This window comes from Kineosporia babensis (genome assembly GCF_021129305.1).
Taxonomy (GTDB): domain Bacteria; phylum Actinomycetota; class Actinomycetes; order Actinomycetales; family Kineosporiaceae; genus Kineosporia; species Kineosporia babensis.
In genome coordinates this window covers 229,651-344,687 of record NZ_JAJOMB010000003.1, presented here as the reverse complement: position 1 = coordinate 344,687, position 115,037 = coordinate 229,651, and the positions used below count along the sequence as shown (strand labels likewise).

At 67.9% G+C, this 115,037-nt stretch carries 104 protein-coding genes, 1 tRNA gene and 2 pseudogenes (2 of these 107 only partly in view); 51 read left to right on the top strand and 56 right to left on the bottom strand.

Annotation, left to right across the window (positions count from 1 at the left end; translation table 11 throughout):
- Together LR394_RS07440 and LR394_RS07435 are read right to left on the bottom strand one after the other, a co-directional pair.
- Positions 1–2,034: the 5' portion of a putative Ig domain-containing protein gene (locus LR394_RS07440; RefSeq protein WP_231439854.1), read on the bottom strand. It extends 1,086 nt beyond the left edge of the window; the window shows 2,034 of its 3,120 coding nt (coding positions 1–2,034); it begins with the start codon at positions 2,032–2,034; its stop codon lies beyond the left edge, outside the window.
- Positions 2,035–2,227: 193 nt separating this feature from the next.
- Complete coding sequence (locus LR394_RS07435; RefSeq protein WP_231439852.1) at positions 2,228–2,890, bottom strand: hypothetical protein; 663 nt, start codon at positions 2,888–2,890, stop codon at positions 2,228–2,230.
- Positions 2,891–3,235: 345 nt separating this feature from the next.
- Between LR394_RS07435 and pelF the strand changes: the two genes are divergently transcribed.
- The 6 genes and pseudogenes from pelF (at position 3,236) to LR394_RS07405 (ending at position 9,767) form a co-directional block, all read left to right on the top strand.
- Positions 3,236–4,768, top strand: a complete 1,533-nt coding sequence (pelF, locus tag LR394_RS07430; RefSeq protein ID WP_231439850.1) for a GT4 family glycosyltransferase PelF — start codon at positions 3,236–3,238, stop codon at positions 4,766–4,768.
- On the top strand, positions 4,765–6,252 hold the full coding sequence (locus LR394_RS07425) for a hypothetical protein (RefSeq protein ID WP_231439848.1): 1,488 nt from the start codon (positions 4,765–4,767) through the stop codon (positions 6,250–6,252). The genes pelF and LR394_RS07425 overlap by 4 nt, the downstream gene beginning before the upstream one ends.
- Before the next feature lie 75 nt (positions 6,253–6,327).
- Positions 6,328–7,335 (top strand): GDP-mannose 4,6-dehydratase, encoded by a 1,008-nt coding sequence (locus tag LR394_RS07420; protein WP_231439847.1) that lies wholly within the window; start codon positions 6,328–6,330, stop codon positions 7,333–7,335.
- 40 nt (positions 7,336–7,375) lie between these two features.
- Positions 7,376–8,077, top strand: a pseudogene (locus tag LR394_RS07415) (nucleotidyltransferase family protein); the annotation flags it as partial.
- Between the two features lie 155 nt (positions 8,078–8,232).
- On the top strand, positions 8,233–9,090 hold the full coding sequence (locus LR394_RS07410) for an NAD-dependent epimerase/dehydratase family protein (RefSeq protein WP_269328782.1): 858 nt from the start codon (positions 8,233–8,235) through the stop codon (positions 9,088–9,090).
- The gene (locus LR394_RS07405) at positions 9,090–9,767 is read left to right on the top strand and encodes a spherulation-specific family 4 protein (protein WP_231439841.1); all 678 of its coding nucleotides are present in this window, start codon (positions 9,090–9,092) and stop codon (positions 9,765–9,767) included. Before LR394_RS07410 ends, LR394_RS07405 begins: the two co-directional genes overlap by 1 nt.
- Here LR394_RS07405 and LR394_RS07400 read toward each other — a convergent pair.
- From LR394_RS07400 to LR394_RS07385, 4 genes are all read right to left on the bottom strand, one after another.
- On the bottom strand, positions 9,748–10,545 hold the full coding sequence (locus LR394_RS07400) for an alpha/beta fold hydrolase (protein ID WP_231439839.1): 798 nt from the start codon (positions 10,543–10,545) through the stop codon (positions 9,748–9,750). The two genes, LR394_RS07405 and LR394_RS07400, sit on opposite strands and share 20 nt — an antisense overlap.
- Positions 10,546–10,629: 84 nt before the next feature.
- On the bottom strand, positions 10,630–11,208 hold the full coding sequence (locus LR394_RS07395; protein WP_231439837.1) for a DUF1906 domain-containing protein: 579 nt from the start codon (positions 11,206–11,208) through the stop codon (positions 10,630–10,632).
- Positions 11,209–11,314: 106 nt separating this feature from the next.
- Positions 11,315–12,130: a hypothetical protein gene (locus LR394_RS07390; protein WP_231439835.1), complete on the bottom strand. Its 816-nt coding sequence runs from the start codon at positions 12,128–12,130 to the stop codon at positions 11,315–11,317.
- Entirely contained in the window at positions 12,127–12,813 is a 687-nt protein-coding gene (locus LR394_RS07385; protein ID WP_231439833.1) for a Crp/Fnr family transcriptional regulator, read from the bottom strand. Before LR394_RS07385 ends, LR394_RS07390 begins: the two co-directional genes overlap by 4 nt.
- A gap of 271 nt (positions 12,814–13,084) precedes the next feature.
- Here LR394_RS07385 and LR394_RS07380 point away from each other — a divergent pair, with 271 nt between their 5' ends.
- From LR394_RS07380 to LR394_RS43575, 5 genes are all read left to right on the top strand, one after another.
- Positions 13,085–15,001 carry a dynamin family protein gene (locus tag LR394_RS07380; RefSeq protein WP_231439831.1) on the top strand — a complete coding sequence of 639 codons (1,917 nt, stop codon included), beginning with the start codon at positions 13,085–13,087 and terminating at the stop codon, positions 14,999–15,001.
- 8 nt (positions 15,002–15,009) lie between these two features.
- Positions 15,010–16,605 (top strand): dynamin family protein, encoded by a 1,596-nt coding sequence (locus LR394_RS07375; RefSeq protein ID WP_231439829.1) that lies wholly within the window; start codon positions 15,010–15,012, stop codon positions 16,603–16,605.
- 2 nt (positions 16,606–16,607) lie between these two features.
- The gene (locus tag LR394_RS07370) at positions 16,608–18,566 is read left to right on the top strand and encodes an Hsp70 family protein (RefSeq protein WP_231439827.1); all 1,959 of its coding nucleotides are present in this window, start codon (positions 16,608–16,610) and stop codon (positions 18,564–18,566) included.
- A gap of 72 nt (positions 18,567–18,638) precedes the next feature.
- Positions 18,639–18,833 carry a hypothetical protein gene (locus LR394_RS07365; protein WP_231439825.1) on the top strand — a complete coding sequence of 65 codons (195 nt, stop codon included), beginning with the start codon at positions 18,639–18,641 and terminating at the stop codon, positions 18,831–18,833.
- A gap of 9 nt (positions 18,834–18,842) precedes the next feature.
- A complete protein-coding gene (locus LR394_RS43575) occupies positions 18,843–19,121 on the top strand; it encodes an FAD-dependent oxidoreductase (RefSeq protein WP_407936996.1) in 279 nt (92 codons plus the stop codon).
- 500 nt (positions 19,122–19,621) lie between these two features.
- On the opposite strand, the gene LR394_RS07360 is transcribed toward LR394_RS43575, so the two are convergent.
- Positions 19,622–20,146 (bottom strand): NUDIX hydrolase, encoded by a 525-nt coding sequence (locus tag LR394_RS07360; protein WP_331283049.1) that lies wholly within the window; start codon positions 20,144–20,146, stop codon positions 19,622–19,624.
- A gap of 59 nt (positions 20,147–20,205) precedes the next feature.
- Here LR394_RS07360 and LR394_RS07355 point away from each other — a divergent pair.
- Positions 20,206–20,291, top strand: a tRNA-Leu gene (locus tag LR394_RS07355).
- Here the strand turns inward: LR394_RS07355 and LR394_RS07350 are convergent.
- The 7 genes from LR394_RS07350 to LR394_RS07320 form a co-directional block, all read right to left on the bottom strand.
- Positions 20,273–21,937, bottom strand: coding sequence for a recombinase family protein (locus tag LR394_RS07350; protein WP_231439820.1), 1,665 nt, complete (start codon positions 21,935–21,937; stop codon positions 20,273–20,275). The two genes, LR394_RS07355 and LR394_RS07350, sit on opposite strands and share 19 nt — an antisense overlap.
- Positions 21,934–22,203 carry a hypothetical protein gene (locus LR394_RS07345; RefSeq protein WP_231439819.1) on the bottom strand — a complete coding sequence of 90 codons (270 nt, stop codon included), beginning with the start codon at positions 22,201–22,203 and terminating at the stop codon, positions 21,934–21,936. The genes LR394_RS07350 and LR394_RS07345 overlap by 4 nt, the downstream gene beginning before the upstream one ends.
- 130 nt (positions 22,204–22,333) lie before the next feature.
- A complete protein-coding gene (locus LR394_RS07340) occupies positions 22,334–22,657 on the bottom strand; it encodes a hypothetical protein (protein ID WP_231439817.1) in 324 nt (107 codons plus the stop codon).
- A 25-nt stretch (positions 22,658–22,682) separates the two neighbouring features.
- Positions 22,683–23,999: a hypothetical protein gene (locus LR394_RS07335; RefSeq protein WP_231439815.1), complete on the bottom strand. Its 1,317-nt coding sequence runs from the start codon at positions 23,997–23,999 to the stop codon at positions 22,683–22,685.
- Between the two features lie 947 nt (positions 24,000–24,946).
- Positions 24,947–26,068, bottom strand: a complete 1,122-nt coding sequence (locus tag LR394_RS07330; RefSeq protein WP_231439813.1) for a response regulator — start codon at positions 26,066–26,068, stop codon at positions 24,947–24,949.
- Between the two features lie 165 nt (positions 26,069–26,233).
- A complete protein-coding gene (locus tag LR394_RS07325; RefSeq protein WP_231439812.1) occupies positions 26,234–26,647 on the bottom strand; it encodes a hypothetical protein in 414 nt (137 codons plus the stop codon).
- Positions 26,648–26,702: 55 nt separating this feature from the next.
- Entirely contained in the window at positions 26,703–27,077 is a 375-nt protein-coding gene (locus LR394_RS07320; protein WP_231439810.1) for a hypothetical protein, read from the bottom strand.
- 190 nt (positions 27,078–27,267) lie between these two features.
- Here LR394_RS07320 and LR394_RS42760 point away from each other — a divergent pair, with 190 nt between their 5' ends.
- A complete protein-coding gene (locus LR394_RS42760) occupies positions 27,268–28,383 on the top strand; it encodes a sensor histidine kinase (RefSeq protein ID WP_231439808.1) in 1,116 nt (371 codons plus the stop codon).
- Positions 28,384–28,492: 109 nt separating this feature from the next.
- A complete protein-coding gene (locus tag LR394_RS07310; protein WP_231439806.1) occupies positions 28,493–29,158 on the top strand; it encodes an alpha/beta hydrolase in 666 nt (221 codons plus the stop codon).
- Here the strand turns inward: LR394_RS07310 and LR394_RS07305 are convergent.
- From LR394_RS07305 to LR394_RS07285, 5 genes are all read right to left on the bottom strand, one after another.
- Complete coding sequence (locus tag LR394_RS07305) at positions 29,145–31,721, bottom strand: alpha-L-rhamnosidase (protein WP_231439804.1); 2,577 nt, start codon at positions 31,719–31,721, stop codon at positions 29,145–29,147. The two genes, LR394_RS07310 and LR394_RS07305, sit on opposite strands and share 14 nt — an antisense overlap.
- Positions 31,718–35,311: a sugar-binding protein gene (locus LR394_RS42755; RefSeq protein ID WP_231439802.1), complete on the bottom strand. Its 3,594-nt coding sequence runs from the start codon at positions 35,309–35,311 to the stop codon at positions 31,718–31,720. The genes LR394_RS07305 and LR394_RS42755 overlap by 4 nt, the downstream gene beginning before the upstream one ends.
- Before the next feature lie 41 nt (positions 35,312–35,352).
- Complete coding sequence (locus LR394_RS07295) at positions 35,353–36,252, bottom strand: carbohydrate ABC transporter permease (RefSeq protein WP_231439800.1); 900 nt, start codon at positions 36,250–36,252, stop codon at positions 35,353–35,355.
- The gene (locus LR394_RS07290; RefSeq protein ID WP_231440210.1) at positions 36,252–37,067 is read right to left on the bottom strand and encodes a carbohydrate ABC transporter permease; all 816 of its coding nucleotides are present in this window, start codon (positions 37,065–37,067) and stop codon (positions 36,252–36,254) included. Before LR394_RS07290 ends, LR394_RS07295 begins: the two co-directional genes overlap by 1 nt.
- 128 nt (positions 37,068–37,195) lie before the next feature.
- The gene (locus tag LR394_RS07285; protein ID WP_231439798.1) at positions 37,196–38,587 is read right to left on the bottom strand and encodes an ABC transporter substrate-binding protein; all 1,392 of its coding nucleotides are present in this window, start codon (positions 38,585–38,587) and stop codon (positions 37,196–37,198) included.
- 280 nt (positions 38,588–38,867) lie between these two features.
- Between LR394_RS07285 and LR394_RS07280 the strand changes: the two genes are divergently transcribed.
- Positions 38,868–39,947 (top strand): LacI family DNA-binding transcriptional regulator, encoded by a 1,080-nt coding sequence (locus tag LR394_RS07280; protein WP_231439796.1) that lies wholly within the window; start codon positions 38,868–38,870, stop codon positions 39,945–39,947.
- 54 nt (positions 39,948–40,001) lie between these two features.
- Here the strand turns inward: LR394_RS07280 and LR394_RS07275 are convergent, their stop codons facing one another.
- Positions 40,002–41,192, bottom strand: coding sequence for an RNA-guided endonuclease InsQ/TnpB family protein (locus tag LR394_RS07275; RefSeq protein WP_407937006.1), 1,191 nt, complete (start codon positions 41,190–41,192; stop codon positions 40,002–40,004).
- 81 nt (positions 41,193–41,273) lie between these two features.
- On the opposite strand from LR394_RS07275, the pseudogene tnpA reads away from it, so the two are divergent.
- A pseudogene (tnpA, locus tag LR394_RS07270) lies at positions 41,274–41,644 on the top strand (IS200/IS605 family transposase).
- A 66-nt stretch (positions 41,645–41,710) separates the two neighbouring features.
- Positions 41,711–43,750: a glycoside hydrolase family 36 protein gene (locus LR394_RS07265; protein WP_231439792.1), complete on the top strand. Its 2,040-nt coding sequence runs from the start codon at positions 41,711–41,713 to the stop codon at positions 43,748–43,750.
- Between the two features lie 86 nt (positions 43,751–43,836).
- On the opposite strand, the gene LR394_RS07260 is transcribed toward LR394_RS07265, so the two are convergent.
- Positions 43,837–44,565: a response regulator gene (locus tag LR394_RS07260; protein ID WP_407937005.1), complete on the bottom strand. Its 729-nt coding sequence runs from the start codon at positions 44,563–44,565 to the stop codon at positions 43,837–43,839.
- Positions 44,516–45,700, bottom strand: a complete 1,185-nt coding sequence (locus tag LR394_RS42750; protein WP_407936995.1) for a sensor histidine kinase — start codon at positions 45,698–45,700, stop codon at positions 44,516–44,518. The genes LR394_RS07260 and LR394_RS42750 overlap by 50 nt, the downstream gene beginning before the upstream one ends.
- Before the next feature lie 241 nt (positions 45,701–45,941).
- On the opposite strand from LR394_RS42750, the gene LR394_RS07250 reads away from it, so the two are divergent.
- Positions 45,942–46,655: a hypothetical protein gene (locus LR394_RS07250; RefSeq protein WP_231439786.1), complete on the top strand. Its 714-nt coding sequence runs from the start codon at positions 45,942–45,944 to the stop codon at positions 46,653–46,655.
- A 4-nt stretch (positions 46,656–46,659) separates the two neighbouring features.
- Here the strand turns inward: LR394_RS07250 and LR394_RS42745 are convergent, their stop codons facing one another.
- From LR394_RS42745 to LR394_RS07225, 5 genes are all read right to left on the bottom strand, one after another.
- Positions 46,660–47,886, bottom strand: a complete 1,227-nt coding sequence (locus LR394_RS42745; protein ID WP_231439784.1) for a cytochrome P450 family protein — start codon at positions 47,884–47,886, stop codon at positions 46,660–46,662.
- A 167-nt stretch (positions 47,887–48,053) separates the two neighbouring features.
- Positions 48,054–48,914, bottom strand: coding sequence for a carbohydrate ABC transporter permease (locus LR394_RS07240; protein ID WP_231439782.1), 861 nt, complete (start codon positions 48,912–48,914; stop codon positions 48,054–48,056).
- Positions 48,911–49,726 (bottom strand): carbohydrate ABC transporter permease, encoded by an 816-nt coding sequence (locus LR394_RS07235; RefSeq protein ID WP_407937004.1) that lies wholly within the window; start codon positions 49,724–49,726, stop codon positions 48,911–48,913. Before LR394_RS07235 ends, LR394_RS07240 begins: the two co-directional genes overlap by 4 nt.
- Before the next feature lie 83 nt (positions 49,727–49,809).
- Positions 49,810–51,174, bottom strand: a complete 1,365-nt coding sequence (locus LR394_RS07230) for an extracellular solute-binding protein (RefSeq protein WP_231439779.1) — start codon at positions 51,172–51,174, stop codon at positions 49,810–49,812.
- A 51-nt stretch (positions 51,175–51,225) separates the two neighbouring features.
- Entirely contained in the window at positions 51,226–54,264 is a 3,039-nt protein-coding gene (locus tag LR394_RS07225; protein WP_231439777.1) for an alpha-mannosidase, read from the bottom strand.
- Between the two features lie 164 nt (positions 54,265–54,428).
- On the opposite strand from LR394_RS07225, the gene LR394_RS07220 reads away from it, so the two are divergent.
- The gene (locus tag LR394_RS07220) at positions 54,429–55,568 is read left to right on the top strand and encodes a LacI family DNA-binding transcriptional regulator (protein WP_231439775.1); all 1,140 of its coding nucleotides are present in this window, start codon (positions 54,429–54,431) and stop codon (positions 55,566–55,568) included.
- 85 nt (positions 55,569–55,653) lie between these two features.
- Here the strand turns inward: LR394_RS07220 and LR394_RS07215 are convergent, their stop codons facing one another.
- On the bottom strand, positions 55,654–56,049 hold the full coding sequence (locus LR394_RS07215) for a DUF4234 domain-containing protein (RefSeq protein WP_231439773.1): 396 nt from the start codon (positions 56,047–56,049) through the stop codon (positions 55,654–55,656).
- Between the two features lie 235 nt (positions 56,050–56,284).
- Between LR394_RS07215 and LR394_RS07210 the strand changes: the two genes are divergently transcribed.
- The 3 genes from LR394_RS07210 to LR394_RS07200 all read left to right on the top strand — a co-directional run bounded on the left by LR394_RS07210 (position 56,285) and on the right by LR394_RS07200 (position 58,734).
- Positions 56,285–56,683, top strand: a complete 399-nt coding sequence (locus LR394_RS07210; RefSeq protein ID WP_231439771.1) for a nuclear transport factor 2 family protein — start codon at positions 56,285–56,287, stop codon at positions 56,681–56,683.
- A gap of 37 nt (positions 56,684–56,720) precedes the next feature.
- Positions 56,721–57,437 (top strand): helix-turn-helix transcriptional regulator, encoded by a 717-nt coding sequence (locus tag LR394_RS07205; RefSeq protein WP_231439769.1) that lies wholly within the window; start codon positions 56,721–56,723, stop codon positions 57,435–57,437.
- 316 nt (positions 57,438–57,753) lie between these two features.
- A complete protein-coding gene (locus LR394_RS07200; protein WP_407936994.1) occupies positions 57,754–58,734 on the top strand; it encodes a LacI family DNA-binding transcriptional regulator in 981 nt (326 codons plus the stop codon).
- 76 nt (positions 58,735–58,810) lie between these two features.
- Here LR394_RS07200 and LR394_RS07195 read toward each other — a convergent pair whose 3' ends face one another.
- The 4 genes from LR394_RS07195 to LR394_RS07180 form a co-directional block, all read right to left on the bottom strand.
- Entirely contained in the window at positions 58,811–60,583 is a 1,773-nt protein-coding gene (locus tag LR394_RS07195) for a glycoside hydrolase family 6 protein (protein WP_231439765.1), read from the bottom strand.
- Positions 60,584–60,963: 380 nt separating this feature from the next.
- On the bottom strand, positions 60,964–61,671 hold the full coding sequence (locus tag LR394_RS07190; RefSeq protein WP_231439763.1) for a DUF4386 domain-containing protein: 708 nt from the start codon (positions 61,669–61,671) through the stop codon (positions 60,964–60,966).
- Positions 61,672–61,697: 26 nt separating this feature from the next.
- A complete protein-coding gene (locus tag LR394_RS07185; RefSeq protein WP_231439762.1) occupies positions 61,698–61,922 on the bottom strand; it encodes a helix-turn-helix transcriptional regulator in 225 nt (74 codons plus the stop codon).
- Between the two features lie 3 nt (positions 61,923–61,925).
- Entirely contained in the window at positions 61,926–62,345 is a 420-nt protein-coding gene (locus tag LR394_RS07180) for a hypothetical protein (RefSeq protein ID WP_231439761.1), read from the bottom strand.
- A gap of 327 nt (positions 62,346–62,672) precedes the next feature.
- Between LR394_RS07180 and LR394_RS07175 the strand changes: the two genes are divergently transcribed.
- Together LR394_RS07175 and fxlM are read left to right on the top strand one after the other, a co-directional pair.
- The gene (locus LR394_RS07175) at positions 62,673–63,461 is read left to right on the top strand and encodes a hypothetical protein (protein ID WP_231439758.1); all 789 of its coding nucleotides are present in this window, start codon (positions 62,673–62,675) and stop codon (positions 63,459–63,461) included.
- A 155-nt stretch (positions 63,462–63,616) separates the two neighbouring features.
- On the top strand, positions 63,617–64,849 hold the full coding sequence (fxlM, locus tag LR394_RS07170; RefSeq protein WP_231439756.1) for a methyltransferase, FxLD system: 1,233 nt from the start codon (positions 63,617–63,619) through the stop codon (positions 64,847–64,849).
- Between the two features lie 92 nt (positions 64,850–64,941).
- On the opposite strand, the gene LR394_RS07165 is transcribed toward fxlM, so the two are convergent.
- Together LR394_RS07165 and LR394_RS07160 are read right to left on the bottom strand one after the other, a co-directional pair.
- On the bottom strand, positions 64,942–65,841 hold the full coding sequence (locus LR394_RS07165; RefSeq protein WP_231439754.1) for an AraC family transcriptional regulator: 900 nt from the start codon (positions 65,839–65,841) through the stop codon (positions 64,942–64,944).
- Between the two features lie 138 nt (positions 65,842–65,979).
- Complete coding sequence (locus LR394_RS07160) at positions 65,980–66,366, bottom strand: VOC family protein (protein WP_231439752.1); 387 nt, start codon at positions 66,364–66,366, stop codon at positions 65,980–65,982.
- A 94-nt stretch (positions 66,367–66,460) separates the two neighbouring features.
- Here LR394_RS07160 and LR394_RS07155 point away from each other — a divergent pair, with 94 nt between their 5' ends.
- Together LR394_RS07155 and LR394_RS07150 are read left to right on the top strand one after the other, a co-directional pair.
- The gene (locus tag LR394_RS07155; RefSeq protein WP_231439750.1) at positions 66,461–66,907 is read left to right on the top strand and encodes a pyridoxamine 5'-phosphate oxidase family protein; all 447 of its coding nucleotides are present in this window, start codon (positions 66,461–66,463) and stop codon (positions 66,905–66,907) included.
- Positions 66,908–67,048: 141 nt separating this feature from the next.
- Positions 67,049–68,008 (top strand): hypothetical protein, encoded by a 960-nt coding sequence (locus tag LR394_RS07150; RefSeq protein ID WP_231439747.1) that lies wholly within the window; start codon positions 67,049–67,051, stop codon positions 68,006–68,008.
- Between the two features lies 1 nt (position 68,009).
- Here the strand turns inward: LR394_RS07150 and LR394_RS07145 are convergent, their stop codons facing one another.
- Positions 68,010–69,545: an FAD-dependent monooxygenase gene (locus tag LR394_RS07145; protein WP_231439745.1), complete on the bottom strand. Its 1,536-nt coding sequence runs from the start codon at positions 69,543–69,545 to the stop codon at positions 68,010–68,012.
- A gap of 264 nt (positions 69,546–69,809) precedes the next feature.
- Between LR394_RS07145 and LR394_RS07140 the strand changes: the two genes are divergently transcribed.
- The 4 genes from LR394_RS07140 (at position 69,810) to LR394_RS07125 (ending at position 72,589) form a co-directional block, all read left to right on the top strand.
- Complete coding sequence (locus LR394_RS07140) at positions 69,810–70,829, top strand: LLM class flavin-dependent oxidoreductase (RefSeq protein ID WP_231439743.1); 1,020 nt, start codon at positions 69,810–69,812, stop codon at positions 70,827–70,829.
- Between the two features lie 142 nt (positions 70,830–70,971).
- The gene (locus tag LR394_RS07135; protein ID WP_231439741.1) at positions 70,972–71,481 is read left to right on the top strand and encodes a hypothetical protein; all 510 of its coding nucleotides are present in this window, start codon (positions 70,972–70,974) and stop codon (positions 71,479–71,481) included.
- Positions 71,482–71,564: 83 nt separating this feature from the next.
- Entirely contained in the window at positions 71,565–72,047 is a 483-nt protein-coding gene (locus tag LR394_RS07130; protein WP_231439739.1) for an RNA polymerase sigma factor, read from the top strand.
- Positions 72,044–72,589, top strand: a complete 546-nt coding sequence (locus tag LR394_RS07125) for a hypothetical protein (protein ID WP_231439737.1) — start codon at positions 72,044–72,046, stop codon at positions 72,587–72,589. The genes LR394_RS07130 and LR394_RS07125 overlap by 4 nt, the downstream gene beginning before the upstream one ends.
- A gap of 4 nt (positions 72,590–72,593) precedes the next feature.
- Here the strand turns inward: LR394_RS07125 and LR394_RS07120 are convergent, their stop codons facing one another.
- Positions 72,594–73,217, bottom strand: coding sequence for a TetR/AcrR family transcriptional regulator (locus LR394_RS07120; protein ID WP_231439735.1), 624 nt, complete (start codon positions 73,215–73,217; stop codon positions 72,594–72,596).
- A gap of 132 nt (positions 73,218–73,349) precedes the next feature.
- Here LR394_RS07120 and LR394_RS07115 point away from each other — a divergent pair, with 132 nt between their 5' ends.
- Positions 73,350–74,123, top strand: coding sequence for an SDR family NAD(P)-dependent oxidoreductase (locus LR394_RS07115; protein WP_231439733.1), 774 nt, complete (start codon positions 73,350–73,352; stop codon positions 74,121–74,123).
- A gap of 5 nt (positions 74,124–74,128) precedes the next feature.
- Here the strand turns inward: LR394_RS07115 and LR394_RS07110 are convergent, their stop codons facing one another.
- From LR394_RS07110 to LR394_RS07095, 4 genes are read right to left on the bottom strand one after another with little or no spacing between them, the layout of a single operon-like run.
- Positions 74,129–74,929 (bottom strand): HpcH/HpaI aldolase/citrate lyase family protein, encoded by an 801-nt coding sequence (locus tag LR394_RS07110; protein ID WP_231439731.1) that lies wholly within the window; start codon positions 74,927–74,929, stop codon positions 74,129–74,131.
- The gene (locus LR394_RS07105; protein WP_231439729.1) at positions 74,926–76,077 is read right to left on the bottom strand and encodes an acyl-CoA dehydrogenase family protein; all 1,152 of its coding nucleotides are present in this window, start codon (positions 76,075–76,077) and stop codon (positions 74,926–74,928) included. Before LR394_RS07105 ends, LR394_RS07110 begins: the two co-directional genes overlap by 4 nt.
- Positions 76,077–78,008, bottom strand: a complete 1,932-nt coding sequence (locus tag LR394_RS07100; RefSeq protein WP_231439727.1) for an acetyl-CoA carboxylase biotin carboxylase subunit — start codon at positions 78,006–78,008, stop codon at positions 76,077–76,079. Before LR394_RS07100 ends, LR394_RS07105 begins: the two co-directional genes overlap by 1 nt.
- Before the next feature lie 7 nt (positions 78,009–78,015).
- Positions 78,016–79,596, bottom strand: a complete 1,581-nt coding sequence (locus LR394_RS07095; RefSeq protein WP_269328776.1) for a carboxyl transferase domain-containing protein — start codon at positions 79,594–79,596, stop codon at positions 78,016–78,018.
- Positions 79,597–79,674: 78 nt separating this feature from the next.
- Here LR394_RS07095 and LR394_RS07090 point away from each other — a divergent pair, with 78 nt between their 5' ends.
- Entirely contained in the window at positions 79,675–80,274 is a 600-nt protein-coding gene (locus tag LR394_RS07090; RefSeq protein WP_231439725.1) for a TetR/AcrR family transcriptional regulator, read from the top strand.
- On the opposite strand, the gene LR394_RS07085 is transcribed toward LR394_RS07090, so the two are convergent.
- Entirely contained in the window at positions 80,252–81,139 is an 888-nt protein-coding gene (locus tag LR394_RS07085; protein WP_231439723.1) for an alpha/beta hydrolase, read from the bottom strand. The genes LR394_RS07090 and LR394_RS07085 overlap by 23 nt on opposite strands.
- Before the next feature lie 47 nt (positions 81,140–81,186).
- Positions 81,187–82,005 carry a hypothetical protein gene (locus tag LR394_RS07080; RefSeq protein ID WP_231439721.1) on the bottom strand — a complete coding sequence of 273 codons (819 nt, stop codon included), beginning with the start codon at positions 82,003–82,005 and terminating at the stop codon, positions 81,187–81,189.
- A 247-nt stretch (positions 82,006–82,252) separates the two neighbouring features.
- Here LR394_RS07080 and LR394_RS07075 point away from each other — a divergent pair, with 247 nt between their 5' ends.
- Positions 82,253–83,101, top strand: coding sequence for a helix-turn-helix transcriptional regulator (locus tag LR394_RS07075; RefSeq protein ID WP_231439719.1), 849 nt, complete (start codon positions 82,253–82,255; stop codon positions 83,099–83,101).
- A gap of 74 nt (positions 83,102–83,175) precedes the next feature.
- Here the strand turns inward: LR394_RS07075 and LR394_RS07070 are convergent, their stop codons facing one another.
- The 6 genes from LR394_RS07070 to LR394_RS07045 all read right to left on the bottom strand — a co-directional run bounded on the left by LR394_RS07070 (position 83,176) and on the right by LR394_RS07045 (position 88,289).
- The gene (locus tag LR394_RS07070) at positions 83,176–84,066 is read right to left on the bottom strand and encodes a hypothetical protein (protein WP_231439717.1); all 891 of its coding nucleotides are present in this window, start codon (positions 84,064–84,066) and stop codon (positions 83,176–83,178) included.
- A 197-nt stretch (positions 84,067–84,263) separates the two neighbouring features.
- Complete coding sequence (locus LR394_RS07065; RefSeq protein WP_231439715.1) at positions 84,264–85,160, bottom strand: calcium-binding protein; 897 nt, start codon at positions 85,158–85,160, stop codon at positions 84,264–84,266.
- A 97-nt stretch (positions 85,161–85,257) separates the two neighbouring features.
- Complete coding sequence (locus LR394_RS07060) at positions 85,258–85,893, bottom strand: RICIN domain-containing protein (RefSeq protein WP_231439713.1); 636 nt, start codon at positions 85,891–85,893, stop codon at positions 85,258–85,260.
- A gap of 66 nt (positions 85,894–85,959) precedes the next feature.
- Positions 85,960–86,757 carry an RICIN domain-containing protein gene (locus LR394_RS07055; protein WP_231439711.1) on the bottom strand — a complete coding sequence of 266 codons (798 nt, stop codon included), beginning with the start codon at positions 86,755–86,757 and terminating at the stop codon, positions 85,960–85,962.
- A gap of 41 nt (positions 86,758–86,798) precedes the next feature.
- Positions 86,799–87,551, bottom strand: a complete 753-nt coding sequence (locus LR394_RS07050; protein ID WP_231439709.1) for an RICIN domain-containing protein — start codon at positions 87,549–87,551, stop codon at positions 86,799–86,801.
- A gap of 213 nt (positions 87,552–87,764) precedes the next feature.
- Positions 87,765–88,289, bottom strand: a complete 525-nt coding sequence (locus LR394_RS07045; protein WP_231439707.1) for a hypothetical protein — start codon at positions 88,287–88,289, stop codon at positions 87,765–87,767.
- A 317-nt stretch (positions 88,290–88,606) separates the two neighbouring features.
- Between LR394_RS07045 and LR394_RS42740 the strand changes: the two genes are divergently transcribed.
- Positions 88,607–89,287: a helix-turn-helix transcriptional regulator gene (locus tag LR394_RS42740; protein WP_231439705.1), complete on the top strand. Its 681-nt coding sequence runs from the start codon at positions 88,607–88,609 to the stop codon at positions 89,285–89,287.
- A 7-nt stretch (positions 89,288–89,294) separates the two neighbouring features.
- On the opposite strand, the gene LR394_RS07035 is transcribed toward LR394_RS42740, so the two are convergent.
- Together LR394_RS07035 and LR394_RS07030 are read right to left on the bottom strand one after the other, a co-directional pair.
- On the bottom strand, positions 89,295–90,305 hold the full coding sequence (locus tag LR394_RS07035) for a hypothetical protein (protein ID WP_231439703.1): 1,011 nt from the start codon (positions 90,303–90,305) through the stop codon (positions 89,295–89,297).
- 136 nt (positions 90,306–90,441) lie between these two features.
- A complete protein-coding gene (locus LR394_RS07030) occupies positions 90,442–91,515 on the bottom strand; it encodes an Hsp70 family protein (RefSeq protein ID WP_231439702.1) in 1,074 nt (357 codons plus the stop codon).
- A gap of 91 nt (positions 91,516–91,606) precedes the next feature.
- Between LR394_RS07030 and LR394_RS07025 the strand changes: the two genes are divergently transcribed.
- Positions 91,607–92,623, top strand: a complete 1,017-nt coding sequence (locus LR394_RS07025) for a sensor histidine kinase (protein ID WP_231439700.1) — start codon at positions 91,607–91,609, stop codon at positions 92,621–92,623.
- 1 nt (position 92,624) lies between these two features.
- Here LR394_RS07025 and LR394_RS07020 read toward each other — a convergent pair whose 3' ends face one another.
- Positions 92,625–93,200 (bottom strand): sigma-70 family RNA polymerase sigma factor, encoded by a 576-nt coding sequence (locus tag LR394_RS07020; RefSeq protein ID WP_231439698.1) that lies wholly within the window; start codon positions 93,198–93,200, stop codon positions 92,625–92,627.
- Between the two features lie 231 nt (positions 93,201–93,431).
- Here LR394_RS07020 and LR394_RS07015 point away from each other — a divergent pair, with 231 nt between their 5' ends.
- Positions 93,432–94,091, top strand: a complete 660-nt coding sequence (locus LR394_RS07015; RefSeq protein WP_407937003.1) for a response regulator transcription factor — start codon at positions 93,432–93,434, stop codon at positions 94,089–94,091.
- Here the strand turns inward: LR394_RS07015 and LR394_RS07010 are convergent.
- Positions 94,060–95,598, bottom strand: coding sequence for a hypothetical protein (locus LR394_RS07010; protein WP_231439694.1), 1,539 nt, complete (start codon positions 95,596–95,598; stop codon positions 94,060–94,062). The genes LR394_RS07015 and LR394_RS07010 overlap by 32 nt on opposite strands.
- A gap of 181 nt (positions 95,599–95,779) precedes the next feature.
- Here LR394_RS07010 and LR394_RS07005 point away from each other — a divergent pair, with 181 nt between their 5' ends.
- The 3 genes from LR394_RS07005 to LR394_RS06995 all read left to right on the top strand — a co-directional run bounded on the left by LR394_RS07005 (position 95,780) and on the right by LR394_RS06995 (position 98,837).
- On the top strand, positions 95,780–97,303 hold the full coding sequence (locus LR394_RS07005) for a catalase (RefSeq protein WP_231439692.1): 1,524 nt from the start codon (positions 95,780–95,782) through the stop codon (positions 97,301–97,303).
- A gap of 209 nt (positions 97,304–97,512) precedes the next feature.
- Complete coding sequence (locus LR394_RS07000; RefSeq protein WP_231439690.1) at positions 97,513–98,013, top strand: SigE family RNA polymerase sigma factor; 501 nt, start codon at positions 97,513–97,515, stop codon at positions 98,011–98,013.
- Complete coding sequence (locus tag LR394_RS06995; protein WP_231439688.1) at positions 98,010–98,837, top strand: hypothetical protein; 828 nt, start codon at positions 98,010–98,012, stop codon at positions 98,835–98,837. The genes LR394_RS07000 and LR394_RS06995 overlap by 4 nt, the downstream gene beginning before the upstream one ends.
- Here LR394_RS06995 and LR394_RS06990 read toward each other — a convergent pair.
- Positions 98,831–101,512 (bottom strand): BTAD domain-containing putative transcriptional regulator, encoded by a 2,682-nt coding sequence (locus tag LR394_RS06990; protein ID WP_231439686.1) that lies wholly within the window; start codon positions 101,510–101,512, stop codon positions 98,831–98,833. The genes LR394_RS06995 and LR394_RS06990 overlap by 7 nt on opposite strands.
- A gap of 55 nt (positions 101,513–101,567) precedes the next feature.
- Between LR394_RS06990 and LR394_RS06985 the strand changes: the two genes are divergently transcribed.
- The 3 genes from LR394_RS06985 to LR394_RS06975 are packed head-to-tail and all read left to right on the top strand — an operon-like array spanning position 101,568 to position 104,959.
- Complete coding sequence (locus LR394_RS06985; protein WP_231439684.1) at positions 101,568–102,236, top strand: hemerythrin domain-containing protein; 669 nt, start codon at positions 101,568–101,570, stop codon at positions 102,234–102,236.
- Positions 102,236–103,450 carry an FAD-dependent monooxygenase gene (locus LR394_RS06980; RefSeq protein WP_231439682.1) on the top strand — a complete coding sequence of 405 codons (1,215 nt, stop codon included), beginning with the start codon at positions 102,236–102,238 and terminating at the stop codon, positions 103,448–103,450. Before LR394_RS06985 ends, LR394_RS06980 begins: the two co-directional genes overlap by 1 nt.
- A gap of 24 nt (positions 103,451–103,474) precedes the next feature.
- Entirely contained in the window at positions 103,475–104,959 is a 1,485-nt protein-coding gene (locus tag LR394_RS06975) for an alpha/beta hydrolase (RefSeq protein WP_231439679.1), read from the top strand.
- A gap of 59 nt (positions 104,960–105,018) precedes the next feature.
- On the opposite strand, the gene LR394_RS06970 is transcribed toward LR394_RS06975, so the two are convergent.
- Complete coding sequence (locus LR394_RS06970) at positions 105,019–105,768, bottom strand: alpha/beta fold hydrolase (protein ID WP_231439677.1); 750 nt, start codon at positions 105,766–105,768, stop codon at positions 105,019–105,021.
- 88 nt (positions 105,769–105,856) lie between these two features.
- Here LR394_RS06970 and LR394_RS06965 point away from each other — a divergent pair, with 88 nt between their 5' ends.
- The 5 genes from LR394_RS06965 (at position 105,857) to LR394_RS06945 (ending at position 109,895) form a co-directional block, all read left to right on the top strand.
- On the top strand, positions 105,857–106,711 hold the full coding sequence (locus LR394_RS06965) for a LysR family transcriptional regulator (RefSeq protein ID WP_231439675.1): 855 nt from the start codon (positions 105,857–105,859) through the stop codon (positions 106,709–106,711).
- A gap of 92 nt (positions 106,712–106,803) precedes the next feature.
- Entirely contained in the window at positions 106,804–107,154 is a 351-nt protein-coding gene (locus LR394_RS06960; RefSeq protein WP_231439674.1) for a hypothetical protein, read from the top strand.
- Between the two features lie 111 nt (positions 107,155–107,265).
- Entirely contained in the window at positions 107,266–108,330 is a 1,065-nt protein-coding gene (locus LR394_RS06955; protein WP_231439673.1) for a DUF2332 domain-containing protein, read from the top strand.
- A gap of 79 nt (positions 108,331–108,409) precedes the next feature.
- Entirely contained in the window at positions 108,410–109,165 is a 756-nt protein-coding gene (locus LR394_RS06950) for an SDR family oxidoreductase (protein WP_231439672.1), read from the top strand.
- A gap of 124 nt (positions 109,166–109,289) precedes the next feature.
- Positions 109,290–109,895 (top strand): hypothetical protein, encoded by a 606-nt coding sequence (locus LR394_RS06945; protein WP_231439671.1) that lies wholly within the window; start codon positions 109,290–109,292, stop codon positions 109,893–109,895.
- Between the two features lie 50 nt (positions 109,896–109,945).
- Here LR394_RS06945 and LR394_RS06940 read toward each other — a convergent pair whose 3' ends face one another.
- Positions 109,946–110,914: an AraC family transcriptional regulator gene (locus tag LR394_RS06940; RefSeq protein WP_231439670.1), complete on the bottom strand. Its 969-nt coding sequence runs from the start codon at positions 110,912–110,914 to the stop codon at positions 109,946–109,948.
- Between the two features lie 40 nt (positions 110,915–110,954).
- On the opposite strand from LR394_RS06940, the gene LR394_RS06935 reads away from it, so the two are divergent.
- A complete protein-coding gene (locus LR394_RS06935) occupies positions 110,955–111,689 on the top strand; it encodes an SDR family oxidoreductase (RefSeq protein WP_231439668.1) in 735 nt (244 codons plus the stop codon).
- Between the two features lie 71 nt (positions 111,690–111,760).
- Here the strand turns inward: LR394_RS06935 and LR394_RS06930 are convergent, their stop codons facing one another.
- Positions 111,761–112,624 carry an alpha/beta hydrolase family protein gene (locus LR394_RS06930; RefSeq protein WP_231439666.1) on the bottom strand — a complete coding sequence of 288 codons (864 nt, stop codon included), beginning with the start codon at positions 112,622–112,624 and terminating at the stop codon, positions 111,761–111,763.
- A gap of 194 nt (positions 112,625–112,818) precedes the next feature.
- Here LR394_RS06930 and rfbB point away from each other — a divergent pair, with 194 nt between their 5' ends.
- From rfbB to rffA, 3 genes are all read left to right on the top strand, one after another.
- Complete coding sequence (rfbB, locus tag LR394_RS06925) at positions 112,819–113,793, top strand: dTDP-glucose 4,6-dehydratase (RefSeq protein ID WP_269328773.1); 975 nt, start codon at positions 112,819–112,821, stop codon at positions 113,791–113,793.
- A gap of 166 nt (positions 113,794–113,959) precedes the next feature.
- Positions 113,960–114,583, top strand: a complete 624-nt coding sequence (locus LR394_RS06920) for a GNAT family N-acetyltransferase (protein ID WP_231439662.1) — start codon at positions 113,960–113,962, stop codon at positions 114,581–114,583.
- Positions 114,580–115,037, top strand: the start of a protein-coding gene (rffA, locus tag LR394_RS06915) for a dTDP-4-amino-4,6-dideoxygalactose transaminase (RefSeq protein ID WP_231439660.1). It continues 661 nt past the right edge of the window; only the first 458 of its 1,119 coding nucleotides appear in the window; the start codon lies at positions 114,580–114,582; the stop codon falls past the right edge of the window. Before LR394_RS06920 ends, rffA begins: the two co-directional genes overlap by 4 nt.

Sequence of the window (115,037 nt, the reverse complement as noted above, 5' to 3'; positions counted from 1 at the left end):
CCAGCCGGACAGCTCACCGCCGTACGCGGAGCCGAAGGCAGTGCCGTTGACCTTGGTGCCGGCCGGGACGGTGACCGGGGCGGCGTTGGAGCCGGAGCTGGTCACGGTGACCACGCCGTCCTGCACGTAGCCGGTGACGGCGGGGTTGGCCCCCATGCCGGCCTTCGCCCAGGCCTGCTGCTGGGCCAGGATGGTGGACGCCTCGGTCAGGGAGAGGTTGACCAGCGGGGTCTGGGCGGTGAAGACGCTGCGGTACTGGCTGATGATGCTGCTCATCAGCTGCATGCCGAGGTAGTCCGGGCCGGTCAGGTTGGTGACGTGGGCGTAGAACGGCCGGGGGTCGTTGGACAGGATGAACCGCAGGTCGTTGGCCGCGTCGGTGGGCACGATGTAGTCGGCGAAACCGGTGTCCGGGTCCAGCGGAGCCGCCAGGCAGGTGGCCGTGGCCGGGTTGTCCTCGCAGTAGCCGCTGCCGCCGTTGGCCCGGGACAGGTAGATCCAGTTGTACTCGTCGACCTGCTCCTGCCGGGTCGAGACGTTGTAGTACACGGCGACCGGGTGACGCGGGACGGTGGTGGCGCTGCCGACCACCCGGGCACCCTCCTCACGGGAGGCGTCCGCACCGATGTACTTGATCGCGTTGTCGCTCAGCGCGGTGCCGAAGTTCGGGTTGTCCACCGGCTGCTGCGGGTCACGGAAGAGACCGGAGTGCTCGCCCGAGAGGTACTCGGCCGGGTCGAAGTTCAGGCCCAGCTCCTTGCCCCGCTTGATGTTCTGGCTGATCTCGCTGCTGACGGCGGTGCGGGACAGCCACTTGATGTTGCTGCCGTTGGCGGCCGGGGCCTTGCCGTCGGTGGTGGTGCAGACCCACGGCACGACGCTGAAGTCCTGCTCGCAGCCCTGGTAGATGTGCTCGTAACCGTGGTTCAGCCAGTGGAACTCGCTCTTGTTCGCGACCAGGGAGTTGGTCAGGGCGTCGCGGCCGTTCCAGGCGTTGCCGTCCTTGTCGTTCACCGAGTAGTAGCCGTTGAACGCCATCGTGATCCGGTAGTCGTTGGCCTTCTGCCAGTCGACGACGTTGGTCACGTCCTGGGCGGTCATCCGGATGTTCGGCGGGACGGTGGTCACCGAGGCGGGGCAGTCCTCGGTCGGGGTGCAATTGTTCTCGGTGTCCCAGCGGGCGACGTAGCTGAAGGTGTCGTCGTAGTGGAACGTGAAGTAGTTGCGGTTGAATCCGAAGTGGGTGCCCTTGGTGACCCAGCTGACGACACCGTGCGCGATCTGGCGGAACTGCGACAGGCTGGTGCTCATCGCGCCGGTGATGATCATCTTCTCCACGCCGCCGTTGGCGTAGACGCCGACCAGCGAGCCGGGCGTGCTGGAGCCGGGGATCGGCACGGTGACGAACGGGGTGAAGGTGCCACCCGCGGGCATCACGTCCGCGCCGGCCGGGGTGGCGATGAACCCGTAGGTCCCGACCCCGATGGTCAGGTCACCGGAGAGGTAGCCGAATCCGCCGGACTTGGCCGCGTCGGTCGCGGTGGCGGTCAGACCGGTCAGGTCACCGGCGAAGCCGTTCGGGCTCGCCGCGTAGTTCAGGCCGACGGTCGGGTTCGCCCACTGGTAGGCGGCCACCGAACGCACCCCGAACTGCGCCTGGAACGCGGTCAGCGCGCTCAGTTCGGCAGCCGGCAGACCCCCGCCCAGGTCGTCGGGCAGGATGACCGCGTTGAACTTGGCCTCGGTGCCGTCGGCCAGGAATCCGGCCGTGATGGTGGGCCGGGAGGAGTCGGAGAGCTCGACCTCGGTGAAGGGGACGCCCTCGAGGGTGAACTGGTCGGCGATGCCCTTGACCCACACGCTGCCGTCGTCAATCACGAGGGCGCGCAGATTGATCCGGGGGCCGGCCGCGGCCGCGGAGGAGCTGACCGCCACGGCGGCCAGCGCTGCGGTCACCAAGATGGCGAGCAGCGCAGCGCCGGGGCGCAGAATTCGGCGGCCCGCCCGGCCGCGAGGGGGTAAGGAGAAGCGCATCGGTCCACCAGACGGAGTCGGTCAGATCGTGATCTCCGTTGGCCACGGACAGTCACGTTGTCGGAGGGAACATTAGGACCCTCGCCGACTCAGCGTGGCAATCGCGCGACGAAATCACCCGGGCGGGTGTGATGTTCCGGGAAAATCGGTCAGGCATGATCGATTTCTCATGACGCTACGTGGAAACGCTGGCTCAGCCGATGAGTTCGGCGGCTACGGCCGTGGCCGCCGAGCGGGCCACCTTGGCGGTCTTGGCGGTCGCGCTGACCTGGACCAGACGCTTGCGCTTGAACACATTGACCTGAGCGGTCGCGATCGGGCCGGTGGTGATGACGGATCCGGCCGAGACCTTGCCCAGGCCGGGCTTGAAGGTCGTGGCGCCGGCGTCCTTCGGGGGCAGGCCCTGCTCGACCAGGTCGCGGTTACCGCTCACCGCCACCTGCCAGATCAGGTAACCGAGCTGAATGCCGCCGGCGCCGGTGTAGGAGCAGCCGTCGAGCTGCCGCTGGCCCTCCGTTCCGGTGCGCTCATCCGGAATGCCTGCTTCTATGCTGGTTTCGAGCAGTTTGCCCACCCGGTCGGCGCTCAGCCCGGCGCAGGTGGCCTCGCCCTTGGTGGATTCGGTCTCACCTGCCGTTCGGGTCTCCTGCGGGGTGACGTCTGTTTCGATGGTGGGCGCGGAAGAAGCGGGCTCACCGGTGGTGCTGGGTTGGGTCGAAGAACTAGGGACGGGTGAACTCGCGTCCGCGGTGGAGGATCCGGAAGAGCATCCGGCCAGAACGGTCAGAGCCGCCAAAACGGTCAGCGGGCGCAAACAATGGGTGCGACGAGGGCCGGACCGCTGCGGCGTGGGCATGGGACGTTCCTCCTGGCGGTTGCCGACGGCATCGAATCCTGCCGCATCCCCGGCCTGGTGAAGGCACGTTCTCTCTTGTGTCGCCCGGACTTTCGGCGGGAGAAAACGGCAGATGAGTTACAGGAAATGTCAAAACCCCATGAAGCCGGACGCTCTCGAGTCGCAATCACGCTGGGTAGCGCAATCCTGCCCATCGTGAAGTTGTGCGTCGACTGTGGTGAAGCGATCGCCCTCGGTATTGCCACCTAGCGCTGCCTTCAATCACTCTGTGTTGGCGCCGCAAAGTTTCCGCTGTGTTGCGCCAAAGATCCACCGCACGAACCGAAACGCGAGAGGAGTCCACGGGTGCGCATCGCACTGATAACGGAGGGTTCCTACCCGTTCTCCCACGGCGGTGTGAGCGTCTGGTGCGACCAGCTGGTGCGCGGCCTGCCCGAGCACGTCTTCGACATCGTGGCCCTGACCGGAACCGGTACCGAAAAGCTGCTGTGGGACATGCCGGAGAACACCGGCAGCGTCCGCTCGCTGCCGATGTGGGGCCCGGCCCGGCCGACCACCGGCCGTCTCGCGCTCGCCGACCGGCTGCGGCCGGGCCGGCGCAACGCCGCGCGCCCGCTGATCCGCAGCGGCCTCGACTCCGTGGCCCGGGTCAGCGCCCTCGAACTGCTGCGCGCCCTGGTCGAACCCGACCTGCGGCAGGCCGGCGTCCGTTTCCGCGCGGCCCTGAAGAACTGGGCGCGGCTGGCCCCCGATCACGATCTTGAGGGCGCACTGCTGTCGCCGGCCTCGATCAGCGTGCTGATGCAGGCCTGGCCGGCCGAAGAGCTGGCGGCGCACTGGGGCGGCAAGCAGCGAGGCCTGCCGACGGTGGCCGACGCGGTGACCGCGACCCGGCTGCTGGCCCACATGCTGCGCCCGCTGGAGCACCAGCCCCCGGTCGCCGACGTCGTGCACCTGGTCTCCAACGGCATCGCCGGGCTGGTCGGCCTGGCCGCCAAATGGCGCCACGGCACCCCTTTCGTGCTGTCCGAGCACGGTGTGTACCTGCGTGAGCGTTATCTGGCTTTCGGCCGGTCCACCTACGCCCGGCCGGTGAAGTGGCTGCTGCTGCGCTTCTACCGCCTGCTCTCCAGCGCGGTGTACGCCGAGGCCGCGCTGGTCGCGCCCGGCAACGTCTACAACCAGCGCTGGGAAGTGTGGGACGGCGTGCCCGACAACGTGATCCGCACCGTCTACAACGGCGTGGACCCGGCCGAGTTCACCCCGGTGGACAGCGAGCCCGAGGTCCCGACCATCGCCTGGCTCGGCCGGGTCGACCCGATCAAGGATCTGGAGACCCTGCTGCGCTCCTTCGCCCTGGTGCACGAGAGCTGCCCGGCGGCGCGGCTGCGGATCTTCGGCGGCACCCCGGCCGGCAACGAGGACTACCGCCGCATGCTGGAAGAGCTGACTGTGGAGCTCGGCCTGAGCGATTCGGTCTGCTTCGAGGGCCGGGTCGACTCGGTGCAGGACGCCTACGCGGCCGGTCACGTGGTGGCCCTCACCAGCATCTCCGAAGGCTTCCCGTACACCGTGATCGAGGCGATGAGCTGCGGGCGCGCCACGGTTTCGACCGATGTCGGCGGCGTGGCCGAGGCCGTCGGCGACGCCGGTCTGGTCGTCCCGCCGCGTGACCCGCGCGCCTTCGCCGACGCCTGCCTGAAGCTCCTGCAGGACGACGAGGAGCGCCGGCGGCTGGCCGGGACGGCTCGCCAGCGGGTGATCGAGCTGTTCACCCTGGAGCAGTCCCTGGCCGCGTTCCGGGCGATCTACACCGATGTCCAGGCCGGGGTGCAGGACGACGCCATGATCCACGCGATCGAGCAGGTGCTGGTATGAGCGCCCCTTCGATCCTGCCGCCGCCGGAGACCGTACCTATCCGGATCCCGTTCACCGGAGCAATCAACGTGCTCCCGGGACGGGTCAACGCTCCGCCCGTGCACCGGCGCTGGAACGGCCACGACCGCCGTTCCCGCAGTCGTCTGCACCGGCTCAGCCGCGACTACGACGTGTTGTGTACCTCCGCGGTGGACTCCGTCGAGATCGCCGCCGGGCTGGAGGCCTCCGGCTTCACCGACGGCTCGGCCCAGGAGTACGGCTTCCCCGGCGTGTTCGGCCTGGGTGAGGCACTCTTCCGCCTCACGCCCCGGCTCGCCGACCGCCATCCCGGCCGCCTGCCCAACCCGTGGGCCGAGCGCCCGGCCCGCCACCTCGTCCGTGGATTGACCTTCGCCCTGCCCGGACTGGTGCTGGTCGCGTGCCTGCCCAGCCTCAACACCACGGCCGACCGGGTCACCCTGGTGCTGGCCATGCTGCTCGGCTGGCCCGCCAGCCAGGCGATGGCCTTCGTCGGGTACGCCCTGGAAGGCCGTCGCCACCCCAAAGCCGCGGCCGCTCTGCTGTTCCTCGGCCTGACCGTCTCGATCCTGACCGCCGCCGGTTTCGCCGCTGTCGCACAAGCCTTCGGGGCGTCAACCCCGATCGCCGCGATCGCCGCTGCCGAAATCGTCTACGTCACCTCCGCAGCGGTCGTCCTGGTCCTGAGCCACGAACTCATCGTCCTCGCCGCCCTGCTACCCGGGGTGACCGCGGCCGGCTGCTCCTGGTGGGCACCCGACCTGCCCCGCGAGGTGCTGGTCATCGGCTCGGTGGCCAGCGTGGCCCTGGTCCTGATCGCGGCCCTGACCATCTGCGCCGGGGCCTGGCTGTCGGACCTGCGGGTCGGCCTGCAGGTCCTGACCAAGCACGACCTGGTCGAGACCGTCTTCCACGTCGGCTACGGCCTGGCCGGCGGCATCCTGGTTACCCTGCCCGCACTGGGCGGTTTCCAGACCGCCGCCGGGGGACTGGCTCTGCTGCCGGTGATCTGGTCGATGGGCGGCGCCGAATGGAACGTGGTGCGACTGCGCCGCCAGTCCTTCGACCTGCTCAACGAGGCCATCTCGGTGGCCGGCTTCGAGCGCTCTGTCCGGCAGCTGGCCCTGACCAGCACCGTGAACTACCTGGCCCAGCTCACCGCCCTGACCGGGGTGCTGCTGACCGGGATGTGGCTGCTCGGGGTCGAAATAATCGATCAGACCTTCGCTCTCGCCCTGTTCGCCAGCTGGCTGCTCGGCTGCGGGTTCTACCTCGCGCTGACCGTCTCCTCGCTGTCCGGAGTCCGCACCGTCGTGCCCTGTCTGCTGCTGGCCGTTGCCGTCGGCCTGACCGCGTACCTCGCGGTGCCCAGTCCGCTCGCCATGCTCGCCGCCCCGGTGACTCTGGTTCTTTCCCTGACCCCCGCCGTACTCCGGACCGTCGCTGATCCGGTACGGCACATGTAAGCCCGCACAGCCCCACCCGAACCGTCCTCCCAAACCCCTGACACCGTCCCAAATTTCTGAAGGAGTACCCCCGACGTGAGCACCCCTGCGAACGAACTGGTCGCCGTCACCGGAGCCGACGGGTTCATCGGTTCCCACCTGGTCGAGACCCTGGTGGAGCGCGGCCACCGCGTGCGGGCGATGGCCCTGTACAACTCCTTCGGCAGCTACGGATGGCTGGACACCCTGCCCCAGGACGTGATGGACAACGTGGAGGTCGTGCTCGGCGACGTCCGTGACCCCGGCTGCGTGGAGCCGTTCCTGGCCGACGTCAGCACCGTCTACCACCTCGCCGCCCTGATCGCGATCCCGTACTCGTACACCGCGCCCCGCTCCTACGTCGAAACCAACGTCCTGGGAACGATGAACGTCCTGGACGCTGCCCGCCGGCAGGGCACCCAGCGGGTGGTGCACACCTCCACCAGCGAGACGTACGGCACTGCCCGCTCCGTCCCGATCAGCGAGGACCACCCCCTGCAGGCCCAGTCGCCCTACGCGGCGAGCAAATTGGCCGCGGACAAGCTGGCCGAGAGCTACTACCTGAGCTTCGAGACGCCCGTGGTCACCCTGCGTCCGTTCAACACGTACGGTCCCCGGCAGTCCAACCGCGCCGTCATCCCCACCGTCGTCGCGCAGCTCGCCGCCGGCCGTAAGACCATCGACCTGGGCGCGATCACCCCCACCCGCGACTTCCAGTTCGTCAAGGACACTGCCGCCGCGTTCGTGACCGTCGGCACCGCCGCCGCGGAAACCGTTCTCGGGCAGGTCTTCAACGCCGGAACCGGCGGCGAGATCTCGGTGGGCGACCTGGTCCGGACCGTCGGGCGGATCATGGACGTCGACGTGGAGGTCCGGCTCGACCCGAACCGCGTGCGCCCCGAGGGTTCCGAGGTGCAGCGCCTGGTCGCCGACCCGTCCCGGCTCACCGCGGCGACCGGCTGGTCGGCCCAGACCGACCTGGAGAAGGGCCTGGCCCAGACCATCGACTGGTTCCGCGACCCGGCCAACCTGGCCCGGTACCGCACCAGCGGCTACGTGATCTGACATCCCCCCCCAACCCCTCGTTCGGAAAAAGGAATTCGCCATGCACGCAGTGATTCTCGCCGGAGGACAGGGTGTCCGGCTGCGTCCCTACACCACCAGCCTGCCCAAGCCGCTGATGCCGATCGGTGACCGGTACTCGATCCTGGAGATCGTGCTGACCCAGCTCAGCGACCAGGGTTTCACCGACGTGACGCTGGCGATCGGGCACCTGGGGCACCTGATCCGCTCGTTCATCGGGGACGGCTCGCGCTGGGGTCTGCAGGTGCGGTACCTGGACGAGGACCGGCCGATGGGCACGATGGGCCCGGTGCTGCGGCTGATCGACGAGCTGCCCTCGGAGGTCCTGGTGATGAACGGCGACATCCTCACCGACATGAACTACGCCCAGCTGCTGACCGACCACCGGGCCGGCGGCCACCCGCTCACCATCGCCACCTACCAGCGCGAGGTGAAGATCGACTTCGGCGTGCTGGAGATCGACTCCGACCAGGTGGTGGCGTTCCGCGAGAAGCCCACCCACCACTACCGGGTCAGCATGGGCGTGTACGGCGTGTCCACCGCGGCGCTGCGGGGTTACGACGCGGGCCGGCACTTCGGCTTCGACGACCTGGTGCTCGACCTGCTCAAGCAGCAGACGCCGCCGGGCAGCTTCCCGTTCGAGGGCTTCTGGCTGGACATCGGCCGGCCGGACGACTACGACCAGGCCAACCACGAATTCGGGACGCTCGCGCCGACTTTGCTGCCGAAGTCCGGACGGCACGTGGCGGGGGAGTGCCCGCCGGTGTCGGTCTCGTACCCGATCACGTCCTGGAACCCGGCGCCGTTGACTGCCCCGATGAACGCTGCGCCGTTGACTGAGGCCTCGCTGTCTGCGGCCGAGCCGGAGCCGACTGCTTTATGACGCGAGTGCTTGTGTTGGGTGCCGGTGGCTTCCTGGGATCCCATGCAGTTCGGGCGTTGGACAGGGCCGTCGTGATCCCGGGTCCCTCGCGCGCCGAGCTTGATCTGGCTACCGCTGATCAGGCGGCTCTGGATGCGCTGGTGCGGGAAGCTGCGCCGGATGTCGTGGTGAACGCCACCGGCCAGATCGGCGGTTCGGCCGAGGAACTCGAGCGCGGCAACGTCGCGGTGACGCGGGGGCTGCTGGCCGCCGCGCCCGTGGGTGTTCGTTTCGTGCAGTTGGGGTCGCTGGCCGAGTACGGTGCTCCGGCGGCCGGTTGCTGGTCGGAAGACGCAGTGGCGCAGCCATTGTCGGATTACGGGCGGGCCAAGCTGCGCGCCAGCAACCTGGTGCTCGATGCGGGCACGGTGGACGGTTGTGTGCTGCGCGTGGCCAATCCGGTCGGTGCCGGTCAGCCGGCTGCAAGCCTGGTCGGATCCGTTCTGAGTCAGCTGCTTTCGGGTAGCGAGGTGCGGCTGGGTTCGCTCGCCGCACGCCGCGACATCGTTTCCGCGCAGGACGTCGGCCGGGCCATCGCTCTGGCAGCCCTGACGGCGGGGCCGTTGCGGCACCGCGTTCTCAATGTCGGGACGGGCCGTTCTTCGGCCCTGCGCGACGTGGTTGATGAGGTGCTGCGTCTGGCCGGTGGTGGCGCTCTGATCGAGGGTGAGCAGGCCGGTTCGGCTCGTTCGGCTGCTGTCGCGGATGCGGTGCCTTCCGTGCAGCGGGCCGCGGACGTACTCGGCTGGGTGGCTCAGGACTCGATGGAGACAGCGGTACGGCAGGCCGTGGACGGGGCCGGTCTGCTCCAGTGATGTCTTTCCGGTTCCGGCGGCCGCGCCTTCTGGGGCAGGCCGTGCCGATGTACGTGCACCCGGTCCTGGGGCCGGATGCCTGGCAGGCTTTGGGGCAGGCCGATCTGGGGCAGGGCTTCGCCGTTGTCAACGCCGCCAACGGGCCTGGTACTGCCGCGGATTCGGTGTACGAGGGTGCGCTTGGTGCTCTTTCCGCACCGGTGGTGGGATATGCGGACTACGCCTACGGTGGGCGCGGTTTGGACCTCCTGCTGGCCGACCTGGAGAACTGGCGTCGGCTGTACGGAATCACCGGCCTTTTCCTGGACCAGGTCACCTCGCATCCGCAGAATCCCGGTGCTGCCGCCGACCTGATTGCCCGTCTTCGTGACGCAGGGGCCACCCGGGTGATCGTCAACCCGGGGGTGGAACCCGCCCCGATGTGGTGCCAGGTCGCCGATGTGGTGGTCTCGTTCGAAGGGTCCTGGGCTGCTCACCAGGGGTATGCCCCGGCCGACTGGCTGCGTGAGATCCCGGCGGAACGGCTGTGCCACCTCGTGCACAGCGTTCCCTCCGGGGTGCCGGGCACCGAGGTGGCCGCGCAGATCATGGACACCGGTGCCGGGATCGCCGGAGTCAGCCACGAGCACCTCCCGAACCCTTGGACCGGCGCCCTCCTCAGCTCAGGAAGAACTTAGTCAGCACCGGGGCCAGGACGGCCGGCTTCACGATGTGCATCTGCCCTGGCAGCGTCTCGTACCGGGCGCTGGGCAGGACCCGCGCCAGTTCGGCCATGGCGTTACGCATCGAGGCCGGGCTCTTGCCGCCGTCGACCACGAGCGTCGGCACTTGCAGGCCGGCCCAGCGCGTCGGGTCCAAAGGACGTCCGTAAGCGGCGGTGCCGAGGTGGGCCAGGTCGTAGGGAACGGTGTGGGCCAGACGCTTGAGCTTGGGCCACGCAGGCATCAGGTGCATGAAGGCGACCATGGCCGCGGGCAGCCCTACGCCCCGTCGCATGAACCAGGACACCACCGCTCCCCGCCGGTCCTCGGCCAGCAGCGCAGCAAGGTGTTCCTGATGATCGGCCGGGACCGGCGGGCGCGAATCGTCCACCACGAACGGCGCCTCGAACACCGCCACCCGCCTCGCCGGCACTCCATGGGCAACCGCGTCCAGAACGAGCGCCGCACCGGACGAAATGCCGTAGACGAACGCCTCCCCACCAGCCTCCTTCATCACCGCGGCAAGATCGTCGTACTCCTGCTCCACGCTGGACGACGGCTGGTCGCCACTGCCTCCCCGCCCCCGCCGGTCATACGTCCAGACCGTGAAGTCACTGGCCAGAAGCTTGGCCAACGCAGGGTTGGGACCGAACGCCCGGTGCCCGAACGCGCCGTCGACCAGGACCAGAGCTGGTCCAGAGCCGATGCTCGAGCACGCAATGGTGGTGCCGTCGGCCGAGGTAACGGTCGTCATGGGGAACTCCTGGCGGTTGTCGTGGGCGGTGCTGTCACCCTGCTCGACGAACAGCCTGCCCGGAATTCGACAGCCGACGCGCCGTCAGTGCCACTGCCCGAAGTCTGCGTTCTGGGCCACGTTGAAGTCGACCGCGGCATTGTCGACCTTTCCCATCTCGACCTGACGCAACTGGGCCCGCGGATCCCACTTTCCCCTGGACCAGGCGTAGGTCTGCCAGCCGTAGCTGATCAGGTGCTGGTCGAACAGGAATTTGAGGGTGTTGATGCCACCGTAGGCACCGGTCCGGTGCACCCCCAGCACCTGAGCCACACCCTGGAAGTACCGGCCGACCGTGGGCAACTGAGCCTTCTGGGCATCGAAGTCGACAGCGAAGTAGATGGGGCTCTCGGCCGGCCCACCACATTCCCGGAGCTGCTGCGCGGCCTGCTGAGCGTGCACGATGCCCTGGTCCCGGCCGCCGCTGAGATCGTGCTCCCAGTCCCCGTAGGCCTGCCAGACACAGAAGATGTCGAGGCCGGCCCGGATCAGCAGGTCGGCCTCGGCCTTACTCAGGGCCTTGGCCCGGTTGGGGGCCAGATAACGCCCGGCGAAGGAGTACCCGGCCTCCTTGATCGCCTCGGGTGACGGCCGGTCGAAGGAGTAGTCGACCCCCTGAGCCATAGATCCTCAGCCTCTCGTCTCGAACCGGTGCTCTCACCGGAAAGCATGGACCGGTTGGGAGGCAGGTGCCGGGTGAGGCATCAAATGACTGCTGATGACCGCCGGATCAGGGCCAGCCCTGGTCGTCGTCGGGCTCATCCCCGTCGTCGTGCTCGGCCAGGGCGTGGGTGTCTTCCGGATGCCAGGCAGAATCTACGTGGCTGTCTTCGTCCGGCCCGAAATAATCGTGCTCATGCACCATCTGATCGGCTATCGGCAGCAGGCCGGGCAGCCCGATCCCGGCCAACGCGAACCCCGCCACTGTGGGGTCGAAGGACGCCCGACCAGCCGGCTTCGCATCGACTGTGTGCAGTGCCTGGATGTGCACGCCGATCCGCTCGTTGTTCTTGGCCGGGATGCTCACGGCCGTGAATGCCCGGTCCGACAGCGGCGTCGGTTTCGGGACCACAACGTCCGTGTAGATGTCGTCGGTGAGAGCGACGGCCAGGTCGCTGTGCCGCGAGGCGGTGAGTAGCCGGCGCAGGGCGTCGGCGTCCACGATGGTGCTGGCCACCACAACGGCTCGGCTGACCACGCCCAGGTAGCCGTCCTGCACCACCCCCTGGGCCAGGGCGAGCCGGACCCGCATGCGGCCGATGCTGCCTTCCCGGTTGGAGTCCGCCAGGGCGTCGCGGAGCGAGAGGATGAAGGTGGGGACGACGGTGAACTCGTCGATGCCGGCGGGCAGGATGACCAGCTGGCCGTCGCCCCGGTCCTGGTAGCGGGCCTGGTACCTGCGGATCCCGCCCTTGCGCAGCCCCCATTCGGTCATGGTGACCAGACGGCGCTGCATCTCGCGCTGAGTGGCCGCGTCGCGGGTGCGGAAGCCTTCGATGTCGGTGATCAGGCAGGTGCTGCGCACGGCCCGGGGTTCCCGGCTCATGAGGCCCGGCTCGCGATCGCCGCCAGTTCGCCCGGCCTTCGGACCAGGGGATGGCGGTAGCCCGAGGTGTCGATCAGGGCCTGGTTGCGCAGCCAGGCCAGGGCTCGCTCGACGCTGCTGTCGGAGGCGCCGATCAGGGCGGCGATGTCGGCCTGGCTGATCGGCAGGTCGATCTCGACCGATCCGTCGGTGCGCCGGCGGCCGTAGACCTGGCCGAGAAAGTCCAGGACGTGGGCCACCCGAACCCGCACCGGCGCACCGGTGATCTCGATCCGGTGCAAGGTGGATTCGCGGAGCTTGCGGATCGCCGAGTTTCGCAGAGCTCGGTCCAGTGCCGGACGCTCGTCGAGCAGGGCCAGGAACTCCTGGGCTCGGTGCATGACCGCGTGAACCACGGTGGCCGCTGAGACGGTGGCCGAGCGGACCCCGCCGTCCAGGACCGCCAGTTCTCCCACCACGTCCCCGGCCGTGCGGTAGGCCAGCCCCACCTCACGCCCGTCCAGCGACCGCCCGGCCACCCGGACCCAGCCCGAGACCAGGACGAGGACGCGGTTGCCGGGCTCACCGGCGCGCATCAGATCCTCGCCGGTCTGGAACAACCGCCCCTGTCCGCCGCCGAGCAATCGATCCCGGTCCTCGAGCGCCACCGTCTGCAGCAGCGACCCCGCAGGCCAAGCTGCCACCGTTTCCACCACGCCGGGCCTCCTGCCGGTCGTTGCTACCGGATACTGCGGTTGCACGTCAGGGGTTTCCCGCTTTTGCGGGAGATATCCCGCTGCCGCAAACCCTATTTTCTGATCAGGACGAACGGGGACGATCCGACACAAGATTTGGTAACGGCGAGCCGGCTGGGGGACCAATGGACAGGCGACGCAGGGGAAAACACCCAAACGAACGGGACGCTTTCGTTCAGGTCCTGCGTGATCCGGACATTTCAGTGAGAGGCCTCTGCTGATGGCGCCGGACACCCTCTCGCCGGCCGCTCGCAACGTCTTGGACGTGATTGCGGCCGCCGGCGGGGTCCACGGGCTGACGCAGGACGATCGCTGGGACGACGTTCAGACGATGGCCGGAAAACTTCGGGACCGGTTCTTCCTGGTGGCCGTCTGCGGAGAATTCAGCAGCGGTAAGTCGACGTTGCTGGGTGCGGTGCTGGGCCGTCCCGAGCTGTTCCCGGCCGATGTCGGGCCGACCACATCCGTCCCCACGGTGGTGCGGTGGGCCGAGCGCGAGCAGATCGCGGTGGTCACACTGGAGCGGCCGGAGGGATTCGCCATCACCGCGCCGGAGCTGACCGGCTACGTCACGGAGGCCGGGAATCCGGGAAATCAGAGACAGGTCACCGAGGTTCGCGTCGGTCTGCCGGATGCATTGCTGGCGGCGGGCATCGGTTTCGTCGACCTGCCCGGGATCGGCTCGACCAACCCCCGGCACGCGGTCATCACCAACGCCTACCTGGAGCACATCGACGCGGCGTTGTTCGTCAGCGGCGGCCCGGTCAGTGAGTCGGAGATGACCTTCCTGCAGCGAGTCGGCGAGCGGATCGGTACCGAGCTGGTTCTGGCTCGTGCCCAGGCCGACAAGCCCGCGATCCAGTTCGGGCAGGCCGGGGTCGACCGAGCGGTGGACAACCTTCGGGAGAAGTCAGCCGATGCTCTGGGCGTCGCCCGGGAAAGCCTGACCGTGCTACCGGTTTCGGCGAAGCTGTTCCAGACTGCCGCCGACGAGGATGACGAAGTGGCATCCGGTATTCCGGTACTGAGGCAGACCTTGCGCACCGGCGTCGCCGTGCGTGCCGAGAACCTCTTGGCCGTAGGTGCTCTCAATGCTCTGGACGCCTCGGTGGCGGCGACCCAAGAACGGTACCGGGTGCGGATGATCGCTCTGGAGCAGGGTCAGACTCCGGAAATTCTGGCGGTACGAGCAGATCTGGCCGAACGGGACGCGCAGCTGCAGCAGGTCACCGCCACCGAGAAGACCTGGCGGTCCCACCTGGACTCGGCGCTGCGGTCGGTGGCCACCGACCAGCTGACCGCCCTGAACAGTGGAATCCACCGGCTGAGCGCACTGGCTCAGGCCGAGATCGACGGCGCCAAGGCGGTCTCGCTCGATGCCAACCGGTTCACCTCGAACCTGATCAACCAGGTGCACGACCTTTACACCCGGGCTGCGGGCGGACTGGAGGAATCGGCGAACGCCATCGTGACGGAGCTGGCCAACGACCTGGGAGTGCCGCTCGAGCGCATCGCAGCCCGGTCGGCCTTCGGGGGCACTCAGGCCGGTGCGTTTCAGGAGCCGGAGAAGCGAAAGTTCGAATCGACGGTCCAGCGCTATGCCGAGGCCGGGACCCAGGCCGCTCGTAAGGCCGGATTTGCCCGAATGATCGGTGCTTTCGGGGGAATGGGACTGGCCGCGATGATCGCGGCGCCGTTCACCGGAGGGGCCTCCCTCCTCGTCTACGCGATCGGCGGAGCCGTGGCTGGAGCAAATGCGGCGACGGCGGTCGGCACCGCCGTCAACATGCAGTCCGAACTCGCTGCGCTCGACCGGATCGACCCGGAGCAGAGGCGCTCGCGCCTGCGTCAGCACGTGCGGCAGGCGCTGGCCCCGAACACCGAAGAGGCCAAGAAGCGTCTTGAGGACGTGGTCCGCCAGCTTCAGGTCCAGGCGTTCGCCACGGTGGACGGTGCCGTGGAGAGCGCGAAACGTGAGGTCCGTTTGCGGATCAAGGAAATCAGCGAAGATCTGCAGCGCACTCAGGACGAGGCGACGGCCGAACTGGCGCGCCTGCGGTCCGAGGAGCGGGAGATCGTTGGTGCGGTTCAGCAGTCGGCCCGGGCCCGGGCCGCACTGCACACCTCGGACGATTGAGGACGTCGGTGTCCGCCACCGCACTCGAGGATTCCGTTTCCGAGGTGCTCACCGACGTCCGCAATGCGGCTCTGAGTCGTTCGGTCACCTCGCCCGTGGGTCATCAGGCCGAGGCCTGGCGGCGCAAGCTCGGTGAACCGATGCGGGTAGCTGTCGCCGGGGAGATCAAACGCGGTAAGTCGACCCTGGTCAACGCCCTGATCGGGGCCGAAGGCGGACTTACGGTGGCCGACGCCGAGGCGGAGGCGGCGATGGCCACCGGCCAACTGGAGACGACCTACGTCCTCACCGAGATCGTCCATGGATCTCGCCCTTCGCTGCGTGTCCTACGTAAAGACGGCACCGCAGAGGACGTCTCGCTGACGCGGCTTCGTGAGTTCACCGCCCGTCGGGCGGATGCGTCCTTGGATGATGTGGAACGGGTGGTGGTCACTCTGCCCGCCCCGCTGCTGAGCCGGTTCCGGCTGATCGATACCCCGGGCTTCAATTCGGTGTACGGCACGGACGCGCAGAACGCCTTGTCGATCCTGACCGGCGACGAGGTCCGGGCGGCCGATGCGGTGGTCTATGCGATCGCCAACGAGGGCCTCAGCCAGGTCAGTGAACAGGTAGCGCGCCAATTCAGCACCGGTGGCGACGATTCGGCACCGCTGACCCCGATGAAGGCGATCGGGGTGGTGCCCCGGGCCAACGAGCACTGGTTCGGCCTGCTGCGGGACCGGCGCCGCGATCCCACCGTCGACACCGATCCCTTCGTCCTGGCCCGCCGCGAGATCGAGACCACCATGCGTGGGCCGGGGCGCGGACTGTTCCACGCGATCGTCCCGGTCAATGCTCTGCTGGGCGAAGCCGCGGCTCTGGCCACGGACGAGGACTTCGCCGCGATCGCCGAACTCACCGGCGTCGAGGATGACTTGCTCTTGGAATCCTTCGCTCAGATGCCGCATCAGTCCAGGGCATTCGCAGCTCGCACGGACTTTCCACTGGAACCGGATCGTCGGCAACGGCTGATCACCACCTTCAGTTCGTGGGGCTTGTGGAGGGCGATTGTGCAGTCCCGGGCCAAGCCTCCGATCGATGAGCTACGAGCCGAACTCGACCGGATTTCCGGGGTGGCCGCCCTGCGCGACCTGGTGCACAACCACTTCGGTGCCCGGGCCGGGGCGATTCGGGTGAGCGGCGCGCTGGCGCAGATCACGGCCGCGAACCGGCGCATCCGGCTGCATCAACCGCCTGGCTCTCAGGAGTTGGCGGTGTGCGAGGACATCGGCCGCCGACTGGAGGACGTGATGCTGGCCCACAGCGTCCTGTTCGCCCAAATCGACGTGCTGGGCAAGGTTTACCAGGGTCTGGTGAGGTTCAGCCCGGCCCAGCGCGAAGATCTGCTGCGACTGACCGGTGAACGGGGGATGGGTCTGCCCGAGCGCCTTGGGCTGGAGCCCGGTGCCTCGCCTGCGGAGCTGAGGCAGGCCGCCGTGACCGCAGCCGCGCGCTGGGCCACGGCCGCCGCAACCCTCACCGGCTCGGCCCGGCTGGCCGCCCGCGACCTGCAACGCAGTCTCGACACTCTGCTGGCCCAGATCGACACCCCAGAAAGGCCTTGAGCATGGCGAAGATCGGTATCGACCTGGGCACCTGGTCGGTGGCCGCGGTGATCGTGGACGCCCAGGGGGAGCGGGTGGTCCCCGACCCGGGCAACGGACAGCAGTGGTTCCGGGCCGCCGTGGCCGCCTCACCGGATGGTGCCTGGCTGATCGGTCAGGCCGCCGAGACGCTGCGGGTGACCCATCCCGACCGCTACCGCGACGACCTGAAGCGCCTGCTCCGAACCCCGGCGCCGGTATATCTCGGTGGTACGGCGCACCCGGTGCACGAACTGCTCGGCGTGCTGGTGCGGCGGGTCCTGGAACGGGCCGCGCTGCTGAGCGCCGAGCCGGTGGAAGCGGTCTACGTGGGGGTACCGGCCGACTTCGAGGCCGGCCGACAGGATCTGGTGCGCCAGGCCCTCACGGCCGGGGGCATCAGAGTCCCGGTCACGCTCACCCCCGAGCCGGTGGCCGCAGCCCGGGCGATGCTCGAGGGCGAGGTCGGCGACGGCACCTGGCTGGTGTTCGACCTGGGCGGCGGCACGCTTGACCTGGCCCTGGTCGCCGGCCGCAGCGGGACACCCCAGGTGCTCGACGTGCTCGGCACCGACGAGGTGGGCGGCTTCGCACTGGATGAGGCTGTTGTCGAGCGCTGGCTGGACCAGCTTGAGCTCGGCGACGCCCCCGAACCGGCCGATGCCGCCGACCTGCTCGCCGCCGCCCGTGAGGCCAAGCACCAGCTCAGCGAGGCCCGCATCGCCTATGCCCGAAACCCGCTGCGCACCGGTCCCCGCCAGCTCACCCTGAGCCGCGACGAACTGGCGGTCCTGGCCCGGCCCACCATCGACCAGGCCATCGAGCACGCCCGGCGCCTGCTCGCCGCGAACTCCGTTCAATGGCGTGACCTGAGCGGCATCCTGGCCAGCGGCGGCGCCACCCGCAGCCCGATCCTCGCTGAAGCCCTTGCCGCGCTTGCTCCGCTCGTCCCGCTGAACGGCCCACCCGAACTTGTCACCGCGCGAGGACTGGTCCCGCCACCACCTCCACCACCACCGGTGGTGACTGCCCCTACGAACGCAACCACCTCGTCCCATAATTGGGATACCGGCCGCACCCGCATCGCGCTGTGGACGGCCGAAGACGTCGAGCTGGACGACGAAATCAGCTTCGAACGATCGGTGTACAGCCTGGCCTTCTCGCCGGACAGCCGGTGGCTGGCGGTCGGCCTGAGCAACGGCGAGATCGTCCTGATCGGCGCGGGCGGCGAGCGGATCACCCTGGACGAGCACCGCGGCGAGGTCTACGACCTGGCCTTCAGCCCGGAAGGCCGCCTTGCCTCGGCCTCCGGCGACGAGACCATCCGGCTCTGGAGCCCGCCCGACACCGAGTCCGACGACCTGCTGATCGGCCACGACGACGAGATCAACCAGGTGGTCTGGTGCGGCCGGGACCGGCTGATGAGCGGGGCCGACGATCGCACCCTGCGGTTGTGGGACGGCGACGACGACACGGTGATCCATGACCAGCGCATCCTCACCGACCTCGCGGTTTCGGGTAATCAGCGCTGGGTATTGAGTGCTTCCGGGGACGGTGCGCTGCTGTGGGACCTGTGGACCATGAGCGTGGTCTGGCGGCGTGGTTATTCGACGACGGCAGTGGCGTTCGACCCGAGTCATCTTTACTTCGCGGTGGGGGAGAGCGACGGCGAGTTGACCGTCTGGACCCTGAACGGGTTCGACGAGGTGGTCAGCATCGACCGGAAGAACCCGGTGACCATGCTGGCGTTCGCCCCGGCCGGGGATGTGCTGGCGGCGGGGTCGGAGGACGGCAAGAACGTCTCGCTCTACGCGGTGCGCACCGGTGAGCGCCTGGCCAAGCTGAGCCATGACGAGGAACTGGAGACACTGGAGTTCAGCCCGGACAGCACCACGCTGGCGGTGGCCACCGACAACAGCGTCTACATCTGGCGGGTGGGGTGATCGACGGGTCCGGTGGCGCCGATGCTGCCCTGCTGGCCTAGGCTGTGCCGAGTTGTCGGGCTAGGAGGCGGTATGAGCGAGCAGTGGCTTGATGAAACCGAAGTGAAGGCGCTGCTGGAGCACGGTGAGCAGATGCAGAATCTGGCTGCACCGTATGTCAGTGTCCCGGTGCAGTTTCCGGCTGAGGTACTGGACGGGCTCAAGGAGCAGGCCAGGCAGGAAGGTCTGCCGTTGAACGACCTCATCCTGCGTCTGATCACCGGCTGATCAACCGTTTTGACGCTTCGTGACGCTCGTGGTGAACGAGAGGTCGCGGTCGTGGGGGCAGGAACCATCGGTACGACCCTGGCGAGTGCCCTTTGGCGCCAGGGCCGGCCGGTCACGCTGATCGAGGCAACGGCGCCCGGCAGCGGGACCGGCCAGGCGTGGGGGTATGCATCCGCGGATGCCGCGAGCGGACCGGCCTCGCTCACAGGACGCGCTGAGATCACCTGGTTCGCCTTACCGAGAACGTCGTGCCGTTGCGTTTGTTCGGCTACGAGGCGTGTTGTTTGAGGACGATGGCCTGGCTGCGGGTTTGCCTACGACGGCATGCTTCTGTGCGGCTGGTTGCTTGTCTGACGGCGGGTTCGGAAAGTGAACGTGGGGCAACGGTTCGCTTGACCAATGGTGAACACGTCGACTCCCGGATTGCTGTCGTGTGTGCCAGCTTCGGTTGTCTGGCGGACGTTTCGACGACTGGTCATGGCCACGGGCGACCTGAATCTCCGCGGGTTCTCGCGGTGCGGCCCTGAACGACGGCGGTGCGTGACACGTGGCGGGTGGTTCGGCGGCTGCCGGGCCTCTTGGCACTGGCGCTCGATCTGGACGTCACGGCTGAGCCCGGCCGTTGTGCGCATGGCGCGGTCGTGGCTGAGTTCGGCCGGCGCGTTCGTGCCTTGCATCGCTGCGGAGGTGAGCCGTGTTCCGGGCTTGCTGGCGCTGTTGCTGGGCAGTTCGTGGCGCCGTGAATTGCGGGTGAGCAGTAGCTTCGGCTGAGTACCCGACAGCGCCGGTTAGCCGAGATGGGGCAAATGCCCGGCTTTAGGCCAGAGACCGACTCTGAACCTCATCGACCGGTCCATCGTGAGCCCTGCGAGCTGGGCCGGGTCGACCCATTGCACCTCGCTCGACTCGCTGGAGGGCGTGGGCTCCCCGTGCACGAACGCGGCCAGGAAGACGACGGAGAACTCCTGTCGAACCTCGCCGTCGCTGGTGCACTCGAGCAGATGCTTCGGGTCGGTGAAGATCCCCAGCAGCCCCGTGACGCTGGTCTCCTCCAGCGTCACCCGCACGCCACAAGCGACGATGCTCTCGCCCAGGTCCATCCCACCGCCGGGCAGGGCCCAGTTGCCGTTGTCGGACCGGCGGATCACCAAAGCCTCGCCCTGATCGTTCGTGACCAGGGCGTTTGCCGATGGAACCAGACTGTTGGGCTTGGGTGCAGCCGGGTTGTCGTAGTGATCGATACGGCCTACATGTCCCCCGATGGGCGCAACATCCCTGCTCCAGGCGGGTGCGCCAGGGCGTGCAACAGCCACCCCTCGTTCATGCTAATGTTTTCCTCGTTCGAAGGGAACAGCAACAACCCAGCGAACAAGTCCGGGTGGCGGAATAGGCAGACGCGCTAGCTTGAGGTGCTAGTGCCCTTTATCGGGCATGGGGGTTCAAGTCCCCCCTCGGACACGTAAAGTAGTACATGCTTCAGGGATGATAGTAGCCCTGATCAGGCGGTTGTCCTGCTCATAGCAGAGATGAAGGCCGAGCTGCAGGTAGAGATCAGCACGATCTCGCGGCTCGGCCTTTTTCAATGCCTGGGACAGGCCGCCCAGCTCTTCCACGACCTGCAGTAGTTCCTTCTTGCTCAGCTCGTTGGCTGGTTCAAGGTCGCGCAGGGCGACGGTCAGGCGGGCCTGTTCGGCCACGACCTCGCTGGTCCATTGCGCGACCATGCTGGGGTCCGCGCCGGCTTCCAGGGCCTCGCGATAGCGCCGGATCTTGCCGTCACAGGCCTGCAGCTTCTTCAGGGACTCCCGGCGGCTCTCGATGCCGCTAACTCTGCTGCCTTCGCGGAGCAGATCGACGGTCTGGTGGCAGCGGGTGGGGGAGAACAGTTGGTCCAGCCAGGCGTCGAGGTGGGGGAGGATCTTGTCCTCGCGGACGTAGACGGTGCTGGGATGTCCGGCTTCGGCCAGAGCGCGGTCGGCCAGTTTCAGCTTGCACCGGTAGTGGGCTCGTCCGTTGTTCCAGGAGCCTTCCATGTGTCGTTGGCAGCGTCCGCAGGTGATGACGCCACGGAACAGGTACGGCCGTGTCGATCGGCGTGGGGCTCTGACCGTGCGCTGTGAGACGTCCTGGTGTCCTCGGTCCTTGAGCGCGGACTGGGCCAGGTCGAAGTCGGCCTCGTCGATGATCGCCTCATGGCGCTTACTCGGCGAGATGATCCACTTCTCGCGTGCGTTCCAGCGCATCCGGGACTGATGTCCGAGCGCGACGTCTTCGACGTCGATGAGCACTTCTTCCTTGCGCTGCTTGTTCCACACCTCGTAGCCGGTGTAGCGCGGGTTGCGCAGGATCGCTTCGATGGCTGAGGCCACCCAGGCGGCACCGCTGCGGTGACGATTGCGAGCGGGGTCGTGAGCTGAGGGGCAGGGCACGCCCTCGCGGGTGAGCCGGTTGGCGATCGATGCCGTACCCCGGCCCTGGAGGTACTCGCGGTAGATGCGCTGCACGACGGGAGCGGCGGTCGGGTCTACCTCCAGCCGATGGGCTCGCTGTCCGGCGGAGGCCTTGCCCGGATTCGGGTGCGGCCCCGCGTCCGCCAGGAGGTACCCGTAGGGCGGGCGCCCTCCGAGGTAACGACCCTGGGTGCTGGCCTGGGCCTTCATGGAGGTCTTGACCCGGATCTTGATGCGGTTGCGCTCGCCCTTGGACATCCCGCCGTACATCGTCATGACCAGCTCGTGCGCGTCGCTGCCGGGATCGATGCGCCCACCGACTTCCGGTACCCACAGCTCGACGCCGTAGTGCTCGAACACGGGGAACGTCAGGCCGAACTGGTTGCCGTAGAAGGCGCGGGCCGGTTCGCCGATGACCACAGCATTAAACCCTCGATCGCGTTCACGGAAGGTCTGCAGGAGTGCAGCCGCTTCCTCGCGGCGCTTCCACGGCAGAGACCGGGACAGGCCGACGTCGAAGAACTCGGTCACGATCTCGCCGCCGTGCGGTTCGATGAGCGCGCGGGATCGGGCCAGCTGCCATTGCTTCGACGATTCAGGATCCTGCTGGTCTTCAGTGGAGACCCTGCCGTAGAACGCGAACCGCTTGCTCACTCCGCTTCCTCCCCGAGATCGGACTGTCTCCAAACTGTCTCACCAGAATCCGGCTCCTCTGAACCGTTTCCGGTGGCCTGTGGATTCTTGGGGCCCTGACCACGCCGAATGCGTATGTGTTCGGCCTCGTCCGTTCCCAGCAGGATGCGCAGCAGCACGCTGGCTGCCGCCGGCGTCAGCGACGGTGGCTCGGCCGGCAGCACGAACTCGATGTCGTCCCAGCTCTTGGCGGATGGGCGAGCCGCTTCTGGTTCCTCTTTAGCCACTTTCGCCTCCCACGTCACGAGGTGGCCGGCAGGCGAGCGGCTACCTGTGCAGAATCGTTCCGGAGTTAGCAAATTCCGAGATTCGACCCTTGGCGCCGTGATGCGGCGGTGGAAAGCAGTGGGCGCCGACCTACTGCTTGGAGGAGTTGAGAAGGTCGCCGAGGTGACGCCGGAGGAGCGCGATGCGTATCTGTTCGCGGGGGCTTTCGGCGTCCTCAGCGGCTGCGGCCAATGCCTCAGCGGCCCGTTCGACCCCGGGCAGGAGCGCGAGCGGAGCCGGCTCGTCGGAGCTGGGTGCCTGCAGCGGGTGTAGTTCCACCAGTTGGGCGAGGGCGTCGCTGATGACGGCGAAGCTGTAGATGTCGAGGTCATCGTTCAGCAGCACGGCTTCGAGCGCTGAGCGGGCCTGGAGCAGATGTTTCGGTGCCGGCTGATCGGGGGTGACGTCGTTCATGGTGGGTTTCCTTTCGTTGCGGTGGTTAGGGTCTGGATCCGCGGTAGACGTAGCGGGCGAGCCCGGGTAGGCCCGGCCGCTGGGGTGGTCCTCTGCGGTTGAGTGCGGCTCGCACGATGTTTCGTGGGGCGGTGATGGGCGCCGAAGGGTTGTGCGGTTGGACGTCGCGGAGCACGGCGGCTAGGTTCTCGGCGCGCTGGGCTACGGCTCGGGCGCGATCAAGGAAGACCGGTGGCGAGCCGTTCATGTCGGCCGGGCCCCAGGCCGCGCCGCTCTTGAGATCTCGTCGGACCTTCCAGTGCCCGGAGCGCATTTGCTGTTCGACGCAGTCACGCATCAGGGCCAAAGCGTTCGGTATCTCCTTGGCCGCGGCCAGAGCATCCAGGAGCGACAGTTGTTCCTTGCGTTTGCTCATGCCGAGGAGCAGTTGCTGGATCTGGCGGGGTTGTTCGAGGCTGGCCGGTGTCGTGGGGCCCTGTGTGACGACGTACTTGCTCAGCTTCTGCAGATATCTCAGGTCCTTGACCAGGTTGCGCAGCCGCAACGTGGTCTGGTCGATCCCGGCGGACTGGAGCGTGACGGCGGCCATCTCGGCGGTCATGGCGGTTGCCATCGCGGCCGCCAGGTAAGCGCGCGGCGAGGTCGGACCGCCCGAGGCCAGACGATACCCCATCCGGGAAAGAGCCTGCGGCAAGTCGGCCGGGCTCGGGTTGGCCAGGACTCGCAGAGACTCTCGACCGTGGTCCGGGATGACCGGTAGCTCTCCGCCAGCGGCCAGGTAGCGCACCTCGCGAGCCGCGATGGCGATCCCGGAGCGGGCTCCCCGCCGTAGCCGATCGGCGTCCTGGTGCTGTTTCTGCACGGAAAGGTGCTCGGCCAGGTCGATATCGAGCAGAGTCACGGCTTCGGTGATCTCGGCAATGTCGGCGAGATGGCTCCAGATCTCATCGCCGACGGGCTTGAGCGAGGCCGGCGTCTCAGACCACGCCACCTGAGCCCTCATCGACGAGATCAACACGGTCTGCCAGGCTCGCCCCTTGACCGTGCTGGGCGCCGTCTCCACGATGGTCGTGACCGTGTCGGTCCGGATCTGGGGATGGTTACGCAGATGCTTTTCCAGCAGGGCCACGGGATGGCGGTCCAGGCTGGGCACACCGTTGTGCCGTGGTTCAGCGTCGACGTTGGTGTACCGGAACGCGGACGTCCGATCGCGCAGCAACTCGATCAGCGCGGCATGGGCGGCCAGGGCCAGACTGGTCTCGGACGGATCCAGCGTGCTCGGGTGATTGAGCAACGTGTCGATAGCGCGGGCCACGACCGTCATCTCACGTACGTACGACATCAGTTCGCCTCCCTAATGAGGAGCCTGCCCGGACGGGCGATCCGGCCAGGTGTGAGAGCGGGTTCTTGTGGATAACTGGGGACGTCCGTGGGGGCCTGTGGATATTGCCGCCGCCTTGGTCAGCGCGTACGTTGCGGCTTCGGCACATGCAGCCTGGTAGAAGGTTTCGGCGTGAGCCGCGGGTAGTCCGGATGCCCGCGGGCAGTACCCCCGACCCTGCGCAGGGCCGAGGCGACCGTGTTGGTGGCCTCTCGCAGCGGCAGTCCGGCATCTACGGCGGCCTGGGCCAACGGCGACAGGTCGTCGATCCCGTGCTCGGCCGCTCGGCAAGCAGCCCAAAACAGACCGGAGTTGCGGTGTCCCTCGGGCAGACGTGCTACCCATCGGCTCAGCGCGTCGATGTTGACCGCATCCCGGCGAGCAACCGCGGGAAGAGAGCACGACCGAACAGGGCATCGACATCCTCACCACACTCCGCGACGCCCTGACCGGAAACCCCTGGATCCCGGCTGTTCGCGCCACCACGTGAATGTTTACCGAAGGATCTCGGGACGAAAGGAATTTCGCCGAACCATTGTTAGGTATGGCTCTTCGTGGAGCATCTGCCGTGCTGCCAGCAAGCGCGAGCGCAGCGGGTCGCGAAGGATTGCCTGCGCTTCTGCTACCGGTGAATGTGGCGCTCCAAATTTCCTTGTCTTGGAGCATGAATGATGCACCGTCGAACTCGTTGGTCGGCCGTGCTTCGAACAGGAAGGCCAGGAGGTCGTCCCAGGGGCCGTGCGGAGCGACTCAATCCACCACGAGCAGGCGTTGGAATCGAGGATCTCTACTCCGCAGCGGAGGTCTTCTGCGCGCAGTGCGGTTCTTCTGCCTCGGAAATCGACAGCGGGTGGTAGACCAGTGCCGGTCCGATCGGCTTCATTGCTGCCCCCTGGCTGTGCCCCGGATCAGGTGTTCTCAGCTTCACGCGAGGGTTTTGGAGGAGCGAGGGCTGAGGTGAAAGTCTGAGGCTCTTCGGAGGTGGTCTCGTACAGCCAGCCTCGCTCGCCGGGGCCGAGTTCCACCGGGTGGAAGTGCTCGGACCGGACTGATCGGTGCCCTGGGGCGAGCACCGTTCGGTGGAAATCGTCGGAGGCCAGGACCGCCAGCAGTTGGCCGGGTGTCCGCCGCAGAGCGTTCTGCAGGGCCACAGCTTCAGCCAGGCGCTGGGACATGCCTAACGCACCCCCGGTCCAGCCCGCCTGATCTGCGATGACGAGCCCATGGTGGAGGGACATGCGGATCCGGAGTCGGGTGGCGGGGGTAAACCTGATCGCGATCTCGGCCAGGGCGTTCTCGAGGTTCCCGAGCAACGGTCCGGCCAGCCGTACCGGTTGAACGTCGGCCGGGATCAAAAGGCAGAGGCCTTCGGGCTCGTCCCGAATGTCAAGCGATGCCCAGATCAGCTGGGTGTCCGCAACTGCCTTGGCCGCCACGGTGAGCAGAGCTCGGCGCAACTCGGCCTGGACCGGGTCACGGTGACCCAGCAGGCCCTCGATCCGAAAGGTGACGATCCACCGATGGTGGGCCTCACCCGCCCGGGGCGAGGGAATGTGCGGAAACGGAAACTCTGAGGCCGGTGTTGCCGCCGGATCCAGCCATGCCCTTCCTCGGGCCACGGCCCGGACTGCGGCCACCAGATGTTCGGGGGAGTCCTTCAGCGCGTAGCCCGTGACTCCCGCCTGAAGCGCCTGTGCCGCACTGCGTTCCGGCGCCAGTCCGGTCAGGGCGAGAATCGCCGGGCATTGGGTGGAACTGGTTCTGAGCTGCCAAGCAACCCGGTGCCCGCTCATCCCAGGTAGACCAAGGTCGAGCACGACGACGTCCGGGTCGAGTTCGGCGCACAGGCGCAGGGCCTGGGGGCCGTCCCCGGCCTCGCCCACGACCACCAGATCGGGAGCGCCGGACAGCAACCAGCGGACTGCGGCGCGGGCGAAGGGCTGGTCGTCGACCAGGAGCACCCTGGTCAACCGCTCGGTGCCAGGGTGCGGCGGCGTCGGTTGCCGGGCCTCGGGATCCTGGGGTCGCATCGGCGGCCTTCCGAAACGGAATATCGTACTGCTCGGATTGGCCCCGACAAACTGGGTGCCTGGCCGGACCTTAGCAAGGCGGGCCATCAGATGAGGGCTTGTGCGGGTGCGGCGGGAGGATCGCGTCAGACTTCCCGCCGCACCCTGGTCCGGTCGAGTGCCTGCCTACGGTGTGGGGACCGGGACACCGATGTCGGGTCCACCGCTCACGGATTCGAACAGGATGTCGGGAAGCGTCGCGAGAGTCGTGGGCCAGACGAAGCCGTAGATCGGCATGTTTCCACCGAGCACATGGCGCCTTACGGACTCGGTGAACAGGCAGACGCCGTAGGAGGGAGCGCCCGCTAGGACCGCTCCGGAGGTGATCGGGACACCGATCGGTAGCGAGGTAATGTCGAAGTTCTGCTGGATGGTCGGGGTGGGGCCGAAGAGGTTGGCCTGGGTGGTGGAATCCGGGACGAGGCGCAGCAGGCCGTCCAGGATAAAGTAGACGTTGGGGTCGTTGGCGGCCTGGACCAGTTGGCCCTCGGTGGACGGCAGGTCCGTCAGGTCGGCATAAGGCTGCGAGGTCGTGGTCATGGTTGGCTCCTTGGCATGTCTGGTCGTGTTGCGAAAAGGTTTTCCTGTGAGGGGTTCACTTCTCGGTGACGCGGAAGTCGTACTGTTGCTTGGAGCTGCTCTGGAACTGGATGGAGCCGTAGGTGCGGCCGTAGACGTTGCCGCCGTAGGTGATGCTGCCGACGACGCCACTGTCGATCAGGTAGGTCGTGCAGGCCGGGGTGTCGCCGAGTGCCGGCGACACGGTGCACCGGTACTTCTTCGTCTTCCCGTTTTTGCGGTAGACAATCTTGGCTCGATTGCTGTTGGCCTTGAACACGATTCGGTCGAAGGTAGCTGAGCCGATCGGATCAAACCAGTAGTGGTCGCCGGTGGCGCGCTCGTCCAGCCACTCGTCCAGCCAGTCGTCGGGTGGGCATTCGGGCAGGGTCTGGTTCGTGGTGTCGGTCATGGATGTCCCTCGTCGTTGCGCTGGGATGCTGAACACTCCTGCCATCGGTGCGGTTTCGGATCTGCTTGACGTGTCCACCGATTCCCGGGACTGGTCTCACCGGTTCGGGCGAAGCGCTGACGTCCTGATCGAAGGAATCAAAATGAGTTATATTCCAGTAGAATTCACGGTACGCCCAAGGATCAGTCGAGTGACGGAATCGTTGACCCTGACTCGTGAGGGGTGCTATGCGGCGGCCTTCGCCGTGGTCATGCAGTCCCTGATCATCCGGTCAGCCGGTTATCAGGGCAGGGCACAGGTGGCCGCGTTGTGCGCGACGGTGGTCGGCGGCGGCTGCATGCTGTTCTTCCGCCGCTACCCCTGGCCGGTCTACCTGATCAATCTTGCGCTCGTCGTGCTTCTGCTCAGGTACCAGGTGCATGTCTCCTACGATCTGTTGTTGGCGGAGTTCTTCGTCTGCCTGGTGGTCACCCTCCGCGGGGCGTTGCTCTGTGCCGCACTCTCCGTGGCTGTCCTGGTTGTTCTGGACTCCCTGGTGAGTAGGTTCATCTCGTTCTCCTCGGTGATGCCGCTGGTCCAGGATCCGCTGATCGCCTTCGCCGCCGGGCGTGGCATCAGGGCCCATGTCTGGGCGAGGGTGCGCAGTGAGTCGAAACATCTGCAGGCCGAACTGGCGGCCCGGGACGATCGGCTGGAGATGGCCCAGGAGATGCACGATGTGCTCAACCACTCGGTAGGCCTGATCGCCTTGCAGGCCGGAGGTGCTCTGCATGTGTTCGACCGTGATGAGCGTGCTGCCCTGTCGGCGCTACAGAACATCTCAACCCTCGCCGGTACGTCGGCCAAGGAGCTCCGTGAGTCGGTTCGCAGACTTCAGGATCCGCAGGGTCGGGAGGGGCAATTCGCACGACAGGGCATCCAGGACATACCCGAACTGGTGAAGCTGGCCCGTGCAGCAGGTCGGGACCTTGCTCTGGACTTGGGGTCGGCCACCTGGCATCCGGATCCCGACCGCCAACAGGTCGTCTACCGATTCGTCCAGGAAGGGGTGACCAATGCCTTCCGGCATGGACGACACGGGTCGGTGATTCGCATCAGCGTCTTCTGGGGGGAGGCGAGTCTGCTGGCGGAGGTGGAGAACGAAGTTGATCCGCGCCGAGAGGGAGGTGAGCCGGAGCGCGCTGGAGGAAGCGGCCTGCCCGGGCTGCAGCGGAGGGTCCTCTCGGTCGGCGGAGTCTTCGAAGTCTTTCCCGGGCATGGGCGGTTCATGATCCGTATGCGGATCGACGATCCTTCTCGTGCCTGACTGGCCGGGTGAAGGTTCCTCGAGAGGATGGGGCAGGTGTCCTCTGCTTGGAAGGCTCGGCTCTGCTCCAGCGCCTGGCGGGATTCGTCAGTTGAGTAGGGTGAACGGTGTGACCAGATCTGCGTTAGATGTCGTGCTCGTGCTGCCCGGCGGCGGATACCGCGTCCATGCACCGCATGAGGCGGAACCGATAGTCGAGTGGCTCGGCACACAGGGCTGGCCCGCGAAAATCGTGAACTACCCGCTGCGCACGGCACACCCCGCTCCGTTGCGCGCCGTCTCGCGCGCGGTCGCAAGAGAACGTGCGGGCGGTGCCCGCCGGGTTGGCGTGATCGGGTTCTCGGCCGGAGGGCACCTTGCCGGACTGTCTGCTCTCGCTCCCGGTCTCGAGCCGGACGAGCGGCCGGACTTCGCGATTCTCGGCTATCCGGTCGTGAGCATGATCGACGGGCCGCACACCAACTCGCGAGCCGTGCTGCTCGGCGACGACGCGGGCTCCTCCGATAACGCTCTGGCACAGTCACTGTCGTTGGAGACGCTGGTGCGTCCGGATTCCCCTCCGATGTTCGTGTGGCACACGGCGGAGGACGGCGTCGTGCCCGTGCGGCACTCGTACCTCCTGGGTCAGGCACTCGCTGCGGCGCGCGTCCCGCACGAGTTGCACGTGTTCCCCGGCGACATACACGGAGTAGCGCTCGCCGCCGACACCGACGCCGCCGGGTGGACTAGCCTCTGTGCTGACTGGCTGGCGCGCCTGCCCGTCACACTTCGGTAGCGAGCGCGCGCAGCACAGTTGTCCCCGCGCGGAGTTCGGCGTCGCGCGGTCCGAGGCGGGCGATCCCCGTCGTCCCCGGCGGAAGCGTGACCGTGAGCACGATTTCGTCGCCCTCGCGCACCCAGCGCGTCGTGATCTCCCCGTGCGGGGCCTGCAGTCGGCCGTTCACCCACTCCAGCCGCGGGTCGATCGACGGCGCAACGAGGACGCGTCGGAAGCCCACCGAGTCGTCGGTCTGCGCGATGCCCGCGACATCCGAGTAGATCCACTGGCCCACCGACCCGAGCGAGTAGTGGTTGAAGGAGTTCATCTCTGGCGTCTGGAAACCGCCGTCCGGGGTCCAGCCGTCCCAGCGCTCCCAGATCGTCGTGGCGCCGTTGTCGATCGAGAACCCCCACGACGGGAACTCCCGCTGGAACAGCAGGTCGTACGCCAGGTCAGGGCGGCCGAATCGCGCGAGCGTCGGGCACAGCAGCGCCACGCCGTGAAAGCCGGTCGTGAGGCGGGCACTGCGCTGCTCGATCTTGTCGACGAGGCGGGCGAAGAGCGCCGGGCGGCGATCTTCCGGGGCGAGGTCCCACGCCAGGGTCATCAGGTATGCGGTCTGTGAATCGCCATGGACGCGGTCGTCCTCGCCGAGGAATGCCTTGACGTACGCGTCCCGGATCAGTGCGGCGCGGGTGTCGAGCTCCTGGGTCGCATCGTGTTCTCCCAGGACCTCGGCGATGCGGGCCGCCGTTGCGGTGGCGTGTGCGTGGTACGCCGTCGCTACGACCTCCTTGGGCGTGTGCTCATCGACGGACAGCCAGTCGCCGTAGTCGTTTCCGCGTCGAGAGAGCCAGAGACCGTTGGGGTTGCGGTCCGCCACGTAGTCGAGCCACCGCCGCATCGGCCCGAACATCGCCCGCAGCACGTCGACGTCCCCGTACGCGCGGTACAGGGTCCAGGGGACGAGCACGATCGCATCGCCCCAGCCGGGTGCGCCGTAGTCAAACAGGGTTGTGCCGGGGGAGCGGGGGATGACGTCGGGCACTGACCCGTTGGGCAGTTGCGCGGATACGAGGTCGTCGAGCCACCTCCGTAGCAGGGCCTGCAGGTCGGCGTTCAGCGTGGCGGTCGGGGCGAACACCTGGACGTCGGCGGTCCACCCGAGCCGTTCGTCGCGCTGTGGGCAGTCCGTCGGCACCGAGACGAAGTTGCCCAGCTGGCCCCAGCGGATGTTGTCGATCAGCCGGTTGAGGAAGGGGGAGGAGGTGGTGACCCCGCCCGTCCACTCGACGTCGCTTGAGAGCACTGCGGCGCGCACCCGCGTCGGGTCGACGTCTGCGCCGCTCAGCTCGGCGTACCGAAAACCGTGGAACGTGAACACCGGCTCCGTCGGGGTGGTGGAGCGCAGGTGGTCCGCGGCCTCGGCGGAGCGCAGGTTGTCGGTGTAGAGCTCTCCGTCCGCGTCGAGCACCTCGCCGTGGCGCACGGTGAGCGCATGATCCGGGCTCGCCGGCAGACGCAGGCGGCCCACGAGGTTCTGCCCGAAGTCGATGATCGTGCGTTTCGGGGTGCGGTTGATGGCGACGGGGGTGAGTTCATCGACCACGCGCACGGGCTCGTCGCGCTGACCGATCAGTGGACCGGGGCCGGGGTCGAGCACGCGCGCCGCGCGCCATCCCGAGTCGTCGAATCCGCGACCGGTCCAGCCTGGTGTGCCGTGCGTGCTGTCGATGTGCTCTCCCATCAGTAGATCGGCCCAGCGGCGTTTGCCCTCGTGCTCGCGCCACGACTCGTCCGTGCCGAGGACGGTGCGTCTGCCGTCGGCATCGTCGATCACAAGGCGCGCGAGCAACTGAGGGGCCGTGCCGTAGTGGTGGGCGTGGTGGCGCTGGTCGAAGCCCAGGTAGCCCGACCACCATCCTTCGCCGACCTCCGCCGCGAGCACGTTCTCCCCGGCGTGCACGAGGTCGGTGACGTCGAAGGTGCGGTACTGGATGCGCGTGCGGTAGTCCGTCCAGCCGGGCAGGAGCTCGTCGTCACCGACCCTGGCCCCGTTGATGTACGGGACCACGAGACCGCGCGCCGTCACGGTGAGCCGGGCGCGCGCCGGCGCGGCCGAGGTCGTGAAAGCGCGGCGCAGTTGCAGCGGTGGACTCAGGTCTTTCGTGCGGAGCGTCGGACGTACGGGGGTGACGCTGTCGCGATCGGTCGCGTCGATCGCGCCGTTCGGCTCGGGGTCGCGCCCGATCCACACGACTCCCGACCAGTCGGAAACGCCGGTCTCGAAGGACGATTCCGCCGAGGAACGTGCACCCTGGCCATCCTCGACCTCGACGGTCCAGACGTACGACGTCTCGGGGGCGAGCGCCGGGCCGTCGTAGCGCAGCCGGGTGGCGTAGCCATCACGAAACCCACTGTCCCACGAGGAGTCGGCGGATCGAACGGTCACCCGGTGCGAGACCGGCATCGCGTCCTGTACGTCACTGCGCAGCGCCCAGGACAGCTCGGGGGCGGGGGCGTCGACCTCTCGTGGTTCGGCGCGGGCATCGACGCGCAGACGGTACGGCTCGATCATTCGCAAGTCACCTTGGCTCCCTCGTGCGCGAACGCCCGCGTGCCCGCGTCGCCGGCCACGACCGTGAGTGATTCCCAGGCCGGAACCGAGGCGCCATCCGGACGGAACGCGTGGTATCCGCCCTTTTTCGCGGCGAGATCGTGGACGATGTGGTCGCCGAGCGGGGTGGAGAAGCGCACGTCGACCGGGGCTGCGGAGTCGTTCCAGGCGTGGGCCGCCAGGGCCGGCCTGTCGCCCCAGCACTGGGCGCGCACGTTCGCGGAGCCTGCGACGGCGTTGTTGGCGTCGGCCGCGAAGATGACCGGCTCGAACAGTTCGGTGTCTTTCGACGTGGTGATCCCGTCGCCCCACCGGACCCACCCGCGAGTGCCGTCGCCGTCACTGTCGTTCACGGCGATCGACAGGGAGGCGGCAGAAGTCGGTGTCAGGCCGATCGGCTCGAGCAGCGACCAGGGGACCGCGGCCTCGTAGACGGTCGTCTTGGTCGTCTCGTCCCGCACGGCCGCGATGTCCGCCGAGGTGAGGAAGCCCTCGACCGAACCCGATTTGTAGCGGTACAGCTGAGGTCCCTGCGGAGTCAGGGCAAAACCGAACTCGGTGTACTCCTGGATCTCGGGGCGCAGGTCGCTCTCACCGGGCCAGTTCGGCGCGACGGCGAACTGCAGTCCGTCGGCCTGCCAGGTCGCGGTGTTCACGTAGGGCTGGACGTGGATGTCGTCGGAGACCTCGGCGGTCAGGTAGAGGTTGTCGTCGTCCCAGGTGAACCAGGTCTCGGCGGCGAGACTCGACTCCTTGACGCCGGGGGCCTTCAGTGTGGTGGACGGCAGACCACTGAGGTCGTCGCGCACGCCGTCGATTTCGATGGTGCGCTTCGGCACTCGGGGAACGTCGAGCCAGGGGAGGGCCGAGAGCGTGCCCGACGCCGACGCTTCTCCGGCGCCGTCGATCGTGAGAGTTGCCGTGTAGGCCACCTCGCCGGCGCCCGCGGGCGCCGGGGTCGACAGGAGCGAGACTGTGGCCCCGGGTGCGACGTCCAGGTCGACGTCGACCGTCTCGGTGTCTTCGCTGAAGGTCCAGGATGCCTCGGAGATGTGCTGGGCGGCATCCGTCGTGTTCGTGTACTCGGCCTTCACCACGTCGTCGGCACCGTCGATCGCGTGCTCGACCGTCAGCGACGATGCCCGTGGGCGCAACTCGGCGACTGCCGGTGACGAGGTCTTCCCGTCGACGGTCGCCTTGAACGTGAGATCGGCGATCGTCTGCTGGAGGTCGGTGCCCGCGGTGATCTCGAAGGTCACGTCGGCCTTTCCGCCAGCCGGGATGGTGACCTGCTGCGCGGCGCCTACGACCTGCCAGCCACCCTCGGCGGTGGCAGCGACCTCGGCGGTCACACCGGCGTCATTGAAGTTGTAGACCTCAGCCGTGACCGTGGTGGTGGCCGTGCTGTCGAGTCCGTATCCGTACAGCTGCGAGTTTTCCGAGGTCGCGGCGTCGAAGACGGGCTGGATCACCACGCGTTCGGCCGTCGTGAAGTCCTCGGCGTCGATCGGGTCGGCAGGGGCTGCGGGCGCCGGGGCGGCCTTGAGGTCGGGGAACTGTGCCGCGGACAGGTAGACAGGATCGGGGCCGACGGTGAATGCCGCGGCTCCGCCGGAGACCGCGAGGTCGCCGTCGCGACCCATCAGGTCGACGAGCGCGGCCTCGCCTTCGACGGGGACCGTCACCTCGGTGTCGGTGGGCGCCCAGAGCACGGCGGCCGGGCCCGAGCCGGTGTCGAACGCGTAGGCCGAGACGCCCTTCGGAAGGCCGGTCAACTGTCCCGCATACCGGCCCTCGCCGAGTTCACGGGTCATCACCGACTGCGCCGCGAGGGCCGCCATCGGCTCGTCCGGGCTGCGGTACATGCTCCAGTACGAGGCCCCCTCACGGTACGGCGCGGCGATGAAGAAGAACTGCTTCGTCGAGCCCTGGGCGAGCGACTCGGCGGCCGAGCTGACGATGTAGCGCGCCTGCAAGGCCTCCTGCGTGGCGGTCGGCAGCTTGGTCTGGTCGGCGTTGTTGAGGGCGATGCCGCTTTCGGTGACCCATCGGCCCTTGCCGTCGTCGCCGTACGGCTGTGCGGCCTCGAGTTGCGAGGAGAAGTCCGGGTGCGCGTTGGTCGACGCCGAGGCGTTGACGGTCGTGTGCGTGTGATAGGCGTGAGCGTCGAGGTAGTCGAGGATGCCGTTGCGGAACTGCCACTGTGCGTAGTGCGGGTCGACGCCGGCCAGACCGCCGTTCACCAGGAGCGCGTCCGTGCCCGAGTCGAGGAAGCCGAGGGCTGCGGCCTTCATCACGGCGGCGAAGCGGTCGGCGCCCTCCGATTCGTGCGCGAACTTGCGGTTCTGCTCATTCCAGAGCTGCCACGCGTCCACCAGTCCGTCGTAGTTCTCTCCGGCTGCGAGCGCGAAGTCGTACATGTCGCGCAGGTCCTGCGGGAGCTCCCGCTTCTCGACCCGCGTCCAGGACGGGCCGTCGTGGAACGAGGAGAGGGTCTTCAGCCCGGCGGCATCCGCTGCCTGCAGCCAGTTCAACGGCTGCTGCTCGCCCGAGAAGTCGAAACTCCCACGGGCGGGGTTGATGACGTCGTTCCAGCGCTGCCGATCGCGGATCCAGTCGACGCCGGTCAGCGACAGGACATGCGCAAAGGCCTCGGCGTCGTCGGTCGCGATCAGCTTCGAGCCGTAAACGTCGACTGCGAAGGGGCTGTCGTCGACTGCGGGCCGGGACGAAGCCTCGGGCAGAACGGCGAACGCACCCTCGATTCCGGTCTCCAGCCCCGTGATCCGCGCAGACACCCGGTACGCACCGGTGTCGAGCGCATCGCCGAGGTCGATGGATGCGGTGGACTCGCCGGTCTCCACCGTGGTCTCGCCCTCGGCCACGACGGCCCCGTCGTAGTCCGCGACGCTCCAGGTGACCGGTACGGGGGCCAGCGCCTTGGAGTTGAGTGCTGCCGTGAGCGTGGCGCTCTCGCCCTGCTCGAAGACGCCGAAACGATCGGGGGCCGTCACCGACTCGAGGGCCATCTCGGCCGGCGTGAGGGTGAACGTGTCGAGGAACAGCGTGTAGTTCGTGTTGGGCGACTTACGGCGCTCGGTGACCTGGAACTCGATCGTGTTGACGCCGGCGTCGAGGGCGAGAGCGCCCAGTTCGTAGCGCCGCAACTCGCTGTTGACGACCGACAGCTGACGGGCGTCACTGCTTTCCTGCCAGGCCCCGTCGTTCGCCCGCACCCGGAAGGGTGACGCCCATTCCACACCGACCGGGATCGTCGTCGCGTCGAGCCGGTACAGGGAGGCGTCGTCGACCTCGACCTCGTAGGTGGCGGTGTATCCACCTTCGGGGGCTTCCGCCGCGGTGTAGAGCCGCAGGGACGAGCCTCCGCTGGCCCCGGTCTGCGCGGCGGCGCCGGGCACCATGGTTGTGGCTGTGGGGTTCTCGCCCTCGATCGTGAGGGCCTCGGCGGCCTGAGCGGGGCTCGAGACGAGCAGACCCGTGGCAAGTATGGCGGCGGCTACGCCGGCGACGCGATGGCGCGAGAAGGACACAGAGATCTCCTTTGATCCGAGGCGGGACGGGCAGGAAACGCTCAGCCCTTCAGAGCGCCGGCGGATCCGGCGCCCGTCAGGAATTGCTTCTGGAAGATCGTGAACACTGCGATCGGGATGAGGACGGCGATGAACATGCCGGCCATGAGCATGGCCAGATCGGCCTGGGGCGCGACCGTCGCGAGTCCCACTGACAGCGGCTGCTTGTCGGGGGAGGGCAGGGCCAGCAGCGGCCACAGGAAGTCCTTCCACGACGCGATGAACGCCAGGAGAGCGACCACGCCGATGATCGGACGCGCCAACGGCAGCACGATCGACCACAGGATGCGCAGCGGACCGGCGCCGTCGACCTTCGCCGCCTCGAACAGCTCGGGCGGGAGAGTCTGGAAGTACTGCTTCATGATGAGGACGTTGAAGGCGCTGACGCCGTTGGTGAGCCACAGCGCCGCGTAGCTGTCGAGGAGCCCGAGGTCGATCACGGTGAGGTACAGCGGGACCAGCGAGATCACCCCGGGGATGAACAGGGTCGCCATGATCGCGGCGTTGAGGACCGGCCCGTACCTCGGCCGGAGGATCGCGAGCACGTAGCCCAGGGTTACGGCCGAGAACACGGCCACGATCACCTCGCCGCTCGTGATCAGGAGCGAGTTGGTGGTGAACCGGCCGATCTGGATCTGGTTCCACGCGTCGCCGAGGTTGTGCCACTGGATGCCCGAGGGCCACAGCCCGAACGGGTCGCGGAGAATGTCCTGCGTGGTCGACACCGCGGACTTCGCGAGCCACAGCAGCGGCCCGGCCGCGACGAGGGCGAGCAGGGCCACGACCACCCAGACCACGACGCGGAAGGTGAAACGGGTACTCGCGCGGGACAGGTCGGAGTCGGAGATGTTCGAGCGCTCCAGCGACCGCCCGGTCGAGCGCCGTCGGGCGGTGAGGGCCATCACTTGCTCCATTTCCGGGAGAGCCACAGGTAGATCGCGGCGAAGACGCTGAGGGCGGCGGCGAGCATCAGGCTCAGGGCCGCGGCCTGGCCGAAGTTGCCGTAGATGAACGCGTAGCGGTAGATGAGCATGAGCAGCGTCAGGGTGCTGTTGTTCGGCCCGCCGCCGGTGAGCAGGAACGGCTCGGTGAACACCTGGAACGTGCCGATCAGCTGCAGGAGCAGGAGCAGGAGAATCGTGCCGCGCATCTGCGGCAGGGTGATGTGCCAGATCCGGCGGAAGATGCCGGCGCCGTCGATCTCGGCCGCCTCGTACAGCTGCGAGTCGATCGACAGGACCGTCGCGAGGTAGATGATCGTGGTCGATCCGGCCGCGCCCCAGGTGGCGACGAGCACGATCGACAGCATTGCGCTCGAGGGGGACTGCAGCCAGGGGAGCGGATCGACGCCCACCGTCGCGAGGATCGAGTTGAAGAGGCCGTCGGGGCCGGGGTCGTAGAACACCTGCCACAGCAGGATCGACACGACCGGCGGGATCACGGTGGGCAGGAACACCAGGAAGCTCGAGATGCCCCGGGCCCGGCGCATCTCGGCGAGCAGGACGGCGAGGAAGATCGGGACGGGGAAACCGATCACGAGAGCGAGACCCGTGTAGAGAGCCGTGTTCTCGAGAGCCTGACCGAGCAGCGGGTCGGCCAGCACGCGCTCGAAGTTCTCGATGCCGACCCAGCTGGTCGTGATGAAGTTCGTCTTCTGGAAGGCGATGACGAGCCCGCGCAGGATCGGCCACCACGAGAAGAGCGAGAACAGCACCACGGCGGGCAACAGGATGAGGATCGTGCTGAGCCCGCCCCGTCGCAGGAGCGGACGCCGCTGGGGCGGCGGCGGGACAGAGTCCCCGCCGGCCGCCACGGGTGGGACGAGTGGTGATGACGTAACGGAGGTCATGACTGCGTCTGCGCACCGGCGACGATGGTCTCGGCCTGGCTCTGGGCCTCGGCGAGAAGCGCGTCGATGTCGGCGTTCTCTTCGGTGAACACGGCCTGGAGCACGGTGTCGAGCAGACCGTAGATCTGCTGCGCCTCCGTGCGCGGCTCCGTCACGACCTTGAAGTCGGGCGACTCGGCGGCCGAGTAGTACGTCTCGAGGTTCTCGAGCGGGACGTTGATGCTCGGCTCGATGGCCTCGAGGTAGGCCGTGTACGTCTCGGGGGCGACCAGCGGGAGCCCGACGCGCGGCACCGTGCCGCCGTCCTTCGCCATCCCGGCGGCCTCTTCGGCTGCGAACTCGAGGTCGGCGAACCGGTCGAGGTAGTAGAAGTTGCTCCAGGCCACGCCGGCCGCGGTCTCGGCCTCGCTGGCGTCGGCCCGGATCACCGACACCGAACCGCCGCCCAGCGATCCGAGGCCGCCGGCCTTCTGCGGGAGCGGGAACAGGCCGTACGCCTCGGGATCCATCCCGAAGTTGCGGACCAGCGGGTTGTACCACTCGGAGGCGCCCACGAGCATGCCGTATTCCCCCGTGGCGAACGCGGGCCCGGCGGAGTCGAAGTCGAGCAGGAAGTTGCTGCCCAGCGCGTTCTTGTTCCAGCGCAGGTCGGACAGGTACTCGAGCGCGGCCTTCGTCGCGTCGTTGTCCAGGTTCGCGCTCGTCTGCTCGCCGTTCGTCTCCTCGATGAGGCCGCCGAACGCGGCGCTGGTCGCGGCCAGCGTCCATCCGCCCTGGTTCGTCGTCGTCAGCTGGCCGAGCCCGGCGGCATCCGTCTTCTCGGTGATCGTGGACGCGGCGGCGGCGATGTCCTCCCAGCTCTCGAGGGTCTGGTCGGGGTCGAGCCCGGCCTGCTCGAACACGTCTCGGTTGACCAGGACCGCCAGCGTGAACGCCGAGACGGGGATGCCGTAGTACGCGCCGTCCGTGCCCTGCACGTTGGCGGTCACCGACTCGTTGAGCTGCTTCAGGACCTCCTCGGAGTCGTAGTACGAGCTGACGTCCTTGAGTTGCTGGCGGTTGATCAGCGACTGGATCTCGGTCACCGGCACACCCATGACGACGGGCAGCGTGCCCCCGGCCAGTTGCGCGGCGAAGGTCTGCGGGTCGTACACGACCTCGCTGGCCTCGATCGTGACGTCGGGGTTCTCCGTCTCGAACTGCTCGACCTTCTCGTCCCAGAGCGCGAGGGCGGCCTCGTCGGTGGCCTGCGGCTTGCCGCCGACGGTGAGCGTGACCTCGCCACCGGCGGCCTCACCGCTCGAGCCGCTGCAGGCGGTGAGCAGGAGGGCGGATGCGGTCACCGCGGCGATCAGCTCGACGGCTACGCGGCGCGGGTGTCGTGACATGTTCTTACTCCTTTGTAGAAGACGTCATTCCGCGTCGTCGGATCGCGGATCTTCCGGGTGCAGGCCTCCGGCGCACTGCGGCGAGATGGGGTGAACGTACTTCAGTTGGATCGGTTCAACAAGGATCAATTGGGACACGGCCGGTATTTGCGTCGAGTTGCTCTTACCTGCATAGTTAGTGTCACCCTGACGAAGAGTGGCGGGGGTTGTCGAAATTGGATCAGTCCAATCCGAGGGCCCGCTGATCCGCTCGCGGGTGAGGACGAAAGAGACTGGAGCGATGAAGCGCGTAGCCATCACCGATGTCGCCGAGGCGGCGGGGGTCTCACGCTCGACCGTGTCGAACTACCTGAACCGGCCGGAGATCCTGTCCCCGGCGACGAGTAAGCGGATCGCCCGCGCGATCGACGAGCTCGGTTTCGTGCCCAGCGACGCGGCGCGCAAGATCAGCTCCGGGGACACGCGCACGATCGGGTACGTGGCGTTCGAGTTCACCAACCCGTTCTCCGGCGTGATCGCCGACGCGATCGAGCGCCGGGCGGCCGAGAACGGGCGCACCGTCATGATCGGCAACTCCGCGGGCTCGACCTCGCGTCAGCTGGAGTACCTCGAGCTGTTCGAGCGCAAGCGGGTCTCGGGCCTGATCATCGCCACGCTCGACGAGATCGAGCCGCGACTGGCCGAGATGCGCCGGCGGGGCACGCCGAGCGTCATCACCGGCCGTAGCGCGACCACGCCGGACCAGGCCTCGGTGTCGGCGGCGGACTCGGCGGGCGGCTACCTCGCCGCTCGGCACCTCCTCGACATCGGCCGTCGCCGGCTCGCGTTCGTCGGCGGTCCGTTCAGCGTCAAGCAGGTCAGCGAGCGCTTCGACGGGGCGAGCCGCGCGGTTCAGGAGGTCTCGGGCGCGAGCCTCACGGTGCTGCGCGCCGACGACCGCAGTATGAACGCGGGCTTCGCGGCCGGCGTCGAAATGGCCTCGCGGCGCGACCAGCTCCCCGACGGGGTCTTCGCGGTCAACGACATGGTCGGCCTGGGCGTCGTACGGGGGCTCACCTCGTTCGGCATCGACGTTCCCCGCGACGTGGCCGTGATCGGCTTCGACGGCGACGAGATCGCCGCTGTCTCCGCAATTCCGCTCTCCACGATCAGTACCCCGGGCGAGGCGATCGGCGAGACCGCGTACGACCTGCTCCTGTCGGAACTCGGTGAACCTGTGCGTACTTTCGACTCGCGCCAGCAGATCGTCGACCCCGAGCTGATTGTCCGCGCCTCGACTGCTGGAGACGCCGCCGACGCCCACACTCTCGAGCGGCCCTCCTCGTCCGGGCCCCTGGACACTGAACGCCCTTACTCCTGAAGGAGATTGCGTCTTGGCATCCTCCCGGCCCTGAAGGGCCGGGATTTCAACTACTTACGCGACCGTGGGGAGGCGTTTTCGTTGAGGTTCGCGTTTCGTCGACCGGGCCGGCTTCGCCCTGTCTCCACGCGCTGTCACCGCATGCCCTGCGGCGATGTTCCTGGCAGCGTTCACATCGGCATGGTCCTGGTGCTTGCAGGCCACGCACCGGAACACCGCTTGGCTCTTGCGGTTCTCGGGTGCGCAGTGCCCGCAGGCGTTGCAGGTCTGCGACGTGTACGCCGGATTGACCTTCTCGACTCGCCTGGGTGCCTTGTGCTCCAGACGGGTCACCATCAGGCCCCAGCCGGCGGCCAGGATGCCTCGGTTCAGGCCCGCTTTCTGACGGACGTTACGTCCCGGCTTGGCGATGGTGCCGCGCGCCGAGCGGGTCATGCCCTTGACCTTCAGGTCCTCCACGCGGATCACGTCGAACCGGCGGGCCAGGTCGGTACTGGTCTTCTCGGCCCAGTCCTTGCGCCGGTCAGCCTCACGCGCCCGCAGACGGGCCACTTGTCCCTTGATACGGGCGCGGCGGGACGATCCCTTCTGTGCCCGGGCCAGGCGCCGCTGAAGGTGCCTGAGGCGTCCGGATTCCTTCTGGCGCAGCCCGGCCGGGGAGGACAGTTCGCCCGTCGACAACGCCACCGCGACCTTCACGCCCCGGTCTACGCCTACTACTTCCCCCGTGCCCGGTGCGGGGATCGGGGCGGGGATCGCAGCGAGCGCGATGTGCCAGCGCCCGGACCGGTCCCGGGTGACGCGGTAGGACTTGGCTTCGGGAAGGTCACGGGAGCGTTTGAACCGGACCCAGCCGACCTTCGGGATGTTCACCGCCGACCAGCGGCCGTTGTCCCGGCGCAGGCGGGCGGCCTCACGGCCGACGATCCGGAAACCCTCATGCTGCCCGCGTTTGCGCCAGGTCGGACGGTCGTGGGTTCCGTTGAAGAAGTTCCGCCACGCCTGGTCGTGATCGCGCAGAGCCTGTTGCTGAACCGTCACCGAACCTTCGGCCAGCCAGGGATTCTCGCGGCGGGCCTCGGTCAGCTGGCGGGCCTGCTCCATGTAGTTTGGCGTGTGTGGGCGGTCGCGCCGCCACATGTTCTTCTGTTCCAGTGCGAGGTTCCACACGTACCGGGCATGCCCACAGGCGGTCAGCAGAAGCGTCTCCTGCTGTTGCGTGGGATACAGCCGATACCTGGACATATGTTCGAATATAGCGCTGGTGCAGGTCCCCGCACCGGGTATCAGACACGGATCTCCGGAGAGCAGAAACGTCATCTGAACATGCACATTCGTTTGGTCTGTCTCACGAAGTACCGGCGGGGTACGTTCAAGGACGACATGCTCACCGCGTGCGAACGCATCATGTGCGACGTGTGCGGAGACTCCGGCTTCGAACCAGGCGAGTTCACCGGCGAGGAAGACGACGTGTACCTACTCGTGCGCCACCCGCCCACCATCGCCCTGTCTCGGCTGGGCAACAGCATTAAAGGTGTCTCGCTCCGGCACCTACGAGCCGACTACGCCGACCGGATCAACCGAGCCCGCTCCATGCAGGCCACCCTTGGTCACCGTTCTACTTCGGCGCATTCTTCGGCAGAGCGCCCCTGTCCATCGTCAAGGAGTACATCAGTGGCCAGAAGCGACCGGACTAGCGCTGTGGTCGGGGAGCGCGCCATCCCTCTCAGCGCTGAAGCACCGAACTGCCTGGGGGCTACCCGATGAGTATCCCCGTCGATGTGGTCCTGAGCTGCGGTGCGCTACGGGCCGTGCTCGGCGCATCGGGTGACACGCCCCTCGAGCTGCGCTCGCTCACGCTCGATGGCGCCGAAGCGGTACGCCCGCATCCGCTCGTCGAGGTGCTCACGGCGTCCGAACGCCATGAGCGCATGACGCTCGGGTACCGGGGTACCACGGTCGGCGCGCGACTGCGCCCGACCGTGGTGGAGAAGAGCGGCGCGGCGGCCGTTGTGACCCAGACCGACCAGGTCACCGGTCTTTCGGTGCGCACGCGCTTGGCCCTCGACGGCGGCGGCCTACGTCTGAGCCACGAACTGCGCAACGACGGGGCCGAGGATGTCGTCGTCTTCGCCGTCCCCACGCTCTCCGTGAGCACAGCCGCTGAGCCCGCGCAGCTGACTCTCGCTTCCGGGCGCAGCGAATGGCTCGGCGAGGGGCGGTGGCGTGAGGACGCGGTCGCGGATCTCCTGCCGGAGCTCGGTTTCGCCGCCGTCGCCCAGCCCGATCGCACGGGGTTCGGGCAGAGCAGCGCGGGCGGCTGGCCGACGGGCAGCGTGCTGCCCGTCGCGGTCCTCTCGACAGCGGACGCCGTCAGCATCGGCTGGCAGATCGAGAGCTCGGCGGGGTGGCAATGGTCGCTATCGCGTGGCGACGGAGGCGTGGTCCTGAGCGCCGGTGGGCCCACGGAGCGCGAGCACCAGGCCGCGGTGCGGCTGCGGCCGGGGGACACTTTCGAGACGGTCGCGGCGGGGCTCGTCGTCTCGGACAGCGGCCGAGACGGCGCGTTCGCGGCGCTCACACGGCACCGGCGCGGCCTGCGCGAGGTGCGCGAAATCGAGCGGTCGCTGCCCATCGTCTACAACGACTACATGAACACGCTCATGGGGCAGCCGAACACGGAGCGGCTGCTCCCGCTGATCGCCGCGGCCGGCGAGGCCGGTGCGGAGTACTTCTGCATCGACGCGGGCTGGTTCACCGAAAGCACCGACTACTGGAGCGAGGTGGGGGAGTGGCGCGAGGCGCCGACCCGCTTCGACGGAGGGCTCGGACGGGTGATCGCGGCGATCCGGGACGCCGGGATGCGGCCGGGCCTGTGGATCGAGCCCGAATCGGTCGGCCTCGACTCGCCAGTCGCTGGTGCCCTGCCCGCCGACGCCTTCTTCCAGAGGTACGGCGCGGCTGTGGTGGAGCAGCGACGGCGGCACCTCGACCTGCGGCATCCCGCCGCGGTGGCCCATCTCGACGCCGCCGTCGACCACCTCGTGGCCGCGTTCGGTATCGAGTACCTGAAGCTCGACTACAACATCGAACCGGGGTCGGGCACCGACGTCGGCGGCCTCGCGCCGGGGCACGGGCTGCTCGCGCACACGAGAGCGTTGCGGGACTGGCTCGTCGCGCTCCAGCGCCGGCATCCGCAACTGCTGATCGAGAACTGCGCCTCGGGCGCGATGCGCAGCGACTACCACCTGCTCGCCGTGACCCACCTGCAGTCCACGAGCGACCAGCAGGATGCTCTGCGGTACGCCGCGATCGCCGCGTCCGCGCCGGCCACGATTCTCCCCGAGCAGGCGGGGAACTGGGCCTACCCCGCCGCGGCCATGAGCCAGGGCGAGCTCGACGTCACCCTCGTCTCGGGGCTGGCCGGCCGGTTCTACCTCTCCGGATTCCTGAACGAGCTGAGTGCCGACGCCTTCGCTCGGGTGCAGGAGGCCGTCGCGACGGCGAAGACCCTGCGCGGAAACCTCGTGACCGCCACCCCGTTCTGGCCGATCGGCATGCCGGGGTGGGACGACGACATCCTGTGCCTGGGCCTGCGGCAGGAGGACGGTTCAGCGGTGTTCTGCGTGTGGTCGAGAGGAACCGAGGGCGTCGATCTCGTGCTGCCGGACGTCGGCGCGATCACGCAGATCTTCCCCTCCGGGGCCGCGTGGCGCACCTCCGCCGCCGACGATCATGCGGTAGTCACGGTGCCGGCGGGACCGGCCGCGGCGGTCTTCCGCAGCGAGGGGGCCGCCTCGTGAGCGCGTTTGACCCTTCTCTGTCGGGGCTGCGCGCCCCGGCTTCGTAACGAGCTCCTCAGGAGCCTCCCGTCGAGGCGAGACCGGCGTCAACCGGTGAGGCCGGCGTCGTGGGCGAGCAGGGCAACCTGGGTGCGGTTGTTGAGCTCGAGTTTGGCCAGGATCCGGGAAATATGGGCTTTCACAGTGGCCACGCTCATGAACAACTCGCCCGCGATCTCGGCGTTGGGCTTGCCCTGCCCGACGGCGACGGCAACCTCGCGTTCGCGTGGGCTGAGCTGGTGTAGCGCAGCGGTGGCGTGCTGGCGACGGCCGGCGGCTCCGGTGTCGCTGAGATGTGCGATGAGCTGTCGGGTGACGGTGGGGGACAGGATGGGTTCGCCGGCCGCGACCCGGGTGATAGCGCGCAGGATCTCGGCGGGTGGCGTGTGTTTGAGCAGGAAGCCGCCGGCCCCGGCGCGCAGGGCACGCAGGACGTACTCATCGGCGTCGAAAGTGGTCAGGACGATGACCTCGGGTGGGTCGGGTCGGGTGCGCAGTTGTTCGGTGGCGGCAAGGCCGTCGAGGGTGGGCATACGGATGTCCATCAGCACCACGTCCGGGGCATAGGTGTCGACGGCGGCAGCTACTTCGTTTCCGTCGGCGGCCTCGCCCACCACGGTGATGTCCCGCGAACTGCCGATGACCATGGTGAGGCCGGCTCGCACGAGCGGTTCGTCGTCGACGATGAGAACCCGCACCAGTGCGCTCACGTCGGCTCCTTCGCGGTCAGTGGGTAGGCCACGGTAGCCAGACCCTGAGCTGGAAGTCTCCGGCAGAGGTGGGGCCGTGTTCGAGCCGTCCGCCGGCGAGAGCGGCGCGTTCGGTAAGCCCGATGAGGCCGACGCCGGAGCCGGGGATGTCGGCGGAGCTGGATTCGGCCGGGTACGGGTTGTGGATCTCGATGGTTACGCCGTCGCCCGGGGCTGCCCGGACGGAGACGGTCACCTCGCGGCCGGGGGCGTGCTTGCGGGCGTTGGTCAGTCCTTCCTGCACGACCCGGTAGGCGCTGCGGCCTGCACCGGCCGATCCGGCGGAAAGCGCGTCGGCCTGCCAGTCGAGCCGTACCTGCATTCCGGCGTGACGTGATTGCTCGACGAGGTCTGGGATGTCGGTCAGGGTGGGCTGCGGCCGTTCCGGCGGCTCGTCGGACCGGTCGACATCGGCGCGGAGGACGCCGATCACCTCGCGAAGGTCTTCCAGCGCTTGGTAGGCGCTGTCGCGGACCACCCCGGCGGCCCGGGCGATCTCCTCGGGTGCAGCGTCGGGGCGTAGCTCCAGGGCCCCGGCGTGCAGGCTCAACAGGGAAAGGCGGTGGGCGAGCACGTCGTGCATCTCCCGGGCGATCCGGTTGCGCTCGCCCTGGCGGGCCTCGGCGACGCGCAGTTCTTGCTCGGCCTCGACCCGCCCGGCCCGTTCCCGTAACGACTGGCGTCGGGCCCGCACGAACATGCCCGAGGCGAGTACCGCGGCCGCGAGGGCGACGCCCAGCAGGGTGTCCGACCAGCTCGCGACCGGGACGTCGGGCCGGACCAGCAGCGTCACGAACGGGGCGAGCGCGTACCCCACCACGATCGGGGCGAGCACTGCGAAGCGCCGGTGCGCTGCGACGGTGAACAGCGCAACGAGTGCTGCGCCGGATGCCGACGTCGCGTAGACGCTGAGGACACCGGCGATCACGGCGAAGCCGACCGGCCAGCGCCGGCGCAGCCACACGCCCAGACTGCACAGGCCGCCGAGGACGAGGTCCGCGGTGAGCGGGACCGGCGCGATGTGCTGCGCGAGGCCGTCGACCAGCGCGAGCACCATGAGGCCGACAGCCAGCAAGAAACACACGACGTCGCCCACCCGGGCACGGTTCGTACGCACTTGATCGGGTTCGGCTAAAAGGCGCCGATCGGCCGGGGCCGTCATGGCCAAAGGGTAAGGCTGGGTCGGGCCCCGCGGTACCCGACCAAAGTCGAACCCGAGGTATGCACCTTCGGCCCAGCGTCATCAACTTCGGCTTGGTAGCGACACATCCGGCCGATCCCGGAACCTGTTCTGCATCGCCAAGTCCGGCCGTTCCCGTACCAACAACGCAACGAAGGAGCGAGAGATGAGACCACCGCACAACCTGGTGAGAGCGACAACGGCAACAACCAGAGAACGAGTCGTGGGCGCGACGGCGATCGCGCTGGCAGCGTCGGTGACGATCCAGAACGCAGTGGTGGTCTGGGCCGGAGCGCCGGACTACGGGGACCCGATCGAGAAAGTGCTCGCCTTCCACGCCGAGCACCGGGCCGAAGTCGCGATCGCGGTCGGCCTGGAGGCGCTGAACCTGCCGCTGCTGCTCGGATTTCTGACCGGTCTCCACGGGCTCGTGAGGCTCCGCGGGTCTGCGGGCCAGGACTTTTCGCGTCTCGCGGTGGCCGCGGGTGCGTCTCTGGCGGCAGTCTTCGCGCTGTACGCCGTCATGTGGAACGGCGTCGTGCTGTCCGCCGGCGAACTCGCCGAGCCGACTCCGGAGTTCGAGCTTGCCTGGCAACTGCATGCAGCAGCGTTCGCATTGGCGCTGCCGGCCCTCGGCACCACGTTCATCGGCGCTGCGCTGGCGGCGCAGGCGAGCGGGCTGACGCCGCCGTGGCAGCGTCTGCTCGCATTGGCCGGTGGAGGCCTGCTGATCGCTGCCGGGGCAGCCAACCTCGCAATTGCAGACGGCTCAGGGCTTCTCTTCGTGGGGCTGCCCGGCTACGCCGCCTGGATCGGATGGCTGCTGGTAACCGGCGTACGGCTCGTGAGAGCTCGAAAACATCCCAATGGCAGACGTCTGTGCGCACCTTGCGCACCGAGTTGCGATCCAGGTTCGGGGACAACAGGACTCAGCTGAAAAACTAACGCAGCACGACGGGCAGCTGCACCGGCCCCCGCATGATCCCCGCCGGAATCCAGTTGACCTCCTCCACCGGGCCGGCCGGCCGGATTTGCGGGAAGCGGCGCAGCAGTTCACCGATCGCGATCGCACCTTCCATCCGGGCCAAGGGTGCGCCCAGGCAGTAGTGGATCCCATGGCCGAAAGCCACGTGCCGGGGACTCGGGCGGGCGACGTCCAGGACCTTCGGATCCCCGGTCTGGGGCGCGGCGCGGCTGGCCTCGCCCAGGAAGACGCTGACCACGTCACCGCGGCGGATCTGGACACCGCCCAGCTCCAGGTCGGCGGCCGCGAACCGGAACGAGCTCTGCTCCACCGAGGAGTCGTACCGCAGGAACTCCTCCACCGCGTTCTCCAGCAGGTCCGGCCGCTGCCGTAACACCGCAGCCTGGTCCGGGTTCCGGAACAACGCGACCATGGCATTGCCCAGGAGATTCACCGTGGTCTCATGACCGGCGATGACGAGAAGCACTCCGGTGCCGATGAGTTCGGCGTCGGACAGGGCGCCGTCCTCGTCGTTCGTCTGGGCGACCAGATCCGAGAGCAGGTCGTCGGCCGGGCGGGCGCGCTTGCCCGCTACCAGAGCGGCCACATAGTTGTTCAGCCAGATCCCGGCCTCGCGTCGGGCGTCCATCTGCGCACTCAGGAATTGACCGGTCATCTCCCGGAAACCGGAACGCTCCTCTTCGGGTACGCCCAGCAGTTCACTGATCACCGTGATCGGCAACGGGGCGGTGAACGCCTCGACCAGATCCACCTCGTCCTGGCCGCTCATCTGGTCCAGCAGTTCGGTGGTGATCGTCTGCACCCGTGCCTGCAGCAGCTTGATACGCCGGGCACTGAACGTCGGCGCCACCAGACGCCGCAGACGCGTGTGGTCGGGCGGATCGGCAGCGAGCATGGAACCGGTGGCTCCCTGACCCTTCTTGTGCAGTACGTAGCCCACCGCCGCGAGCGCTTCCTCGGCCGGGGTGGTGTCCTGCACCAGAGCCGGATGCGTCAGCGCCTCGCGGGCCAGGTCGTACGACAGCACGGCCCAGGCATCCAGGCCGGATCGGAGCCGGACCCGCTGCACCGGGCCCTGCAGTCTCAGCTGCCGCAGTTTCTCGACTGCGTCGGCCTTGAACTCCGGGGTCATCACCGCCACCGGCTGACGGGACTCTTTCTCCTGCGCCGAGAATGTGCTCACCAGAAGCTCCTCCGCATGGGTTCGTTCCGACGCTACGTCACGGGCGTCGCTTCTGGTACTCGTCGTCGGAATTAGCCACCAGATAGGTCCGAGCCGCGCACTTCACGGTCCTGCGCCCAGGAAGGTGCTCTCCGACACCGATGAACGCTCTGGGTATCGTGATGCGTTCAGCCCTTGACCGCACCCCCGAAATTGAAGGCGCCACCCAGTCGCCGGGCCAGGAACAGATAAAGCACCACTGCAGGAAGGGAATACAGCAGTGAGTACGCCGCCAGCTGCCCGTAGACGATCTCACCGTACTGCCCGAAGAACGTGAAAATGCTGACGGAAGCGGGCAGCTGGTCGTTGGAGAGCAGCAGGACGAAGGGAACGAAGAAGTTCCCCCACAGGCCGATGAACGTGTAGATCGCCACGACCGACATGCCCGGCCACATCAGCGGAAGGATGATGTGCCGCAGCGCCTGCATGGGGGATGCCCCGTCGGTCCAGGCTGCCTCCTCGAGTTCGACCGGCACCCCGTCCATGAAGTTCTTGGTCAGCCAGATCGAGATGGGCAGGGCGCTGGTGGCCATGAACAGCACGGTTCCCAGCACCGTGTCGATCAGGTTGATCTGGACGAACAACCCGTAGACGGGGACCATGATCGCGGTGATCGGCAGGCCGGTGGCGAACAGGATCGTCAGCAGGAACGGCCGGCTCCAGCGGGAGCGGTAGCGCGAGAGCGGGTACGCCGCCAGCACGGCCCCGACCATGGTCACCAGCGTTCCGCCGCCGCACAGGAGCAGGCCGTTGAGCATCGGGCGATAGGTGGTCTCGACATTGAGGACGGCGCGGAAGTTGTCGAACGTCCAGGGCTGCGGCCAGGAAACCGACAGCCCCGCGGTCCCGTTGAAGGCAGCCGCGACAACCCAGACCATCGGAATCACGAAGGCGAAGCCCACCACCAGGAGTGCGAGGTTGGCTGCGCCGCGTCCGGCCAGCCCCCGAGCCACCCTGGGGCGCACCGGCCGCGTAGGAGCAACGGTCATCGCACACCGTCCTCGAGGCGCAGGATGCGCAGGTAGATCAGCGAGAACACGCCGCCGAGGGCCAGCAGGACCAGGGCCAGCGCGGTGCCGTACCCAAGTTGCGAGAGCTGGAAGGCCTGTTGGTAGGCGAACAGCGGCAGGGTGGTGCTGGCCCCGCTGGGGCCACCGCGCGTCATCGTCCAGATCAGGCCGAACACCGACAGGGTCTGCAGGGTGATCAGCATCAGGTTGGTCGCGATGGTCCGGCGCACCATCGGGATGGTGACGCTGACCAGGCGGCGGATGGTGCCCGCGCCGTCCATGGTGGCGGCTTCCTCGATCTCCCGCGGCACCTCGGAGAGGGCAGCGGAGTACACCAGCATGGAGAACGCGGTGCCGCGCCAGATGTTGGCCAGTGACACGGCGAGGATGGGCAGGCTGAAAAGCCAGTCCTGGGTGGGTAGATGCAGGAATCCGAGGATCTGGTTCAGCGGCCCGTCCTCACCGAGGAAGGCCAGCCACAGGTAGCCGGCGACGACCTCGGGCAGCACCCAGGCGCCGATGACGACGGCGCTGACCACGGCACGGGCGACCGGCCCGCCGGCGCGCATGGTGAGGGCGAGGAACATCCCCAGGACGTTCTGGCCGATGATGGCCGAGACGATGGTGAAGAACAGCGTGTAACCAAGGGCCCGGCCGAACTCGTCGCTGGTGAAGATCTTCCGGAAGTTCTCGAACCCGACGAAGGAGGTCTCGCTGGAACCGGTCAGCGCCATGTCGGTGAACGCCGAGTACAGGCAGTACAGGATGGGGCCGAGCAGGAACACGAGCATGAGGACGACCGCGGGGGCCAGGGGAAGACCCCTCACGAGGGTACGCCTGCGCTGAGCGTGGGGATGCTCGAGCTGGACGGTCGTCACGACGATGCCTCGATGACGGCGTCACCGGCCGCTTCCTTGACCCGGGAGTCGTACTCGGCGGCGGCTTCCTGCGGGGTGCTCTCGCCGGTGGAGACGGCCTCGGTGGCCCGCTGGATCGCGTCGGAGATGCGCGGGTAGACCGAGTACGCGGGACGGTACTGGGTGTTCTTGACGAGTTCGGCGAAGAACTCGTTGGTCGGGTTGGCGGCGGTGTATTCGGGGTCGGCGGCGACGTCTGTGCGGACCGGGATCTGGACCTGGTTGATCGCGTAGGTCGTCTGGTTCTTCTGGCTCGCCACCGTCTTGATGAATTCCCATGCTCCGTCCGGGTTCTGGGCGTTGTTGGGGATCGCGTAGGTCCAGCCTCCGGACATGCTGACCTTGGGGCCGTCACCGTTCTGGGTGGGCACCCCGACCACCCCCATGACCTCGGACCACTCCGGCCATGGAGTCGGCCCGGTGGGCAGCCAGGAGCCGCAGGCGTACGAGCCGTCGAACGAGATCGCGAGCCGGCCCTCGGGTATCATCTGCTGGTTCACGGTGTTGCCGAAGTCCGGGTTCAGGGCTTGTTTGATGTCCGGCCCGAGGCCTTCCGAGAAGACCGTTGCGTAGAACGTGAGGACGTCCCTCACCCCTTGGCTGCCGATCACCCACTTCTGCGCGTCGGGGTCGAAGAGCGGATTCGGGCCCGTCCCGTACAGCAGCATCTCGTAGCCGGTGATCGTCGTCGCCTCACCGACTCCGGTGCCGGTGTAGATGTTCAGCGGGGTGACGTCCGGAAGAGCCGACTTGATCGTCCGGGCCGCCTCCAGGATCTCTTCCCAGTTCGCGGGCTCCCACTCGGTGGGGAGACCGGCCTGCTCGAACAGTTCCTTGTTGTACCAGAGCGCGCGGGTGTCGGTGCCGTCCGGAACCCCGTAGGTCTTGCCGTCCAGGGCTTTGGCCGCGGCCTTGGCCGCCGGGATGAACTGCGACCAGTCCTCCCAGGAGCTCAGCCGGTCGTCGAGCGCGCTCAGGTAGCCGGCCTCGATGTCGGAGTTGATCAGGAACGTGTCCTCGTAGACGATGTCCGGCGCGGTCCGGGGTGAGCGCATCAGCAGCTGAAGCTTGGTGGAGTAGTCGCTCTCGCCCGCCTTGACCGGCTCGAACTCGACGGTGATGCCGGAGTTCGCGGCCTCGAACTCCTTCTTGACCGCGGCGAGGAAGTCGGTCTGCACCGTGTTGGCGCCGAACTGGCGGAAGACGACCTTGACCGTCTTGCTGGAGTCGCCGGAACCGCCCGCGCCGCAGGCCGCCAGGGCCGCAGCGGTGGACGTTCCGGCGAAGGCTCCGAGCAGGGCACGGCGGGAGAAGGTACTCATCTGGGCCTCCAAGGCCTGACATCATTGTCGAGGGTGGAAGAACGAGGAGCTTCAGGACCGGTGCAGCCGCAGGGTGACGATCTGGAAGGGGCGCAGCGAGACGGTGAAAGCGCCTTCTTCCTCAGTCTTTTGGACCAGGTTCGGCGGGACGTCGAGCGAACGCTCGAGGAGGTCGACAACCGACCAGGAACCGAACTCGGCGTCCACCCGGAGCAGGCTGCGGCACCTGACTCCGAGCGATTCGTAGACGCGCACGATGATGTCACCACTGCCGTCCTCGGCGAGTTTCACTGAACTGAGGACGATTCCGCTCTCGTCGATCTCGACGAGCGGGGTGACGGGGCGGTCACCGGGAACGGAACGGCCCGGCAGGTTGATCCAGTGCCCTTCCCGGGTGGCGTCCAAGAGGGAAGCCCCGGGCACGAGCGCGTATTTGACACGCTGGATGCCCAGATCGGTCTGTGGGTCCGGGAACCGCGGCGCTCGCAGCAGCGAGAGCCTGAGGGTCGTGGTGGTGCCGCCATCGTCACGGACGGTCCGAGAAACGTCGTGCCCGTAGGTAGAGTCGTTGACGACCGCCACGCCGTAGTCGGGTTCGCCCACGTGGAGGTAGCGGTGGGCAGGGATCTCGAACTTCTCCCGTTCCCAGGTGGTGTTCGTGGTCGTGGCCCGCTGCACGTATCCGAACTGCATCTCGGCGGTGGAGACGTCGGCCCGCACGTCGAGGGGGAAGGCTGCCTTGAGGAACTTCTCGCACTCCTGCCAGTCGACCTCGGTGTCGATGTCCAGCCGCTGGGCGCCGGGGGAGAGGGAAAGGGTCTGCGTGACCCGGGACGCACCAAAGGTGCGGACGATCTCGATCCAGGCCACCCCGTCCTCACGTTGGCCGCTGGTGAGCGCTTCGAGTTGAGTGAGGTCGGTGACCGCGTACCGGTAGTGCCGGTCGACCTCCCAGGCGTCCCACTCGTAGGGCAAATCATGGTGCAACTGCAGCAGATTCGCCGCTGATCCTGGAGCGATGGCCTCACGGCCGGTGGCAGCATCGACAGCCGAGGTGATCAGGCCGCGTTCGTCGACGACGACTCGAATGAGCCCGTTGTCCAGCACGATTCCCGCGTCGGCGTCTCGAAGATCGGTGGGCGAGTGCGGTGCGACTGGTGCGACCTCACCCCCTCCGGCCGGAACGCCGTCACGTGCGTGCGGGGCAGCGTTGAAAGTGACCAAGGTGGAGGCGTCCGCGTTCCCGGCCAAAGCCCGCTGGGCGTCGCCGATGATCTGTTCCAGTTCGGCAGCGATCTCTGCGTACTCCGTCCGGGCCTGGCGGTGCACCCAGGCGATGCTGGTGCCCGGCAGGATGTCGTGGAACTGGTGCGTCAGGACCCGTTTCCAGATGAGGTCCAGCTGCGCCGACGGGTAGGTCACACCCGTGCGGACGGTTGCCGTCGCTGCCCAGAGTTCAGCTTCGCGCAGCAGATGCTCGCTGCGGCGATTGCCGACCTTCGTGGCGTGCTGCGTTGTGTAGCAGGCCCGGTGGCCCTCGAGGTACATCTCCCCGGCCCAGACCGACGGGGCCTGGTGGTCCTCGGCGGCTTTACGGAAAAAGGCTGACGGGGATTCGATCTCCACGCGGGATGAGCCCTCGAGGTCTTTGAGCCGGCGGGCGCGTCCGATCATCTCGCGGGTGGGTCCTCCGCCACCGTCTCCGTAGCCGAACGGGACCAGTGAGCGGTTGGCCACGCCCTTCTCGGCGTAGTTGCGCACCGCGTAGGCGAGTTCCTTGCCGGACAGGTCGGAGTTGTACGTGTCCACGGGCGGCAGGTGCGTCAGGATGCGGGTGCCGTCCATCCCTTCCCACCAGAACGTGTGGTGCGGGAACTTGTCGATCTGGTTCCAGGACATCTTCTGGGTCAGGAACCACTGCGAGCCGGACAGTCTGACCAGCTGCGGCAGGGCGGCGGTGTAGCCGAAGGAATCGGGTAGCCAGACCTCCTGGGTGTCGATCCCGAACTCGTCCAGGAAGAACCGCTTGCCGTGGACGAACTGACGGGCCAGCGCCTCGGAACCCGGCAGGTTCGTGTCCGACTCCACCCACATGCCCCCGACCGGCACGAACTGGCCGGTTGCGACCTTCTCCTTCATCCGTTCCCAGACGGCCGGGCGGTGCTGCTTCATCCAGGCCCACTGCTGCGCCGAGGACATCGCGAAGACCAGTTCGGGGTGGGCGTCCATGAGCTGGGTGACGTTGGCGGCGGTCCGGGCGACCTTGCGGACGGTCTCGCGCAACGGCCACAGCCAGGCGGTGTCGATATGGGCGTGCCCCACGGCGCTGACCCGATGCGCACTGGCCACCGCCGGTGCTTCAAGGGCAGGCTGGAGCGCCTCGCGCGCGGCCCCGGCCGTTCCCACGACGTCTCGAGGGTCGATCGCGTCGAGTCCGGCCTCGATCGCCCGGAGAATGTTCCAGCGGCGCGGGTCGCCGGTGCTCAGCTCGCGCATGAGCTGGTCGAGAACTTCCAGGTCCAGGACGAGTTCGTAGACCTCACGCTCGAAAACGGCCAGCTCCACCCGCCGCACCCGGTACCGCGGCTCCTGATCGGCCGTCTCGATGTCGCCCACGGCAGTCCCGACGCCGTGCGGAACGCCGAAGCCCTCGGCGAACATGTCGGGGTTGGACGCTGCTTCCACGTAGAGGTCAACGTTCGCCTCGGTGATCGGTACCCAGGTCGACAGCGGGTGGAGAGCCTTGACCGGGGAACCGTCCGGGCGCATCACCAAGCCCTCGGCGGAGAAGCCCGGTCCGGTGGTGGAGAAACCCAGATCGATGATCGCCTCGACCTCGCGGCCGGACCAGTCGGCCGGGACGGTTCCGGTCAGATGGAACCAGGTCGTGCCCCACACCGGACCCCACACATGCCCCGGTTTGGCCTCCCCGTAGCTGGCCGCCAGGCCTTCCTTGACGGGCACGGGCTCGCCGGGAGCTTCCCAGAATTCCAGGTCCAGGGGCGCGGTGGCGCCGTGGACGGATGGTCGCAGGCGTTCGTCAAGGATGCGACGGATCCGGCGTTCGATGTGGACGCGATCATCGTGCACGGGGCCTCCTCGTTGAGATTTACCCTTTTTGACCGTAAGCATCACCCTTTAATGCGTCAAGCGATGCGTGAGAAGCTTCTGCCGGAGGCGGGCGCGGCATCACGGTGAGAGGCGAAGTCATGACATCCCCAGCACGACCGCCCGGCGTCAGTCTCTTTCACTGGGTGAAAGAGACTCTGCGGCAGTCCATCGCCCGTGGCGAGTACAATCCCGACACCCCCTTCGTCACCCAGCGCGAGATCGTCGAGCAGTTCGGGGTCTCCACCACGACGGCGGTGCGGGCCCTGAGCGAACTGGTCGCCGAAGGGGTCGTGGTTCGCAAGCGAGGCCAGGGCACCTTCGTCGCGCCCCGCCCCCCGGACCTTGCCCGGGCCCGGCCGGGATCCACGACGATCGCCTATGTCAGCCCGGACAGCGATGGGCACAAGCACATTCTGCAGAGAGGCCTCGCCGCAGAGGCTGCGCGCCTGGGCCACCGGCTCCTGGTCGCGAACACCCGCGACCAGAACCACGAGGAGAGAACCCTTCTCGAGGTCGCCGAGTCCGGCGCCGATGCGGTCGTGCTGTATCCGTGGGACGGCTCGCGGGCCGGCCGGGTGGTCACCGAACTACAGTCCCGAGGCGTTGCCGTCGTGCTGGTGGATCGCTATTACCCGGGCGTCGCCACCGATGCGGTGGTCTTCGACGACTTCGCCATCGGCTTCGAGGTCACCGCGGCCGTCATCGGCCGTGGCCATCGCGCCCCGGCCCTGCTGTGGAGCGAGCGGGACACCACGAGCGTTCGGGACCGCCGTACCGGATACTTTCGTGCCCTGCGCGAGGCCGGGCTGCCCGAGCTTCCCGAGCGTTCGGTCCTGGACAGCTACTTCGACATGTCCCAGCCCCGGCGCCGGGAACGTCTGCAGAGGATGTTCGCCGAACCCGAGGGCCTGAGCGCCGTCATCTGCGCCAATGCGGCAACGATGGGCGTGCTCATCGGGGATCTGGTCACCCCCGAACTGGAGCTTCCCGGGCACGTCGAGCTGGCCAGCATGGACGACGGCGGCCCCGAAGGGCTTTCGCCGCTGGCCGCTGTCGCCGCGCAGCTTCCGGCCCGGGAAATGGGGGTGGAAGCAGCGAAACTGGTCCACGAAAGGCTTTCCGGATCATCCGCGCCCAAGCGGCACGTGGTGCTGACGGCCCACCTCAAAGCAGCCGGGAAAGGCCAGCGAATGCTGTCCCTTACGCGCCCGGAGCCGGGTCGCCCGGTTGAAGGGCGCGCAGCCAGACCCGCTCGCCGGGGCGCTTCGGAAGCCGAAGAATGACCAGCCGATCGGCCGTTTCAGCGCACGGCTCGGATGCGGGCGGTCGGGCTCGGAGGACTTGGCCGGGCCCGACCGCCGGACGAGGTCAGCGCGAGGCGATCTTGTTCATCTCGGACTGGTAGTACAGCGGGAAGGTGCCGAACACGAAGATCAGCACCAGTCCCAGCACCGGGTTGCAGGTGGGCGGCAGCCCGGCCGCCTGCTGGGCGCCCGCGATGCGCTGCCCGGTGCGGTAGATGCTGACGAACGGCGGCACCAGGATCCACGCCCCGAAAGTCACTGCGATCAGCGAGACGACCGGGTTGACGTCGGAGGCCGGGTTGATCCGCGTCTCGTTGTTGATCTTGTAGTACCAGACCAGGTTGTAGATGCCCAGGGTGATCAGGGGCAGGCCCAGCCACACGGCGAAGATGTTGCGGCGCTTCGGCAGGGGCCCGTTGTACGAGGCCGGGGCGTACGTCTGGCTCGGGTTGTACGTCATTGAATTCTCACACTCCGCGGATGTCGGTCCGCAGTCGTCATGGTGGGTCTGGGCGCGAGTCAGTATTGGTGACCGGCCCGGGCTCTGCCTGGCAAATGATGGAACGAAGTCGAGTCGTTACCTGAACCGGCCGCCTGAACCGGCCGTCGAGGAGTTGCTCCCGCCGATCGGACCGCCGAGCGAGTTTCCGGAGCACCGACATACTGTTGTCGCGTCGGGGCCGAAGAGTGCAGGCATGACCGAGAACGCGAACCCCACGACCAGCTCGACCGCCCGGCACTCGCTCGACCTCTGGCTGAAGATGTGGAACACCGACGGCGAGATCGCGCGAGAGATCTGCGCGGACGACTTCCGTATTCATTTCGCGATGACCGAGGCCGACGGGTCGACCCCCGCGGACGAGATCCGCACCGCCGAGGACTTTGCGAAGTACCTCGCCTGGTGGCACGGACAGCACCCGGGCGTCGTCTTCACGAACATCGCCGACGCCATCGACGGCGACCATGGCCGGCTGCTGTGGGACATGGAGATGGGCGAGTTGCACGTAGGCGGGGTTGACGTGTTCGACTTCGACGCGGACGGCCGGATCCGGCGGGCCTGGTCGGTCGGCGGACAGCGCAGTATGCGCAGCTGACGCCGGACCTCGGGCAGTTGCCTGCCAGACTTGAGGCATGAAGCGAGCCGAGCGGCAGTATGCCCTTGTCGACCTGCTCCGCGGAGCGCGTCGGCCGTGGTCCGCCGCTCGGCTCGCCGGCGAGTTCGAGGTATCCACGCGAACCATCGAGCGTGACATCAAATCGCTCCAGCTGTCCGGAGTGCCAATCTACGCGGACCACGGAGTGGCCGGTGGCTACTCGATCCTGCGTGAGTACTCCCTGCCTCCGCTGAATCTGTCGGCCGCCGAGTCGTTGGCAGTGCTCGCCGGGCTCGCGCTCCTGGAATCCTCTCCGTACCAAGGAGCCGCCCGGCGGGCCCACGCCAAGATCGCTGCCGTCATGAATGAGGAACACCGAGCACCGGTCCAGAAGATGCTCGGAATGATGCAGGTCATCGACGCCGTCGCGGCGACGGATGACGTTGTGCCGCTGGGGATGCTCTCCGACGTGATCGCCGCCCGGCGCGTGGTGCGGCTGACCTACCTGGGTGAGGATGCGAACGGTGGCCCGGATCCGGCCACCAGCACCGAACGTGATGTCGAGACGATGGGACTTGTGCGCGCGGGGGACACCTGGTTGCTGGCCGGTTGGTGCCGGCTCCGCGATGCGATCCGCGGTTTCCGCATCGAGCGGATCACCCGACTCGAAATCCTCGATGAGGTGCCACCTCTGCGCGACCCGGCGCTCCTGGAGGCAGATCTCGCGCGGTGGCCGACGCGGCGCCTCGGCTGAATTACGTCGGACGTCTCTCCACCCCCCCCCAAAAAAAGCATTCAGGAATCAGACCTCGCACAAAGTCCCACCCGTACTTCTGGCCGAGAAAGAAATCGGCCCACAACGATCCTGCCGTGACGGTCGTCCGGCGCCGGCAAAAGGTTGCCCCGAAATCCCGGAAAATCTTTGAACTGCACAAGCTCCCGGAGCGGGAACGCCCAACGACAGGTCACTCTTGCCGATGCACCGAGTGCATGTGACCATTCAGCTAATTGCTTGCCCACCCTGCACGAGGCAGTGCAGGTCGTCAAAGGAGACGACAACGGCCAAGAAAATGACCATGGTTGAGGTCGCCGCGGAAGCAGGTGTTTCTCCGGCCACGGTCTCTCGTGTGTTGAGTGGTTCGGCGCACGTTAGCGACACCACTCGACGGCAGGTTTATTCGGCGGTCTCGCGTCTGGGATATCTCCGTCGCGGGGAAAGACCCGGCGACAGCCGGCATCCACCGATCATTGCCGCGGTGGTCTGCGAGCCCACCACCCGAATGTTCAACGACCCGTTCTTCCTGCGCTTCATCAGTGGGGCCGAGACCTACCTGGCCGGGCGTGGTGTCCCGTTGCCGCTGCTGTCGGCGGCCAGCCCGGTCTTCGCCTCTACGGAGAAGCACCTGCTCGGCGGAGGATCGGACGGGGTTCTGCTGGTCTCGGTGCACGGCCCGCATCCATTGGCCCTGACTCTGGCCGGCACCCGACTACCGATCCGCGCCGCCGGGCGTCCGGTGGAAGGGGTGCACATGCCCTTCGTCGACGTGGACAACCGCGGCGGAGCACGGGCTGCCGTCGAGCTGCTGCTGAAGACCCGCAAGAAAATTGCCCTGATCGCCGGTCCGTCGGATCTGCCGGCCGCCCGGGATCGGCTCACGGGATATCTCGATGCGCTCGCCGAAGCCGGCCGGCCACCTCTGGTCGCGGCCGGGGACTTCACTCCGCGGGGCGGGAAGAACGCCATGCGACTGCTGCTCGATCAAGCCCCGAACCTGGACGCCGTCTTCGCTGCTTCGGATCCGATGGCGATCGGCGCGATGATGGCTCTGCGTCAGGCCGGTCGGCGGATTCCCGGCGACGTGGCCATCATCGGCTTCGACGACGTGACCGCCGCCGCGTTCACCGATCCGCCGCTGACCACGGTGCGCCAGCCGGTCGAGCGGCTCGGGGCCTTGGCTGCCGAACTGCTTTTCGAGCAGGTCGTCTCCGGCGGCCGGCCGGCCGAGGATCAGATCCTCGACACCGAACTGGTCATCCGCTCGTCCACCTAGGAACCTGGCCTGGAAAACCCCGTCCCGACCGAGAATTCCGGCCGGGACGGGGCGTTCAGGTGCTACCGAGCCCGGATCACAGCGCTGGGTGGGCGTTGGCCAGGAGCTGGCGGAACTGGGCCGAGAACCAGGCCCCGGAGACCGGGGCGTTGGGCAGGGCGCCGCTCAGGCTGTTGCCGTTGCGGTCGTTACCGGTGTAGGTCGGGTCGCACATCCGGTCGAAGCCCTTGCCGCCCGGGTTGTTCGGGCCGGTCGGGATCAGCGAGCTGGAACCGTCCGACTCACCCGGCGGCTTGATCCAGGTGTAGGCGTCGATCCCGCTGGCCGGGGCTGCCTTCGGGCGTTCGCCGATACCGGCACCGCTCTGGTTGCACCAGTTGCCTGCGTGGATCCGCCGGTCGATCCGCGAGGCGTCCACGAAGGTGTTCAGGTCGTTCGAGGTGCTGGCCGCGGTGGGCCGGGCGGAACCGCCCCAGCCGTTGCGGGAGGTGTCGATCAGCATCCCGATGTTGGAGTTGAATCCGGCCGAGACCAGCTGGTTGCGGAACGCCTGGGCGAAGGTCAGCTCGTCGGTGTACTGGTTCCAGTCCAGCCACTTCGACTGCCGCACGGTGGTGCCGTTGACGGTGGTGCCGATCTTGACGAACGGCTCGCTCAGGGCCGAGTAGTTGGCGGTGTTGGTGATGAAGCCGTCCACCGTGTTGACGCCGCCGGTGGCCTTCTTCGCGGTTTCGGCGAACAGGGTCGCCGCCGGGGCGAAGTTGCTGTCCCAGCCGAGCCAGCCGTGGTGTGCGGCGTCGATGTAGTTGTAGGTGTTCGAGCCGGCCGCACGCAGTTTCGAGAGGGCGTAGGCGATACCGGTGGAGTAGTTGCCGTTGGCCAGCATCGTCCGGCAGGCCTCGGTGGAACCGGCGGCGCTGCCCGCGTTGGTCACCAGGTTCGGCAGGGAGTCGATCTCGACGATGTTGACGATCCGGATCGAGGCGTACTTCGGGTCGGCCTGGATCGCCGCGATCGGGTCGATGTAATCGGTCTTGTAGCGGTTGATCTCCGTCGGCCCGAGCTCACCGTTGGAGGCCAGCGCCGCGCAGTCCCGGCCGGGCAGGTTGTAGATGACGAACTGGGCGAGAGTCGCGTTCTGGGCCAGGGCGTTGTCGAGATGGCCTCGCAGGCTGGTGGTGTAGCCGGAACCGGCGGGAGCGTTGATGGCGGCGATGGTGTCCAGCCAGACGGCGGTGGGCTGGTTCGAGATCGCGCTGCCGCCCGGCTCGGCCGCGGCCTTGGCCGACCAGTCCGGGTTGACGTACCACTTCGCCCCTGCGTAAGGGTTGTCGAGGTGGGTACCGGGCTGAGGGGTGGGTTCGACCGTGGGCTCGACGGTCGGCTCGACCGTGGGCGTCGGCGACGGGTTGGTACCGCCGTTGCAGGCGACACCGTTGAGGGTGAAGCTGGTCGGGTTGGCGTTGGTCCCCGAATACGTGCCGTTGAAGCCGACGTTCGTCTTGGCGCCGGTGGCCAGACTGCCGTTGTAGGCGGCGTTGACGATCTTCACGTGCTTGCCGGTCTGGGTCAGCGTGCCACCCCAGGCCGAGCCCCCGGCCTGGTTGCCGGCGTAGTCGAACTCCAGGGTCCAGCTGGTGATCGGGTCACCGGCATTGGTGATGTCGATGCTGGCGGTGAAGCCGGAACCCCAGGAGTTCGCCGAGTAGGCCACCGAGCATCCGGGCGCGGCGACGGCCGCACCGCTCGATATGAGCGATACCCCCGCGCCCACCACTGCCACGGCCGCTGCGCCGGCCAACAGACGTTGTGGGCGCAGTCGTCCCACACGTTCCCTGAGTTTGTTCATGCGTTTTCTCCTGATGGCTCGATCCACCGCAACGGCGAATGACCGCGACGGACCTACCGGTCGGCTGAACCGGGTGACGCTGACTGACTTTTGGAGTCAGCGCCGAGAAGCGATACGAGGAGATTGCGGAGGTGTTTCGCCGCTGTCAATGGAGTGTGTGCCGGCTGTGCGGGCCCGCCGGAAGGTCTTTGTGAAAATATTCGCCACCCCCCTGCTGAGCTGGGGTGAAGCACGGGCAGTGGTCGGCCGGTGGCTGGCTGTGGGGATCTTGGTGGGCTGGATCCTGTGAAATTCATTCATGCGGGGGTGCACGGCCAGTCAGCACAGACCGATGGACGTCGTGCTCACCGAGGCGAGCACAAACGTCCATCGGTTGGGGTTCAGGCAGTTGTCGGTGCCGGTGCGGCCGGGCTGACGGAAACCTGGCCGAGGGCTCGTCGGCGGACCCCGTGGATGAGCAGGTAACCGACCATCCAGAACTCGCCCACGGTGGCGGGATAGGCAAGGGCCTCGGCGACGAGGTCGGCGTCGGGTAGGAGATAGCGGACGAAGGCGCTCAGGATGTAACCGACCCCACCGGCCACCAGGATCCAGCCGAGGGCGGCCGGCATCCACCCCGAGCGCAGGACACACCAGCCCATCGGGATCAGCCACAGGCCGAAGAACAGGGCCCCGACGTCCCAGATGTTGTCGCTGATCAGGTAGAGCGTGTGCGCGGTGAAGGTGGCGTCGCCGAAGGGATCGAGCGAGATCTGCAGCGCGGTGGCCAGCAGGCCGGCGCTGACCAGCGCGACGACCGCGTTGACCAGGCCGAAGGCCGCGATGCCGGCTGCGGCGGAGGGGGTGGCCGGGCGGAACAGGAGGTAGAACCAGACCGCGGTGAGGGTCTGGACGATGACCATGAGCAGTTCCACGGCGACGATCGCGCGGGCCAGGCCCTCGTGCTGAGTCAGGTTGGCCATGGTCAGGCCGGGCTTGTCGGCCGCGAAAAGCTCGGGCAGCAGCAGGAAGTAGAATCCGATGCCGGTGAAGACGATGCCCAGGTAGAGCAGTCCGGTGATCCGGGCGGTGCGAACGATCGGGTGCATCCTCGGCTCCTTCTCGATCTGGTGGTTCACGGGTCGTTCTCGGGGTAGGCGAACACGTCGTCGAGCGGCACCTGGAACACCCGCGCGATCTGGAAGGCGACCTCCAGAGATGGCGAGTACCGGGACTGTTCGATGGCGATGATGGTCTGTCGGGTGACGCCGATCCGGCGGGCCAGCTCGGCCTGGGTCATGTCGCCGTGCGCCCCGCGCAGCGTCCGGATGGAGTTGGTGACCCTGGTCGGTTTCCCCATCGGCTACCACCCTCGCCGGTAGGCGGTGATCTTCACGGCGGCCGAGGCCAGCGAGGCCAGGACGAACGCCAGGTACAGGGTGTGCGCGATCCAGAAGTGCTCGGCCTCGGCCATGGTCAGGGCCAGCGGGACGAGCGTGGCGATGCTCATCACGTAGAAACCGGCGTACTCGCCGCGCCGGTTGATCTCGCGGTCCCGTTCGTCTTTCAGGGCAGGGTCCTGCGGCCGGACGACGGAGGCGATGATCGACAGCACGATGGCGGTGACGATCCCGATCCCGATCGCGCCGAGCATCGGCCCGACGTAGCCGATCTGCGCCACGTCGGTGCCGGGTACCCGGGAGAGGATGAAGACCAGGTATCCGGCGGAGACGGCCAGGCCGGCCACGGCGGAGACCCAGGTGCGCTTCTCCTCGGAGGACATCGCGCTCCTCATGTAAAAGAAACTTGACACCTCGAAGCTAGGATCGTCCGCGGACGAATGTCAATGATTTTTGACATGCACTGGTGCTTGATCCGCGTTTAGGTCCAGGCGGCGTCCCGGCCGCAGGCCGTAGAGGTGCGCCTGAGGGGGTCCTGAGAACAAGGTGTCACATATTGGACGAAAGCCCCTACGCGGGTTCACAGCAAATTCTAGGCTGACGCGGGCGTCCGGGGGGATTCTCTCTCTCTCTGCCGCACCAGGTGTCTGCGTGAGTGCGCAGGCGCTCCGAACCTCAGCGAACGGATTCGCCCTATGGCAGTCAGAGTTATGAGATCTCCGCGCAACCGCATCCTGGCCGGCGCGGGTGCCGCCGTTCTGGGCGGCGCGGTGCTGTTCGCCGGCATCGGCGGACAGGGCGGTGACGCCAACGCCGCGCAGAAGTCTCCGGCGCCCGTGGTGCAGCAGGCGGTCGCTCCGTCCGCCACCGCTGCCCCGCAGGTCCAGGCCGCAGCGGCCAAGACGCCGGTCCAGATCTTCAAGGCTTCCCGCAAGAAGGCCAAGGGCGCCAAGACGGTCCGGGTGCAGGCGACCTTCGAGGACAAGGGCGGGGACGTGAAGGTGGACCTGCGGATGACGCAGGCGGGTAAGGCCACCGGAACCATCTCCACCCCGGCCGACGGCTCGATGAAGCTGATCCTGGTCAGCAAGAAGAAGGGCTACTTCAAGCCGGGCAAGAAGATGCTCAACGAGATCGCCGGTGGCGACAAGGCGGTCAAGGAGCGTCTGGCCGGCCGCTGGTTCGCCTTCAAGAAGGGCGACGGCCTGGACGACGCCTTCGCGCTGGGCTCGATGAAGACCTACACCCAGGACATCTTCGTCCTGTCCGGAAAGCAGAGCGGCCTGACCAAGGTGAAGGGGGCGAAGGTCAAGGGCTACAAGAAGACGGTCGGCCTGAAGGAGAAGGGCTACCCGGGAACGCTCCTGATCGCTGCCGACGGCACGTACCGGCTGGCGGGCTACCGGGATCCGGAGAGCCGGGTCACCTACTCCGCCTGGAACAAGAAGGTGACGGTCAAGGCGCCGAAGAAGACGCTGAAGGCGGCCGACTTCTCCTGAGCACCGGCGCCTGCTGGCGCTCTCGGCCCCAACCGGCCGAGAGCGTCCCTGCTCTGATCCAGGACGTGGCCTGGGTACTGCTGCCTACTTGTCGGTCGATGGGCATAGTTCTGCCAGACCGCATTACCGCGGCAACACCGGGGGAGGGGCTGGACGTGAAGCAGGGGGAGGCCGAAGGCTTTCGGGACACGATGATCGCCCGGATAGCCGAGCGGAACGAGCCGTTGGGTCTGAGCCTGCTGCCCGAAGTACGCGAGGCCGTCCGAACGGTCCCACGGCATCTGTTCACCGAGGGGGCGTCGCTGGATGACTCCTACGGGGACCGGGCGGTCGTCACCAACCGGGACGAGCGCGGGGTCTCGATCAGTTCGGTCTCGGCACCGTGGTTGCAGGCTGCGATGATCGGGCAGGCCCGCCTGTCGGCCGGTGATCGCGTGCTGGAGATCGGCAGCGGCGGGTACAACGCGGCGCTGATCCGGGAAGTTGTCGGTGCCGGTGGATCGGTCACCTCGATCGACATCGACCCAGCCGTCACTGAGCGGGCGGACCGGTGCCTGGCCGCCGCCGGCTACACCGACATCGAAGTGATCTGCGCAGACGCCGAGCACGCCATCCCGGGCCGGAGATTCGACGCGATCATCGTGACGGTCGGAGCCTGGGATGTCAGCCCGGCCTGGCTGAGCATGCTGGCCGATCACGGCAGGCTGGTGGTGCCGATCCGGACGATGGGGTTGACCCGGTCATGGGCCTTGGAACGCGATGCTGGGTCGCTGAGGAGCACCAGCCACATTTCCTGCGGGTTCGTGGCGATGCGGGGCGAGGGAGCGAACCGAGGGCACAGCGTGCCTCTCCAGGAGGAGCCCCGGGTCGGGCTGTGGTGCGACGAGGGCCAGGAAGTGGACGCCGATGCTCTGGCCGGAGTGCTCGGGCAGCCTCGTGACGAGCAATGGACCGGGATCACGGTTGCGCCGGCCGAGCAGTACAGCAACCAAGACCTGTGGCTGGCCACTCGAGGGAAGACCTACTGTCAGATCACCGCCACCCAGGAAGCCTTGGATGCTGGAGTGGTGGACCTGAAGTGGCAATACGGCCAGCCGGCATTCGTGGACGGCGGCACGCTCGCCTACCGGCCCCGGACTCGGCCGGTCGACGAGGCCAGGACCCGCTACGAGTTCGGTGTTTTCGCCCACGGCCCGGAGAGTGCGCGGGCCGGGCAGGTGCTGGCGGACGAGATCGCTTCGTGGGACCGCGCCGGCCGCCCGAACCCCGTCTTGTCGGTCCACCCTCTGAACGCCCCGGACGCTTCGCTTCCCGAAGGTTTTGTCCTCTCCAAAAAGCATCACCGGCTGGTGATCTCCTGGCTGCCACCGGAATCGTCAGGCCGTTAATGGATGTGCAGAGGGCGTGGGATCCCATGACTGTTCGGCGACCCGGCGGAAGTTGTTGACGGTGAACGCTGTCCGGAGGATCACTCAGTTGCTCACCGGGCGGGCTGGATGATCTGCGTTTCCCAGGTGGCCGGGTCGGGGTGATCGCCGGGGTCGGTCAGGTATGTCTCCCAGGGTGCGCCGTCCGCGGTCAACCCCTCCTCACGCATCCACTTCCCGATCTGCTGGTGGGACTCGGGCAGAGTGTCGTAGGGGCCGCGATGGATGGTCGTCACCGCCCGGCCGGCTGGGATGACCAGCGCGTCGATCTCGTCGGGCAGTTGCGTCGAAGGTGGCCCGGCGAGGGTGATGCCGCCCTCGATCACGAGCGAGCCCATCCCGATTTCCGGATAACGGGCGAACGGTGGCCCGGCGATCGCCAGACCGTGCTGCTGGGCGTAGCCGAACACCACCGGCAGGGTCTCGGCCAGCGCTGTCGCTATCTCGTCGCGGGTGATCCGGCGGCGCATGACCAGGGCGTGGGTGACGGGCAGTTCGATGACCGAGATCTCCGATGGCACAACGGTGTTCCTCTCAGTGAGACTGATCCGGTAGAGGCTTACGCAGGGCGCCGCCCGGTTCACGGCCCGCGCGTTGAGGTCGGCCGCCTGCCGGCCGCTCACGTGCAGTCCGCGGGCGCGGTAGCTCTGCGGGCTCCGGCCCAGATGATGGGTGAAGGCCCTGGTGAAGACCTCGTGACTGCCGAACCCGTGGTCGAGCGCGATGGCTGATACCCGGCGGTCGTTGGCCGCCAGTTCGCCGGCCGCGCGGGCCAGGCGCACCCGCATGATGTAGGCCTTCGGGGTCTGCCCGGTCAACTGCCGGAGACGACGATGAAGGTCGAAACGCGATCGGTGCGCCCACTTCGCCAGCGTTGTCAGGCGCACGTCCTCATGGAGCCGCGAGTTGACGACGGCGAGGAGCTGCAGCAGCTCCCGGGTTCGGGACGGCACAGCTGGAAGGTACCAACCGATCTCACTCGGCGTTTGACGATTCTTGCGCAGAGTAATCCGGCGCATCGGCGGTGCTGGCCGACCGCACCGTCCCGGTGGGCTACAGAGAAAAGCCCAGGGCGCCCCTTGGCCGGGCGATCAGTGGTGCCGGATTCCGGCAGCGTCGGCCGGGGTGGTGAGGACGCAGAACTCGTTGCCTTCGGGGTCGGACAGAACGGCCCAGCCTGCATCGGCGGTGCGCCGGTCGTCGAACATCGAGGCCCCCATCTGCAGGAGGCGAGTCACCTCCTCGTCCCGGCTGCGATCGACCGGCCGCAGGCACATGTGCATGCGGTTCTTGACCGTCTTGTCCTCCGGCACCCGCAGGAAGATCATCACCCGACCGGCCGGGCCGATCAGCGCCACCTCGTCCTCGTCGGAGTCCTCCTCGTCGAGAACGAAGTCGTCGACCACCCGGGCCCACCACTCGGCCTGGGCCTTCGGGTCGTGGGCGTCGATGCAGAAGTTCGCGGTTCGCAAAGTCATGTTCGGCACCCTGGCAGAAACCGTCTTCGAGGATCAACGGAGAAAAGGGCCTTCGACTCTACGAAAATGAGCGCGGCGGGGGTTCGCTTCGGGCATGAGCACTGTCGAAGCTGACTTGACCAGGTCCGTTCGGGAACGCACCGAGCGGATCAAGCCGGAGGAATGCTGGGAACTTCTGGCCCGGGAAGGTTTCGGAAGGCTCGCTCTGGCTGTCGCCGACGGGGTCGACATCGTTCCCCTGAACTTCGTGGTGGACCGCCGGAGCATCGTGCTGCGGACCGCCGAAGGGTCCAAGCTCACGGAGATGAGCCGCAGCAGCGCCGTTGCCCTGGAGATCGACGATCGTGATCCGGTGAGCGGCGTCGCCTGGAGCGTGGTGGCCAAAGGGCGTCCGCGGATTCTTACCGCGGAGGACGAGGTGGCGGCGGTCGAGGCACTCGGAGTTCGCACCTGGTCGGGTACGTCGAAGAAGATGCGTTACGTGCGGATCGAGATCAGCGAGGTGACCGGGCGCCGGTTCCACGGCATCCCAACGGCATAGGGCCGGCGCGATCGGAGCCAGGAGGTCCGGGGTGGCAATCGGCTGAAGAGCTCGGCCCGGGCTGCAAGCGCTCAAGATTGCCGCCGATGGGGAGACCGAGTCCGGGAGTAGCCGGGAACCTCGAGGCGGGGAAGACCCTCCATGAAGCAGAGTCATGCGCTGATCACCGCTACGGGCCTGCTCGGTGCCCTCAGTCTGACCGGTGTCCCGGCTGCACAAGCCGGGACGGCCGGTGCTTCCATCGATCTGAGTATTCCTGAGCGGGTCGTCGCATCCGGAGTGACCGGTTGTTCCGCAGTGCCGGTGGCCGTGAACGTGCAAGGTACGGATGCCGACTCGATCGTCGAATGGCAGGCGCTGATCGACACTTCCCCCGAGAACTCGACCGAACAGGGCCGTCTGAGCTGGTCGGCCGACAACGCCGATGAGAACACCGTACAGACGGCCGAACTGTCCTTCTGCAAGACGGGAACCTTCACAAGCACGGCTTCGGCCCGCGTTGTCCACAGCGACGGAACTGTGGAGGAGACCCTCACCTCGGCACCCGCTCAGTACACCATTCTGCCCGCGCCCAGACCGAAGCTCACGATCACCGCACCCGCGAAAGTCGTCGTCGGCAAGCCTTTCGAAGTAACCGTCTGCCCGACCTTCGACGGTGATACCCGCAACGGGGTGGATGTCCGTCTCGACATAACGGGCAGCGTCGATGAGGGCTCCTCGGAAAGACAGAAGACGTCGGACGCCATCCTTTGTCTGTATGCGAAAACGGTCTTCACCGAGAAGCAGCGCATTTCCCTTCGGGCCTGGACCAGTCCGACGCAGAAATACCGGGCTGCGGCCACGGTCCGGGCATCCGTCTCGATCGTTGAACCATCGTGCGTCACCCGCGGCGAGTACAAGAAGCTGAAGAAGGGCTGGAGCCGCAAGAAGGTCGAGAAGACGCTCGGCGTCAAGGGAACTCTGCATGAGCCACCCTTCCGGAACAAGGGGAAGACTTACACCACCCGTGACTACCGGACCTGCGAGGCCACCGGCTGGGACATCGTTCAAATTAGCTACGTCAACGGCAAAGTCAGCGAGAAGCGAGCCGGGCCGATCTAAATTACGGCACAGCGTCAAGCACCTCGTGGGCCTTCAGGGCCGACCGCAGCGACGCCTGATCCACCACGCCGCCCGACACCGGTAGCGAGGCCGCCACGAACCCGTCCGGACGGATGAGATACACGCGGTCTGGCCGCAAACGTCCGTTGGTGTCGGGCTCAAAGGCGTGCGGCCCAGTGATCCAACCCGGGACGTCCGGCCGGGCTGCCGGGGTCCCGTAAGTGTGGAGCTGCCAGCTGAAAGACCTCAGAGCAGAATCGGCTTCCGGGGAGGGTGGCAGGCGCAGTCCGACGAGCGAGTCGTCGGCCCACGACGGTGCGAGCGCCTTCTTCGGGACGAAGTGGTAGCGGATGCGGTACTGGCCGAGCATTCCGGCTACTGCGGCGCCGGTTGCAGTGGTCAGGAGGCGGGGTGCCGCGAAGGCCATGAGACGTCCGCCACGGCGCCGCAGCCATGCGGTGCTGGAGCCGCGGCGGGCGATGACGCCGAAGGCGCGGTCGGTGACTCTGACCAGTCGTACTGCTACCGGCCGACGTTCGCGCTCGTAGCGGTCCAGGGCTGCGGGGGAGACGTGCTGATCCGCGACGTCAGCGAGCAGGTTGGCGAGCTTGTGGGCGTCTTGAAGGCCGGTGTTCATGCCTTGCCCGCCGACGGGGGAGTGCACGTGGGCTGCGTCTCCGGCCAGAAAGGTTGCGCCCTGGCGGAAATGGGTGGCGACGCGGTGGTGCACCCGGTACTTGGAGAACCAGTCGACCTTGTCCCAGGTCAATCCCAGGTCGGAATGGACGTTGGCCAGAACGGTTTCCTGGTCTGCAATTTCGTCGTTCACCATGGTGATCAGGCGGGCATGGCCGTCGGGGCCGAGGGGGAACAGGACCGCGAACGTGGTTTGCCCCAGTCGCATGGCCAGCGAGCGGTCGGGGATCCCGGTGACGCCGCGTAGATCGGCCACGCAGAACATGGCGTTGTCGGTGACGCCTTCGAAGGGCACGTTCAGCTGGCGCCGTACGCTCGAGGCGGCGCCGTCCGCGCCGATGCACCAGCGGGCCTGAATCCGGGCGAGTCCGTCGGGGCTCTCGACCAGCGCCACGACCCCTTGATCGGGCCCGTCCGAGCGCAGATCCAGGAGCCGGTGCTGCCAGCGCACGCCGGCGTCCCTTTCGGTCAGCGCATCAAGCAGGAGGTTCTCGTTGCGGCTCTGCTCGAAGATCTGCAGTCCGGGAAAGCGAGTCCAGTCCCGCTGGGCCGCGGCCACGTCGAAGCCCTGAGGGTTCAGGTCGGGCCGGATCTGCATGCGGGTGGCCGGGTAGGCGCCGTCGAGCACCCGCTCGGCCAGCCCCAGCTGGTCGTAGATCTCCATGGTCCGGGCCTGGACCGCCAAGGCCCGCGATTCCCGGGTAGGACCGGACTTGTGGTCGATGACCAGCGCCGGTACCCTGCGGCGGGCCAGCACCAGCCCGGCCATCAGACCGGTAGGCCCCGCCCCGACCACCAGCACCTGCGTCTGCGTGAGCGGCAGATCGTCCAGCCTCGGCATCCTCGTCCCCCTTCACCCGGTGACCAGCACAGCACCTGACCTCGGCCCAGCGCCAGAGCGTGGGCTACAAAAGCCGCGGGGCCGGTGCCTTGGGGAAGTAGGCACCGGCCCCGCGGGGTTCAGGCCTCGAGGGGCCTACCTGGGCGAGTGTGCCAGGTCAGTGGCGAGTACCTGGCCCGGAACCTGGGCCGTGTCCTGCGGCAGATCTCCTTCGCCGACTGACTGCCGGGATGAAAAACGGTCCCCGAATCCTTGGGGACGGGTATGAAGAAGATCGGTTTCCTCTCCTTCGGCCACTGGTCGGACTCTCCCCATTCGCAGACCCGTACGGCCGCCGACACGCTTCTTCAGTCGATCGAGCTCGCCGTCGCGGCCGAGGAGGTCGGGGCGGACGGCGCCTACTTCCGCGTGCACCACTTCGCCTCGCAGCTCGGCTCGCCGTTCCCGCTCCTGGCCGCGGCCGGGGCCCGGACCAGCCGGATCGAGCTGGGCACCGGCGTCATCGACATGCGTTACGAGAACCCGCTGTACATGGCCGAGGACGCGGGGGCGGCCGACCTGATCTCGGGCGGCCGCCTGCAGCTGGGCGTCAGCCGGGGATCGCCCGAGCAGGTCATCGACGGCTACCGGTACTTCGGGTACGAGCCGCAGGGTGATCCGGACGGGGCGAACCTGGCCCGTGAGCACACCCGGCGCTTCCTCGAGGTGATCGAGGGCACCGGCTTCGCGAACCCCAACCCACGCCCGATGTTCCCGAATCCGCCCGGTCTGCTGCGGATCGAGCCGCACTCGCCGGGCCTGTCGGACCGGATCTGGTGGGGCGCCGGAAGCCGGGCCACCGCCGAATGGACGGCCCAGCAGGGGATGAACCTGATGAGCTCGACCCTGCTGACCGAGGACACCGGAGTGCCGTTCCACCAGCTCCAGGCCGAGCAGATCCAGCGCTTCCGCGACGCCTGGAAGGCCGCCGGTCACTCCCGCGAGCCCCGCGTCTCGGTCAGCCGCAGCATCTTCCCGATCGTCAGCGACCAGGATCGGGCCTACTTCGGCTCCGCCCGCGGCGGCCAGGACCAGGTCGGCTACATCGACGGCGGCGTAGCCCGGTTCGGCAAGACCTACGCCGGTGAACCCGAGCAGTTGATCAAGGAGCTGGCCGACGACGAGGCGATCGCCGCGGCCGACACCCTGCTGCTGACGATCCCGAACCAGCTCGGCGTGGACTACAACGCCCACCTGCTGGAAACGGTCGTCCAGCAACTGGCCCCGGAGCTCGGCTGGCGGTAGCTCCTCGCCGCAACGGTGGCAGTCGGCGCGCTGGTGGAAAGCTCACCGCCGCCGACTGCCAGCTTTTGTGGCGCAGCTGAAAGGTCACCGCCTCGTCCGGACATATGAGGGTGACAGCAGCACCCGAACCGAAGAGGCCGCCATGAAGTCCGCACTGCTCGCCAGTACCCTGCTCCTCGGCCTGGCCCTGACCGCCTGCGGCGATGACCAGACCACCGAGGCCGGCCCCACCACCCCGAGCAGCACCGCTACTCCGAGCGCGACCGCTCCGGCCAGCAAGCCCAGTGCTTCGACCGCCCCCGCAGCCACACCGGAGGAGTCCGGCACCACCCTGACCTTCTCCGGCGCATCCGCCCGGTGCATGCGCCCGATCGACCAGAAGTACCTCAAGAGCGCCGACCTGGCCTTCGAGGGCAAGGTCGCATCAACAACGGACGGAACGGTCACCATCCGGGTCACCCGCACCTTCCAGGGGGAGCCGGGGAAGGTCGTGCGCATGCAGTCCCACGAGGGGACGTCCGTGGCGGTGAGCTTCGCCAAGGGCGAGAACTACCTGATCACCGCGAGCGACGGCGAGATCGCGGACTGCCTGAGCGGATCGACGCGGGACACGTCGCTGCGGGAGAGCTACGACCAGGCGTTCGGCCAGTAGCCAACGGGTGAAAGGATCCGGGTGCGGCCGGACACAGGGGAGTTGTGGAAGCACTGACACGTGAGGCGCGGTTCGAGGGCCTGGTGGCCCCGCTGATCGAGCCGTTGCGCCGCTACCTGGCGCGGCGTACCGATGCGGCGACCGCTGAGGACGTGCTGGCCGAGACCTTGCTGGTGTGCTGGCGCCGGCTCGAGGAAATCCCGGCCGAGCCGCTGCCCTGGGCTTACGGTGTCGCCCGCAACTGCCTGGCCAATGCCGAGCGCTCGCGGTACCGGCACGAGCGACTGCTGGGCCGGATCGCCCGACTTGACCCGCCGCGTCCGCAAGCAGTGATGGCGAACGAGACCGATGCGTCCCCGATGGTGAGCGCTGCCCTGAATCAACTGCGGCAGCAGGATGCCGAACTGCTGCGGCTGTGGGCCTGGGAAGAGCTGGCGCCCGCCGAGATCGCCGAAGTACTGGCAATTTCGGTGAATGCAGCGACCGTCCGGCTGCATCGTGCCCGCGAAAAACTCAAATCAGTCATGGAATCCAGAGATGCCAGAACCGAGAGGAGGCAGCCGTGAACGACGACGACCTACGAGACCAGTTGCGCCGCGCTGATCCGGCCGCCTCACTGCCGCCCTTGCCCGGCGCGGAGATCTCGGCCCTTCTCGGTCGGGCGACCACAGCGCCAACCCGGCGAAGCGTCTGGAAGCCGGCCGCCGCGTCCATACTTCTTGCTGCTGCCGCGGCCGGTGTCTTCGTCGGCCTGAGAGGAAGCGACCCCGTTGTTGTTCGGGTCGGTGCCGGTCCGGAGATGATGGCCAAGTGCGCGCCGCCCACCGCCGAAGGCTTGCTCGAGGCCGAATTGGTGGTGGAGGCAACGGTTCAGAAAATTGAGGACGGGGTGGTCACCCTCGCGGTCAGTCGCACTTTCGCGGGGTCTGAAGTTGATCGGGTAGAGGTCGCGCAGACCGACGGCGCTTCCGAAGTCATGCTCGGCGGTACCGGTTTCGAGTCCGGGGCCGGCTATCTGGTGGCGATCGAAGACGGTGTGGTCAAGGGTTGTGGTTACAGCGGTTTGGCATCTCCAGAGTTGAGAGGTCTTTACGAAGAAACTTTCTGAGCGGCTAGTTGTCAGCGGCGTACCGCGCGACGGCGGTGCGGACTGCTTCGTTTACCACTTCGGTCGCTCGTTCGGCGCTGACGTTCCACTCGGGAAGCAGAAGCCGGGGCCAGAAGAGGTAGTTCGAGATCATGCCCAGGAACTGGGTGGCCGCGAGTTCGGCGTCCTCCACGTGGGCCGTGCCGGCCGCGTGCTCGGCGAGGAAGTAGCGGTGGACGGACGCGAAGTAGGGCATCTTTCCCTGCGAGAACTGCGCTCCGGCCAGCTCGGGGAAGCGCGGCAGTTCGGCGATGACGATCCGGAACAGGTTGGCCATCTCCGGGCGCCCGAGCAGTTCGGCGTAGCGCAGGCCGATCGCGGTGAGTCCGGCGCTCAGATCGCCGGCGGCCGGTGGCTCGTCGTTCTCGCTGGTGGACCAGGATTCGCTGATCATGGCGTCGAAAAGAGCTGCCTTGGTGGGGAACTGCTTGAAGAGAGTGGCCCGGGAGACGCCTGAGCGCTCGGCGATCCGGGCCAGCGAGGTTCGGTCGTAGCCCAGTTCCAGGAAGAGCGCGGTGGCTGCGTCCATGATCAGCGCGCGCTTCTCCTCGGCGACGCGCTGATGGTAGGGCGACAGGGAGGGACTCATGCCCCCAGCGTACTGAGGTGAGTGGCTTGACTCGCCTCTCCGTCGCGCCTACCTTCGTGATGAGTGGTGAGCCAATCGACTCACCTCTGGATCCGGCCTGGACCAGGCCAGGACACGATCGAAGGACAGCCGATGAGCCGCTTCACCGACCAGACCGTGCTCGTGACCGGAGGCAGTGGTGGTCAGGGGGCCAGCCACGTCCGGGCCTTCCACGCCGAGGGCGCGAACGTGGTGATCGCCGGAATCGATGTCGAACGAGGTCTCGCGCTGGCCCAGGAGCTGGGCGAGCGGGCCCGGTTCGTCCGTCTCGACGTCACCGACCAGGCCGCCTGGCAGGCGGCCGTCGCGGATGCGCAGGACGCTTTCGGGGGCTTGAACGTCCTGGTGAACAACGCCGGGGTGCAGAATCCGCCGGCTCCGATCGAGGACACCGAAAAGGCCCGGTGGGACAATATCCTCGAGGTCAACCTCACCGGGACCTTCCTGGGAATCCAGTCGGCGACGCCGGCGCTTCGTCGGGCGGGTGGCGGGTCCATCGTCAATATCGCCTCGACGATGGGGCTGGGCGGCACTGCGTTCTATGCGCCGTACGTCGCCAGCAAATGGGCCGTGCGGGGTCTCACCCAGACCGCTGCTCTCGAACTGGGGCGAGACCGCATTCGCGTCAACACCATCCACCCCGGCGTGATCGCGACGCCGTTCATCACCGAACCGGCGGCTGGAGCGGCGGCCCCGATCGCCGACTTCTACTCACCCGACCCGTTCGCCATCCCGAGGCTGGGAGAGCCGGCCGACGTCACCCGTCTTCTGCTCTTCCTGGCCTCGGCGGACGCATCTTTCATCACCGGGTCGGAGTACGTGATCGACGGCGGCCTGCTGCTCGGCCCGGCTCTGCAGCCCGCCTGAGCCGATCAGGCGCGGGCGATGATGCGCTCGGCCTGGCGGAAGATCGGGCCGTCCACCATCTGCCCCTCGAAGGTGAACACCCCCTGGTTGTCCGCGGCAGCCTGCAGTAGCTCGCGGGCCCAGCGCACTTGCTCGGGGGAAGGTTGGTAGGCCTCGCGGATCACGGCGACCTGGCTGGGATGGATCGCCGCGGTCCCGTCGAAACCAGAAGCCGCTGCGTCCGTGCATTCCTGGCGCAGACCGTCGAGATCGGCGATGTTCATGTGCACGGCATCCACGGCCAGTCGGTGGTATGCCTTGGCGGCCATCAGCGTCCGGGCCCGGCTGTAGCGGGCTATGTCGCGGTACCGGCTGTCGGGGTGCCGGCTGGACGTCCCACCGAGCCCGGCGACCAGGTCGTCAGCACCCCACATGGCCCCGATGACGTTTTCGCTCTGGACCAGGTCTGCGACTCGTTCCACGCCGAGCGGGCTCTCCACCAGAACGATGACCTGGTACCGTCGTAAAGCCTCTAAAGAAGAAGATGTTTCGGCCTTGGGCAGCATCAGGTACTGGACTCCCAGGCGCGGCAGGAGGGCCAGATCCTGCTGGTGCTCGGCGGTGGTGGTGCCGTTGATCCGCAGTACCGCGCGGGACCAGTCCACGTCGGCATTCGCCAGGGACTCTCGGGCTGAGGCTTTGCGGTGCGGGGCCACGGCGTCTTCCAGGTCGAGAATGACGACGTCGGCGCGTTCGAGGGCCTTGGCGTAGCGTTCGGGCCGGTCGGCCGGGCAGAACAACCAGGCCGGGCCCCAGGCCGGGGTCACAGGCCTAGTTCCCGGGCGATCAGCAGCAGCTGCACTTCGGTGGTGCCCTCGCCGATCTCGAGGATCTTGGAGTCGCGGTAGTGCCGGGCCACCGGGTACTCGTCCATGAATCCGTAGCCGCCGAAGACCTGGGTGGCGTCGCGGGCATTGTCCATCGCGGCCTCGCTGGAGACGAGTTTGGCCACTGCGGCCTGCTTCTTGAACGGCTTGCCGGCCAGCATCAGCGCGGCTGCGTGGTAATAGGACTGACGGGCCGCGTGGGCCCGCGCTTCCATCCGGGCGATGCGGAACGCCACGGCCTGGTGGGCACCGATCGGGCGGCCGAATGCCTCGCGTTCCCTGGCGTAGCGCACGCTTTCGTCCACACAGCCCTGGGCCGCACCGACCGCCAGCGCCGAGATCGCGATCCGGCCCTCGTCCAGAATCTGCAGGAAGGCAGCGTAGCCCCGGCCCAGTTCACCGAGCAGGTTCCCGGCCGGCACCCGAACGTCCTGAAAGGTCAGCGGGTGAGTGTCGGAGGCGTTCCAGCCGACCTTGCGGTAGGCCGGTTCGACGCTCAGGCCAGGCGTGCCGGACGGGACGAGGAACGAGGAGATCTGGGGGCGGCCGTCGATCCGGCCGGTGACCGCGGTGGCGGTGATCAGCGCGGTGATGTCGGTGCCGGAGTTGGTGATGAACTGCTTGCTGCCGTTGATCACCCACTCGTCCCCCTCGCGCACCGCCCGGGTCCGGGTGCCGCCGGCGTCGCTGCCCGCACCCGGCTCGGTCAGGCCGAAGGCGCCCAGGCTGCGTCCGCTGGTCAGGCGGGGCAGCCACTCCTGCTTCTGGGCCTCGGTGCCGAACCGGAACACCGGCATGGCGCCCAGCGAAACCCCGGCCTCCAGGGTGATCGCGACGCTCTGGTCGACCTTTCCGAGTTCCTCCAGCGCCAGGCAGAGGGCGAAGTAGTCGCCGCCCATGCCGCCGTACTCCTCGGGGAACGGCAGGCCGAACAGGCCCATCGCGGCCATCCCGGCCACCACCTCGTACGGGAAGGTGTGAGCGGCATCGTGCTCGGCGGCCACCGGGGCGACCACCTCTCGCGCGAACTGCCGGACCGTCCTGATCAGCTGGGTGTACTCGTCGGGCAGTTCCGCGGCCAGGCTCATCACCGGTCTCCTTCCTGCAGGCGGGCCAGAAGCTGGTCCAGTTCCACCTGATCGCCGGGCTTCACCTGCAGCTCCACCACGCCGTCGACCGGCGCGGCCAGGACGTGCTCCATCTTCATCGCCTCCACGGCCAGCAACGGTGTGCCTTGGCGGACCGGCTGCCCTTCCTCGGCCAGGACCGCCACCACGGTCCCCGGCATCGGGCTCCTCACCACTGCCGAGGCCGCGTCCTCAGCGGTGGTTCGCTCGGCCCGGGCGGGCCGCACCAGATGGTCGGCGCCGTCGATGTGGACCCAGAACGGGTCGTCCCCAGCCACCACGAAAGCCAGCCGGCGCCCGTCCACAATTAATGCGTCTTCATCGACCACCAGGTGATAGCGCGAAGCCCTGATCTCGGCCGACGCATCGGAAAGGTTTCCGCTGAGCGACACCTTGACCGCCTCCGCGTAGCGAAAGCACGAGGCGGCGTGATCACCCAGCCGCCAGCCGTCCGGACGGCTCCACAGGTCGGTAGCGGCTTCCCAGCGGGCCCGCCATTGCGCCGCGGCGACGGCCAGGTAGGCAAGGTCGGGCACTGCGGGCTGCTGGTAGCCGGAGGCCACCTGGTCCAGCAAACCGGTGTCGAGACGTCCTTTGCGGACTTCCGGAACGGCCAGCAGGTGACGTAGGAAAGCCAGATTGGTGACGACGCCCAGGACGGAGGTCTCGCCGAGAGCCCGGTCCAGGCGGGACAGGGCGCTGGCTCGATCCGGACCGTGGGCAATCACTTTGGCCAGCATCGGGTCGTAGTCCGAGCCGATCACCGCGCCGTTGCGCAGGCCGCTGTCGATCCTTTCCCCGCGCGGCTCGGCGAGGGCCAGGACCTGACCGCCGGTGGGCAGGAACTCGCGCCCGGGATCCTCCGCGTAGACCCGGGCTTCCACCGCGTGCCCGTCCAGCCGGATCTCCTCCTGGGCGAAGCCGAGCGGCTCCCCGGAGGCCACTCTCAGCTGCCACTCGACCAGGTCCAGGCCGGTGACCAGTTCGGTGACCGGGTGTTCGACCTGCAGCCGGGTGTTCATCTCCATGAAGAAGAACTCCTCGGGCCGGTCGGCCGAGACGATGAACTCGACCGTGCCCGCCCCGGCGTAGGTCACGCTGCGAGCGGTGTCGCAGGCGGCGGCGCCGATCCGGTTACGGGTCTGGGGGTCGAGCAGGGGTGAGGGGGCTTCTTCCACCACCTTCTGGTGGCGGCGCTGCAGGCTGCACTCGCGCTCGCCCAGGTGCACCACGTTGCCGTGCTGGTCGGCGAGCACCTGGACCTCGATGTGCCGCGGGCTGCTGACGAAACGTTCGAGGAAGAGCGCGTCGTCACCGAAGGAGGTGGCGGCCTCACGCCGGGCGCTGATCACTGCGGCGGCCAGGTCTTCCGGGCGATCCACCAACCGCATGCCCTTGCCACCGCCTCCAGCCGAGGGCTTGACCAGGACGGGGTAGCCGATGCCGGTGGCCGCCGCGATCAGGTCCTCATCGCTCAGGCCCGGCTCGGCGATCCCCGGCACCACCGGGACACCGTGGGCCGTGACGGTGTTCTTGGCCGTGATTTTGTCGCCCATGGTCTGGATCGCCTGGGCTGGTGGGCCGATGAACACCACCCCGGCCACCTCGAGGGCCGTTGCGAATGCAGGGTTCTCGGACAGGAAGCCGTAGCCGGGATGAACCGCCTGGGCGCCCGTGGTCAGGCAGGCCTCGACCAGGCGCTCGATCGAAAGGTAGCTGTCGCGGGCCGGGGCAGGGCCGAGCCGGAATGCCTCGTCGGCCTCGCGGACGTGGCGGGCCTGGGCGTCGGCGTCGCTGTAAACGGCTACCGAACGGACATTCAGCCGCCGCAGGGTGCGGATGACGCGTACTGCGATCTCGCCGCGGTTGGCCACCAGGACGGTATCGAACATCAGCACCTCACATCCGGAAGACGCCGTAGGAGACGTCCTCGAGCGGAGCCTGAGCGCAGACCGCCAGCGCCAGCCCGAGCACCGTGCGGGTCTCGGCCGGATCGATGATCCCGTCGTCCCAGAGCCGGGCGGTGGAGTAGTAGGCGTTGCCGCGTTCCTCGTACTGCCGGCGGATCGGCGCTTTGAAGGTTTCGGCCTCCTGCTGCGACCACGGGGTTCCGGCTGCGTCCAGCTGGCCTGCGCGGACCGTGGCGAGCACGGAGGCAGCCTGTTCACCGCCCATCACCGAGATCCGCGCGTTCGGCCACATCCACAGGAACCGGGGTGAGTAGGCTCGTCCGCACATCGAGTAGTTCCCGGCGCCGTACGAGCCGCCGATCACCACGGTCAGTTTCGGCACCCGGGCGCAGGCGACCGCGGTGACCATCTTGGCGCCGTGCTTGGCGATCCCGCCGGCCTCGTACGCCTGCCCGACCATGAAACCGGTGATGTTCTGCAGGAACAGCAGGGGGATCCGGCGCTGGTCGCACAGCTCGATGAAATGCGCTCCCTTGAGCGCTGATTCACCGAAGAGCACGCCGTTGTTGGCCACGATCCCGACCGGATGGCCGTGGATCCGGGCGAACGTGGTGACCAGGGTGGTGCCGTACTCGGCCTTGAACTCCTGCGCCGAGCCCGCGTCGACCAGACAGGCGATCACGTCGTGGACGTCGTAGGGGGTGCGGGTGTCCACCGGGACCACGTCGTACAGGTCATGCACAGCACGAGCCGGTTGCATCGGTTCTCGGACATCCCACGGCTGAGGGCTTTTGGGTCCGAGACCGGCGACGATTCCCCGCACGATGTCCAAGGCGTGCTCGTCGTCCTCGGCCAGATGATCCACCACCCCGGACTTGCGGGCATGGACGAGCCCGCCGCCCAGGTCCTCGGCGCTGACCACCTCGCCGGTGGCAGCCTTCACCAGGGGTGGACCGCCCAGGAAGATCGTGCCCTGGCCCCGGACGATCACCGTCTCGTCGCTCATCGCCGGTACGTAGGCGCCGCCGGCGGTGCACGAGCCCAGGACCGCGGCGATCTGCGGAATGCCGCGAGCACTCATCGTGGCCTGGTTGAAGAAGATCCGGCCGAAGTGCTCGCGGTCGGGGAAGACCTCGTCCTGCATCGGCAGAAAAGCACCGCCCGAATCCACCAGGTAGACGCACGGCAGCCGGTTCTGCAGCGCCACCTCCTGCGCCCGCAGATGCTTCTTGACCGTGATCGGGTAGTAGGTGCCGCCCTTGACCGTGGCGTCGTTGGCCACGACGACGCACTCGCGGCCACTGATCCGGCCGATCCCGGTCACCAGTCCGGCCCCGGGCACCGCGTCGTCGTACATGCCTTCAGCCGCCAGCGGGGAGAGCTCCAGGAAAGGGCTGCCGGGATCGAGCAAGCGCTCCACCCGGTCGCGGGGGAGCAGCTTGCCCCGGTCCAGGTGCCGCTGCCGCGCGGCCGGGGTGCCTCCCAGCGCTCGCAGCCGTAGCCGTTCGCGCAACTGCGCCACCAGCTCGCGGTGCCCAGCCGGCTGAACCTGAATCTGCGTGGTCGTCATCGACCTCACTCTTTGAGTTAGTCATCACTAACCCAAACTAAGTTAATCGTCGTTCACTGAAACGTCTAGACTGCGGCGGTGAGCGATTCTCCGGCGACCGCCCGCCAGCAGCTGAAGGCTGACCGACGGGAAGCCCTTCTGGGCGCCGCCAAGCTGCTCATCGCCCAGCACGGTTATGCGGGGGTTCGGCTGAACGACATCGGCGGGGCGGCCGGGGTCAGTGGCCCGGCGGTCTACCGGCACTTCGCCAGCAAGAACGCAGTTCTGGCCGAGCTCCTGGTGGGGATCAGCCACCGCCTGCTCGAGGGTGGCCGCCGGATCCAGCAGGAGAACGAGTCGGCCCAGGATGCGCTGAGGGCCCTGGTTTCCTGGCAGCTCGAGTTCGCCCTGACCGAGCCGGAGCTGATCCTGATCTTCGACCGTGACCGGTTTCAGCTGGAACCGGGCGATCTGCGTGAGGTGCGCAAGTCTCAGCGGGCCTACGTGGAGGTCTGGGTGGACGTGATCGGCCGGGCCGTGCCGTCGGGCCGCGAGGACGACGACCGCACCCGGGCGCACGCGGTGATCGGCCTGATCAACTCCACGCCGCGGATCCCAGGGCAGTTGCCCGCCGCCGATGTCCGCCGCATCCTCACCGAGATGGCGCTCGGGTCGCTCATCCGTTCTCGTACAGGCTGAGGTAGAGGTCAGCGATCCGCCCAGCGTTCTCCAGCAGGACATCCGGCGCTACGACGTCGTGGACGAGACCGGCTTCCGGCGGGAACTCGTGCACCTGAGCCTTGACCCCGCTGGCCTCGGCGAGCCGGCTGGAGATCTCGAGGGCGCAGGCCCGGTCGATGAACTCGTCCAGGGCCGAGTAGGCAACGCCCACGCTCAGCAGTCCGGGGTTGAGCAGGCCCGTGGGCTGGTTGGCCATCACCCGCAGGTACTGGGCCACGCCGTGCAGGGTGTAGCCGGTGTTCGGGACGGGCCGGTCGGGCAGCATCCGCAGGCCGAACAGCACGGTCAGGGCCCGCACCGACCACGGCGGCACCTGCGCGGGATGCGGTGCGAAGAAGGGGGCCAGCAACAGCAGACGGCTGACGGACTCCGGCCGGTACGCGCTCAGCCAGGTCGCCAGTGCGCCACCTCCGGAGAATCCGATGATCCCGACCTCGTCGCCCAGCCCGGCCGCCACACTCAGCGCTTCGTCTGCGTAGCGGACCAGACCGGCAGCCGAGAGCGGGCGTGCTCCCTCGCGCAGGCCGTGGTTCGGTTCCCGCGGCGCGTAGACGTTGTACCCGCGCTCATGGAAGTACGTGATCAGATGCTCGAAGGAATGCGGAGAACCGGCATATCCATGCAGCATCAACACCGCCTTGCCGGTCCGGCCCGCGTGCAGCAACAGCCGGGTGCGGCCTGAAGGATCCACCCGCGGGTCTTCCTGATCTCGCTGAACTGAACGCTCACCCGCCAGTTGGGCCTCGGGGAAGGACAGCTGGGGAGCAGCGGAACGTCGCAGTCGGCGGCTGCGCAGGGGGAGATCCAGGATCCGGTTGGTCACTTGATATCTACGTGCAGGCCCTCGGCGAAGGTTCACACCCGGCGCGATCAGGCCTGCGAAACGGTCTCGGGAGAGCAGGTGTTCAGGCTGGAGGCCTGGTCCAGCCCAGCCCGGGCATACGCTTTGGTGGAGAACTGGCCGACGATCTCCTTCTCACCGTTCTCCGCGGTCCGCCCGTCCTTGCTGACGTCGATCACCGTCTGCTCCAGCAGCCAGGGCTTCGTGCCCCCGTCCTTGCTCTTGGTCAGGGCCAGACCCACCAGATCCACCACGTCCTCACCGTTGGCGCACCCGTACCCGGTGTCCGGAGCGTTGAATCCCAGATCGAACGTGTACTGCTCGCCCTGCACGTTCTTCGTCTCGACCAGGGTGCAGTCGGAGAACGCCGAAACGTAAGCCTGACGGCCGTTCTCCATCAAGACCTTGGCGCCGCTGCTCAGAGTCTGGGCGAAAACCGTGATCTCCGGCCCGCCAGCATTGCTGACCTTCAGCGAAACGACTGCACCGCTGGCGGTTTCGACGCCCTTGCGACCGTCCCCGACCCAGATAGTGTCCGGCTTCCCATCGCCGTCCAGGTCGAACGTCTTCTTGGTCGCCGCACCGCTCGGAACCTTCTCGTTCGTGGCTGCACATCCTCCGCCGGCTTCGGTGGTGGGTTCACTGGTACTACCAGAGGACGTGGTGCTCGCCGGCGCACTCGTCTCACCCGCCGTCGCTGGTGGGCTACTTGGTGTCTCTGAGCTGCCCGGTACCGGCGCGGCCGTTCCGTTCGACACCGTCGGCGACTCGCCACCGCAGGCCGATGCCAGGACAGCCACCGCCATGAAGGTTGCGGCCAGGGCGGAACGGTTCTGGCTGCTGCGCATGATTCGACTCCCTCGGATCCTGGAACGTGTAGCCCCACCGGCTTAGCACTTCGTGGCACCGAGCGCCTCTTGGTAGTACTGCTGGGACCAGGCTGAGGGGTACTTTGTCAGCGCACCGACTTCCCGCTCTCCTCCTCGCTGCAGATGTCGCAGCGGGTCATCGACGACTATGCCGCCAGCTGGGTGCCCCTGCCAGTATCACCTTCGGCCTGTTCGCAGACCGTGGTCGGGAGCCATACTTCCGAGCATGAGCGACGGCACCCTGCGTGAGTTCCTGACCTCCCGGCGGGCGGCCATCACCCCTGACATGGCCGGACTGCCGGCCGCGACGGCGACCCGTCGGGTGCCGGGCCTGCGCCGCGAAGAGGTGGCGATCCTGGCCGGCGTCAGCGTGGAGTACTACATCAAGCTCGAGCAGGGTCGGGCGAGCAACATTTCGGAACCGGTGCTGCACGCGATCGAGCAGGCTCTGCAACTCGACGACATCGAACGCCGGCATCTGCGGACGCTGGTGCGGGCCTCGCAGCGCGGCGCCTCCGGTTCGGCGGCCCGTCCGAAGGCGCGTCCGGCGGTTCTGGCGATGGTGGACGCCATGTCGGTCCCGGCGATGGTGCACGGGCCGTTGCTCGAGGTGCTGGGGATGAATGCGGTGGCCCGTGTGCTCTTCGACGACTTCTCGGCCATGCCGGTGGGACACCGCAATCTCGCGCGGTGGATGTTCCTGAACCCGCGAGCCCGTGAGGTCTATCTGGACTGGGAGAAGCATGCGGCCGACATGGTCGGGATCCTGCGGGCGGTGCCCGACGGTCCGCGGTCCGAAGCGCTGCAGCGGCTGGTGCAGGAGCTGTCGAGCACGGCGCCGGACTTCGCCCGGCACTGGGCCGACTACCGGATCTTCGAGCACACGCACGGGGTGAAACGCTTCTTCAACGAGACGGTCGGGGAACTCAAGGTCAACTTCGAGACGCTGCCGCTGCCGGGCGATGAGGGGCAGAACCTCATCGTCTACTCGGCGGACGTGGGCTCGCCTTCGGCCGAGAAGCTGCAGCTGCTCGGCAATTGGGCGGCCTCGCCGAAATCGACGCAACCGCGGTAGACGTCCGCACGAGGCTGAGCCGGTCCGGAACCGGCCCTGCCCATGTTCCGGACCATGGGCAGGGCGCCGGGCTTCTACTGAGAGATCTTCCAGGATCCGCCGGCCGGGTTGCCCTGCGGGTCGAAGCTCCCGGTGTTGGTGACCTTGAAGACGACGGTGTTCTTGCCGGTCTTCAGGGTCACCGGTGCCGAGAACGACGTGGTCCAGTTGTCACCGCTCAGCACCTCGGTCCCGTTGAGCTGGGCCGAGAAGACGTCGTCGGCCCAGCCGTCCAGCATCGCCGGTTGCTTCGCCTGCTCGGCGGTCACGGTGAAAGTCTTGGTGAACGTCACCACGTTCTGGTTGTTCTTGACCAGCGAGTGGCTCCAGATCTTGGGAACTCCCAGGAGATCGGGCCAGGTGCCCTCGGTACACGTGCCCGCGGGAGTGGTCTCGACGCAGGCATGGTGGCCCTTGGCCAGATCGGCATGACCGATCTCGCCGTCGTTGCCCATCCAGGAGTCTCCGGGCTGCGATGCCGCCAGCACCTTCTCGGCCAGGGGAGCGGTGACGTAGGTGTGGATCAGCTTGCCGACCACGGCGCCCGAGGAGGTTCTCGCGCAGGCCTGAAGCATGTGGTGCCCGACGCTCAGGTCGACATCCTCGTTGGACCACAACCGGATCCGGTCCCCGCCCTCCTTGCGGTCCTTCAGCGTGGCCTTCCCGACCGACGTCCCATCGGCGAACAGTTCGACGGCGGTGACCTTCTGGCTCCACTTGCCGGTGAGCTTGCCGTGCACGGTCAGCCCGGCTTCGGCGTAATCGGTCTGCTTGTACGCTTTCGGCGACGAGAACTTCACGTAGAGGTTCTCGTTCGCGGCCGAAGAGCACGGCGGGCCGGCTTCGGCCCGGGCCACCTCACTGACCGCGAAGGCTGGCGCGGTGAACAGGACTGCCCCCAGCAGTCCCGCCAAAAGACGTCTCATGGGTCCCCCTCGGTAGGCGACCCGGCCGGGTCGCTGTTGCCGCGATCGTTCCACCGCCGTACTCCGAGGAAGGAGCGGAAACGCTGACGGACGGCCAAGATCCGCTGATGACCTGAACGCCTCCCTCGACCGGCCGCTGGTCAGCCGAGGAAAGCGAAAAGCCCCTTCCGGCCGAATCGGCCGGAAGGGGCCTAAGGTCAGCCCTGCTTCAGGACGTTCTTGCCCTTGCCGCCCTTCAGAACGTCCTTGCCCGGACCGCCGTAGAGCTTGTCGTTACCGGCCTGGCCCAGGAGGGTGTCGTTCCCGGCGCCGCCGTACAGGGTGTCGTTCCCGGACCCGCCCTCGATCCGGTCGGGGCCGCCGTCACCGCGGATCACGTCGTTGCCCGCGCCGCCGTAGAGCCGGTCGTCCGTGGAGCTGCCGAAGATCTTGTCGTTGCCGGCGTCCCCGTGGGCGCTGACGAACCCGCGTCCGAGCCGGATGGTGTCGTTCCCGGCGCCGCCCCGGACCGCGCTGAAGTCGCCGGCCGCCTTGCCGGTGGTGATCGTGTCGTTGCCCTTGCCGCCCTCGACCAGGCTGCCGTCGGCGCTGCCCTTGGAGGTGTACACGTCGTTACCGGCGCCCAGGTGGAAGCGGTCGGCCTCGTACCCGTCCCCGTCGACGTTGACGAACTTGAGCGAGTCGTCCCGGTCGCCCAGCTTGAACGAGGAGATGAAGCCCGGGTCCTGGCCGTGCTCCACCTCCACCGTGCAGCTGACGGCCGTGCGGTCGCCGGACTTGGGGTAGGTGCAGTGGTCCGAGCCGATGGCGATCGGCACCGAGTCGTCGATCAGCCAGGTGTAGGTGGACGTGCCGTACGGGGACTCGTCCTCCGGTACGGGCTTGCCCTCCCGGGTGACGGTCAGGTTGTTCTTCTGGCCGGGGGCGGCCTGGTACGTGAGCTTGCCCTCCGTGAAAGACACCTTGGCCTGCTCGGCCTGGCCCGGGGCGGCACTGGCCGAACCGGAGAAGGCGACCGCGGCCGCTCCCACTGCCGCCACTGAGGCGACGGCAGCCGCCCCGGCCATTACCCGCTGGCTCCTGCTGAGGGTCATCAAGCGTTTCCTTTCGAGATCACTTGCTGAACATGACGCTCGCCGCGCCACGTCGTCGAGCCTGGCAGACCGGCGAGTCCGGCGGAGCGGAAAGTCACTATTTCTCAGGTTTCTCGAACGTCCAGGCCTGAGTTCCGGCGGCTGTGCACTCGGCGAGGACGAGTTCCTGGTCCGGGGCGTGCGTACCCTCGCCTTCGGAGGAGACATCGAGGCAGAGGCCGGAGGCGATGTTTCTCAGCCGAAAACCCGCGCCCAGGGGCAATGTGCGGTCGTACAGCTGGTTGTCTCCTACCCCGGGCCGACATCCGTAGGCGACTACCCGGGTGCCCTCGGGAACCGATCCCGATCCGGGAACGTCCAGGCACAGAACGCTCTTTGCGTTCCTCAGGACGTCACCGGCGTCGAAACTGACTGCTTCGTAGTCCTGGTTGTCGTCATCACCGGGAATGCAGGGGTGCTGGGTGACCGGCGTCCCGGCCTCCGCCGCTTCGTAAAAGGGCAGGTCGATGCACATTTGCGTGGCCAGGTTGCGGATCAGGTGCGGCTCGGACACGGATGGCCGCACCGGCCCGGGCGCCGGTTGCTCGACGTTCGTGTGCAGGGAAGCCGATGGAGGATCCTCCGGGTTCTGCCAGGCGAAGGTGAACGTGAGCACGGCTGCTCCGGTAAGAGTCAGCAGCAAGCCGGATTCCAGGACCTGCACCGGCCGCCGTGCAGGCTTGAGGTCGGGCACCGGCTGCTCCTGAGGGGAAGAGGTTGTCTCTTGCCTCTAGGGATACGGCCCGCGCCGGCCCACGGTTCAATCCGCCTGTGAGCGGAACTGCCAGATCTGGGTAGGTGCGGTGGAGCATTTCGACCAGACGACGGCCCGGCGCCCTTCATCCGGGACGAGAACGTCCAGGCACATCTTCATTTTCGGGTTGAAGAGCTGGACGCCGTCATCCTTGGTCCGGGCCTTCAGGAACTGGTTGTCGGCATCGCTCAGCACGCACGAGTAGATGATCGCGTCCTGGCCGGGGTCGACCGCCCCGGTGCCGGCGGCGTCCACGCACATTCCGGTCCTGACGTTGCGGAGCACGAACTTTCCGCCCACCTGAACCCGCTGATAGTCCTGATTGTCCTTGCTCCCGGGAGTGCAGGGGTGCTGGCCCAGTCTGGTCGCCGGATCCACGACTCCGTAGTAGGGCAGGTCGAGGCAGACGCCGGTGTGCAGATTCCGGACCACGAAGGTTTCCGACGTCGACGTCCTGGCGGCCTTGGGTTCCTTCTTCGCAGGCGGCTGTTCGTCTTCCTCCTTGGGGGTTTCCGGCTCGGTGGTCGCCGTCGGGAGCGTCGTTTCCGGAGCCGGATCGATCTGTTCGACGGGGTCCGACGAGACAGCCTGGCCGGTGGGCTCGGCCGCCTGCATCAGGACTCTGGGCTCGACATCCAGGGTGCTCGAGGACGGGTTGGACAGCAGTGACGCCCGGGTGTCGTTCGGTCTGTCGCCGAGCCAGAGGACGGTCAGCAGGCCCAGCGCGATCCCGCCGGCCACCAGGGCATAGCCGCCCCGGATCAGCAGACTGTCGCGGCGTCGCCGGCCCTCGGCGGTGGACACAGACGGTTCTCCTTCCGAAAGAGAAAGTGGACGAAGCGACCTCAGGAAGGGTCGAAGACCCAGTCCTGAGAACCGGCCGACGAGCACTCGGCCAGGACGAGCGGCAGGTTGAGGTCCTTGCGGTTGCCGCTCTCACGCGATACGTCCAGGCAGAGGCCGGTCTTCACGTGGACCAGCTTGAAACCGTAAGTGCTGGCGGTGGAGCGGTACATCTGGTTGTCTCCCTCGCCCAGCATGCAGGACCAGACCGCCAGCTCGCGCGATGCCGGGATCTCGCTGCCGGAACCGTCCGCGTCGAAGCACAGCCCGCTCTTGACGTTGCGCAGCAGGAATTCCTCGCCGGCCTGCACTCGCTGGAACTCCTGGTTGTCCTCGTCCCGCGTCTCGTTGCAGGTGAACTGCCAGAGCGCAGTGTCCGGTTCGACCGCCCCCCGATGATCCAGATCGACACAGAGCCCGCTGTAGGCGTTCCGGAGAACGAAGGCAGCCGACGAGGTCGGCGTGACGGATGGGGTTGCCGACGGCGATTCGGCCCTGGACTTCTCAAGCATCGGCTCGGTGTCTTCGGAGTCGGCGGCGGCCGGGGCTTTCACCCTCGGCGACAAGGGCTTCTGCGGGGTGGTCTCCTCGGACGTGGTGGGAGCAGCAGTCGTTGGCTCCGAGGAAGGTTCGTTGACGGGTGTCTCGGAAGGTGAGGTGTGCGCCGTCAGTGAGGCCTTGTCGTCCTCCGTGGAGGCGACGTCGTCCCAGCTGAGGGACCAGGCGCCCACTCCGATACCCGCGGCGATCAGCACGGAACCCGCAGTGATCTTTCTGATCCCGGATCTCCTGCCAGGAGCACTTTTCCGCGAGGAGGAGGGGAAAGGCACAGCGAGGACACCTCGGAGACATGCGACGGATCTGAACTGGTCGATACTAGAGAATACGTGCCGAACCCGTTGTGCCCGAAGATGAACTCCTGGTGAAGGCGGGCCGGGAGCGGTCTCACCCCAGCGTCCTTGTACAGGTCAGCGCCACGAAACGGCTCGCCTCGAGGTCAGGTCGGCCGCGGTCACCACACCCTCCGCGATGTCTGTCACCTCGACTGTGACCGAGATCCCCGGGCTGGCGCAGTCCTGGGCCTGCCGGGAGAGCAGGTAGGGCCCGGCGGCGCTCCAGCGGAACCGGGTCGAGTAGGCGCGTCCGTCAGCTTCGCCGCTGACTTCGGAAGCGAATTCCGTGGTCAGCCGGCCCAGGCGAGCGCCCGTCCCGACCGGTTGCCAGGCGCTGAAGGTGCTCGGGACGAAGAGCTGTCGCACCACCGGCAGGAATCGGGTGGCCGGGGCCCACCAGTGCGCCCGCCCGGGTTCGTGCACCACGGCCAGACCGGTGGCCGGATCGCTCAGGATCTCGGTGGGCCGGCCGGCCGACCCCGACGCGGCCACGGTGTGGGCCGCAGCGCCGAGTCCTCGGGCGCCGGTCACGTCGGCCAGAACGTCCTGGGCACTACGACCGTCGTCGTCCTGGATCCGAAAGTGCCTGCCGTCGGTCATGATCCAGATCGTGGCGATGCTGTCAGGAGTGCCGGGCAGGCTGCGGGTGCGACGCAGCCGGGCTCGGACGTTGGGCAGCCGGACGGGCGAATCGGTACGGATGGCTACCTCTCAGGTTCGACCCGGGACGTCACGGCGCCGGGTCCGGTCGGACGAGTGCCCTCATCGTGAGGGACCACCGTCCGTCCTTTTGGACATGGTTCTGCGTCCTTACGGTCTGAACCTTTTGGCGGCCCGGGACGTGACTGAAGTGTGTGGAGATGACATTGGCCAGGCGCGGCGGCCGCACAGTGCAGGCCGGTCGGCCGCCTTATCCCGTGGTGAGACCGGGCTTCGCCTGCCCGGCCTGTGTGCCCTCACGGGGTGCCCCCGCCGACCGGGACACACCGGTCAAGGTCCTGATCAAGGCCTGCGACCCGCTGAGCCAGATCGGGATAGGGCGCCTGGTGCACGGCAATCCGTTCCTGACCGAGGTCGCGGCGGACGAGGCCGACGTGGTGCTGATGGCCGTGAGCGAGTTCTCCGCCTCGGTGATGCGCCTGCTGCGCTCGGTCGTGCTGGAGCCCGAGCGGACCCGGGTCGTGGTGATCCTGGACCGGCTCGGCGAGCCCGATCTGCTCGCCGCGGCCGAGCTGGGCGTCACCGGCTTCCTCTACCGTTCCCAGGCCACCGGTGAGCACGTGAGCAGGGTGGTCGCCAGCGTGCACCAGGGCGCCACGCACCTGCCCCCGGAAGTCCAGGTCCGGCTCATGGCCGATGTCGCCCAGGTGCAGCGCAAGGTCCTGACCCCGCGCGGCCTGAGCGCCTCAGGCCTGGACCAGCGGGAGGTGGAAGTCCTGCGGTGCATCGCCGAAGGCCTGGAGAACTCCGAGATCGCCGAGCGCATGCAGTATTCCGAGCGGACGGTCAAGAGCATCCTGTACGCCATGACCGAGCGCCTTCAGCTGCGTAATCGCTCGCATGCGGTGGCCTACGCCATGCGGGCCGGAGTTCTGTGATCCGTGCTCAGGAGGCGGTGCGTGGCGCGAACGGCTGCCCGTTCTGGTCCAGGCCGATGTGGGCCACGGGGGAGGGGCGAGGGCCGTCGATCGGGCCTACCCCGGCATCGGCCGCCTTGCCCCGCAGGTGGTCGAGGATCTGGGTCAGGCGCTTGCTGCCCAGCGGCTGGTCCGGGAGCTCTTCGGCCAGGAAGACCGTGACGTCCTCGCCGCGACGGTCCAGGCCCAGGACCCGGAAACGGGATGCGGCGGGGAACAGCACGGTGTCGGAGTAGCCGATCAGCAGCGGGGTGAGCCGGCCGGACTCCGACCAGATCACCTGGTCGATCAGCGAGCTGTCGCCGATTCCACCGGCCGGGAACGATTTACGGTCGGCGCGGGCGAACCCGGGCTCGTGCAGCAGGCTTCCGGGGAAGTAGGCGTCCAGCGGCACCGACCGGCGGTGGGCGCGATGGAAGGTGACGCCGCAGTGAGCGGGCATCCGCTTCAGGATCGAGGCCACACAGGCGGCGACGGCAAGGTCGCCCGCCGCGACCGGATCGGTGCGGAGCCGGGCGTCCAGGTCGGTCAGGGCACCGCGCAGGTGGGCTCGCAGCACGGCCAGTTCCTGGGCGACGGTGGCAGTGGGGGCGTTCATCTGCATGCCGCGCAACTCCGGGGGGCGGGCCTCGAGCAGACGCAGCGCCTCGGTCAGGTCGGTCTCCAGTTCGGTACCGATGTGTTCCCGTCCGGCCTGGCGTTCTTCTGCGGTGCTCTCGTGATCCGACGTGGTGGCCGGGGTGAACGCCCGGGCCTGGAGGACCTTCAGCGGGCCGGCCACGGTGTCCTGCCGCTGCGGGGGCTGGGCGGCCCGTTCTGGCTTGCGGTGGCCGGCGGGCGAAGGGGCCGGCCGATCGGGCGGGGAAGGCTCCGGTGCAGCGTCAGCGCCGGAAACGGCTCGGGTACCGGCTCCGATCAGGTAGGTGCCGAGCAGGACCATGGCGACCGCCACGGCGATCATGATGTGCTGCGCTGTCATTTGTGTTTGGCCCGAAACCCGCTCTCCGCAGCGTTCTCGCGCCACGGCTCGTCCCGGCGGACGCACGAGAACCGGACAGGCGTCGTCAACTGCCGGATCACGTCACTCCACCACCTTTCGTCCGTTCTTTTCTGCCCTATCCTGCCGCATCGCCCGGCAGCAGGCGCGGCTCCTGGTGGGGTTCCGGGCGGGCGGCCAGCCAAGCGGCGCCCAGAGCGGCAGCGTGCTGAGGTTCGGGGACGAGCGTCACCGAGGAGCCCAGATTCTCGGTCAGGGCTTCGGCCAGTTGGGGAATGGGTGAACTGCCTCCGGTCAGCAGCACCGCGGCCAGGTCGTTCGCGCGTACGCCGGCCGAGTCCAGAGTGCGTTGCAGAGCGTGCAGTCCCGCGGAGACGAAGGGGGCGAGCACGCCGTCGAGATCCTTGCGGTTCAGCTGGGTACGGCTGCCCTCGTAACTGAACTCGACCTCGGTGACGCTGGAGAGCTGTTCCTTGGCCCGAGCGCACTGCTGGCGCAGCGAATCATCGTCGGACAGCGACAACGCCCCGCCGAAGGTTTCGTCCAGCTTGGCCAGCAGCGCCTCGTCCAGGTCCAGGCCGCCCTGGAAGTCGAGTGCTTCGGGCACCCCGATCACCTGGCTGCGCCCCTGGCGATGCGGGATCAGGACACTCGCTTCGACCGTGCTCCCGCCCGCGTCGTACACCGCGATCGGCTGTGCCCCGGTCCAGGACCGACGGCGCTGATGGTCGGCGACCACCGCCTCGGCCTGAGAGATCACACTCACCTGCGAACGAGGTAGTCCAGCCTGACGGGCAACATCCAGGAACTGCTCACGGCGATGCGCACCCCAACCGGCCGGGCAGGTCAGCACCACGCGCGTCGGCGGGCCTTTCTGCTCATCATGCACGCGCTGCAGAACCTCGACGAGCAGGACGGCAAGCAACTCGGCCGCGGTGAACGACCCGTTCCCCAGCCGGAACGGGGTGGAGTCGCCCAGATGCCGGTGAAAGACGTGGCCAGGAACGACGGAGTTGGTAACGGTTGTGGCCAGGGCGAGCGAGCCGTCCGGCCGTGACTGGACGGCTGCGGGCAGCCAGGGCGAATCCGGGCTGAGCCTGAGCGTGCTGGTGAGGACACCGTCCGACACTGCGGCGGTCAGGGTCACCGACCCCAGGTCGAGTCCCAGGCCGTAGCCGCTGTTGATGCTCATCCGCCGGTTAGGGTAGTCACGCCTTCTGGCCGGGGCTAATCAAGTAAGGGCCGGTTCCAGATTCGGGTAGGGAAAGGACGGGCAGGCATCGATGGCCGCCGGATCGAGCCGGAGCGAGGACTCGCTGCTGGAGGACATCGCCACCTTCGACCCCGGTTCCGGAGGCGTCCATCTGCCAGAACTGTGCCGCCGGATCGGGCAGGGCCTGAGTCTGCGGTGGGCCGGTCTCGTCCTGGCCGACGGCCGAGAGTACGTATGGCCGGACCCGATGCCGCGCAGTTCTGGCCGCACGCAGTCGAAACCGCTGCAGGCCGAAGGAAGATCGGTCGGCCGGTTGGCGCTCGGGCTACCGGCCGTTCCGCTGGGCCTCCAGCGCCGACGGCTGCTGGAAGACCTGGTGGATCTGCTGGGCTTGCTGCTGTCCTCGGTACCGATGCAGGCCGAGCTGGACCGCTCCCTGCACGAGGCGCGCAACCACGCCGAACGCGTCGCTGCGATGCGTCGCCGGACCTTCGTCGAGCGGGACGCCGAACGCCAGGCGATCGAGCACGACCTGCACGACGGGGCGCAGCATCACCTGGTTGCTCTCTCGATGGGCCTCAGCCTGCTGGAGATGGTGACGGCCAAGGGCGACCGGGAAGGGCAGCGCAAGCATCGGGAGCGTCTGCTGGACGGGCTGGGGAAGGCCGAGAGTTCGCTGCGGGCCACCACCGGTGAGGGCAGTGCCCTTCTGATCGGCGAGGGGATCCTGCCGGCCCTGCGCGCCGAGTTCAACAGCGCCCCGGTGACCCTCGACGTCTCCGAATGGGATGCCGGACGGCGGTACGAGCCGGTGGTGGAACTGGCCGTCTACTTCATCTGCCTGGAAGCTGCCAACAACGCCCGCAAGCATGCTCCAGGAGCCGAGATCGTGACCCGTCTGGCCCAGGTCCCGAGCGGGCTGGAGTTCTCGGTGACGGACTTCGGGCCGGGGATGGGCGAGGGACTCGCGGAGCAGACCGCCGGCGTCGCCAACATGCGCCGCCGTATCGTCGCGGCCGGAGGGCACCTGCAGATCCGGACCGCGGCCGGGGCCGGCACGGTGGTGCTGGGCTTCATCCCGTACTGACTCAGCAGGCCTGCTGCAGCTCGTTCTCCTGCGCACTGTCGCGCAGCTTGCGCAGGGCGTAGAACAGCCGGCTCTTGACCGTCCCGGCCGGAACCCCGAGGGCCTGGGCGGCCTGGGCGATCGTCCGGTCACGCAGGTAGACCTCCTCGACCACCGCCCGGTGGTCCGGCTGGATGGTGTCCAGCAGGTCGTTCAGCATCACCCCGGCGACGATCTGGTCGGTACCGTCGCTGCGGACCGGGTAGTCCTGCGGGAGCAGTTCCGTCTCGGCGGGCCGGGCCTGCCGCATCCGGTAGCGGTCGATCGCCAGATTGCCGGCCACCCGGCGCAGCCAGAAGATGACCGAACCGTTCTCCGGGGTCAGCTGGTCGATCCGCTGCCAGGCCCGCAGGAAGGTCTCCTGGACCAGGTCCTCGGCCTGCCGGGCGTCCCCTCCGACCAGTCGCGTCGCGTAGGTGAGCAGACCCGGGCGGTGGGCCAGCACCAGGTCGACGAACCGCTGTTCCTGGGGGGAAGGGCCGATCGCAACCACTCCGGCGGGCGGTCGGACCGGCTGGATTTCCGTCCTCTTCTGCATGTTTCGAGCCTGGCAGGAGTACTCCGGCCAGGGATACGGGGTGAGCCCGTGAGGAGTGGGGACCTAGGCCGCGGGGCAGACCCCGGGGGGTAAACCCTACTGTTGGGCGTTGAGCTGCGGTTGGGGCGATCGGGGTATCTTCGTCGCCGTGGGCTCGCCCGAGCGGCTCCGCCCGCCACTGCCGTCCGGACAAGGAATGCCCTCGTGACACTCGCCCAGCCGCCCACGCCCCTGCGAGTCGCTGTTGCCGAAGACGGAGCCCTGTTCCGCGAAGGCCTGGTGATGCTGCTGGAAGGGACCGGGCACACCGTGGTCGGGGCGGTGGAGGACGGGGACGCGCTGGCTGAGCTGATCGAGACCGAACCGGTGGACGTGGCGGTGCTGGACATCCGGATGCCGCCCGGCCCGCACGGCGGTCTGGTCACGGCCCGGCGGTTGCGGGCCCGGCATCCCCGGACCGGGCTGCTCCTGCTGTCGCACTACGCCGAGGCGCACTACCTGATGGAGATCCTGAAGATCGGCACCGGGGCCATCGGCTACCGGCTGAAGGACGAGGTCGCCAGCCTGGACGCGCTGCGCGACACCATGCAGCGGGTGGCCTCCGGGGAGATCGTGATCGAGTCCGAGGTGGCCGAGCAACTGGTCGGCAACCCGGTCGGGCAGCCGGACGCCCTGGGCACGCTGAACGCGCGGGAGATCGAGGTGCTGCGGCTGATGGCCGAGGGCCGTTCCAACTCCGGCATCGTGCGGGAGCTGGAGATCTCGGCGAAGGCGGTGGAGAAGAGCGTGGCCGCGATCTTCGCCAAGCTGGGGCTGCCCACCGATGCCACGTCCTACCACCGCCGGGTCCTGGCCGTCCTCACCTATCTGCGCGCCCGCCGCGATCGGTGACCGAGCTGATGGCCTGAACGAGCTCGGTCATCTCCCGGGTGAGGCCGGCCAGATCCGGGGCCAGGACACCGCGCCTCGGCTGCGCCGGCGGCGTGTTACGCACCAGCCGGGTCATCGCGGCCAGGGCGGTGCGGGCCCGCAGCAGATCGGCACGGGCCAGCACCTCGGCCGCCAGCACATCCTCCAGCTCCAGGCCCCTGGCCAGCGGGGGAGTGACTTCCGGTAGCAGCACCTCGACGTTGCCCGGGGATCGCCGCAGAATCACGTCCGGGTCCTCGTTCATCGGCACGAACACCAGTCCTGGTCGGTCCCGGGCAGCGCGTTCGTTGAGGAAGGCCACCCGGACCGGATCCTCCAGCCGGCTCAGCAGCCGCCGGGCATCGGCCGAGCCTGGTCCTTCGGAGTACCAGGCGACGAGTCCCAGCGCCTGCGCCCGGACCCGGGCGTACAGGCTTCCCGAAGCAGCCAGGGCGGCCCGGGCCGCGGGCTCCAGCCGGTCCGGGACCCAGGCGAGCACTTCGCTGCGATCTGTTTCCCGGCGGATCTGGACCCGGCCACCCAGTGCGACCAGCCGATCCGTATCCATCGCCAGGGCAGCGCGCGTTGCCGATTCAGACGTCTGGGTCCGCGCCACCAGCCGCACCTGAAGTCCTGGGACCGGTCGATCACCGTGACGGTGCTCCAGCGCGAGCGCGACTTCGCTGCTGGTCCCGGCCAGGCTCTGCACCGCTGCGGACGCGAGCTGGTACAGCGCAGAAACGACTTCGTGGTCCAGCCGGGCCGGGACGCTTCCGGTCACCTGGACCCGTCCCTTGTAGGGGGCCGCCACCTCACCCAGCGCTGCCCGCAGTCCTTGACTGCGCAGGATCTGTGGATGGATCCCGCGGACCAGGGTCCGGAAGTCCTTCACGGTGGAGTCGAGCCGGGCCCGCAGCCCCTTGAGATCGCCCTGGGGATCCTCCAGCCGAGCCCGGATCGGCCGCAGCCGACGGTGGCTGAACGCCAGAATCTCGGCCGCCACCCGTCGACGTTCGAGGGCACGTACCCCGTCGAGCCGCCGGGACGCGTCCAGCGCCTCCCCCGCGAGCCGGGACGTGTGCTCATGCTGCTGGTTCAGCCTGTCTCGCAGACGTTCCCGCTGATGGAGAACCCGGAGGCAGTTGGCGGTGTCGAACAGTTGCTTCCGCTGTGACCGGCTGAGCTTTCCGTCGAGGACCAGGGCTCCGTACAGCTGCTCACCGTCCTGCAGCGCAACGGTGCTGAGGTCGTCACGGGCCAGCAGCGCGGCCTGATCAACTGTTAGATCGCTGGATTCGCTTCGCGGCCAGCTCTGCGCGGGGCGAAGCCGGCCTGACCCGGGCCAGGTCGCGGCCCACAGCGTGACCTGCCCTGCTCCGGTGACCTCGGCCAGCCGGCGCAGCAGCATCTGACGCGCGTCCCCGATCGGGGTGTCTTGGGCGAGCGAGGACAGACTTGCATAGGCGGACGGGGTTGCCGGGGCAGACACACAAGCTCCTGTCCGTGGTTCGGTCCAACTGCCATGGGGCACCAGGGCGGGTTCCACCCCCGATCGTCCCGCAGTTGAAAGCCTACCGACGGCTGCGGGCCCGGACCGGGGGCACCTGCGCTGGCGATCATCGGTGGTTCCGGCAGCCTTGAGTCGGTCCAGATCATTGGAGGTATCGGGCATGACCAGCACAGAACGCCCTTTCACGACCACGGACGCCGGTGTGCCGGTGGCCAGCGACGAGCATTCGCTGAGCGTCGGGCCGGACGGGCCGCTGCTGCTTCAGGACCACTACCTGATCGAGCAGATGGCCAATTTCAACCGCGAGCGCATTCCCGAGCGTCAGCCGCACGCCAAGGGCGGCGGGGCGTTCGGCTCGTTCCAGGTGACCGCCGACGTCAGCGCCTGGACCCGGGCCGCGGTCTTCTCGCCGGGAGAGCAGGCCGACGTCCTGGCCCGGTTCTCAACTGTGGCCGGCGAGCGCGGATCACCCGATACCTGGCGTGATCCGCGGGGTTTCGCGCTGAAGTTCTACACTCGCGACGGCAACCTCGACCTGGTCGGCAACAACACGCCGGTGTTCTTCATCCGGGACCCGATGAAGTTCCAGCACTTCATCCGCTCCCAGAAGCGGCGCCAGGACAACAATCTGCGTGATCACGACATGCAGTGGGACTTCTGGTCGCTCTCGCCGGAGTCGGCGCACCAGGTGACGTGGCTGATGGGGGACAGGGGTATCCCCCGCACATGGCGGCACATGAACGGCTACGGCAGCCACACGTACATGTGGATCAATGCCGCCGGGGAACGGTTCTGGGTGAAGTACCACTTCGTCACCGATCAGGGTATCGAGACGTTCACCCAGGACGAGGCCGACCAGATGGCCGCGGTGGACACCGACTACCACCAGCGTGACCTGTTCGAGCACATCCGCGACGGGCAGTTCCCGACCTGGACGCTGAAGGTGCAGGTGATGCCGTTCGAGGAGGCCAAGACCTACCGGTTCAACCCGTTCGACCTGACCAAGGTCTGGCCGCACGGCGACTACCCGCTGCACGAGGTCGGCCGGCTGACCCTGAACCGCAACGTCACCGACTACCACACCGAGATCGAGCAGGCCGCGTTCGAACCGAACAACGTCGTGCCCGGTACCGGTCTGTCGCCCGACAAGATGCTCCTGGCCCGGGGATTCAGCTACTCGGACGCGCACCGGGCCCGGCTGGGGGTGAACTACAAGCAGATCCCGGTCAACTCGGCGAAGGTGGAGACGCACGCGTACTCCAAGGACGGCGCGATGCGGGTGAAGAACGTGCCCGACCCGGTGTACGCGCCGAACTCCTACGGCGGCCCGGTGGCCGATCCGGCCCGGACGGATGACGGCGGTACCTGGGCCTCCGACGGTGAGATGGTCCGCGCTGCCGCAACCTTGCACGCCGAGGACGACGATTTCGGCCAGGCGGGGACGCTGGTGCGTGAGGTGATGGACGAGGCCGCCCGCGAGCGTCTGGTCACCAACATCGTCGGCCACCTGCTGAACGGGGTCACCGAGCCGATCCTGGCCCGGGCGTTCGACTACTGGAGCCAGGTGGACAAGGACTTGGGCGCGAAGGTCGAGGCGGGGGTGCGAGCCAAGCAGGACGAGACCGACCCGAAGCAGGCTGAGCAGGGGAATCCGGCCCGTTCCAGCATGCAGCGCAAGGCCTGACCTGGCTGAGCGGGTGGTTCCCGACGACGGGAACCACCCGCGGCGATCTGCCCTGCGTCTTCGACAGAACCTGATCCTCCAGCCGTACCACCATCCCTCCAGCGAGAGTCCCGCCGACGTGACCAGAATTGGTACCTCGGTGCAGCAACCTCAGCCGTCCCGGTCCGCGTGGTGTTTCTGAGGGACTGGCGATGAGGAGAGGACCATCAATGGACGACGACGCCGACTTCCGGCAGTTCGTCACCGCGCGCTGGCCGGCACTGGTGCAGAGCGCGTACCTGATCACCGTCGACCTGGGGATTGCCGAGGACTGCGTGCAGGAGGCCCTGGCGCGGGTCCATTCCCGCTGGGGGCGGCTGAGGAACGACAACCCCGAACCGTATGTGCGCAAGGCGGTGGTGAACGCGGCGCTGTCCTGGCGCCGCAAACGGCGGATCCGGGAGGTGAGTCTGGACTCGGCCGTTCATCCGGCGGTCGAGCTCGGCTCTCACCAGCTCGGCGAGATCGACTATCAGCTGGTGGCGGCGCTGCGGTCGCTGCCGCCGACGATGCGCGCCGTGGTGGTCCTGCGCTATCTGGAGGACCGCTCCGAGGCGGAGACCGCGCAGCTGCTCGGCTGCTCGACCGGGGCGGTCAAGAGTGCCGCGAGCCGGGGAATGGCAAAGCTACGCACGGCCCTGGCGGCCACGACCGAAGGAGCGCACCGATGAAGACCGAGGACGAGGTCGTGGATCGGCTGCAGCGGCTGGCCGGGCAGGTGTCGGAACGGTCCGAACCGTTCCCGGGCGTGAGCACCGCCATCCAGCGCCGCCGGCGACGGCAGATCACCCGCAACAGTGGGATTGCTCTGGCCGGGGTCGTGGTGGCGGTCGTCATCGGGGTCGAGACGCTGACCGGATCGGCGTTCGAGAGGCCCGATCAGGCAACCGTGATGAGTACTCCGTCGGCCACCAGCACCGCGCAGTCGGTGGTGGAGGAAGCCGGGTACCCGGGGGAGACGAGGGGGACGCTGGCCCAGGACAAGGAGTGGATCGCGGAGTTGGAGCGGCGTGTCCGTTCGTCGGAGACCGAGCTGAGCAATGGATCGCTGAAGATAGCTTCCAGGCATCAGGTGAAGGTTGTCGCCGCCGGGGATCTGGCCGACCATACCCGTTACGCCGTGGTGCTCTACCAAGCCGACGACAGGTTCCGGAAGAACAGGTGGCACCGGACGTTCTGGCTGGGGCAGGCCGACTCGGCCGCGGAGGACATGCTGCGCAACGGTGGCGACGACCGGAGCCGGACCGGGGATCTGCCCGTCGAGCCGAAAGTCTTGATCACCACGAACGACTGGATCACGGACCCGTCGAAAGCGGTGGTGATCGTCAGCGCACCACAGGCTGAAGCGGCCCGGATCGCATCCGGCGGCAGTGATCGTCCGCTGGCGGAGATCGCCCCGGGGCTCTGGGTGGACACAGTCACGAAGGACGAGTACCGCACGGGCGAGGTCACGCTCACCGTAGATGGTGCGCCGGTCGAGGTGGAGCGCTACTGAGCCTGGGCCACCTGCGACAGCAGGCCGATCGCCGCCTCTTCCGAAAGCTCTGCGGCGGCGGTCGTGGCCGAGGCCGCAACCGTCGAGTCCAGTTCCGCTACCGCGGTTTCCAGGGCCTCGACAATGATGGGATCGGCCTTGGACAAGCGGATGCCGCGGCGGGCGGCGTGACGGAAAGCGGCTGCGTGCAACGTGGCACCGTCGAGCGGACGGTCCCTGCGCAGTAACGCCAGGGCGCCGTAGACCAGGCAGGACAACATCAGGCTGGGGTCGTTCTCCCGTTCGAAGAGCCTCAGCGCCTCGCCCAGCGGATCGAGAGCGGCCCCCGCATCATCGGCCAGCAAGGAGCGGGCCAGCAGCATGTTGCCGAAGGCCCCGGCCCAGCCGTAGCCATGCTCCTGGGCCCGGCGGTTGGCCTCCAGCAGGATGGTCCGGCCCTCATGCGTACGTCCTTGCCCGTCCAGCGCAGCGCCGAGGACGAGCTGGGGGAGAGTGCCGAACCAGGTGTGATCGGTGGCACGCGCCAGCGTGACCGAGGCCCGGGCACTGGTTTCGGCGGCTCGGTAGTCACCGGCGAAGATGTGCAGCAGGCCCTCGTAGTAGCGTAATTGGCCGAGCAGGCGCTGCTCCTCGTCTGCATGGGCCGCACCCAGGACCTCGATCGCGCGCCCGACCAGCTGCTTGCTCTGCAGCAGATCTCCGCTCAGCCAGGACAACGTGCCGTGGGCCGACAAGGCCCGCGCCCGGTCCAGATTCGGTGCCTCGGGAGCACCGGCCAGAGCCTGGTCGAGCAGGCGCAGGCCCTCGGTGATGTGATCGGCTCGCAGCCAGAACCATTCCAGCAGAGCCGCCGTGTGCAGAGCATCTGCGGGAGCGGCAGCCAGGTCGTGGGCCAGCCCGGCCCGCAGATTCGGCAGCTCCCGGTTCAGCACCCGGATCGCACGGGCAGAACGGGGCCCGCGCAGATCGTCCACCGTCCGGGCAACCAGCTCACGACTCCAGACAGCATGCAGGAGAGCACTTCCCGCAGCATCGGGGTCGTGCTCGCGGCAGTAGGCGCGCATGATCTCCAGCAGCCGGTAGCGGGTCGGGACCATCCCGGTGTCGGCGCTGACGATCGAGCGGGCGACCAGCGACGAGAGCCCGGTCAGATCACAGCCCACAGCAGCCGCCGCCTCGAGCGAGAAACCACCCTCAAAAGGCCACAGCCGCAGCAGCATGGCCCGTTCCGGCTCCGACAGCAGATCCACACTCCAGGCCACGGTCGCCTCAAGCGTCCGGTGCGGGGTCAGCGCATTGCGCGGAATCCGGCCCAGTTCAGGAAATCTGGAACCCAGCAGTTCGACGATCTCGCCCAGCCCCATCACCCGGGCTCGGGCGGCGGCCAGTTCGAGAGCCAGCGGAACGCCGTCCAGCGCCTCGGCCAGCCGGGCCACATCATTGGCCTCGACCGGATCGGGCCGCCAGCCCGGCCGCACGGCCGCAATCCGGTCGACCAGCAGCGCCACCGAGTCCGGCGCCGGCAGCGGATCGACCGGCAGCAGGTGCTCACCGTCGATGCCGAGCCCTTCACGACTGGTGACCAGGATCCGTAGCTCAGGACTGCCCGCCAGAAGCGCCACGGTCAGGTCGGCCACCGCGTCGGTCAGGTGCTCACAGTTGTCCAGCACCAGCAGACCGCTCAGACCGGTGAATTCGGCGGGCGTCTCGGTCATTCCCAGTGCAAGGGCGATCGCGGAGGGTAGATCCAGGGGCGAACGGACGTCCGCGAGCCGGGCCAGCGGTGCCTGCGGAGCCCATTCCACCGCCAGCCGGGTCTTGCCCGAACCACCGGGGCCCACCAGCGTCATCAATCGAGATCTGGCCATTCCCTCCGACAGCAGGCCCATTTCGCGTTCGCGGCCGACAAATCGGGTCAAAGGACGTTGCGGTGCAGTCGTTCGCGCGGTGGCGCTCAGGAGGAGGGCCGGGTCCTGAGCGAGCAGGCGTCGCTCAAGGTTCTGCAGTTCGGGACCGGGATCCACGCCGAGGTCGTCGGCGAGCAACGCCCGCACCTCACGCAGCGCGGCCAAGGCTTCGCTCTGGCGGGCGCTCCGGTACAGCCCGAGAATCAGCAACTCCCAGCGACGTTCGCGATACGGATCGTCGTGTACGGCGGCGCGCAGCTGATGCACCGCAGTTGGCGCGTCGCCGGCCGCCAGAAGCGCGGCGGCCTGGTCTTCGATCGCGGTCGCGTGTCGCTGTTCCAGGTCCTGGCGCGCAGGTTCGGCCAAAGCCGGCAAATCGGGATAAGGGCTTCCCCGCCACAGTTCCAGGGCCTGGCGGAACGCCGGTAGCGCCTCGCTCGGCCGGATCGCCTTCCCGGCCCGGGCGAGCAGGGCCTCGAATTGAAGGACGTCCGAGTCGGCTTCGAGTGCGTAGCCGCCGGGACCATGGGTGAGGGTCTCGGTACCGAGCGTGCGGCGCAGCCGGGAGATGTAGGCCCGCAGCGAAGCACTCGGGTTGGCCGGTGGCTCGTCCGGCCAGACGGCCTCGGCCAGGCGGTCTTCCGACACCGGTTCGCCGCGCGCCATCACCAGGGTCTGCAGCAGACGACGCGGCTGCGGGCCGCCCACCTGCACCTGAATGCCGCCGGCGACGACCTCGAGCGGTCCTAGAACCCGGCAGATCACCACGGCCCGAGCATAGGTTGCAACAAGTCTGCAAGGCCATCGGGGCAGCCTGAGGGCCATGACGACAGTCCCGACGGGCATCGACACCTGGGAGATGGTGTTCGCCCACAAGATCTACCGACGAGAGTTACGCATCCTGCCCGGGATCATCCGGGCCGTCGCCGACGCTGACCGGCCCCGGACCCGGCTGGTCAGCGACCACCTGCACCGGATCGCGGCGGCGGTGCACGACCATCACGAGGCCGAGGACGAACTCGTCTGGCCGCTCATGCTGCAGCGTGTGATCCCGCCGGACTCCGAAGTCGTGGTCCGGATGGAGTCCCAGCACCAGCGTCTGGCGGTTCTGCTCGACCGGCTCGACGAACTCAACGCCCAGTGGCGGGCGAGCGCCTCGGCCGCGGCCCGGGACGAACTGGCCGACGTCCTGGCCCAGGCCTCCACGGTCCTGGACGAGCACCTCGACGACGAGGAGCGTTCCCTGCTGCCGCTGGTCCCGGACAGCCTGACCCCGGCGGAATGGGAGACGTTCAACGTCCGCGCCCGTTCCGGCATGGTGGCCAAGAACCCGAAGACCTCGCTGATCCAGCTCGGCTTCGCTCTGGAGGACGCCACCCCGCGGGAGAAGGAGCTGATCATGTCCGCGCTCCCTGCCCCGATCCGCCTGGCCTGGAAACTGTACGGATTCCGGGCGCACCAGCAGTTCCGCGACCGACTCCGCCAGGGCTGATGGACACCGACAAGAACACTGCCGGCAAACGTCCGCAAGCTCTGATCGTCGGGCTGGGCATCGCCGGTATGGCCACGGCGCTGAGGCTTCACCAGATCGGCTGGGAGCCGGTGATCGTCGAACGTTCGCCGCAGCGCCGCACCGGTGGCCATTTGATCTGGCTCTTCGGGGCCGGGAAGGCCTCGGCCCAGCGACTGGGGGTGCTCGAGGCGATCGGCGACCGCAGCGGTCCCGAAACCAAGTCGTGGGAAGTCGACCGTGAAGGACGACGGCGGCCGGGTTTCGTTGCCCAAGGCCCGCTGGCCCTGATCCGGGGCGACGTGGAGGCCGGCCTGTTCTCCGCGCTGCCCGGCGATCTGGAGATTCGCTACGACACAGTACCTTTACGGATCCGGGAGAACGGTGAAAGAGCCCGGGTCGTCCTGCGCTCCGGCAACCGCGAGTCCGTTCAGGACTTCGACCTGGTCATCGGCGCCGACGGTCTGCGATCCAGCGTTCGGGACATGGTTTTCGGCCGTAGTTCGTTCCTGCATCCGCTGAACTACATCGTCGGAGCCACTCTCCTGGACCGGCCCATCGACGGCCTGACCGAGAGCGAGGGACTGGTCCTGGCCGAACCGGGCCGGTCCGTCATGGCTTTCCCCTTCGCCGACCGCGCTCCCAGCCTGCTGTTCACGTACCGGACCGGCGACGTGGACGCCGAGTTCACCCGGCCACCGGCCCAGTCGATCCGCCGGGCCTTCGGTCCCGAGCCCACCGGCGACCTTCTCGAAAGCCTTTTCGCGCGCTACGAGGAGGATCCCGATCCGCTGTTCGACTCGACCGTCCAGGTCCGGATGCCGAAGTGGAGCAGAGGACGGGTGGCGCTGGTGGGTGATGCGGCGTGGTCGTTGACGCTCTACTCGGGTATGGGAGCTTCGGCTGCCCTGGCCGGGGCCGAGTTGCTGGGCACCATGCTGGAGCGCAACGCCCACGACCCGGCCCGGGCCCTGCCGGCCTGGGAAGCCCGGATGCGGCCGTTCATCCAGGAGCACCAGGACGCGGTCGAGCATGAACGCATCAAGTTCACGCCCAAGAACCGCCGCGAGGTCGTCCTGCGCTCGCTCATGGTGCGGCTGCTGAGTTCGCCGCGACTTCGGCCGCTGGCCCAGTTGGCCACCGGCCGCGAGAAGGGGGTGGCGGCCAAGGACCGGGACGTCGCTGCCGTGCTGTGAACGATTCGAGAAGTGATGGAGAGAATGCGTAGTCAAACACTCTGGGCCCTGACCGCCGCCGCGCTGCTGACCTGCTCGGCCTGCACCGGCCCGAACTCGGGTGAGCCGGAGATGGGTGCTCCGACGCCGCCGCCGATCACCTGGGGCGAGTGCCTCGATGATCTGGCCAAGTCCGGCCTGGAGTGCGCCACGATGGACGTTCCGCTGAACTACCAGGAGCCGGAAGGCAGGACCATCGAGATCGCGGTCTCCCGGCTGGCCAGCTCGGACCCGCAGAAGCGGCGCGGTGTGCTGCTGACCAACTCCGGAGGCCCCGGTGGGGAAGGGCTTTCGTACCCGGCAGTGCTGAAACAGCTGGGCCTGCCGCAGAGCGTGCTGGACACCTACGACGTGATCGGCATTGATCCGCGTGGGGTGGGGCGCAGCACGCCGGTCACCTGTGACCTGGAGGCAGCCGACGGGTACCTGTCGAACATCCCGCCCTACGCCGCCGCTGACGCAGATGTCGCGGCCGCTGCGAAGGTCGCCGAGACCGTCGCGCAGAAGTGCGGGCAGTCCGCGAGCGCCGATGTGCTGCCGTACATCACCACCGCCAACACGGCGCGCGATCTGGACCAGGTGCGCCAGGCGCTGGGGGAGGAGAAGGCGTCCTACTTCGGCATCTCGTACGGCACCTACCTGGGCTCGGTCTACACCAGCCTGTTCCCGGAGAGCACCGACCGGGTGATGCTCGACAGTGCGACCGGCCCGGGCGGCTGGGACCAGGAGTTCTCCCGGCTGTTCGGGGAAGGCTTCCAGGACCGCTTCCCGGACTTCGCGAAGTACGTGGCCGCGCATCCCGAGCTCGGCCTGGGCAGCACTCTGGAGCGGGTGGAGAAGAAGTACTTCGAGCTGGCCGAGAAGCTCGACCGCAGGCCCACCGACGAAGGCGTCACCGGCGTCCTGTTCCGCCAGATCACCTTCAGCAACCTCTACTTCGACACGAAACTGGAGCTGCTGGCGTCCATCTGGCAGTCTCTTGACCAGGGCGAGCCGATGGGCGAGGAAGCCACCGGGGATGCGCCCACCCCCGCCGCCTCGGACGCGCCGGCGGACAACTATCTGGCCAGCCAGCTGCACGTGATCTGCAACGACTCCAACTGGCCGGAGGACGTGGCGGTCTACCAGCGCAACGTGCAGGCCGACCGGGAGGGCTACCCGATGTTCGGGGCCGCGGGTGCGAACATCACGCCGTGCGCCTACTGGCCGAGCGAGCCGGTGGAAGAACCGGTGCAGATCAACGCCGAGGGCCCGGACAACGTCCTGATCCTGCAGAACCTGCGAGACCCGGCAACGCCGCTGTCCGGGGCCCAGAAGCTGCAGGAGGCCTTCGGCGACCGGGCCCGGATGGTGACCGCGGATCAGGGTGGGCACGTGAGCTACCTGCTGCTGGGCGATGCCTGCGCGGACACGGCAGTCACGCAGTTCCTGGTCTCCGGTGAGCGCCCGAAGCAGGACAAGGCCTGCTGAAAGGCTGAGGTGCGGTCGCCGGCGGCCCAGCTGGTCCTGGGCCGCCGGCGACCGCTCGGTCAGGGGAGTTCGGCCCAGAACGCACGCAAGGTGTCCGCCGCGAGCTCGGGGTTCTGGAGCATCCAGTAGTGCCCGACGCCGTTGAGTTCCTGCAGGCGAGCACCGGTCATGCGCGCGACCTCCTGGTTCTGGAGAAGGACGTCGGCCGGGTCGACCCCGTCCATCACATCGCCGGTCGGCACCAGGACGAGCCCCGGAACGTCGATGGACCCGGGATTCCAGTCGGCGTGGAAGTTCGGCTGGGCCGAGCGGTAGAGGGCCAGGATCGCGGCGTCCATGCTCTCGTCATGGGCGGCGTCGATGTCGTCGCCCACTTCGGCCGTCAGGCCGCGTGGGCCCAGCAGTTGGCCGAAGGTGCCGGGGACTCCCGACCGGACGGAGGCGAGGAACTGCTCCCCTTCCGGACTCTGCTGCCACAGGGCCGCGATCGGATGCCACTGGTAGTCCGGATGCCAGCCGTAGGCGACGTCGGAGACCCAGCTACGGACGCCTGCCTCGGGGAAGGCGGACACCACGCGCATGGCCAGGTGACCGCCCCAGTCATGGCCTACGAGGTCGATGTCCCCGCCGATCTTCTGCAGTTCTTCGGCGAGCCAGGCGGCGTAGGCGTTCTTGTCGGTCAGGGTCGGCGGGTGAGGTGAGCCGAAGCCGGGGAGCCTCAGGGCCACGCTGTCAACGGGAAGCTGGTTGCGGACGGCTTCCCAGAGGGCCGGTGTCTCCGGTACTCCGTGGACGAAAACGACTGTCATGCGGGCAAGTCTTCGGCTTCCGCCGGAAGGCAGCCAGACCTGTTCCGGCATACGGAGCCATGCTTGCTGGGCATGTCAGACTGGTGGGGTGCCGGATGTGGAGCTTCGCCAGTTGCGTTATCTGATCGCCGTGGCTGAGCAGGGCGGCATCTCGCACGCCGCCGCCAGCCTGGGAATGACCCAGCCCGCGCTGAGCCGGGCCATCGCCACCCTCGAACGCTCGGTGGGAGTCTCGCTGCTGGACCGGCTGCCGCGGGGGAGCGCTCTGACCGCGGCCGGTGAAGTCCTGGTCGACCGAGCCCGGTTGATCCATCGGGATCTGGCTACCGCGGTCCGGCAGACTCAGGAAGCCAGTGCGCTACGGCCTCCGGTCCGGGTCGGCGCCCGCGCCTGCGACTACGAGATGCTCGGCACGCTGATCGCAGCCGATCCGGGAGAGCACATCGAGCCCGTCATGTCCCACTGGCGCACGCAACTGGAGTCGCTGCGTTCCGGGGCGGTCGACATAGCCTTGCTCAGTGGCGAATTCGATGAGACCGGGCTGGACACCGCCCTGGTCACCACCCAGGAACGGGTTGCCGTGGTGCCCGGAGACCATCCTCTGGCCGGGCGATCCGTCGTCGATCGCACCGATCTGCTGGCGGACCGGGTCATCGGCTGGGCCGGAAGCACCGCGCCGGAGCGCGTCTACTGGCTGGACGGTGCTCCTCTGGCCGGGCCCGAGGTGGAAGACCTGTTACAGCTTTTCGTCCATGTCGGCCACGGTGACGGGATCGCGTTCATGCCGCTGCCCATGGTGCAGGAGGTCGCGCTCCCGCAGAGCATCCGGCTGATCAAGGTCCAGGGCCTGGCGCCGGCCCGGGTGCGCCTGGCCTGGAGAACTGAACAGACCTCGATCCGGATCGCTCGCTTCGTCGCAGCCTGCAGCCCGGCCGGGCGCTGAAGACCCAGTGCGATGCCGGCCGACGAACGTCCTGGGCTCGATCCTCGCGGTTCTGGTGTCCGGTTGAGGCTGATCAGGTTTGAATTGCACCCATGAACGTCGTTGCGTGGGTAGCGTCCATCATTCTGCTCCTTGAACTGTTCCTCGTGGCGCTGTCGGCGCTGCTCGGTCTGGAGGTCTGGCGGCAGAGGATGTGGGAGGTGACCGGGTGGCGGGTCGTGGAGCCGGTACGTTGGCTGATCGCCGGTTTCGCCCTGGTCACCGGGGCGCTCATCGTCCTGGGCCTGGGCGAACCGCGTTACGCGGTGGCGGGCGGGGTGCTGTGCGCGGCAGCGTCGGCTGTAGTGCTGATTCGCCGGATGCTGGTGACCGCGCCAGGGCGAGGAACGGGCGCCTACCTGACCTTTCTCGCCTGTGGAGTGCTGCTGACCGTCAGCGCCTGAGGAGCACCGGTGGACGAGCCGGCCTTGCTGAGGACATTGGCGGGTGCGGAACGATGACTGAGGTAGGGTCGACGGTTCGGTCTATGTCGTTGAGACGGTGGGGTATTCGGCGTGAACAAGACAGCGGGGCGAAAGCGGTCTCTGCCCGAGGCCTATCTTCGTGCGGCCGAGGTTGCCCAGGCCGAGAACGCGCCGTTGTACGAGCAGGTGGCCCGGGCCCTGGGTGAGTCGCCCGAGGCCATGCAGGTTCTCGAGCCGGCTGCTCAGCGGGGGCCTTCGGCGGTTCTGGCTGCTTTGCATGATCGTGCCCTGGCCGGTCGGGCTCCGGAGCTGGCTCGGGCCTACGCCGAGGGTGATGCCCCGGCCGCCGGTCGGGCTGCGGTTCAGACCCTGCTGGGCAGTATCGAGGAAGTGATCGCGACGGCCGGGCGTCGTCCTGTTCTCACCAAGGAGAACGGGCGCTGCGCGGTGTTGTACCCGGCGGTGGCAGAGGCCGCCCTGCGGGTCGGGGCCGGGGCCATCGCCCTGATCGATGTGGGGCGGGCTGCGGGCCTGAACCTGAATCTGGATCGGGTGGGCCTGAGTTACAGCAGTGGTCGGCGGCTGGGTGATCCGTCATCTCCGGTGCAGATGAGCGCGCAGGTAGTGGGGGAGCGGCCGATCCCGTCGCAGCCGCTGCCGGAGGTGGTCAGCCGGACGGTGGTGGCCCCTGATCCGCTGGATCTGACCGATGCGGATCAGGCCCGGTGGTTACGGGCCGGGGTGTGGCCCGATCACCAGGAGCAGATGGCGGTTCTGAACGCCGAGCTGGACTTGGCGGTCCGATCGCCGGTGCGCCGGCTGGCGGGTGTGATCAATGAGAGGTTGCCGGAGGCCCTCGCCGAGGTGCCGGCCGATGTCCTGCCGGTGGTGACCACTACCTGGGCGCTGTCGCACTTGTCGTTGGAGGCCCGTCTGCGGTTCCTGCACTGCCTGGACGAGGCCGCCACCCACCGGCCGGTGGCGTGGGTCTCGGTGGAAGGGGTGGGGGTGGCTCCGGCGGTACCGACCATGGGGGATCGTCGCGCCTCCGGGCACAGCACGATCGGGCTGAGTGTGTTCGAGCATGCCTCAACGGTGGCTCTGGCGGTCGGCCGCAGCTGGTCGCAGGGGCGGACCCTGGCCTGGCTGGTCTGAGCCAGGCCAGGGATAAGGACCCCAAGGCCGGTCGATTTGTCCGATACTCGTCGCATCCACGGAGGGAGCACAGCACACCATGACCGACCTGAGCGGCAAGGTTGCGATCGTCACCGGATCAGCTCGCGGGATCGGCAGGGCGATCGCCGTGCGGTACGCCGCGCTCGGCGCCCGCGTCGTGATCAACTACTTCGGCAACGAGGAGGCGGCCAAGCAGGCCGTCGCCGACTGCCAGGCGGTGGGGAAGGCCGAGGTCATCGCCGTGAAGGCGGACGTCTCCCAGGTCGGGGAGATCGAGCGGCTGTTCCGGACCACGCTGGAACGCTTCGGCCAGGTCGACATCGTGGTGGCCAACGCGGGGCTCGAGCTGGTCGACCAGCCGGCCGTCGAGGCCACCGAGGAGCAGTTCGACCGGCTCTTCGGGACCAATACCAAGGGCGCGTTCTTCACCCTGCAGAAGGCCGCGAAGTACGTGAGCGACGGGGGCCGGATCATCCTGATCGGCTCGAGCAGCACGGCCTCGCCGGTGCCGGGGACCGGGCTGTACTCGGCCAGCAAGGCGGCGGCCCGCCAGCTGGTCCGGGTGCTGGCGGTCGAGCTGATCGATCGGCAAGTCACGGTGAACACGATCCTTCCGTCCCCGAGCGCAGGCGCGGGCGTGTTCACCGATCTGGCCGACGACGCCCCGGAGCACGAGTTCTTCGCCCGGCTGCGCTTCGGGCAACGACTTGGCCGTCCTGACGACGCAGCGGATGCGGCCGAGTACTTCGCCGGGGATCTGGCGGGCTACGTCAGCGGTCAGGCGTTGCTGCTCTCCGGCGGATCCACCTTCTGAAAGCCGGTTGCCCAGATTCTTTCAAGATCCTTTCGACCCAATCCGGGTTCGACCGCATCTCAGTCTGTAGGGCGCTACGGCAGCGCCCACGTCACCCCCGACAGCGACAGACAGGAGAGTGGTCATGGTACGGCTCAAGGGAATCACCGCGGCAGGCTTCTTGGCGATCGGTGCGCTGGTCACGTCGGCCTGCGGGTCGGAGTCGGCATCGGGCGCGGGGAACGAGCCGGAATCCGTGGACAGCACGGCGGTGGCTGCGACCACCAGCGCGGCGCCGGTCGAGGCGGTCGAGAAGAGCACGCCGACCTCCACGGACGAGGAACTGCCGGAGGACGGCCTGGGTGCGACGATCGTGCCGGCCGATGTTCTGGAGGGAGGGCTGACGCTGGAGGACGAAGGCCTGTCGATGACGGACGACGACACCGGGCGTCAGTTGTTCACCTTCGAGTCCCTGGGTGGTGACCTGTACCAGGTGAAGGGCACCGACGGTTCGGGTGAGCTGGAGCCGCTGTGCTGGCGCGCCCCGGACCAGGACGAGATCAGCCCTTCGCCGATCGTGGCGGGGGAGTGCGACACCGGCGAGGAGAACCTGGAGTTCGCCTTCTCGAAGTCCGGCGACGGGTACGTGATCAGTCGTGAGAACGGCGAGCTGAAGCTGAATCTGGGCAAGAACGGCCTGGAGTACGGCGACAAGCTGACCACGAAGTGGAAGGTCGTCATCCCTGGCTGACCCCCGGGCGATCCCCGACTGCGGCCGCCTGCGGGCCGGCTGCGGTCGGGTCAGCTGCCCGAGGCATCGCGGTACTGCTTGGGCGAGGCGCCGACCACCCGCCGAAAGGCCGTGCTGAAGGCACTTTCGGACTCGTAGCCGGTGGCAACGGCGAGTTCGGAGATGGAGTGGGTGTTGCGGCGCAGGGCGTCCCGGGCGAGGCTCATGCGCCACTGGATCAGGTAGTCCAGAGGTGCTGTGCCGAGCCGCTTCTTGAAGGCTGCCGCGAACGCCGAGCGGGACATCCGGGCGAGCGTGGCCAGCTCCTGAAGCGTCCAGCGGTGGGAGACGTCGGCGTGCAGGGCGCGCAGGGCGGCACCGATGCCGTCGTCCGAGAGTGCGCCGAGCCAGCCGATCGGATGCTCGCTCTGGTCGACATGGGCGCGCAGCACATGCACGAAGAGCACCTGCGCCAGGTGGTCCAGCACGAGAGAACTGCCGACGCTCTGGTTCTTCACCTCGGTGCTGAGAAGCTGGGCCACCAGGGCGAGCTGACCGTTGCTCCGGTCGCCGGCCTTGACGTGAACCAGCCGGGGCAGCACGTCGGTCAGCATCGCGGCGTTGGCCTCGTCGAACCAGAACTGCCCACCGCACGCGCCGAAATCCTCATCGGCCTCGGCGCCGATGCGCACCTGGCCGTTCACGGCGCTCTCCCACATCGCCTGCGCCGGTAGCGGTTCGGCGGTCAGGGAGCTGGCCAGCCGATAGGCCGGAGGGCTGACCAGCAGGAAGAGGTCGCCCTCGGACAGTCGCACGGGCCGGCTGCCGTCCTCGAACGTCAGCCAGCACTCGCCGCGGTCGATGCCCCCGATCCTTACGTACTTGAAAGCCTCGAACTGTAACGCCCACGACCCGGCTGCGCTGATGTCCGGATAGACCTCCGTACGGGGGCGGAGCAGGCCAATGGCGCCGGCGATCGGGTCGCTGGAGCCCAGCAGCGGCTCAGTGCTGGACGATGCGTAAGAAACTGTGGACGTCACGTTATGGATCGTACGCCCCCGCGGATCCACCATCGTTCTCATGACCACCACGCATCAGACCGCACTCGTCACGGGTGCCAACAAGGGCATCGGCTTCGAGACCGCCCGTCAGCTGGCTCAGCAGGGGTTCACCGTCTGGCTGGGATGCCGAGACGCCGGCCGCGGCGAAGCGGCCGCGAAGGATCTGGCCGCCGACGGCGACGTCCGCTTCGTCCAGCTCGACGTGACCGATGCCGACAGCATCCAGGCCGCCCAGGAGCACATCGCCGATCGCAGCGGCGTCCTGGACGTCCTGATCAACAACGCCGGCATCGCCCTCGGCGACCAGGAGGGCCCGGCCAGCACCATGCGACCCGAAACGATCGAGAAGACGTTCGACGTGAACTACTACGGCACGCTGCGCGTCACCCAGGCCTTTCTGCCGCTGGTACGCAAGGCGGAGGCCGGGCGCATCGTGAACCTGAGCAGCTCGATGGGATCACTCAGCATGCTCACCGCGCCCGAGCAGCCACTGGCCCAGTTCGGCCTGAGTTACGCCTACGCCACCTCCAAGACCCTGGTGAGCACCCTGACCGGATGGCTCGCCGTCGAACTGAAAGACACTCCGGTGAAGGTCAACTCGGTCTGCCCCGGGTTCAACGCCACCGACATGAACGGCAACATGGGGACCCAGCACCCGTCCGAGGGCGCGAAGGTGGTCGTGCAGGCCGCCACGTTGCCGGCCGACGGTCCCAGCGGCAGCTTCTTCGACGCCGGCGGCCCGGTGGGCTGGTGATTGAGCTACGAACGCTGATGGGGGTCGGGAGAACCTGAACCGGGCAGCTCATGCTCCGGCGGGCAGTCGCTTCAGGAGCAGGTGTTCCGGTAGTCGGAGACGCTGCGGTCATGGGCTGGGCCGGGGCAGACGAACCGGCGGTAGCGCTGGTCGTCGTCCACGAACAGCTTCAGCCAGGCGACGCTGTACTTGGCCATGGTGGAGTTGGCGAAGAACGGCGCGAAGTGGGTGGCGTCGTCGAGTTCGAGGTAGGCCTTGCCGGGGGAGTCGGGCAGGCTGCGGTAGAACGGCTTGGCCTGCAGGTCGACCGGGGCCACGGTGTCCAACTCGGCGCCGATGATCATGGTCGGAACCCGGTTCTCGGGGAAGGAGAGGGTGGTGCTCCAGGGTGTCAGTGGCACGGCGGCCTTCAACGAGGGACGTAGCCGGCCGGCTTCCAGCGCACCACCACCTCCGAGCGAGTAACCCAGAACGGCGAGCCGCCCGGGGTCGATCCGGTCGCGCACCCGGCCGTCCTGGGTGGCCTGGTCGAGCGCGGCCAGCAGTTGCCGGCCCCGATGAGCGGGCTGGTCGCCGCGGGTCTTGGTGTTGATGTTGACCACCACGAAGCCGTGCGAGGCCAGGCGCGCGGCAAGCCATTTCAGGCTGGAACGCTGGGCGATGAAGCCGGTCGACATCGCCACCGCCCCGAAGCGTCCCTGGCTTGTGTCGGTGGGGTAATAGATGTCGGCCCCACCGAAACCCTCGGCGTCGGAACCGGAGATCGACGCCTGCGAGATGGTGAACGGTCCTTGCTCGGCGGCGATGGACGCTGCGGTGGGAGCCGGGCCGCGTTGGTGGGTAGGCGGCTCTTCGGCGTGCGCCTGCGAACCGAACAGCAGACCAGCGGTGACCAGGGTGACGAGGAAGAGGAAGCGGCGACGCACAGTGGGCACGAAGCGATCTTGGTGAATGGTGGATACGGGTTCAAGGGAAAAGACGAACGGGCGGCGAGGTTGGGGTCTATCGGGCAGTCTCGCTTCGTTCCGGTGACGAAGAATGTCGGACCGGTGACGCACCTCGCAGATTCGTCACGAGCACGCCGCCGGAGGCCCGCATACTGAATGCTCCGATCGAAGGGGGCTGTGGGATGCGCATTCTCGTGACGGGTGGGGCGGGGTTTGTCGGATCGCACTTTGTGCGCAGCGTTGTGACCGGGAGGTATCCGGAACTGGCCGGCGCTCGGGTGACGGTGCTTGACAAGCTCACCTACGCGGGTAGCCGGGCGAACTTGGACCCGGTCCGCCCGCATCTGGAGCTGGTGGTCGGGGACATCCTGGATCGCAGCCTGGTCGATGCTCTGCTGGCAGCGACCGACCTGGTGGTTCACTTCGCGGCCGAGTCGCATGTGGACAGGTCGATCGTCGCTGCCGGCGACTTCGTGAGGACGAATGTTCTCGGCACCCAGACGCTGCTGGATGCGGCGTTGCGGGCCGGTCCGTCGGGCATCCGGTTCGTTCACGTGTCGACCGATGAGGTGTACGGCTCGATCGAGCACGGCGCCTGGGACGAACTGCAGCCGCTGGAGCCGAACTCGCCGTACAGCGCGAGCAAGGCCGGTAGTGATCTGATCGCCCGTGCGTACGCGCAAACCTATGGCCTGGATGTAGTGGTGACTCGATCGTCCAACAATTATGGGGCGTACCAGTTTCCGGAGAAGCTGATTCCACTGTTCGTCACGAATCTGATGGACGGGCACAGGGTTCCGCTGTACGGCGACGGCCTTCAGGTGCGGGACTGGCTCCATGTGGACGACCATTGTCGAGGGGTGGCGCTGGTGGCCACCGGCGGCCGGGCCGGCGAGGTCTACAACATCGGTGGTGGTACGGGCCTGACGAACCGCGAGCTCACGCAGCTGCTGCTCGATGCCTGCGGGGTCGGGTGGGAACGGGTCCGGACGGTCGAGGACCGGCGAGGGCATGACCGGCGTTACTGCGTCGACTTCGGCAAGATCCGGGCCGAACTGGGCTACGAGCCGCTGACTTCGCTCGAGGTGGGCCTGGGCGAGACCGTCCGGTGGTATGCGGCTCATCGTGCTTGGTGGGAGCCGTTGAAGTCGCGGTAATGGCCTTCTTTCACACCTGCACTTCCCGGCGCGTTCTTCGCCGTCGTCCCGAAAATGTTGCGTTTTCCGAAGCGCTGAGACAAGTTTGGTCGGCAGGTGATCGGACGTTCGACGGGGGAGTGGTTCGATGGTGTCTGCCCATGGGCGAATACGGCCACTCGCCTGGTTGAGCGAGCTCTTCGGCCGCCCGCACGCGGAGGTCGTCCTCGATCCGGCCGGCCCGGTCCTGGCCTTCGCCGAAGGCATCCACTACCAGGTCAAAGTACCTGCTGGTAAGGCTGATCCGCTGGTCGAGGCGGGATTCCGGAGCGTGGTCGGTGAACTCGATTTCGACCTTCCGCTGCGCCCGGGGCCGGTGGATCCGCAGATCCGGGAGGCCGGTCCGAGGGATATCGGAACGGTCCGGGAGATAGCCGCTACCGCGCTGGTGCAGAGCCGATTCACGCAGCCCTGGTACTCGCCGGACGAAAGACGGCGTCTTTATGCCGAGTGGGCCACCAACGCCGTGCGGGGAGCATACGACGACACTTGCCTGATGCTCGCCGACCGGGGCTTGCTGAGCTTACGGCTGACCGGCGACGGTGCCCGGATCGGGCTGCTCGCGGTTGCTCCGGTCCACCAGCGCCAGGGGGTGGGGGCAGCATTGCTGGCGGCTGCTTCGGGCTGGTCTGTGCAGCGCGGGTTGTCCCGGCTCCGCGTGGCTACACAGGACGGCAACCTCGGCGCCGTCGCCCTGTACCAGGCCCATCAGGCCCAGGTTCGGGCGCACAGCCACTGGCTCTACCGATGATTCCCTTCCACCGGCGCGCCCGGGTCGGTACCGAGCTGGCGTTCATCCAGGAGGCTCTGGACGGTGACGGGCTGAGCGGTGGCGGGTCGCTGAACCGGCGGTGCGAGGCCTGGCTGGAGCACGAACTGGGCTGTCATCGGGCCCTGCTCACGCCGTCCTGCACGGCCGCGCTGGAGATGGCGGCGCTTCTGCTCGGGGTCGAGCCGGGTGACGAGGTGATCATGCCGAGCTTCACGTTTCCCTCCACGGCCAACGCCTTCGCCCTGCGGGGAGCCCGGATCGTCTTCGTCGACGTGCGTCCGGACACGCTCAATCTCGACGAGAACCTGCTCGAGGCCGCGCTCACACCAAGGACTCGGGGTGTCGTGCCGGTGCACTACGCCGGGGTCGGCTGTGACATGCGATCGATCCTGGATTTCGCTCAGCGGCACGGTTTGTGGGTGATTGAGGACGC

Coding starts and splice junctions, on each gene's coding strand:
- LR394_RS07435 (WP_231439852.1), bottom strand. CDS start 2,890: ATGCCCACGCCGCAGCGGTCCGGCCCTCGTCGCACCCATTGTTTGCGC.
- LR394_RS07425 (WP_231439848.1), top strand. CDS start 4,765: ATGAGCGCCCCTTCGATCCTGCCGCCGCCGGAGACCGTACCTATCCGG.
- LR394_RS07410 (WP_269328782.1), top strand. CDS start 8,233: ATGACGCGAGTGCTTGTGTTGGGTGCCGGTGGCTTCCTGGGATCCCAT.
- LR394_RS07405 (WP_231439841.1), top strand. CDS start 9,090: ATGTCTTTCCGGTTCCGGCGGCCGCGCCTTCTGGGGCAGGCCGTGCCG.
- LR394_RS07400 (WP_231439839.1), bottom strand. CDS start 10,545: ATGACGACCGTTACCTCGGCCGACGGCACCACCATTGCGTGCTCGAGC.
- LR394_RS07395 (WP_231439837.1), bottom strand. CDS start 11,208: ATGGCTCAGGGGGTCGACTACTCCTTCGACCGGCCGTCACCCGAGGCG.
- LR394_RS07390 (WP_231439835.1), bottom strand. CDS start 12,130: ATGAGCCGGGAACCCCGGGCCGTGCGCAGCACCTGCCTGATCACCGAC.
- LR394_RS07380 (WP_231439831.1), top strand. CDS start 13,085: ATGGCGCCGGACACCCTCTCGCCGGCCGCTCGCAACGTCTTGGACGTG.
- LR394_RS07370 (WP_231439827.1), top strand. CDS start 16,608: ATGGCGAAGATCGGTATCGACCTGGGCACCTGGTCGGTGGCCGCGGTG.
- LR394_RS07365 (WP_231439825.1), top strand. CDS start 18,639: ATGAGCGAGCAGTGGCTTGATGAAACCGAAGTGAAGGCGCTGCTGGAG.
- LR394_RS07340 (WP_231439817.1), bottom strand. CDS start 22,657: ATGAACGACGTCACCCCCGATCAGCCGGCACCGAAACATCTGCTCCAG.
- LR394_RS07335 (WP_231439815.1), bottom strand. CDS start 23,999: ATGTCGTACGTACGTGAGATGACGGTCGTGGCCCGCGCTATCGACACG.
- LR394_RS07330 (WP_231439813.1), bottom strand. CDS start 26,068: ATGCGACCCCAGGATCCCGAGGCCCGGCAACCGACGCCGCCGCACCCT.
- LR394_RS07325 (WP_231439812.1), bottom strand. CDS start 26,647: ATGACCACGACCTCGCAGCCTTATGCCGACCTGACGGACCTGCCGTCC.
- LR394_RS07320 (WP_231439810.1), bottom strand. CDS start 27,077: ATGACCGACACCACGAACCAGACCCTGCCCGAATGCCCACCCGACGAC.
- LR394_RS07305 (WP_231439804.1), bottom strand. CDS start 31,721: ATGATCGAGCCGTACCGTCTGCGCGTCGATGCCCGCGCCGAACCACGA.
- LR394_RS07295 (WP_231439800.1), bottom strand. CDS start 36,252: ATGGCCCTCACCGCCCGACGGCGCTCGACCGGGCGGTCGCTGGAGCGC.
- LR394_RS07285 (WP_231439798.1), bottom strand. CDS start 38,587: ATGTCACGACACCCGCGCCGCGTAGCCGTCGAGCTGATCGCCGCGGTG.
- LR394_RS07280 (WP_231439796.1), top strand. CDS start 38,868: ATGAAGCGCGTAGCCATCACCGATGTCGCCGAGGCGGCGGGGGTCTCA.
- LR394_RS07275 (WP_407937006.1), bottom strand. CDS start 41,192: ATGTCCAGGTATCGGCTGTATCCCACGCAACAGCAGGAGACGCTTCTG.
- LR394_RS07265 (WP_231439792.1), top strand. CDS start 41,711: ATGAGTATCCCCGTCGATGTGGTCCTGAGCTGCGGTGCGCTACGGGCC.
- LR394_RS42750 (WP_407936995.1), bottom strand. CDS start 45,700: ATGACGGCCCCGGCCGATCGGCGCCTTTTAGCCGAACCCGATCAAGTG.
- LR394_RS07240 (WP_231439782.1), bottom strand. CDS start 48,914: ATGACCGTTGCTCCTACGCGGCCGGTGCGCCCCAGGGTGGCTCGGGGG.
- LR394_RS07235 (WP_407937004.1), bottom strand. CDS start 49,726: ATGCTCGTGTTCCTGCTCGGCCCCATCCTGTACTGCCTGTACTCGGCG.
- LR394_RS07230 (WP_231439779.1), bottom strand. CDS start 51,174: ATGAGTACCTTCTCCCGCCGTGCCCTGCTCGGAGCCTTCGCCGGAACG.
- LR394_RS07215 (WP_231439773.1), bottom strand. CDS start 56,049: ATGACGTACAACCCGAGCCAGACGTACGCCCCGGCCTCGTACAACGGG.
- LR394_RS07210 (WP_231439771.1), top strand. CDS start 56,285: ATGACCGAGAACGCGAACCCCACGACCAGCTCGACCGCCCGGCACTCG.
- LR394_RS07205 (WP_231439769.1), top strand. CDS start 56,721: ATGAAGCGAGCCGAGCGGCAGTATGCCCTTGTCGACCTGCTCCGCGGA.
- LR394_RS07200 (WP_407936994.1), top strand. CDS start 57,754: ATGACCATGGTTGAGGTCGCCGCGGAAGCAGGTGTTTCTCCGGCCACG.
- LR394_RS07195 (WP_231439765.1), bottom strand. CDS start 60,583: ATGAACAAACTCAGGGAACGTGTGGGACGACTGCGCCCACAACGTCTG.
- LR394_RS07190 (WP_231439763.1), bottom strand. CDS start 61,671: ATGCACCCGATCGTTCGCACCGCCCGGATCACCGGACTGCTCTACCTG.
- LR394_RS07185 (WP_231439762.1), bottom strand. CDS start 61,922: ATGGGGAAACCGACCAGGGTCACCAACTCCATCCGGACGCTGCGCGGG.
- LR394_RS07180 (WP_231439761.1), bottom strand. CDS start 62,345: ATGTCCTCCGAGGAGAAGCGCACCTGGGTCTCCGCCGTGGCCGGCCTG.
- LR394_RS07175 (WP_231439758.1), top strand. CDS start 62,673: ATGAGATCTCCGCGCAACCGCATCCTGGCCGGCGCGGGTGCCGCCGTT.
- LR394_RS07160 (WP_231439752.1), bottom strand. CDS start 66,366: ATGACTTTGCGAACCGCGAACTTCTGCATCGACGCCCACGACCCGAAG.
- LR394_RS07155 (WP_231439750.1), top strand. CDS start 66,461: ATGAGCACTGTCGAAGCTGACTTGACCAGGTCCGTTCGGGAACGCACC.
- LR394_RS07150 (WP_231439747.1), top strand. CDS start 67,049: ATGAAGCAGAGTCATGCGCTGATCACCGCTACGGGCCTGCTCGGTGCC.
- LR394_RS07145 (WP_231439745.1), bottom strand. CDS start 69,545: ATGCCGAGGCTGGACGATCTGCCGCTCACGCAGACGCAGGTGCTGGTG.
- LR394_RS07140 (WP_231439743.1), top strand. CDS start 69,810: ATGAAGAAGATCGGTTTCCTCTCCTTCGGCCACTGGTCGGACTCTCCC.
- LR394_RS07135 (WP_231439741.1), top strand. CDS start 70,972: ATGAAGTCCGCACTGCTCGCCAGTACCCTGCTCCTCGGCCTGGCCCTG.
- LR394_RS07120 (WP_231439735.1), bottom strand. CDS start 73,217: ATGAGTCCCTCCCTGTCGCCCTACCATCAGCGCGTCGCCGAGGAGAAG.
- LR394_RS07115 (WP_231439733.1), top strand. CDS start 73,350: ATGAGCCGCTTCACCGACCAGACCGTGCTCGTGACCGGAGGCAGTGGT.
- LR394_RS07105 (WP_231439729.1), bottom strand. CDS start 76,077: ATGAGCCTGGCCGCGGAACTGCCCGACGAGTACACCCAGCTGATCAGG.
- LR394_RS07100 (WP_231439727.1), bottom strand. CDS start 78,008: ATGTTCGATACCGTCCTGGTGGCCAACCGCGGCGAGATCGCAGTACGC.
- LR394_RS07095 (WP_269328776.1), bottom strand. CDS start 79,596: ATGACGACCACGCAGATTCAGGTTCAGCCGGCTGGGCACCGCGAGCTG.
- LR394_RS07080 (WP_231439721.1), bottom strand. CDS start 82,005: ATGCGCAGCAGCCAGAACCGTTCCGCCCTGGCCGCAACCTTCATGGCG.
- LR394_RS07075 (WP_231439719.1), top strand. CDS start 82,253: ATGAGCGACGGCACCCTGCGTGAGTTCCTGACCTCCCGGCGGGCGGCC.
- LR394_RS07070 (WP_231439717.1), bottom strand. CDS start 84,066: ATGAGACGTCTTTTGGCGGGACTGCTGGGGGCAGTCCTGTTCACCGCG.
- LR394_RS07065 (WP_231439715.1), bottom strand. CDS start 85,160: ATGACCCTCAGCAGGAGCCAGCGGGTAATGGCCGGGGCGGCTGCCGTC.
- LR394_RS07045 (WP_231439707.1), bottom strand. CDS start 88,289: ATGACCGACGGCAGGCACTTTCGGATCCAGGACGACGACGGTCGTAGT.
- LR394_RS07035 (WP_231439703.1), bottom strand. CDS start 90,305: ATGACAGCGCAGCACATCATGATCGCCGTGGCGGTCGCCATGGTCCTG.
- LR394_RS07030 (WP_231439702.1), bottom strand. CDS start 91,515: ATGAGCATCAACAGCGGCTACGGCCTGGGACTCGACCTGGGGTCGGTG.
- LR394_RS07025 (WP_231439700.1), top strand. CDS start 91,607: ATGGCCGCCGGATCGAGCCGGAGCGAGGACTCGCTGCTGGAGGACATC.
- LR394_RS07020 (WP_231439698.1), bottom strand. CDS start 93,200: ATGCAGAAGAGGACGGAAATCCAGCCGGTCCGACCGCCCGCCGGAGTG.
- LR394_RS07005 (WP_231439692.1), top strand. CDS start 95,780: ATGACCAGCACAGAACGCCCTTTCACGACCACGGACGCCGGTGTGCCG.
- LR394_RS07000 (WP_231439690.1), top strand. CDS start 97,513: ATGGACGACGACGCCGACTTCCGGCAGTTCGTCACCGCGCGCTGGCCG.
- LR394_RS06995 (WP_231439688.1), top strand. CDS start 98,010: ATGAAGACCGAGGACGAGGTCGTGGATCGGCTGCAGCGGCTGGCCGGG.
- LR394_RS06985 (WP_231439684.1), top strand. CDS start 101,568: ATGACGACAGTCCCGACGGGCATCGACACCTGGGAGATGGTGTTCGCC.
- LR394_RS06980 (WP_231439682.1), top strand. CDS start 102,236: ATGGACACCGACAAGAACACTGCCGGCAAACGTCCGCAAGCTCTGATC.
- LR394_RS06975 (WP_231439679.1), top strand. CDS start 103,475: ATGCGTAGTCAAACACTCTGGGCCCTGACCGCCGCCGCGCTGCTGACC.
- LR394_RS06970 (WP_231439677.1), bottom strand. CDS start 105,768: ATGACAGTCGTTTTCGTCCACGGAGTACCGGAGACACCGGCCCTCTGG.
- LR394_RS06960 (WP_231439674.1), top strand. CDS start 106,804: ATGAACGTCGTTGCGTGGGTAGCGTCCATCATTCTGCTCCTTGAACTG.
- LR394_RS06950 (WP_231439672.1), top strand. CDS start 108,410: ATGACCGACCTGAGCGGCAAGGTTGCGATCGTCACCGGATCAGCTCGC.
- LR394_RS06945 (WP_231439671.1), top strand. CDS start 109,290: ATGGTACGGCTCAAGGGAATCACCGCGGCAGGCTTCTTGGCGATCGGT.
- LR394_RS06935 (WP_231439668.1), top strand. CDS start 110,955: ATGACCACCACGCATCAGACCGCACTCGTCACGGGTGCCAACAAGGGC.
- rfbB (WP_269328773.1), top strand. CDS start 112,819: ATGCGCATTCTCGTGACGGGTGGGGCGGGGTTTGTCGGATCGCACTTT.